This is a genomic window from Xanthomonas vesicatoria ATCC 35937 (assembly GCF_001908725.1).
GTDB lineage: Bacteria > Pseudomonadota > Gammaproteobacteria > Xanthomonadales > Xanthomonadaceae > Xanthomonas > Xanthomonas vesicatoria.
This window is the reverse complement of record NZ_CP018725.1, coordinates 3,596,377-3,711,719: the sequence shown is the minus strand read 5'-3', so window position 1 is coordinate 3,711,719 and position 115,343 is coordinate 3,596,377. Positions and strand designations below refer to the sequence as shown.

The 115,343-nt window shown below is 64.0% G+C and carries 96 protein-coding genes, 2 other RNA genes and 3 pseudogenes (2 of these 101 only partly in view); 38 read left to right on the top strand and 63 right to left on the bottom strand.

The features are described from left to right. From BJD12_RS16115 to ubiE, 11 genes are all read right to left on the bottom strand, one after another. Window positions 1-240, bottom strand: partial view of a TonB-dependent receptor gene (locus tag BJD12_RS16115; protein ID WP_005990294.1) — the beginning only. Its footprint begins 2,067 nt before the window's first position; only the first 240 of its 2,307 coding nucleotides appear in the window; its start codon is at window positions 238-240; its stop codon lies off the left edge, out of view. 136 nt (window positions 241-376) lie between these two features. Next, entirely contained in the window at window positions 377-1,483 is a 1,107-nt protein-coding gene (locus BJD12_RS16110; protein WP_005990292.1) for an S-(hydroxymethyl)glutathione dehydrogenase/class III alcohol dehydrogenase, read from the bottom strand. 35 nt (window positions 1,484-1,518) lie between these two features. Then, window positions 1,519-2,589, bottom strand: a complete 1,071-nt coding sequence (locus tag BJD12_RS16105) for a beta-propeller fold lactonase family protein (RefSeq protein ID WP_005990289.1) — start codon at window positions 2,587-2,589, stop codon at window positions 1,519-1,521. Next, the gene (locus tag BJD12_RS16100; protein WP_039421019.1) at window positions 2,586-3,242 is read right to left on the bottom strand and encodes a c-type cytochrome; all 657 of its coding nucleotides are present in this window, start codon (window positions 3,240-3,242) and stop codon (window positions 2,586-2,588) included. Before BJD12_RS16100 ends, BJD12_RS16105 begins: the two co-directional genes overlap by 4 nt. Before the next feature lie 25 nt (window positions 3,243-3,267). Then, window positions 3,268-5,043 carry a quinoprotein dehydrogenase-associated putative ABC transporter substrate-binding protein gene (locus tag BJD12_RS16095; protein ID WP_039421017.1) on the bottom strand — a complete coding sequence of 592 codons (1,776 nt, stop codon included), beginning with the start codon at window positions 5,041-5,043 and terminating at the stop codon, window positions 3,268-3,270. Then, window positions 5,040-7,058, bottom strand: coding sequence for a methanol/ethanol family PQQ-dependent dehydrogenase (locus tag BJD12_RS16090; RefSeq protein ID WP_005990283.1), 2,019 nt, complete (start codon window positions 7,056-7,058; stop codon window positions 5,040-5,042). Before BJD12_RS16090 ends, BJD12_RS16095 begins: the two co-directional genes overlap by 4 nt. 799 nt (window positions 7,059-7,857) lie before the next feature. Beyond that, window positions 7,858-8,487 carry an HAD family hydrolase gene (locus BJD12_RS16085; protein ID WP_005990282.1) on the bottom strand — a complete coding sequence of 210 codons (630 nt, stop codon included), beginning with the start codon at window positions 8,485-8,487 and terminating at the stop codon, window positions 7,858-7,860. A gap of 3 nt (window positions 8,488-8,490) precedes the next feature. Further along, a complete protein-coding gene (locus BJD12_RS16080) occupies window positions 8,491-9,210 on the bottom strand; it encodes a hypothetical protein (RefSeq protein WP_005990281.1) in 720 nt (239 codons plus the stop codon). A gap of 487 nt (window positions 9,211-9,697) precedes the next feature. After that, the gene (locus BJD12_RS16075) at window positions 9,698-11,674 is read right to left on the bottom strand and encodes a M1 family metallopeptidase (protein ID WP_172797187.1); all 1,977 of its coding nucleotides are present in this window, start codon (window positions 11,672-11,674) and stop codon (window positions 9,698-9,700) included. 119 nt (window positions 11,675-11,793) lie between these two features. Then, window positions 11,794-12,684, bottom strand: a complete 891-nt coding sequence (locus tag BJD12_RS16070; RefSeq protein ID WP_005990278.1) for a GGDEF domain-containing protein — start codon at window positions 12,682-12,684, stop codon at window positions 11,794-11,796. A 193-nt stretch (window positions 12,685-12,877) separates the two neighbouring features. After that, window positions 12,878-13,639, bottom strand: a complete 762-nt coding sequence (ubiE, locus tag BJD12_RS16065) for a bifunctional demethylmenaquinone methyltransferase/2-methoxy-6-polyprenyl-1,4-benzoquinol methylase UbiE (RefSeq protein ID WP_005990276.1) — start codon at window positions 13,637-13,639, stop codon at window positions 12,878-12,880. 87 nt (window positions 13,640-13,726) lie between these two features. Here ubiE and BJD12_RS16060 point away from each other — a divergent pair, with 87 nt between their 5' ends. The 4 genes from BJD12_RS16060 (at window position 13,727) to BJD12_RS16045 (ending at window position 17,722) form a co-directional block, all read left to right on the top strand. Beyond that, complete coding sequence (locus BJD12_RS16060; protein ID WP_058562783.1) at window positions 13,727-15,376, top strand: MFS transporter; 1,650 nt, start codon at window positions 13,727-13,729, stop codon at window positions 15,374-15,376. Then, window positions 15,373-16,461, top strand: coding sequence for an HlyD family secretion protein (locus tag BJD12_RS16055; protein WP_058562784.1), 1,089 nt, complete (start codon window positions 15,373-15,375; stop codon window positions 16,459-16,461). The genes BJD12_RS16060 and BJD12_RS16055 overlap by 4 nt, the downstream gene beginning before the upstream one ends. Before the next feature lie 308 nt (window positions 16,462-16,769). Beyond that, window positions 16,770-17,270 carry a GNAT family N-acetyltransferase gene (locus BJD12_RS16050; protein ID WP_005990258.1) on the top strand — a complete coding sequence of 167 codons (501 nt, stop codon included), beginning with the start codon at window positions 16,770-16,772 and terminating at the stop codon, window positions 17,268-17,270. Continuing rightward, window positions 17,267-17,722, top strand: a complete 456-nt coding sequence (locus BJD12_RS16045; RefSeq protein ID WP_005990260.1) for a nucleoside deaminase — start codon at window positions 17,267-17,269, stop codon at window positions 17,720-17,722. The genes BJD12_RS16050 and BJD12_RS16045 overlap by 4 nt, the downstream gene beginning before the upstream one ends. Before the next feature lie 740 nt (window positions 17,723-18,462). Here the strand turns inward: BJD12_RS16045 and hslU are convergent. The 9 genes from hslU to BJD12_RS15995 form a co-directional block, all read right to left on the bottom strand. After that, window positions 18,463-19,830, bottom strand: a complete 1,368-nt coding sequence (gene hslU, locus BJD12_RS16035) for an ATP-dependent protease ATPase subunit HslU (RefSeq protein ID WP_039421012.1) — start codon at window positions 19,828-19,830, stop codon at window positions 18,463-18,465. A 110-nt stretch (window positions 19,831-19,940) separates the two neighbouring features. Further along, a complete protein-coding gene (hslV, locus tag BJD12_RS16030) occupies window positions 19,941-20,492 on the bottom strand; it encodes an ATP-dependent protease subunit HslV (RefSeq protein ID WP_005997221.1) in 552 nt (183 codons plus the stop codon). Between the two features lie 262 nt (window positions 20,493-20,754). After that, on the bottom strand, window positions 20,755-21,243 hold the full coding sequence (locus BJD12_RS16025) for a DUF1203 domain-containing protein (RefSeq protein WP_042828660.1): 489 nt from the start codon (window positions 21,241-21,243) through the stop codon (window positions 20,755-20,757). Between the two features lie 243 nt (window positions 21,244-21,486). Further along, a complete protein-coding gene (gene xerC, locus BJD12_RS16020) occupies window positions 21,487-22,395 on the bottom strand; it encodes a tyrosine recombinase XerC (protein WP_005997223.1) in 909 nt (302 codons plus the stop codon). Window positions 22,396-22,470: 75 nt separating this feature from the next. Next, window positions 22,471-23,142, bottom strand: a complete 672-nt coding sequence (locus BJD12_RS16015) for a DUF484 family protein (RefSeq protein WP_039421021.1) — start codon at window positions 23,140-23,142, stop codon at window positions 22,471-22,473. Beyond that, window positions 23,142-23,993: a diaminopimelate epimerase gene (dapF, locus tag BJD12_RS16010; RefSeq protein ID WP_005997225.1), complete on the bottom strand. Its 852-nt coding sequence runs from the start codon at window positions 23,991-23,993 to the stop codon at window positions 23,142-23,144. The genes BJD12_RS16015 and dapF overlap by 1 nt, the downstream gene beginning before the upstream one ends. Beyond that, on the bottom strand, window positions 23,983-24,231 hold the full coding sequence (lptM, locus tag BJD12_RS16005) for an LPS translocon maturation chaperone LptM (RefSeq protein WP_005997227.1): 249 nt from the start codon (window positions 24,229-24,231) through the stop codon (window positions 23,983-23,985). The genes dapF and lptM overlap by 11 nt, the downstream gene beginning before the upstream one ends. Window positions 24,232-24,270: 39 nt before the next feature. Further along, on the bottom strand, window positions 24,271-24,669 hold the full coding sequence (locus BJD12_RS16000) for a YbaN family protein (protein WP_005997229.1): 399 nt from the start codon (window positions 24,667-24,669) through the stop codon (window positions 24,271-24,273). 387 nt (window positions 24,670-25,056) lie between these two features. Beyond that, window positions 25,057-27,168: a S9 family peptidase gene (locus BJD12_RS15995; protein ID WP_042828656.1), complete on the bottom strand. Its 2,112-nt coding sequence runs from the start codon at window positions 27,166-27,168 to the stop codon at window positions 25,057-25,059. Between the two features lie 109 nt (window positions 27,169-27,277). Between BJD12_RS15995 and BJD12_RS15985 the strand changes: the two genes are divergently transcribed. Beyond that, entirely contained in the window at window positions 27,278-28,462 is a 1,185-nt protein-coding gene (locus BJD12_RS15985) for a pyridoxal phosphate-dependent aminotransferase (protein ID WP_005997233.1), read from the top strand. A 715-nt stretch (window positions 28,463-29,177) separates the two neighbouring features. Here BJD12_RS15985 and BJD12_RS15975 read toward each other — a convergent pair. The 3 genes from BJD12_RS15975 to BJD12_RS15965 all read right to left on the bottom strand — a co-directional run bounded on the left by BJD12_RS15975 (window position 29,178) and on the right by BJD12_RS15965 (window position 32,249). Next, window positions 29,178-29,645, bottom strand: a complete 468-nt coding sequence (locus BJD12_RS15975) for a hypothetical protein (protein WP_228860921.1) — start codon at window positions 29,643-29,645, stop codon at window positions 29,178-29,180. A 129-nt stretch (window positions 29,646-29,774) separates the two neighbouring features. Beyond that, window positions 29,775-31,868 (bottom strand): prolyl oligopeptidase family serine peptidase, encoded by a 2,094-nt coding sequence (locus BJD12_RS15970; protein WP_005997236.1) that lies wholly within the window; start codon window positions 31,866-31,868, stop codon window positions 29,775-29,777. 69 nt (window positions 31,869-31,937) lie between these two features. Further along, on the bottom strand, window positions 31,938-32,249 hold the full coding sequence (locus BJD12_RS15965) for a hypothetical protein (protein ID WP_039421001.1): 312 nt from the start codon (window positions 32,247-32,249) through the stop codon (window positions 31,938-31,940). A gap of 296 nt (window positions 32,250-32,545) precedes the next feature. On the opposite strand from BJD12_RS15965, the gene BJD12_RS15960 reads away from it, so the two are divergent. Continuing rightward, window positions 32,546-33,115: a lipocalin family protein gene (locus BJD12_RS15960; RefSeq protein WP_005997237.1), complete on the top strand. Its 570-nt coding sequence runs from the start codon at window positions 32,546-32,548 to the stop codon at window positions 33,113-33,115. 31 nt (window positions 33,116-33,146) lie between these two features. Beyond that, complete coding sequence (locus tag BJD12_RS15955) at window positions 33,147-33,674, top strand: hypothetical protein (protein ID WP_005997238.1); 528 nt, start codon at window positions 33,147-33,149, stop codon at window positions 33,672-33,674. A gap of 171 nt (window positions 33,675-33,845) precedes the next feature. Here BJD12_RS15955 and BJD12_RS15950 read toward each other — a convergent pair whose 3' ends face one another. Further along, a complete protein-coding gene (locus tag BJD12_RS15950; RefSeq protein ID WP_005997239.1) occupies window positions 33,846-34,811 on the bottom strand; it encodes a helix-turn-helix transcriptional regulator in 966 nt (321 codons plus the stop codon). Window positions 34,812-35,077: 266 nt separating this feature from the next. Between BJD12_RS15950 and BJD12_RS15945 the strand changes: the two genes are divergently transcribed. Beyond that, window positions 35,078-35,884, top strand: coding sequence for a DUF481 domain-containing protein (locus tag BJD12_RS15945; RefSeq protein ID WP_005997240.1), 807 nt, complete (start codon window positions 35,078-35,080; stop codon window positions 35,882-35,884). Window positions 35,885-36,192: 308 nt separating this feature from the next. Here BJD12_RS15945 and hemC read toward each other — a convergent pair whose 3' ends face one another. The 9 genes from hemC to BJD12_RS15875 form a co-directional block, all read right to left on the bottom strand. Continuing rightward, entirely contained in the window at window positions 36,193-37,107 is a 915-nt protein-coding gene (gene hemC, locus BJD12_RS15940) for a hydroxymethylbilane synthase (protein WP_005997241.1), read from the bottom strand. Between the two features lie 30 nt (window positions 37,108-37,137). Beyond that, window positions 37,138-37,875, bottom strand: coding sequence for a LytR/AlgR family response regulator transcription factor (locus BJD12_RS15935; protein ID WP_039421020.1), 738 nt, complete (start codon window positions 37,873-37,875; stop codon window positions 37,138-37,140). A gap of 31 nt (window positions 37,876-37,906) precedes the next feature. After that, complete coding sequence (locus BJD12_RS15930) at window positions 37,907-38,959, bottom strand: sensor histidine kinase (RefSeq protein WP_005997243.1); 1,053 nt, start codon at window positions 38,957-38,959, stop codon at window positions 37,907-37,909. Window positions 38,960-38,963: 4 nt separating this feature from the next. Further along, entirely contained in the window at window positions 38,964-39,632 is a 669-nt protein-coding gene (locus tag BJD12_RS15925) for an alpha/beta hydrolase (RefSeq protein ID WP_039420997.1), read from the bottom strand. A 238-nt stretch (window positions 39,633-39,870) separates the two neighbouring features. Then, the gene (gene mdoH / locus BJD12_RS15920; RefSeq protein WP_005997246.1) at window positions 39,871-41,808 is read right to left on the bottom strand and encodes a glucans biosynthesis glucosyltransferase MdoH; all 1,938 of its coding nucleotides are present in this window, start codon (window positions 41,806-41,808) and stop codon (window positions 39,871-39,873) included. 1,419 nt (window positions 41,809-43,227) lie between these two features. Then, on the bottom strand, window positions 43,228-44,877 hold the full coding sequence (locus BJD12_RS15890) for a M28 family metallopeptidase (protein ID WP_005989187.1): 1,650 nt from the start codon (window positions 44,875-44,877) through the stop codon (window positions 43,228-43,230). A 156-nt stretch (window positions 44,878-45,033) separates the two neighbouring features. After that, window positions 45,034-45,110: non-coding RNA, sX9 sRNA (locus BJD12_RS15885), on the bottom strand. 61 nt (window positions 45,111-45,171) lie between these two features. After that, the gene (locus BJD12_RS15880) at window positions 45,172-46,152 is read right to left on the bottom strand and encodes a GGDEF domain-containing protein (protein ID WP_005989186.1); all 981 of its coding nucleotides are present in this window, start codon (window positions 46,150-46,152) and stop codon (window positions 45,172-45,174) included. A 240-nt stretch (window positions 46,153-46,392) separates the two neighbouring features. Further along, window positions 46,393-47,880, bottom strand: a complete 1,488-nt coding sequence (locus tag BJD12_RS15875; protein WP_039423202.1) for a SulP family inorganic anion transporter — start codon at window positions 47,878-47,880, stop codon at window positions 46,393-46,395. A 211-nt stretch (window positions 47,881-48,091) separates the two neighbouring features. Here BJD12_RS15875 and BJD12_RS15870 point away from each other — a divergent pair, with 211 nt between their 5' ends. Together BJD12_RS15870 and BJD12_RS15865 are read left to right on the top strand one after the other, a co-directional pair. After that, on the top strand, window positions 48,092-49,531 hold the full coding sequence (locus BJD12_RS15870) for a cellulase family glycosylhydrolase (protein WP_042827681.1): 1,440 nt from the start codon (window positions 48,092-48,094) through the stop codon (window positions 49,529-49,531). A 357-nt stretch (window positions 49,532-49,888) separates the two neighbouring features. Then, window positions 49,889-52,021: a methyl-accepting chemotaxis protein gene (locus tag BJD12_RS15865; protein WP_201765697.1), complete on the top strand. Its 2,133-nt coding sequence runs from the start codon at window positions 49,889-49,891 to the stop codon at window positions 52,019-52,021. Window positions 52,022-52,508: 487 nt separating this feature from the next. On the opposite strand, the gene BJD12_RS15860 is transcribed toward BJD12_RS15865, so the two are convergent. Further along, window positions 52,509-55,181 carry a PAS domain S-box protein gene (locus tag BJD12_RS15860; protein ID WP_005989179.1) on the bottom strand — a complete coding sequence of 891 codons (2,673 nt, stop codon included), beginning with the start codon at window positions 55,179-55,181 and terminating at the stop codon, window positions 52,509-52,511. Window positions 55,182-55,631: 450 nt separating this feature from the next. Between BJD12_RS15860 and BJD12_RS15855 the strand changes: the two genes are divergently transcribed. Both BJD12_RS15855 and BJD12_RS15850 read left to right on the top strand, forming a co-directional pair. Then, entirely contained in the window at window positions 55,632-58,508 is a 2,877-nt protein-coding gene (locus BJD12_RS15855; protein WP_058562561.1) for a M16 family metallopeptidase, read from the top strand. 219 nt (window positions 58,509-58,727) lie between these two features. Then, on the top strand, window positions 58,728-59,660 hold the full coding sequence (locus BJD12_RS15850) for a GAF domain-containing protein (protein WP_005990040.1): 933 nt from the start codon (window positions 58,728-58,730) through the stop codon (window positions 59,658-59,660). 189 nt (window positions 59,661-59,849) lie between these two features. On the opposite strand, the gene BJD12_RS15845 is transcribed toward BJD12_RS15850, so the two are convergent. Together BJD12_RS15845 and BJD12_RS15840 are read right to left on the bottom strand one after the other, a co-directional pair. Continuing rightward, window positions 59,850-59,940: non-coding RNA, sX9 sRNA (locus tag BJD12_RS15845), on the bottom strand. Window positions 59,941-60,060: 120 nt separating this feature from the next. Next, window positions 60,061-61,077: a hypothetical protein gene (locus BJD12_RS15840; RefSeq protein WP_005990039.1), complete on the bottom strand. Its 1,017-nt coding sequence runs from the start codon at window positions 61,075-61,077 to the stop codon at window positions 60,061-60,063. 84 nt (window positions 61,078-61,161) lie between these two features. Here BJD12_RS15840 and BJD12_RS15835 point away from each other — a divergent pair, with 84 nt between their 5' ends. Further along, the gene (locus BJD12_RS15835) at window positions 61,162-61,587 is read left to right on the top strand and encodes a hypothetical protein (RefSeq protein WP_126936622.1); all 426 of its coding nucleotides are present in this window, start codon (window positions 61,162-61,164) and stop codon (window positions 61,585-61,587) included. Between the two features lie 131 nt (window positions 61,588-61,718). Here BJD12_RS15835 and BJD12_RS15830 read toward each other — a convergent pair whose 3' ends face one another. Continuing rightward, window positions 61,719-62,471, bottom strand: coding sequence for a DNA-formamidopyrimidine glycosylase family protein (locus tag BJD12_RS15830; protein WP_042827740.1), 753 nt, complete (start codon window positions 62,469-62,471; stop codon window positions 61,719-61,721). Window positions 62,472-62,576: 105 nt separating this feature from the next. Between BJD12_RS15830 and BJD12_RS15825 the strand changes: the two genes are divergently transcribed. Together BJD12_RS15825 and treA are read left to right on the top strand one after the other, a co-directional pair. Continuing rightward, window positions 62,577-63,353 (top strand): DUF72 domain-containing protein, encoded by a 777-nt coding sequence (locus BJD12_RS15825; RefSeq protein WP_039423223.1) that lies wholly within the window; start codon window positions 62,577-62,579, stop codon window positions 63,351-63,353. Between the two features lie 478 nt (window positions 63,354-63,831). Further along, window positions 63,832-65,505, top strand: a complete 1,674-nt coding sequence (gene treA / locus BJD12_RS15820; protein WP_005993019.1) for an alpha,alpha-trehalase TreA — start codon at window positions 63,832-63,834, stop codon at window positions 65,503-65,505. 446 nt (window positions 65,506-65,951) lie between these two features. Here treA and BJD12_RS15815 read toward each other — a convergent pair whose 3' ends face one another. Continuing rightward, a complete protein-coding gene (locus BJD12_RS15815) occupies window positions 65,952-68,051 on the bottom strand; it encodes an NHL repeat-containing protein (protein WP_005993018.1) in 2,100 nt (699 codons plus the stop codon). 192 nt (window positions 68,052-68,243) lie between these two features. Here BJD12_RS15815 and BJD12_RS15810 point away from each other — a divergent pair, with 192 nt between their 5' ends. Continuing rightward, on the top strand, window positions 68,244-68,939 hold the full coding sequence (locus BJD12_RS15810; protein WP_005993016.1) for an AIM24 family protein: 696 nt from the start codon (window positions 68,244-68,246) through the stop codon (window positions 68,937-68,939). Between the two features lie 56 nt (window positions 68,940-68,995). Then, window positions 68,996-69,268, top strand: a complete 273-nt coding sequence (locus BJD12_RS15805) for a hypothetical protein (protein ID WP_005993014.1) — start codon at window positions 68,996-68,998, stop codon at window positions 69,266-69,268. Between the two features lie 60 nt (window positions 69,269-69,328). Here BJD12_RS15805 and BJD12_RS15800 read toward each other — a convergent pair whose 3' ends face one another. Together BJD12_RS15800 and cycA are read right to left on the bottom strand one after the other, a co-directional pair. After that, on the bottom strand, window positions 69,329-70,246 hold the full coding sequence (locus tag BJD12_RS15800; RefSeq protein ID WP_005993012.1) for a CorA family divalent cation transporter: 918 nt from the start codon (window positions 70,244-70,246) through the stop codon (window positions 69,329-69,331). A gap of 282 nt (window positions 70,247-70,528) precedes the next feature. After that, a complete protein-coding gene (gene cycA, locus BJD12_RS15795) occupies window positions 70,529-71,902 on the bottom strand; it encodes a D-serine/D-alanine/glycine transporter (protein WP_005993010.1) in 1,374 nt (457 codons plus the stop codon). 554 nt (window positions 71,903-72,456) lie between these two features. Here cycA and BJD12_RS15790 point away from each other — a divergent pair. Next, a pseudogene (locus BJD12_RS15790) lies at window positions 72,457-74,225 on the top strand (expansin EXLX1 family cellulose-binding protein). Between the two features lie 456 nt (window positions 74,226-74,681). Here BJD12_RS15790 and BJD12_RS15785 read toward each other — a convergent pair. Together BJD12_RS15785 and BJD12_RS15780 are read right to left on the bottom strand one after the other, a co-directional pair. Further along, a complete protein-coding gene (locus BJD12_RS15785) occupies window positions 74,682-74,897 on the bottom strand; it encodes a hypothetical protein (RefSeq protein WP_005993001.1) in 216 nt (71 codons plus the stop codon). 547 nt (window positions 74,898-75,444) lie between these two features. Next, on the bottom strand, window positions 75,445-76,320 hold the full coding sequence (locus BJD12_RS15780) for a DMT family transporter (protein ID WP_039420950.1): 876 nt from the start codon (window positions 76,318-76,320) through the stop codon (window positions 75,445-75,447). Window positions 76,321-76,796: 476 nt separating this feature from the next. Here BJD12_RS15780 and BJD12_RS15775 point away from each other — a divergent pair, with 476 nt between their 5' ends. After that, the gene (locus BJD12_RS15775) at window positions 76,797-77,648 is read left to right on the top strand and encodes a class I SAM-dependent methyltransferase (protein WP_005992997.1); all 852 of its coding nucleotides are present in this window, start codon (window positions 76,797-76,799) and stop codon (window positions 77,646-77,648) included. A gap of 67 nt (window positions 77,649-77,715) precedes the next feature. Continuing rightward, window positions 77,716-78,249, top strand: a complete 534-nt coding sequence (locus BJD12_RS15770) for a hypothetical protein (protein ID WP_005992995.1) — start codon at window positions 77,716-77,718, stop codon at window positions 78,247-78,249. A 147-nt stretch (window positions 78,250-78,396) separates the two neighbouring features. Here BJD12_RS15770 and BJD12_RS15765 read toward each other — a convergent pair whose 3' ends face one another. Beyond that, a complete protein-coding gene (locus BJD12_RS15765) occupies window positions 78,397-78,711 on the bottom strand; it encodes a hypothetical protein (RefSeq protein ID WP_005992991.1) in 315 nt (104 codons plus the stop codon). 304 nt (window positions 78,712-79,015) lie between these two features. Between BJD12_RS15765 and BJD12_RS15760 the strand changes: the two genes are divergently transcribed. Further along, on the top strand, window positions 79,016-79,561 hold the full coding sequence (locus BJD12_RS15760) for a hypothetical protein (protein ID WP_005992989.1): 546 nt from the start codon (window positions 79,016-79,018) through the stop codon (window positions 79,559-79,561). 70 nt (window positions 79,562-79,631) lie between these two features. Here BJD12_RS15760 and BJD12_RS15755 read toward each other — a convergent pair whose 3' ends face one another. The 3 genes from BJD12_RS15755 to BJD12_RS15745 all read right to left on the bottom strand — a co-directional run bounded on the left by BJD12_RS15755 (window position 79,632) and on the right by BJD12_RS15745 (window position 83,108). Continuing rightward, entirely contained in the window at window positions 79,632-80,531 is a 900-nt protein-coding gene (locus tag BJD12_RS15755) for an NAD(P)/FAD-dependent oxidoreductase (RefSeq protein WP_005992987.1), read from the bottom strand. A 106-nt stretch (window positions 80,532-80,637) separates the two neighbouring features. Further along, window positions 80,638-81,090 carry an Rrf2 family transcriptional regulator gene (locus BJD12_RS15750; protein ID WP_005992985.1) on the bottom strand — a complete coding sequence of 151 codons (453 nt, stop codon included), beginning with the start codon at window positions 81,088-81,090 and terminating at the stop codon, window positions 80,638-80,640. A gap of 143 nt (window positions 81,091-81,233) precedes the next feature. Then, entirely contained in the window at window positions 81,234-83,108 is a 1,875-nt protein-coding gene (locus tag BJD12_RS15745) for a tetratricopeptide repeat-containing diguanylate cyclase (protein ID WP_042828077.1), read from the bottom strand. A gap of 666 nt (window positions 83,109-83,774) precedes the next feature. Here BJD12_RS15745 and BJD12_RS15735 point away from each other — a divergent pair. Both BJD12_RS15735 and BJD12_RS15730 read left to right on the top strand, forming a co-directional pair. Further along, complete coding sequence (locus BJD12_RS15735) at window positions 83,775-84,833, top strand: DUF1615 domain-containing protein (RefSeq protein WP_267473893.1); 1,059 nt, start codon at window positions 83,775-83,777, stop codon at window positions 84,831-84,833. 154 nt (window positions 84,834-84,987) lie between these two features. Continuing rightward, window positions 84,988-87,312: a S9 family peptidase gene (locus tag BJD12_RS15730; RefSeq protein ID WP_042828069.1), complete on the top strand. Its 2,325-nt coding sequence runs from the start codon at window positions 84,988-84,990 to the stop codon at window positions 87,310-87,312. 370 nt (window positions 87,313-87,682) lie between these two features. Here BJD12_RS15730 and BJD12_RS15725 read toward each other — a convergent pair whose 3' ends face one another. Then, the gene (locus BJD12_RS15725) at window positions 87,683-89,638 is read right to left on the bottom strand and encodes an alpha/beta hydrolase family protein (protein ID WP_005992976.1); all 1,956 of its coding nucleotides are present in this window, start codon (window positions 89,636-89,638) and stop codon (window positions 87,683-87,685) included. A 184-nt stretch (window positions 89,639-89,822) separates the two neighbouring features. After that, the gene (locus BJD12_RS15720) at window positions 89,823-90,158 is read right to left on the bottom strand and encodes a DUF3817 domain-containing protein (protein ID WP_162096965.1); all 336 of its coding nucleotides are present in this window, start codon (window positions 90,156-90,158) and stop codon (window positions 89,823-89,825) included. 191 nt (window positions 90,159-90,349) lie between these two features. Here BJD12_RS15720 and BJD12_RS15715 point away from each other — a divergent pair, with 191 nt between their 5' ends. The 6 genes from BJD12_RS15715 to BJD12_RS15690 all read left to right on the top strand — a co-directional run bounded on the left by BJD12_RS15715 (window position 90,350) and on the right by BJD12_RS15690 (window position 95,829). Continuing rightward, on the top strand, window positions 90,350-90,970 hold the full coding sequence (locus BJD12_RS15715; RefSeq protein ID WP_042828075.1) for a YiiX/YebB-like N1pC/P60 family cysteine hydrolase: 621 nt from the start codon (window positions 90,350-90,352) through the stop codon (window positions 90,968-90,970). A gap of 272 nt (window positions 90,971-91,242) precedes the next feature. After that, window positions 91,243-92,181: an alpha/beta hydrolase gene (locus BJD12_RS15710; RefSeq protein WP_042828074.1), complete on the top strand. Its 939-nt coding sequence runs from the start codon at window positions 91,243-91,245 to the stop codon at window positions 92,179-92,181. A 32-nt stretch (window positions 92,182-92,213) separates the two neighbouring features. Then, a complete protein-coding gene (locus BJD12_RS15705) occupies window positions 92,214-93,533 on the top strand; it encodes a M1 family metallopeptidase (protein WP_050812875.1) in 1,320 nt (439 codons plus the stop codon). Between the two features lie 100 nt (window positions 93,534-93,633). After that, window positions 93,634-94,119, top strand: coding sequence for a MarR family winged helix-turn-helix transcriptional regulator (locus BJD12_RS15700; RefSeq protein WP_005992963.1), 486 nt, complete (start codon window positions 93,634-93,636; stop codon window positions 94,117-94,119). 24 nt (window positions 94,120-94,143) lie between these two features. Beyond that, window positions 94,144-95,073 carry a CPBP family intramembrane glutamic endopeptidase gene (locus tag BJD12_RS15695; RefSeq protein ID WP_005992961.1) on the top strand — a complete coding sequence of 310 codons (930 nt, stop codon included), beginning with the start codon at window positions 94,144-94,146 and terminating at the stop codon, window positions 95,071-95,073. Between the two features lie 294 nt (window positions 95,074-95,367). After that, on the top strand, window positions 95,368-95,829 hold the full coding sequence (locus BJD12_RS15690) for a DUF4126 family protein (RefSeq protein WP_005992959.1): 462 nt from the start codon (window positions 95,368-95,370) through the stop codon (window positions 95,827-95,829). A gap of 97 nt (window positions 95,830-95,926) precedes the next feature. Here BJD12_RS15690 and BJD12_RS15685 read toward each other — a convergent pair whose 3' ends face one another. From BJD12_RS15685 to BJD12_RS15675, 3 genes are all read right to left on the bottom strand, one after another. Then, on the bottom strand, window positions 95,927-97,036 hold the full coding sequence (locus BJD12_RS15685) for a hypothetical protein (RefSeq protein WP_005992958.1): 1,110 nt from the start codon (window positions 97,034-97,036) through the stop codon (window positions 95,927-95,929). A 113-nt stretch (window positions 97,037-97,149) separates the two neighbouring features. Further along, a complete protein-coding gene (locus BJD12_RS15680; RefSeq protein ID WP_039420989.1) occupies window positions 97,150-97,545 on the bottom strand; it encodes a VOC family protein in 396 nt (131 codons plus the stop codon). Window positions 97,546-97,621: 76 nt separating this feature from the next. Then, on the bottom strand, window positions 97,622-98,596 hold the full coding sequence (locus BJD12_RS15675) for a glutathione S-transferase family protein (RefSeq protein WP_039420970.1): 975 nt from the start codon (window positions 98,594-98,596) through the stop codon (window positions 97,622-97,624). A gap of 213 nt (window positions 98,597-98,809) precedes the next feature. On the opposite strand from BJD12_RS15675, the gene BJD12_RS15670 reads away from it, so the two are divergent. Both BJD12_RS15670 and BJD12_RS15665 read left to right on the top strand, forming a co-directional pair. Continuing rightward, window positions 98,810-99,703, top strand: coding sequence for a hypothetical protein (locus BJD12_RS15670; protein WP_126936620.1), 894 nt, complete (start codon window positions 98,810-98,812; stop codon window positions 99,701-99,703). A gap of 234 nt (window positions 99,704-99,937) precedes the next feature. Beyond that, window positions 99,938-101,527 carry an SDR family NAD(P)-dependent oxidoreductase gene (locus BJD12_RS15665; RefSeq protein WP_005992952.1) on the top strand — a complete coding sequence of 530 codons (1,590 nt, stop codon included), beginning with the start codon at window positions 99,938-99,940 and terminating at the stop codon, window positions 101,525-101,527. A gap of 405 nt (window positions 101,528-101,932) precedes the next feature. Here the strand turns inward: BJD12_RS15665 and BJD12_RS15660 are convergent, their stop codons facing one another. The 9 genes and pseudogenes from BJD12_RS15660 to BJD12_RS15630 all read right to left on the bottom strand — a co-directional run bounded on the left by BJD12_RS15660 (window position 101,933) and on the right by BJD12_RS15630 (window position 107,531). Further along, entirely contained in the window at window positions 101,933-102,250 is a 318-nt protein-coding gene (locus BJD12_RS15660) for a hypothetical protein (RefSeq protein ID WP_042828070.1), read from the bottom strand. Between the two features lie 193 nt (window positions 102,251-102,443). Then, a complete protein-coding gene (locus BJD12_RS25000; RefSeq protein ID WP_005992949.1) occupies window positions 102,444-102,596 on the bottom strand; it encodes a hypothetical protein in 153 nt (50 codons plus the stop codon). Further along, complete coding sequence (locus tag BJD12_RS24995; protein ID WP_005992947.1) at window positions 102,577-102,849, bottom strand: hypothetical protein; 273 nt, start codon at window positions 102,847-102,849, stop codon at window positions 102,577-102,579. The genes BJD12_RS25000 and BJD12_RS24995 overlap by 20 nt, the downstream gene beginning before the upstream one ends. 131 nt (window positions 102,850-102,980) lie before the next feature. Continuing rightward, window positions 102,981-103,787, bottom strand: coding sequence for a peptidoglycan-binding domain-containing protein (locus tag BJD12_RS25250; RefSeq protein ID WP_005992945.1), 807 nt, complete (start codon window positions 103,785-103,787; stop codon window positions 102,981-102,983). Between the two features lie 42 nt (window positions 103,788-103,829). Next, window positions 103,830-104,051 (bottom strand): annotated as a pseudogene (locus BJD12_RS25390) (XVIPCD domain-containing protein); the annotation flags it as partial. A gap of 868 nt (window positions 104,052-104,919) precedes the next feature. Continuing rightward, window positions 104,920-105,114, bottom strand: a pseudogene (locus tag BJD12_RS24990) (SymE family type I addiction module toxin); the annotation flags it as partial. Window positions 105,115-105,173: 59 nt separating this feature from the next. Then, the gene (locus tag BJD12_RS15640; protein WP_228860957.1) at window positions 105,174-106,334 is read right to left on the bottom strand and encodes an XVIPCD domain-containing protein; all 1,161 of its coding nucleotides are present in this window, start codon (window positions 106,332-106,334) and stop codon (window positions 105,174-105,176) included. A gap of 34 nt (window positions 106,335-106,368) precedes the next feature. Then, the gene (locus tag BJD12_RS15635; protein WP_074059421.1) at window positions 106,369-106,968 is read right to left on the bottom strand and encodes a hypothetical protein; all 600 of its coding nucleotides are present in this window, start codon (window positions 106,966-106,968) and stop codon (window positions 106,369-106,371) included. 146 nt (window positions 106,969-107,114) lie between these two features. Further along, on the bottom strand, window positions 107,115-107,531 hold the full coding sequence (locus BJD12_RS15630) for a SymE family type I addiction module toxin (protein WP_005992935.1): 417 nt from the start codon (window positions 107,529-107,531) through the stop codon (window positions 107,115-107,117). Window positions 107,532-108,256: 725 nt separating this feature from the next. Between BJD12_RS15630 and BJD12_RS15615 the strand changes: the two genes are divergently transcribed. Further along, window positions 108,257-108,916 carry a hypothetical protein gene (locus BJD12_RS15615; RefSeq protein ID WP_228860958.1) on the top strand — a complete coding sequence of 220 codons (660 nt, stop codon included), beginning with the start codon at window positions 108,257-108,259 and terminating at the stop codon, window positions 108,914-108,916. Between the two features lie 625 nt (window positions 108,917-109,541). Then, on the top strand, window positions 109,542-109,928 hold the full coding sequence (locus BJD12_RS15605; protein WP_228860959.1) for a hypothetical protein: 387 nt from the start codon (window positions 109,542-109,544) through the stop codon (window positions 109,926-109,928). Window positions 109,929-110,128: 200 nt separating this feature from the next. On the opposite strand, the gene BJD12_RS15600 is transcribed toward BJD12_RS15605, so the two are convergent. The 3 genes from BJD12_RS15600 to BJD12_RS15590 form a co-directional block, all read right to left on the bottom strand. Continuing rightward, complete coding sequence (locus tag BJD12_RS15600) at window positions 110,129-110,989, bottom strand: IS3 family transposase (RefSeq protein WP_005992929.1); 861 nt, start codon at window positions 110,987-110,989, stop codon at window positions 110,129-110,131. After that, window positions 110,986-111,279, bottom strand: coding sequence for a transposase (locus tag BJD12_RS15595; protein ID WP_005997377.1), 294 nt, complete (start codon window positions 111,277-111,279; stop codon window positions 110,986-110,988). The genes BJD12_RS15600 and BJD12_RS15595 overlap by 4 nt, the downstream gene beginning before the upstream one ends. Before the next feature lie 72 nt (window positions 111,280-111,351). Continuing rightward, window positions 111,352-112,050, bottom strand: coding sequence for a transposase (locus tag BJD12_RS15590; RefSeq protein WP_074059418.1), 699 nt, complete (start codon window positions 112,048-112,050; stop codon window positions 111,352-111,354). 173 nt (window positions 112,051-112,223) lie between these two features. Between BJD12_RS15590 and BJD12_RS15585 the strand changes: the two genes are divergently transcribed. The 5 genes from BJD12_RS15585 to BJD12_RS15565 form a co-directional block, all read left to right on the top strand. Then, a complete protein-coding gene (locus BJD12_RS15585; RefSeq protein ID WP_005989863.1) occupies window positions 112,224-112,862 on the top strand; it encodes a hypothetical protein in 639 nt (212 codons plus the stop codon). Window positions 112,863-112,871: 9 nt separating this feature from the next. Continuing rightward, window positions 112,872-113,810, top strand: coding sequence for an XVIPCD domain-containing protein (locus BJD12_RS15580; RefSeq protein WP_005989865.1), 939 nt, complete (start codon window positions 112,872-112,874; stop codon window positions 113,808-113,810). Window positions 113,811-113,931: 121 nt separating this feature from the next. Further along, window positions 113,932-114,225 (top strand): transposase, encoded by a 294-nt coding sequence (locus tag BJD12_RS15575; protein ID WP_005997377.1) that lies wholly within the window; start codon window positions 113,932-113,934, stop codon window positions 114,223-114,225. After that, the gene (locus BJD12_RS15570) at window positions 114,222-115,082 is read left to right on the top strand and encodes an IS3 family transposase (protein ID WP_005992929.1); all 861 of its coding nucleotides are present in this window, start codon (window positions 114,222-114,224) and stop codon (window positions 115,080-115,082) included. Before BJD12_RS15575 ends, BJD12_RS15570 begins: the two co-directional genes overlap by 4 nt. Window positions 115,083-115,292: 210 nt before the next feature. After that, window positions 115,293-115,343: the 5' end (the start) of a hypothetical protein gene (locus BJD12_RS15565; protein WP_228995474.1), read on the top strand. The gene runs 282 nt beyond the window's last position; only the first 51 of its 333 coding nucleotides appear in the window; the start codon lies at window positions 115,293-115,295; its stop codon lies off the right edge, out of view.

Genomic DNA, 115,343 nt, shown 5'->3' with positions numbered 1-115,343 from the left:
GTCGTTCTGAAATGCGCTGCCCTGTACATCGTTGCCATCCACACCGACAAAGCGCCGTTGCAGCAGATCGCTGATGTTGTTGCTGCGCCCACGCGACAACTCCGCATTGGTCGCCGATTGCACCATGTACGGCAACTGCGCCGCGTCGATCGTGCTGCCCGGGATCGGTGTGGCAGTGACCTCGATGCGATCCAGCCAGGTAACTTGCGGCGTGTCGTCGGCAAGCACCGGACCAATCATGGCAGTACACAGCAACACTGTGCATGCGCCGGTGAGCCGATGTTTTTGCAAGGCGTCGGGCCCCTGACGTGCGGCGCGAAGTGGCGGTGTGCCGCGGCAAGACCGCAGGTAGTGCGTCGACGTCATGTCGTCCCCTTCAATACAGCACGATCGATTTGATACCGCGCGCCGCATGCAGATCCGCCAGCGCCTGATTGATGTCGTCCAATGCCAGGGTGCGGGTGATCAGCGGCGCCAGCTGGATGTCGCCCCGCAGATAGCGCTCTACATAGCCGGGCAACTCGCTGCGCCCTTTTACGCCGCCAAAAGCGCTTCCACGCCACACCCGGCCGGTCACCAGCTGAAACGGCCGCGTGCTGATTTCCTGTGCATCGTCGACCACACCGAGAATGACGCTCTCGCCCCAGCCCTTGTGGCAGCACTCCAGTGCCGCGCGCATCGCCCCGACATCGCCCACACATTCGAAACTGTGGTCCGCGCCACCATCGGTGAGGTCAACGATCACCTGCTGGATCGGTGCGCCGTAGTCGCGCGGGTCCAGGCAGTCGGTGGCACCCAGCGCGCGCGCCAGCGCGAACTTGCCTGGGTCGATGTCCACCGCAATGATGCGCCCGGCCTTGGCCAGCACCGCGCCCTGCACCACCGACAGGCCGATCCCGCCCAGCCCGAATACCGCAACGCAATCGCCAGGCCGCACATGGGTGCTATTGAGCACCGCTCCAACACCGGTCGTGACCGTGCAGCCGAGCAGGCAGACCTGGTCGAGTGCCGCGTCCGGATGGATGCGCGCCACCGCGATCTCCGGCAACACGGTGTATTCGGAAAACGTGCTGGTGCCCATGTGATGCAGGATCGGCCGCCCGTTCAACGAAAACCGGCTGCTGCCGTCGGGCATCAGGCCACGCTCCTGGCTGCTGCGAATCGCCTGGCACAAGTTGGTGCGCCCAGAGCGGCAGAACTTGCACACGCCGCATTCGGGCATGTAGAGCGGGATGACGTGATCGCCAGCGCGAACGCTGGTCACGCCAATGCCCACGTCTTCGACAATCCCTGCGCCCTCCTGCCCCAGGATCGCCGGGAAGCTGCTTGCATGCCCATGCGCCAGCGCGTGCGCATCACCATGACAGATGCCGCTGGCAATCAGCCGCACCAGCACTTCGCCGGGACGCGGCGGCTGCAGGTCCACCTCTTCGATGGTCAGCGGTTGATGCGGGGCCCAGGCGACCGCAGCACGTGTCTTCATTCCGCCTCCCCGGCGCGCATCGGCATGCCCGGCACTCAGCGCGCGATGACCACGCCCCACGGCAGTTCGCCGACGGGGATCTGTTTGAGTTCGCGCAAGCTCACGGTATCGATCACGCTCACCGTATTGGAGCGTCCATTGGCCACATACAGCTTGTCGCCGGCCGGCGTGAGCGCCGGATTCCAGGGCCGTAGTCCCACCGGGATTTCAGCCAGGCTGCGCGCGGTGGCGGTGTCGATCACGCTGACCGTGCCAGCACCTCCGTTGGAGGCGTACAGCCGTGTACCGTCGGCCGATAACGTCACGCCGGCGGTTCGCACACCGGCCGGCAGACTGGCGCGACGCGTGCGGGTCTGCAGGTCGATCACATCCACCACATTGGCGGTTTCCTGCGCGATGTAGACGCTGCGACCATCAGGTGCAAACGCCATGCCGCGCGGATGGCCACTAGTGGCGACCACACCGCGCGACTGCTGCGTGGCCAGCTCGATCATGTCCATGTCGTTGGAGCCTTCGTTGCTGGTCAGCAGCCACCTTCCATCGGGCGTATATGCGCAATGTTCCGGCGCCTGCCCACGCGTGGCGATGACCTGCTGCACGCGGAACTGCGCGGCATCGATCAGCATCACCTGGTTCTGCCCTTCCACGCACACCGCGAACTGCTTGCCATCGGGCGACAACGCGATGCCTTCTGCGTTTTCGCCAATGTCGACCTGGCGCAGCACTGCGTCCTTGGCGGTGTCGAGTTCGATCAGGCGGTGATGCTCGGCGTCGATCAGATACAACTGCCCCTGCGGGCCGGGCAGCACCTGCTGCAGACGCTTGCCAAGCTGGCCTTGTGCAGTGAGCGTGCGCACCACCGTATCGGTGCCGGTGTCGATCACCGACACCGTACCGCTGCGTTGATTGGGGACGTAGGCCAACACCGCTGCGGCTGACGGCGCGGGCGCCGCGCTGCTGGCCGCCGCCGGCGATGCCGACGCTGCGGCCGCCGGTGCAGCAGCATCACGCTGGCAACCGACGATCAGCAGCAACGCGCCCGATGCAATCAGCGCACAGGCACGCTGCCAACTACCGGCTACCGATCGCAGTGCGCCTTGCGTCATTGCGCCTTGCCCGCGGTCTTGTTGATCGAATGGATGAAAGCCAGCAATTTTTCGGTGTCACCCGGCTTGAGCACCGGTGCGAACGGCGGCATCTGCCCCACGACTTTTTCATGCCCGATGCGGGTCTTGCCATGCGTGATCATGGCCGCGGTGCCTTCGCTGATCAGGGTGCGCAAGGTGTCGTCGTCGCTGCCGTACACCCAGATGTCGTTGGTCAGCGGCGGGCACATGCCACCGCCACCGGTGCCACCGTGGCAGGCGTTGCAGCCGGCAGAGAAATAGATTTTCTTGCCCTCGGCGATCAGCTCCGGGGTGACCTTGACCTCCGGCCCCTTCGGAACCGGTGTCACCGTGGCCGGGGGTGCGGCCGGCGTGGCCAGATCGGGCGCGGGCCCTGCGGCCGGATTGGGCATTGCCGCGGGTGCAGCTGCGGGCGGAGGTGGCGCGGCGGCATCGGCAGCCGGTGCGGGCGCGCTGGCGGCTGGTGGTGGCGCCGCATCGGACGCCGGTGCCGGCGGAGCGTCTTTTCCGCACGCAACCAGCAGTGTGCTCAGCAACAACGCGCATAGCGGCGCGTGCATGGAACGATCGATAAAACCCATGGTGAACTTGCGCATGAACGAACCTTTCTGATCGGAGGGAACACCGCGCACCCCGTGCACGCGGTGGATGAAACGGTCAGCGTCTGGCAGGGCGCCTGGCCTCGCTGAGGAGCGCCGCCAATGCGGCATCGCCTCGGTCCTGTGCCAATGTCGCAGCGGTCTTGCCACCGCGGTTGCGCGCCGCCGGGTCGGCACCGGCTGCCAGCAGACGCTTGGCGACGTCGTCGCGCCCGGCCGCGGCGGCCAGCATCAATGCCGTGACACCCGCCTGGTTGGCGTGCCCCACGTCGGCGCCGCGCGCGAGCAGCGCGTCGAGAATGGCCGGGTCGTCGCGCGCCACTGCGAACATCACCGGCGTGAATCCCTTGGCATTGGCGCGCTTCACGTTCGCCCCCGCGGCAAGCAATGCCTGCACCACGCTGGCGTCGGCATAGGAGACCGCCAGATCCAAGGCGCTCCAGCCATCGCCGGACACCGTGTCGACCGGCGCGCGTTTGCCCACGAGCCGGGTCACGCTATCGGCATCGTTGGCCCATGCGGCTTTCATCAGCGCGGTCCAGCCGCTGGCATCGCGCGCCTCCAGCCGAGCACCGGCATCCAGCAGCAATCCGACCAGATCCGGCTCCTGATTGCGGATGGCCTGATGCAATGGCGGCTCGCCGAGCAAGTTGGGCGTATTGGCATCGGCACCGTGCCGCAGCAACCACGCAGCACGCACGGCATCGCCGGCATCCAGCGCATGTGCCAGTTCCTGGTTGGGGTCGGCGCCGTCGGCGATGCGCAATTGCAGTTGCGCCAGCTCCTGCGACGAGGCAGCAGGACTGGGCGCAGTCGGTGCGGCGGCCGGCGTGGTGTAAGGCCCATGCGATGGCAGATCGCCAGCCACGATGCAGTCGCTGCAACGCACCAGCGGCACGTGATAACTGCGCAGAATCTCGGCGATCTTTGCCGCGTTGTCCTGCAGCGCCGTGTTCAACGCATCGCGCAACGCGGCGTTCTTGCGCGATACCGCCCACGCCATCGAATATTCCAGCACCGCATCGTCGATGGTGTTCAACGGCACCACGCCCAGGCTGTTACGCGCGGCGTAGTAACCGGCCACCGGGCCCCAGGATTCGGCCGCATCCAGTTCATTGGCGGCCACCCGCTCGACCAGTTTGCCCGGATGTTCTTCCGGCGCGGTGGCCGAGTCGTAGAACAGGTACTGCACCTCGCCGCTAATGCCGTGCTCGTACAGCGCCTGGCGCGCGGGTGAGCTCTGAAACACGCCCAGTCGCAGCTTTTTCAGCGCCGGGTCGTCCAGCGACGTGGGCACCAGATTCAACCCCTTGCGTGTCACCAGCACGTAGGCCGAGCGATACAGCGGACGCGTGGTCAGTCCCTGCTCGAAGTCGCTGTTGAGATCCATCAGCAGATCGCAGCGCCCGGCATTGATGGTGCTGCGCGCCAGCCCGCGTTGGTAATAGGTGCGCCATTCGTATTCCAGGCGACGGCCCATCGCATCGGCAACCACTTGCGCAATCTTGTTCTGGAAACCTTCGCCGGCCTTGTTGGACAACGGCATGTTGCCCGGGTCGGCGCAGACGCGCAGCACCGTGGGATCGGGCGCAGGCGGCGGCGTGTTGGCAGGCATTTGCACAGAGGCTGCCGCTGCAGTGGATGCAGGCGCCGCTGTGTGCGCCGCATCGGAATCAGAAGCGCGAGCCGTCGGTGAAGACGGCTCGCGTGTGCAACCTGCGGCGACGAGTCCGAGGCTGCAAACCACCAGCACCTTACGCAGGTGCCGGGTGATGCCGCGCACGCCGGCAGACATCTGCCGACGCGCGCGCCCAACGCCTTGCGTGGATCTCATCGTGCCGTCTTCGCTGCTGCATTGGCGGTACCACCACCGGCAGCCGCCGTGGCAGTTGCACTCGCGGTCACGGTCTTGCCAGCGCCGTCGATACGGAAGGTGTGCACCATGCCACCGAGCGGGATCTTGTCGAAGCCGGCACCGAACGCCAACCCGGCGGCGCCTAGCGCGCCGTAGGGATCAGCCGGGTCCAGACCTGCCGCGACCGGCAGACCGATCCAGCCACCGATGCCGGAGAACACCGCTACGTACTGATGGCCGTTGGCCTTGTAGGCGATCGGGTTGCCGATGATGCCGGACGGCAACTTCATCTCCCACAGCTTCTTGCCGGTGTCCTTGTCCACCGCACGGAACCAGCCATCCAGCGTGCCGTAGAACACCAGCCCGCCATCGGTGACCAGGGTGCCGCTCCAGACCGGGAACTTCTCCTTGATCTCCCACTTGGACTTGCCTTCCACCACGTCGAACGCCTTGACGATGCCCAGCGCGCCGGGCTCGTTGGGCTTCATCATCACGTTGGCGAACACATACGGCAGGCCCATCATGGTGTTGCCGCGTTCCTGCGGCTCCAATTCCATGTGCCAGTTGTTGGTGCCGCAGAAGAACACCGCCGAATTGGACGGATCCACCGAGCACGGCTGCTGGTCCTTGCCGCCCATCGCCGACGGAAACGCCTGGACCTTCTTGCCGCGTTCCAGCGGGGAATGCGCCGCCACTTTCACTGGGCGACCGGTCTTCATGTCGATGCGTTCGGCCCAGTTGGCCGGCACGAACTTGTGCGCACGCAGCAGCGTGCCATCGCGGCGATCGAGCACGTAGGCAAAGCCGTTGCGATCGAACTGCACCACCGACGGAACCTGCTTGCCGTCGATGGTCAGGTCCACCAGGATCGGCTCGTTGATGCCGTCGTAATCCCACTGGTCGAACGGGGTCTTTTGATAGCCCCACACCGCCTCGCCGGTGTCGATCTTGCGCGCGAACAGCGTCATCGACCACTTGTTATCGTGCTCGCCGTTGTTGCACTCCTCATGCGAGGTCTTGCCGCAGCGATACGACGGGCTCCACAGGCCGGGATTGCCGGTACCGTAATAGACCAGCTTCAACTTCGGGTCGTAGCTGTACCAACCCCAGGCGGCGCCGCCGCCACGCTTCCATTCGTCGTTGGGGAAGGTCTTGACGCCCAGATCGCCGAGCTGGCCATGCTGCGGATTGGCTTTGTTGAAGTCCGGGCCAAGGCAGATCGCTTTGTCGGTACCGGCCGCATCGCAGGACCACGCCTGCTTGCCGTCAGACAGGTTGTAGGCGGCTACGCGCCCAAGCACGCCGAACTCGTTGCCGCTGATGCCGGCCACCACTTTGCCGTCGGCAATGATCGGCGCCATGGTGATGGTTTCGCCCTTGTCAGGGTGCGCGAGTTTCTGCTTCCACACTTCCTTGCCGCTCTTGGCATCGAGCGCAATCACATCGCCGCTCAGGCTGCCGAACACCAGCTTGCCATCGGCATACGACGCACCGCGGTTGACGGTATCACAGCAGGCCACCGCCACCGAGCGTTCGTCCTGTTGCGGGGTGTATTTCCACAACACCTTGCCGCCGTCTTCCTGCGCTGCCAGATCGATCGCGAACACATTGTTCGGATACGCGCTGACCATGTACATGATGCTGCCGATCACCAGCGGCTGGCCTTCATGTCCGCGCGTGGCGTCGGTTTTCATTTCCCACGACATCTTCAGGTTCTTGACGTTGTCGCGATTGATTTCGGCCAGCGGGCTGTGCCGGGTGAGCCCGAAGTCGCGACCGACGCCACCCCAGTTATCCGCATTGCTGGCGTTGGCGGTGAATTCGGTATCGGTGTCGACCACGGCAGCGGCTGGCGGCGTAGCAGTCGATGCGGCTGCAGGTGCAGGCGCTGCGGTTTCGGCCGGTGTGTCTTTCTTGCAGCCGGCCAACACGGCGCTCAGCGCAAGCATCAGCAGCGCACCGCTGCGGACACTGCGACAGGAAGATTGGTGCATATGCGTCTACCCCTCTCGGTGAACAATCCAATCGAACGAACAGCCACTGGCGTTTGAGGCACGCAACGGCGGCGCAAACGGGTGGGTACCGCAAGAGGACAGAGCACAGTGCGTGCCAGCGCGCTGTTGCGCCGCAGCACCTCGCCGTGTCAGGGCTTTGTGTGGACGCGGCGCGAGCGGTGTATCGGTTTTGGCACACTTTGCGCCGAGCGTGCTGTAACAACGATGGAACAGGTTGGACGGGGCACTTCGGCGGGACGCAGCGGAAGCACTTGGTAACTGGACAACCGATGTGTGTACTGCGCCTGTGATTTCTGGAGCAGCGACAATGGGAGGGCAACGATGCGGCGTTGCTCTGTCACCAGCAACGTCAAGCAGCACAGCCGCCGGCAACTGCAGTTGTCATGTCATTCGAGAATGCAGCCGAGTGTCGGACGAGGGGCCCTGCTGCCGAAGTCGATGCATTTTGCCGCCGTGCTTTTGAAGCGAGGTCCTGGGATCTAAGGGACTGTTGATCCTTACCCTCACCCGCTCCCCGCGGGGGAAAGGGGCTAGAGCGCTGCGCTACGCGGCTGTTCAAGGTGCCCAGAAGGGGCGGATGAGGGGATGTGCGCAGCCCCATGCAGTTGCAGCGGCACCGCGGCTTCGCCCCCGTACCCTCGCCCCCGATCGCCTCCCGCGGGGAAAGAGACACTTGGCATATCGACGCGTGCCGGGCAGCGAGCCTCATTGCTCTCCGTTGCGGAGATGCGGCCGACATGGCAGTGCGCTCGGTCGCACAGAAGCGACTAACGCAAGCTCAGCCGTCTACGCGGGACTGCCATCGCTGCAACAGGTCGCTGCAATCGCGCAGGCGCCAGTCGGCCAGGCCCGGCCAGGGATCGCCGGGGGTATTGACCAGTACGGTGCCTGCGCCGACTGCGCGACCGCAGGCCAGGTCGTTGTGGTGGTCGCCGACCATGACCAAGGCGCTGCCATGCACCGACCAGCGCTGCTGGAAATACCGCAGGCCATCGGGCGCGGGTTTAGGCGCGGCCTCGTCGCGGCCGACGATGTCGTCCCAGGCAAAGGCATCGTGCAGGCCGATCGCCTCCAGCGTCACCTTCGCCAGACTGCGTGCGTTGCGGGTCAGCATGCCGAGGCGGCAGCCGTCGGCGTGCAGCGCGCGTACCAGTTCCTGCGCGCCGGGCGCGGGCTGCGCGGCTTCAGCCAGGCCACGCTCGTGCTCCAGCAACCAGGCGTGCTTGGCCTGCGCCTGATCGGCGGGCAATGCAGCCAGGTGCTGCAGGATGTCGTCTTCGGGCGGGATCTCCAGCGCGCGCCGGATCAACGCGAAATCGTGCACCGGCAGCGTGAGCGTGCCGTCCATGTCGAATACCCAATGCCGGTAGGCAGACAACGGCAACCGGGCAGTGCTTGCGCCATCCATGGATTATTTCCAGCCCGGCATCTGGGTGGTATCCAGCCCGCCGACCTCGAACTCTGCGGTGCGCGTGCCGCCGGCCTTGACCGGAAAGGCGATGCTGATGCGCTTGGCGTTGCGCACCACTTTCCACAGCGCCTTGTCGTCATCGATGAACATGGCGATCGCCTCGTCGGTATCGGGACGATGCGCGGCCATCGCGCGTGATGCGCCGCCATCGGCGACTACCTGCACCTTGCAGCCGCGGTAGCAATCAAAATCGCCGGCCTTGAGCACGAGGTAGCTGTGACGCTTCCACTGCGGGTGATCGCGGAAGACCAGGCTCACCGGCTTGGGGCCGCTGCCATCCACATCCACGCGTTCCTTGGCATCGATCATCGCCGAGCGCTGGGTGCCGCCCTTTGCCGGCACCTGCGAGTACTGCCAGAGCCCCTGCATGCGACGCAGTTCGCGCGCCTGCTCGCCCTTGGCCTTGATGTCGGCATAGCCGGGCTCGATGCGCGTGGCGGCGGCAGTGCCGGCATAGCCTTCGATCAAGGCCGCACCGTGCGCTCGCGCCATGTCCCAGTTCTGCGCCTTGACCGCTTCGTCGTATTGCTTGGCGAGCGCATCGGCCTGGGTTTCTTTCGCCTGTGCCTGCGCGGTTTCCTGCGCCTTGCGTTGCGCCTCGCGGTCGGTGCAGGCACTCAGGGCCGCGACGCACAAGATCGCGCTCAACAGATACTTCATCGTCGACTCCGGAAGACGTGGAAACCGCCCACAACAATAGCAGTCTGCCGTTGCACATCGCATGCATGCCGGCGAGCGTCGCTTGCGCGTCTGCAATGCGAAGGGACCGGCGCAATGCCATGTGGCGACGCGCTACCGGATCATGGGCAGGCGCCAGTGCAGCGCGCCGTCTGGCGTGCAGATCTTCCGCTCGTGCTCGCGAGGATGGCTGGCGCTGCATGGTGCTTGCCCTGTGCCATAACGTCGATCGACGACACGCACGCCTGTGCATTGAGCGATACGCGATGACCGCATGCAGCAACGTCGGTCCGTGGCCTTCGATCCCTTGCCCACCGTGATCTTCCGGGCGCGCCTTCTACACCGGTCACGTACCGCAGCGGCACGCTGCGACCCAGGCGCCGAGCAGCCAACTATCAAGCGACCAATAAAAAGGGAGCACAAAGCTCCCTTTTCATCGCAGGTGCGGGCAGTGACGCCGCCGCCGTGCTTACTGCTGCGTCGGCGTCGGCGCCGATGGCCCAGCAGAAGGTACCGCCGCCTTGGCCTTGGCGATCATCTCGGCCACCGAGGCGGTGGTGATCGGGTGATAGCTGGGTTTGGCTTTTTCGAAGGCCTGTTCGGCGAAGGCGATGCCGTCCGGGGTCTTCAATAGTTCGGCATAGATCGGCAACACCAGCTTGCGACGGCCCACGCGTTCGATGAACTCACCGGCGGCAGGACGTGCATCGGTATAGCCGCTGCGGAGTGCCAGCGGGTACCAGCGCATGGCGATCTCGCCGTTCGGCGTGCCGGTGAAGTGGTAGGCATCGTCCAGCTGCTTGAGCTGCTCGGGCGTCAAGGTGGCGCCCATGCCGCTGAGGAAATGCACCCATTCCTGCGTGCCCCATTCGCCGGTGACCTGCTTGCTCGGCAGCGTGCCGCTACCGCTCCAGGCGATGCGTGCGGTGTCGACGATCGAGAAGCTGCGCGAACGTGCCTTGGCCGCAAAAGCCGGGATGCCCGGCTGCTTCAGCCACGCATCCACTTCGGCCGCGCTCACGGTGTTGGGATGCTTGTCCAGCAGGTTCTTCTTGAGGTAATCGACGAACTGGTCGGTGGTGGCGCTCTGGAAGGCGTGATCGTCGAACCAGCCGCGCAGGAACGGGTCGAACACCTCGCGGCCGAAACGCTGCTCCAGGAACTGCAGGAACCAGGCGCCCTTGACGTAGGCCACCTGGCTCAAGGCGTCGTCGGGGTCGCGCTGCGCCAGCGGCGGCAACTCCAGCACCTGGTCGGCCGACGGCATCTCCTTCACTTCGGCCAGCAGATCGCCCTGGTCGATCTCACGCTCCATCTCGGCCATCTCCGCGCCGTACAGCGCCTCGGTGATGCGGGCCTGCACGTAGGTGGTGAAGCCCTCGTTGAGCCAGATATCCTTCCAGCTGGCGTTGGTCACCAGGTTGCCGGACCAGCTATGCGCCAACTCGTGCGCGACCAACGACACCAGCGATTTGTCGCCGACGATCACCGTCGGCGTGGCGAAAGTCAGGCGCGGGTTCTCCATGCCGCCGAACGGGAACGACGGCGGCAGCACCAGCATGTCGTAACGGCCCCAGCGATACGGGCCATAGAGTTTTTCGGCGGCACCGATCATCTTTTCGGTGTCTTCGAATTCCTTGGCGGCCTTGTCGGCCATGGCCGGCTCGGCCCACACGCCCGAGCGTGCGGAGATCGGCTTGAACACCACGTCGCCGGCGGCGATCGCCAGCAGATACGACGGAATCGGCTCGGGCATCTTGAAGCTGTAATCGCCGTCGCGTGCGGCCTTGGGGTCGTTGTCGGCGCTCATCAGCACCATCACGTCCGGGCGCGAGGTCACATGCGCGCTATAGGTGAAGCGCACGCTCGGGGTGTCCTGCAGCGGCACCCAGCTGCGCGCATGGATCGCCTGCGACTGGCTGAACATGAAAGGCAACTGCTTGCCTTCGGTCATCGACGGCTCAAGCCACTGCAGGCCCGAGGCGGTCGGTGCGGTGTGATAGGTGATCACGACCTTGGCGGGCTGGTTCGGGGCCTCGATGGTGAGCTTGCTGCCGAAGGTCTTGTCGACCGGCGCCAGCGCGAACTGCAGCGGCGTCAGGCCGCCCTTGCCGTCGTCGGCCTGCACCTGCGCAATGCTCAGCTCGCGCGTATCCAGCACCAGCTGTTTGGCGGCCTTGTCCTTCCACTCCAGCGTGTAGGTCGCGGTGCCGCCGATCTGCTTGGCATCGAAATCCAGCTTCAGATCCAGCGCCAGATCCTTGATCACGACCAACTGCGGCTGGGCGTAGGAACTTTCGTCGTGGTTGCGGGCGTCTGCTTTCACGGGAGCCTTGGCGGTGGCGGCCGGCGCAGCGGTGGTGGCAGCCGGCGATGTGGAATCGTTGGAACAGCCGGCCAGCGCAATGGACACGGCCAGGGACAGCGACAGGGACGGGAAGCGCATCGACGGCACCGCAGCAAGGGAATTGGCCATTTTAGCGCCCTGCGCCGATGCCTGCCCGTGCAATCGCGTGGGGGCGCAAGCGATGACCGCAGCTTGCCCGCGTTGCCGCGCTAATGCGGTCAGGTCACCGGGTGACTGCGCGGCGTGTCGTGCCCATCGCGCACCAGGCGCCGCCCGCCTGAAAATTTGGCGCGATACATCGCCGCATCCGCACGCCGATACAGTTCCGTGGCGTCCACGCCTTGCTCGCAGATCGCGCTGCCGGCACTCAGATGCAACGGTGCTTCTTCGCCATCTTCGCGTTCTAGCATCGATAGCCATTGATTGAGCTTGAGCGTGGCCTCGTCTTCGCTGGCGTGCACGCCGATCAGGAATTCGTCGCCACCCCAGCGTCCGATCCAGTCCTGCGCGCCCAGCCAGCCGTAGGCCGACTCCACCAGCCGCACCAACACGCGGTCGCCGGCCAGGTGGCCGAAGCGGTCGTTGATCGGCTTGAGGTTGTCCATGTCCAGCACGAACAACACGAACGGCCAACCTTCACGCTGGGCGGCAGTCACCGAATCGCGCATCGCCTGTTCGCAGCCGCGCCGGTTCAGCGCTTCGGTGAGCGGGTCGAACAGGGCATGCTTCTTGAGATCGCGCATGCCGGCATCGATCCCGCGCAAGCTGCGGTTGATCCCGCGCAGCAAGCGGCCCAGCTCGTCGTCGCCATGCTCGGGCAAGCTGGGCAGGCGTTGATCGGCGTAGTAGGTGTCCAGCGCGTCGGCGGCGATGCGCAACGGCGCCAGCAGGCGATACAGCGCAGACAGCGTCAAGGCAGTGCCCGCCAGCGTGGCAAGCAGGGCGACGATGATCACCGACCACAGCAGACGCCCTTCCAGCTCGCTCTGCGATGCCAGCCACGCGATCAACAACAGCAGCGGCAGGTGGATCCCGACGAAGGTCACCGCCAGCAACTTGGCGCTGAAGGAACGGGGAAACACGCGCGAGAGCCCGGCGTACAAGCGCATCAAACTCTCCGGCAAAAGAGCGCCTAGTGTCGCCGACAGATAGGGGAGCCAATGCGACGAAAGTCTCAGAAATTCGTTGGTGCGCGTACGCGTACGAACGACAAGACCGCATCAAGCGAACACAAGCGACGCCTGTGTGCGAGACGCGCGGCGCGATGCACGCGCCGCGTCGGCCATCAAGCGTGGACCGGGTTCAGATCTTGTAGCCGGAGTGAATCGCCACGATACCGCCAGTGAGATTTTTGTAGTGGCAGCGCGCGAATCCGGCATCGCCCATCATGCCCTTGAGCGAATCCTGCGGCGGATGCTTGCGGATGCTTTCGGCCAGGTACTGATAGCTGTCGGCATCGCGTGCGAACAGCTGTCCCAGCTTGGGCAGGATCTTGAACGAGTGGAAGTCGTAGATCGGCTTGAACCACTCAGCGGTGACTTCGGAGAATTCCAGCACACGTGCCTGGCCGCCCACCTTCAACACGCGATACATCTCGCGCAGTGCGGCATCCTTGTCGGTGACATTGCGCAGGCCAAAGGAGATGGTCACCAGATCGAAGCTCTGATCCGGGAATGGCAGCGCTTCGGCATTGCATTGCACGTAGTCGAAGCCAGCCACCAGGCCGCGGTTGGTCAGGCGGTCACGGCCCACCGACAACATGCCGGCGTTGATGTCGCCAAGCACCACGGCGCCTTCATCGCCCACGCGCTCCTTGAGCAGCACGGCGATGTCGCCGGTGCCGCCAGCCAGATCCAGCACGCGGTCGCCCGGCTTCACCTGCGCGGTCGCCACGAAGTAGCGTTTCCATGCGCGATGGACGCCCAGACTCATCAGGTCGTTCATCAGGTCGTAGTTGCGCGCGACCGAGGTGAACACCTCGCCGACCAGCTTCTGCTTGTCCTTGGCAGCGACATCGCGAAAGCCGAAATGGGTGGTACCGGAGGTATAGGGGGATTCGCTCATTCCTGGATTATCGCACTGCTGACGCCACCATGACCGCAACGGGACCACAATCGCGGACTCTTCCGCAACCGGCCCTGCGAGCATTGCGTGCCCGACAAGTACGCCCCACGCGACTGGCAGCCCCACGAAAAGCCCACCCTGCCGGGGTCGGCCTCCACGCCGCTGCACCCGACCCGACGCCGCATCCAGTACGGCCTGGTCGGCCTGGTGGTGGCACTGACCGGCGGGCTGAGCAATGCGTTGGTCACCGCCAACCTGCCCTACCTGCAAGGCAGCCTCGGCGCCTACGCCACCGAAATGGCCTGGCTGCCGGCGGCCTACGTGATGACCAACATGTCGGCCAACCTGTTGCTGGTGAAGTTTCGCCAGCAGTTCGGGCTGCGCCGCTTCACCGAGATTTTTCTGGCGCTGTATGCAGCCATCGCGCTGGCGCACTTGTTCGTGCACAGCCTGAGTTCGGCAATCACCGTGCGCGCGGCGCATGGCTTGGTCGGCGCGGCGCTCAGCTCGCTGGGCCTGTATTACGTGATCCAGGCCTTTCCCAACAAGTATCGGCTCAAAGCGGTGGTGCTGGGTCTGGGTGTGACCCAGTTGGCGTTGCCGCTGGCGCGGGTGTTCTCTACCGACCTGCTGGAATTCGGGCAGTGGCAGGGCTTGTACCTGTTCGAGTTCGGGCTGGCGATCTTCGCGCTGGCCTGCGTGCTGGCGCTCAAGCTGCCCCCCAGCGACCGCTACCGGGTGTTCGAGCCGCTGGACTTTGTCACCTTCTCCCTGTTTGCGGCCGGCGCGGCCGGGCTGGCGGCGGTGCTGTCGCTGGGACGGCTGCTGTGGTGGAGCAGCACGCCGTGGCTGGGCGTGGTGCTGGCGATATCCATCGTGCTGCTGTGTGCGGCGGCGTGGATCGAACACAACCGCCGCAACCCGATGATCAATACCCGCTGGCTGGCCAGTGCGGACATGCTGCGGCTGGGGTTGGCGATTCTGCTGATCCGGCTGGTGCTCTCGGAACAAAGCACCGGCGCGATCGGCTTCTTCCAGACCCTGGGGCTGGCCAACGATCAGCTGCAGACGTTGTTCGCGCTGATGTTGCTGGGTGCAGTCGCCGGAGTGGCAGCGAGCGCGTGGCTGATCAATCCGGCGCGCATCGCCGAGCACCTGATCATCGCCGTTGCGGCGATCTGTGTCGGGTGCTTCATGGATGCCGATGCCACCAGTCTCACCCGCCCGGAGCAGATGTATGTCAGCCAGTTTCTGCTCGCCTTCGGCAGCACCTTCTTCATTGGGCCGGCGATGGTAGCGGGCCTCGGCCGAGTGATTGCACAGCCGGGCAATCTGATCAGCTTCATCGTGCTGTTTGGCATGGCGCAGAATATGGGCGGGCTGCTCGGCAGCGCCCTGCTCGGCAGTGTGCAGATCCTGCGCGAAAAATACCATTCCAGTCAGTTGGTCGAGCATCTGGTGCTGACCGATCCGCAGGTGGCTGCGCGCGTGCAGGCATATGCAAGCCTGTATGGTCGCAGCATCGGTGACCCGACGCTGCGCCAGGCGCAGGGCGTGCGCACGCTGGGCGGTATTGCCACGCGCGAAGCCAACGTACTGGCTTATAACGACGTGTTTCTGCTGATCGGCTGTATCGCCATCGCCACCGGGCTGTGGATCCTGTCCGTGCTGGTGTGGCGACGCTATCTGCGCCCTCCCGTATCACCCTCCCCTTCTGCTTCCACCGCGCGCCCATGACTACCTCTGCCGACCCCACTGCCGATACCAACCGCGCCCGTCGTCGCCGCCGTCGCATCACCGGCGCGATTGGCTTTGGCGGGCTGGCCCTGGTCGGCGTGGCGCTGGTGCTGTACGCATGGCGGCTGCCGCCGTTCGTCAGCGCCATCGAGCGCACCGAAAACGCCATGGTGCACGGGCAGATCACCGTGATTGCGCCGCAGGTCAGCGGCTATGTCACCGAGGTGCCGGTGCAGGATTTTGCGCATGTCACACGCGGCCAACTGCTGGCCACCATCGACAACCGCATCTACGCCCAGCAGCTCGAACAGGCCAAGGCGCAGGTGCAGACCGCGCAGGCCAACCTCGCCAATTGGGAGCAGCAACGCCATAGCGCAGAGGCGGCCATTACCGAACAACGCGCAGCGCTGAGCAGCAATCAGGCCCTACGCGATCGCACCCGCTCGGCGTATGCGCGTGCGCAACAGCTGGCCAACCAGAAACTGGTATCCGAGCAGGACCGCGACACCGCCTTCGCTGCGCGTGCGCAGGCCGATGCCGGCGTGGCGCAGGCGCGTGCGGCGGTGCAGGCCGCGGAGGAAAACGCAGGCAGCGTCACCGTCAATCGCGCCGCGCTGGAAGCGGCGGTAGCCAATGCGCAGGCGGCGGTGCAACTGGCGCAGATCAACCTGGACAACACGCGCATCCTCGCCCCGCGCGACGGCCAGCTCGGCCAGCTCGGCGTGCGCCAGGGCGCCTATGTCACCAACGGCACGCAGTTGATGGCGCTGGTGCCGGACACGCTGTGGATCGTGGCCAATTTCAAGGAAACCCAGATGGCGAAGATCCGCATCGGCCAACGCGCCAGCTTTACCGTCGATGCGCTGGATAACGCACGCCTGCAAGGCCGCGTGCAGGAAATCTCCCCGGCCGCCGGCTCGGAATTCAGCGTGCTGCCGGCCGACAACGCCACCGGCAACTTCGTCAAGATCGCCCAGCGCATTCCGCTGCGCATCAGCGTCGATCCCGACCAGCCGCTGGCGCCGCGCCTGCGCCCGGGCATGTCGGTCGTGGTGGCGGTCGATACAGACAGCACGACCGATTGAACGCTGACGACGCCACGCGCCAACGGCAGCTAGCAGAGCGACTGCGCTCACCGCCAGACCGGCGCGACCGGTGTTCGGTGCGGCATGGACCATGCATCCACTGCGGCTCTGCGTCCGCAGTCCATACCTAGCGGACGACTGCACGCTACGTTTTTTAGGCGCTCCATGCGATCGGGACGGCAGACGGCGACAGCATCGAGGACATCAATACTTGCTTCAGCGCCCACGCCCCAGTCGCCCGCGATGCGTGTTGTCCGCACAGCGCTCATCTGTCTGCCGCGCGCAGGCGATGCCGTTATCATGCGCCGATGTCCTCCACACCCACGCATCCCTTGCACTGGCAGCAGCTGCGCTTTGCGCAGATGAGCACAACGCAGTTGTACGCGTTGCTGCAGCTGCGCACGGACGTGTTCGTGGTGGAGCAGCAATGCGCCTACCCGGAGCTGGATGGCAAGGACACCGATCCTGGCGTGCTACATGTCCTGGGCACCACCCACGCCACTGCGTTGGCGGCCTACCTGCGCGTGCTGCCGCCGGGCCTGAGTTATGCCGAACCCAGCATCGGCCGCGTGGTGGTCGCCGCTGCGTCTCGCGGCACTGGCGTGGCGCACGCGCTGTTGCGCGAAGGCATCCGGTTGGTGCACATGCACTGGCCGGGCAGCGCGATCCAGCTCGGTGCGCAGGCGCATCTGCAATCGTTCTACGCGGCGCATGGGTTTGCGCCGTCGTCCGCGCCGTATCTGGAAGACGGCATCCCGCATCTCGACATGCTGCGCCCTGCCGGCGCGGCCACGATGGAGTCCACATGATCACCACCCCCGACTACCGCGCATTGCTCGATACCGCCATTGCCGAAGCCCGCCAGGGCCTGGCCGAAGGCGGCATCCCGATTGGTGCGGCGCTGTATCACAACGACGGGCGCCTGCTCGGCTGCGGCCACAACCGCCGCGTGCAGGAAAACGACCCGTCCGTGCACGGCGAAACCGATGCTTTCCGCAAGGCTGGCCGCCAGCGCCGCTACAAGGACACCATCATGGTGACCACGCTGGCGCCGTGCTGGTACTGCAGCGGGCTGGTGCGCCAGTTCAACATCGGCACCGTGGTGGTGGGCGAGTCGGTCACCTTCCAGGGTGGCATCGCCTGGCTACGCGAACATGGCGTCAACGTGATCGACCTGCAAAGCCAGGAATGCATCGACCTGCTGGGCGGCTATATCGCTGCCAATCCGGATGTCTGGAACGAAGACATCGGCGAGGACTGAGCGGTTTGCGAGATGGAACGGGCAAATGTGCGGTGCGGGTGACAGCTGAGGTGCTGCCTGCATCCGTCCTTCGTGCACTTTCCGCTGCACGCGCGGGAACGGAAGACTGCAACGAGAAGGCAGTCGTGTGGCGTAATGCGCTTGGCTTGGGCGGCTGACAGACGACTCCAAGCCGGTCTATTGCAGAGCCGACCAGTTGGGCCTTCGTTTCGGGGGACTGATCTGCAGGCTGGCTGCAGGGCCCTTGCCCGCCCACCATCGCAGGACACGCCGCAGGTACGTCCGTGTAGGCTCTGGCGCGGCATCCATGCCGCTCAAGGTCCGGCAAGGTTCCGCGACGATGGGCGGGCAAGGGCCATCGAAGATGGTCGGTGTGCGTGGCGCAAGCAAGGCATGGCGTCTGCTGGTGACCAACGCGTCCGGTAATCTTCCCGAGGCACACCGAGCAACGAGCCCGCGTTAAGAAAGCAGCGGACCAACGTCCTGGCGCGGTGTCCTCACCGATTGCGGGACCCTGCGGCGGCATCGATGCCGCCGAGGAGCCTCCAGGGAAGGATTTACGGCGTGTCCCGCGAGCGGTGAGGGCGCCGCGCCCTCGACCGACTCAGCGTTGACCGCATCTGGGAGATGCGGCTGACAAAACCACCGCCCCAGCGCCGTCTCGCGATCCGTTACTGGTGCGCAACGCACTCGGCGCGTCTGCGGATTGCACTCGGCATCGGCGCGCAGGTGCGCTGCGATCAGAGGATGTAGCGGCTCAGGTCCGGGTCCTGCACCAGCTCACCCAACTGCGCATCCACATACGCCGCGTCCACGGTGACGCTCTGGCCGTCGCGGTCCGGCGCTTCGTAACTCAGCACGTCGAGCAAACGCTCAAGCACGGTGTGCAAACGGCGCGCACCGATATTCTCCTGCCGCTCGTTGACCTGCGCGGCAATCTCGGCCAGGCGGTCAACAGCATCCGCACCGAACGTCAGCGTCACGCCCTCGGTCTGCAGCAGGGCTTCGTACTGCTTGATCAACGCGGCCTTGGGCTCGGTGAGAATGCGCACGAAATCGGCCTTGGTCAGCGCGGTCAATTCCACCCGGATCGGAAAGCGGCCCTGCAACTCCGGAATCAGGTCGCTGGGCTTTGCCAGATGGAAGGCGCCAGAGGCGATGAACAGGATATGGTCGGTCTTGACCGTGCCGTACTTGGTCGACACGTTGGAGCCTTCCACCAGCGGCAGCAGATCGCGCTGCACGCCTTCGCGACTGACATCGCCGCCATTGGATCCGGCTTCGCCGCGCTTGGCGACCTTGTCGATTTCATCGATGAACACGATGCCGTGCTGCTCGCAAGCCTCGATCGCCGCTGCGCGCACATCGTCTTCGTTGACCAGCTTGCCGGCTTCTTCTTCGATCAAGAGCGGGCGCGCTGCCTTGATGGTGAGCTTGCGTTTCTGCGACTTGCCGCTGCCCAGATTGGAAAACATCTGCCGCAGCTGTTGGCCCATTTCTTCCATGCCCGGCGGGGTCATGATGTCCATGCTGGCATTGACGGCAACTTCCAGTTCGATCTCGCGCTCGTCCAGCTCGCCATTGCGCAGCATGCGGCGGAACTTGATGCGGGTGTCGTTGTCTTGCGACGACGGCTCGTTGCGCGCGGCTTCGGGATCGAAACCAATCCCTGCTGCGCGGCGCGGCAACAGCGCATCAAGAATGCGATCTTCGGCACGCTCTTCGGCCTGGTTGCGCACGCGCACCTTGGCCTGTTCGCGATACAACTTGACCGAGGTGTCGGCCAGATCGCGAATGATCTGCTCCACGTCCTTGCCCACGTAACCGACTTCGGTAAAGCGCGTGGCCTCCACCTTGACGAACGGTGCGTTGGCCAGGGTCGCCAGACGTCGCGCGATCTCGGTCTTGCCGACGCCGGTGGGGCCGATCATCAGGATGTTCTTGGGCATCACTTCGTTACGCAGCTCTTCGGGCAACTGCATGCGGCGCCAACGATTGCGCAGCGCAATGGCCACCGCGCGCTTGGCGTCGTGCTGGCCAACGATATGACGGTCGAGCTCCTGCACGATTTCGCGCGGGGTCATGGTTGAGGTATCAGGATTTGGCATTGGGAGAATCGAAAATAGGGAAGGGGAATCGCAAGAGCGGGATGCAAGAGTCTGGGTCGTTGAAGTGGAGACGAAACCGCTGTTGCGATTCCCGATTCCCCACTACCGAATCACAGCTCTTCGACCACCACGTTGCGATTGGTATAGATGCAGATATCGCCGGCGATGTTGATCGCCTCGGTGGCGATGGTCTTGGCGTCCAGTTCGGTATGCGCCAGCAGCGCGCGTGCGGCCGACAAGGCATAGGAGCCACCGGAACCGATCGCGATGATGCCGTCTTCCGGCTCGATCACATCGCCGGTGCCGCTGATGATCAACGAGGTCTCTTTGTCGGCGACGGCCAGCAATGCTTCCAGCTTGCCCAGGCGGCGCTCGGTGCGCCAATCCTTGGCCAGCTCCACGGCAGCGCGGGTCAACTGCCCATGCTTGTCGAGCTTGGCTTCGAACAGTTCGAACAGCGTAAACGCATCGGCGGCAGCACCGGCAAACCCGGCCAGCACCTGACCCTCGCGACCGAGCCGGCGCACCTTGCGCGCATTGCCCTTCATGACGGTGTGGCCGAGCGTGACCTGGCCATCGCCGGCCACGGCGACGTGCCCACCACGCCGAACCGAAATGATGGTGGTGGCGTGAACGATGTTGGGATTCTGGCTGGGGTCCATGGGTCCTCCGGGGGTTTCCAATGAGGTGGGGACGCCCCTGCCGGGTTCAAGCGCTGCGACCATGCGCCGCATCGGCAGGGAGCGCACGCGCGGGCAGCGCTTACCCGTGACCGCCACCGGCATGTGGGCGGCGGATCAACGCGTGCAGGCCTGCTTCGCGCAGGTCCGCTGCGAGCTGTTGCATCGCGACCGGCTTGCCGTTGGCCGATCCATCACTCGAGCGCACGGTCGCGCCACACGCCCCGGAGCCCGTACGAGGCATTCAGTCAGACGCAGCGCCTGCGGCGCGATCTGCGCGACACGCGTAGCAGCCCTGACGCGCATGATGCAGATGCACGTAGGCGATCTGCGCGTCGTCCAGACATGCGTGCAGCCACGCTGCGACGTGCTCGCCTGCACACACCTCGGCGGTCGCCAGATGATGGCGGTGATCGTAAGCCCGTAGCGAGATCAGCCGCGATCGAATCGCCGCCGGCACTGCATCCGGTTCCAGCTGCGCAAGCGCCGCTACGGCGCGCACAAAGATCGGCCCGCTCGCGCGGTACGGCGAATCGGCCGCCTGATGCAGATACGGCAACAGCAGCAAGTGCTCACCCGCGCGCGCGTCCTGCAGGCTGACACGACACGGAAATCCGTGGTCGGCATCAGCGATCACGCGCACTGCCTGGTGGCTGGTCAACGCAACCTCATCAAGGACGTGCAGATGGGCGAACAGGGCCGGATCGAGTCCGGTCAAACGAAACGAGGCCATGGCGATCTTCCGGAGAGGGAGGCGCAGCGTGACGCGCGCCTGCCGACCCTGCTCGCCGTCTTCGGACATGGCAGCGCGTAAGTTCGCTCAAGCAACTCTTCCACTGCGGGAGAGGCTTGGGTACCGATGCCTGCAACGGTCAGTCAGCCACGCCCGTCAACCGCGCGTGGCTGCACGCACCTCAATCGGCAACCTCCTGCGCGGCACACGCCCCGATCCGCGACGTCAGGCACCGCGCCCAACTCACTCGGCAGCTTTCTTGCGCCTGGCCCGTGGATGCGCGGCGTCGTAGACCTTGGCCAGGTGCTGGAAATCCAGGTGCGTGTAGATCTGCGTGGTGGCGATATCGGAATGACCGAGCAATTCCTGCACGCCGCGCAGGTCACCGGACGATTCGAGGATATGGCTGGCAAAACTGTGCCGCAGCATATGCGGATGCACGTCCTTGAACATGCCTTGGCGCACGGCCAGTTGCTTGATGCGGATCTGCACCGCACGCTGCGAAATCGCACCGCCAGCGCGCCCGGGGAAGACATGCGTTTCGGCACGCCCGCCGCTGTCGCGCTGCCACTCGCGCAAGGCCGCGATCGCATGCGAGCCCACCGGCACCAGGCGCTGTTTGCCGCCCTTGCCCAGCACCATCACCAAGCCGCTGGCCAGATCCAGGTCGCGCCAGCGCAGCGCGCAGAGTTCGCTCAAGCGCAGCCCCGACGAATAGAACAGTTCCAGCAAGGCGCGGTCGCGTAACCCTAGCGGCGCATCGGTGGGCACTTCGACCAGGCGCACGGCCTCATCGGCATCGAGCACCTGCGGCAGCTTGCGCGGCGCCTTGGGCGCACGCAACGCCGCTGCGGGGCTGGCCGTAATACGGCCATGCTTGAGCAACCAGGCGTAATAGCTGCGGCAGGCGGACAGGCGCCGTTGCAGGCTCTTGGCGGACAGGCCGCGCCGGTGTTCTGCCGCAACAAACTGGCGCAGCTGCGCGCTGTCCAGTTGTGCGACATCCAACGCAACCGCAACACCCGCATCATTCTTCTGCTCGGCCGCCCAGCTCAGCAGCGCAGCAAGATCGCGCCGATACGCATCCAGCGTGTGTGCCGACACCTGACGTTCGACCTGCAGGTACGCCAGGAAGGCTTCGACCGACGACATCTCAACGGTTCTGCTGCCGCAGCATCGACGCTGCGGTGTACAGCAGGCCGCACACTGCATGGCCTGCCACCAGGATCACGCCGCGAAACGCTGCAGCGCCACGCCGAGCGACTCGCCCATCATGCGCAGGAACAAGGTGCCCATGCCGGGGTAAAACCGGTTGGCATCGCTGCTGCCGACCGCGATCAAGCCGATTCCCGGCAATGGCAGCAACGCCGTGGATTGCACAACGTCGGCCTGGTCGGCATACAGCAGCGCATGTTTTTCGGCCTGCAGCCGGCCGCAGATCGGTTCGCCATCGCTCAGGCAGTCGCGAAACGGGGCCAGCCGTGCATCGTCGGCGGCGATCACCTGCAGCCAATCGGCTTCAAGCCCTGCGACCGGCGCGAGCACTACCAGCCGCACCAGCTCGCCGTTGAAATCTTCCGCCAGCGACGCAGCCATCGCCTTGAGCGTATCGGCGGCCGTGCTCTGGCGCATCAATGCCAGCGTGAGTTGATGGGTGCGCACCGCCAGCCGCTCATTGACCTGCGCATTGCTGCCCAGCTCGTGCAGACGCCGCGACAGCTCGCGGTTCTTGTCGCGCAACACTTCCAGCTGATAGGTCGCCAGCGACGCGGTAGGGCCGTCGTCGCGCGGCACCAGCAGGCTCACCGCCAGATCAGGGAACTGCTTGAGAAAGGTGGGATGGCGACGCAACCAGGTCGCGACTTCATGCGCACCGAACTTGTCCGTGTTGTCGCTCATCAGTTCCATTCTCCATCGAAGACAAACACCGCCGGGCCGGACATCACCACTTCCTGCGCATCGCCTGGCCAGCGGATGCGCAGCTCGCCGCCGGGCAACGACACGCGCACGTCGCGTTCGACCCGGCCGCGCTGCATCAGTACCGCCGCAGCCGCACACGCTCCGCTGCCGCAGGCCAGCGTTTCGCCGACGCCGCGCTCGAACACGCGCAGACGCACGTGCGTGGAGTCCACGACCTGCGCAAACCCTACGTTGACCGAATTGGGGAATGCAGCGTTTTGCTGCAGCAAGGCGCCCACACGCTCGACCGGGGCGGCGTCGACACGGCCTACCTCCAGCACGGCATGAGGGTTGCCCATCGACACTGCGCCAAAGCGGACCGTCTCGCCGTGCACGGGCAGTGCATATTCGTCGCGCGCATGCGCGAATCCCGCCAGCGGAATCTGCGCAGGCTCGAACTGTGGCACGCCCATGGCGACCGAGTAGGTTTCCGCGTCCACCCGCTCCACCGCATGCGCGGTGACCGGGCTGTCGATGATGAAACGCTCGCCGTGTGCGGTTCCGTCGCGCACCAGCCAGGCCGCGACGCAGCGTGCACCGTTGCCGCATTGACGCGCGGCCGAGCCATCGGAATTCCAGATGCCGTAGGCGGCCACGGCGTCTTCGCTGCGCGGCGCCTCGATGGTCAGGATCTGATCGCAGCCGACCCCGAAATGCCGGTCTGCGAGGCGTGCCGCCAGTACGGCGTCCGGTGGGGGCGTGCCGTCGCGCAGGTCCAGCACCACGAAATCGTTACCGGCGCCATGCATTTTGGTGAAACGCAGACGCTCGCTGCGGCCGTCAGCGCTCATTGCCGCTGCTAGCGGGCTGGTCGGTGGTGGATGCGGGCTTGGTGTCGGTCTCTACCGGCGCAGGCGTGGACTCGTCCAGCGGTTGTGGCGCATCCGGCGGCTGCGGCACGGGCTGGGCTTCCACCGGCACCGGCTTCTGCGGCATCACCAGCGGGCCCTTGTTGCCGCAGGCGGCAAGCAGGACAAAGGTCGCACCAACCAGTGCGAGACGAACGGAAGGTCGGGACATGATGCTCATGGACCGAAGTATAGCCAGAACACCCTGACTGCCGTGCGCTCAGTGCGGGGCTTGCAGCGCGCGCGGCGGCGGCTCCGGGCGCAGCCACAGCCAGATCGCCACCACTGCCATGCTGCCGATCGACAGGCATTTCACCCAGGACACCGGAACGCACCACAGCATGATGCCGGCGCAGACGGTCATCGTCAGTGTCGCCATCCACTTGGCCTTGCGACTGACCGCCCGATAGGTCTGCCACTCCACGATCGCCGGCCCGAAGCGCGGATGCGACAACAGCCATCCATGCAGGCGTTCGGACCCGCGCGACGCCGCCCAGGCCGAGATCAGAATGAACACGGTGGTCGGCAGCCCCGGCACAAAGATCCCGACGATGCCGGTCGCCAGGCTGGCATACGCCAGCAACCACCAGGCCCAGCGAAATCGGTTCGGTCGCGTCATGCGCAAATGATACGGCCAGAGCGGGGTGAGGTGGTCTGGCCTGCGCGCTACCGGTGCAGCACTGCGGGGCCGCTGGAGGCGTTGGCCACACAGCAGCACCGTTCCCCACGCACCTCGCCAGACGGGGCGAGGCGCCAAATCGCGCTACGCCCAGACGAGGGTGCCTTGTCGGCCACGCGTGGCTGCGGTGCTCGGCTCGCTTTCGAGCAACGGGAGGAGCAAGAGGCAAGAGCAACGCACTCAAGCGGAAGCAACGGTAGAAGGCAGCAGCACGGGACGGAGAACGGAAACCAGCCGCCCAGCCCAACGCACTGCACCAACCACCAAAACCTCAGCCCTCCGCTTTGACCAATCCCGACTCCCGACTCCCCACTTCCGGCTCCTCAGCTACTTGACCCCCAACTGGTCCAGCACGAACGCATACGACTCCGCCAATTCGCGGTAACGGCGGAAACGGCCGGACTTGCCGCCATGCCCGGCTTCCATATTGGTGCGGAACACAATCGGATCCTTGCCGGTGTTGTCATCGCGCAGCTTGGCCACCCACTTGGCCGGCTCCCAATACTGCACCTGCGAATCCCACAGACCGGTGCCGACGAACATGGCCGGGTACGCCTGCTTGCGCACGTTGTCGTAGGGCGAATACGACAGCATGTAGTCGTAGTAGTCCTTGGTTTCCGGATTGCCCCACTCGTCGTATTCGTTGGTGGTCAACGGAATGCTGGCGTCCAGCATGGTGGTGACCACATCGACGAATGGCACCTGCGCCACCAGCACGCGGTAATCCTGCGGCGCCATGTTGGCTACCGCGCCCATCAACAGGCCGCCGGCGCTGCCGCCGGACGCCGCCACGCGCTCCTTGGAGGCATAGCCCTGTGCGACCAGCCCGCGGGTGACGTCCACGAAATCGTTGAAGGTGTTCTTCTTGTGCAGCAGCTTGCCGTCGTCGTACCACTTGCGACCCATTTCCTGGCCGCCGCGGATGTGCGCGATGGCGTACACCACACCACGGTCCAGCAGGCTGACCGCCGGCAGATTGAACGACGGGTCCATCGACATGCCGTAGCTGCCGTACGCGTACTGGAACAACGCGGCAGTGCCGTCTTTCTTGAAGCCTTTCTTGTAGACCAGCGATACCGGCACCTTGACGCCGTCGCGGGCCGTGACCCACACGCGTTCGGTCACATACTTGCTTGGGTCGTAGCCGATCACCGGCTGCTGCTTGAGCAACTTGCGCTCGCCGGTGGCGGTGTTGAGTTCGTAGGTGGTGGCCGGCGTAGTCAGCGAGGTGTAGCTGTAACGCAGCCACGCGGTGTCCGGTTCGGGGTTGACCGACAGCCCCATCGAATACGCCGGCTCGTCGGCCTTGACATACTCGTGGCTGCCATCGCGCTTGAGCAGCCGCACGCGCTCCAGGCCGCCGGAACGTTCTTCGATGGCGGTGAACCCATCGAACAGCTCGAAGTTTTCGATGTAGACGTTGTCGTCGTGCGCCACCCAGTCGGTCCACTGCTTGCGCGTGGTGGCATCGGTGGGCGCGGTTACCAGCTTGAAGTTCTCGGCGCCATCGGCATTGGTGCGGATCACCCAACGCCCGTCGAAATGCTCTGCGCTGTACTCCACGTCGCGCTCGCGCTTGGCCAGCACCTTGAAGGTGTCCGGCTTGGCGGCCAGCGCATAACGTGTTTCCGACGACACCGTGCTTTCCACGGCGATGGTGATGTACTTGTCGTCGCGGGTACGCCCCACGCCCATGTAGAAACTGTCGTCCTTCTCTTCATAGACCAGCACGTCGTCCTTGGACGCAGTGCCCAGGACGTGTTTCTTGACGCGCACGGTGAGCAGCGTTTCCGGGTCGTTTTCGACGTAGAAAACGGTCTTGTTGTCGTCGGCCCACACCACGTTCGGGGAGACGCCTTCCACGCTGTCCGGATAGATCTCGCCCGTGTCCAGATTCTTGAAGCGAATGGTGTATTGACGGCGGCCGATGGCATCGTCGGCCCAGGCGAGAATGCGGTTGTCCTGACTGACCGCCGTCTCGCCCACGCTGAAATACCCCTTGCCTTGCGCCAGCTGGTTGACGTCCAGCAGGATTTCTTCCGGCGCCTCCATGCCGCCCTTGCGACGCGCCTGGATCGGGTAGTCCTTACCGGCTTCGAAGCGGGTGTAATACCAATAGCCGCGTTCGCGATACGGCACGCTGGCATCGTCCTGCTTGATGCGCCCGACGATCTCGGTATAGAGCGTGTCTTCCAACGCCTTGAGCGGCGCCATCACCGTGTCGGTGTAGGCATTTTCGGCGTCCAGATAGGCCAGCATCGCCTTGTCTTCGCGCTTGTCGTCGCGCAACCAGTAATAGTCGTCGTTGCGGGTGGCACCAAACGGCGCCTTGACCACGTGCGGATGCTTGGCGACGTCTGGCGGCGACGGAAGAGCAGCAAAAGAGGGAGCGGATGTAGTCATCAGGCTGGCGATCAACAAGGTCAGGACAGGCTTCATCAGATTGGGGTCCGTTGGATGAACGCAATGCCATCCCAGCACCCGAGTGTGGAAGAGCCTGTCGCCGGGCGTCATGTGTCCTAGGTCATGCTGGTCTATCATCTTCGTTATGGACTCCTTGCTTTCGCCCGCGCCGGGCTACAGCCGCCGCAGCCAGGACATCGCGCCGTTCCATGTGATGTCGCTGCTGGCCCGCGCCAATGCGCTCGAACAGGCCGGTCATGATGTGATCCACCTGGAAATCGGCGAGCCCGATTTCACCACTGCCGCGCCGATCGTGGCCGCCGGGCAAGCCGCATTGGCCGCCGGCCATACCCGCTACACCGCCGCACGCGGGCTGCCCGCACTGCGCGAGGCGATTGCCGGGTTTTACGCGCAACGTTATGGCCACAGCGTCGACCCGGAGCGGATCCTGGTTACGCCAGGCGGCTCGGGCGCGCTGCTATTGGCCAGCAGCCTGTTGGTGGACCCGGGCAAACACTGGCTGCTCGCCGACCCGGGGTATCCGTGCAACCGGCACTTCCTGCGCCTGGTCGAAGGTGCTGCGCAGCTGGTGCCGGTCGGGCCGGACACCGACTATCAGCTGACACCAGCACTGGTGGACGCGTGTTGGAACGCCGATAGCGTCGGTGCCCTGGTGGCGTCGCCGGCCAATCCGACCGGCAGTGTGCTATCGCGCACGCAACTGGCCGCGTTGTCGCAGGCGTTGCGTGCACGCCGCGGGCACCTGGTGGTGGACGAGATTTACCATGGCCTGACCTATGGCCTGGACGCGCATAGCGTGCTGGAAGTCGACGACGGTGCATTCGTCTTGAACAGTTTTTCCAAGTACTTCGGCATGACCGGCTGGCGCCTGGGTTGGCTGATCGCCCCGCCCGACGCCGTGCCCGAGCTGGAGAAACTTGCGCAGAATCTCTACATCAGCGCCTCGACCATTGCGCAGCACGCAGCGCTTGCGTGTTTCACACCAGAGAGCATCGCCATCTTCGAAGCGCGCCGCGCGCAGTTCCAGCAACGTCGCGACTTTCTGCTGCCCGCCCTGCGCGGACTAGGCTTCCACATCGCCGTCGAGCCACAAGGCGCGTTCTATCTCTACGCCGATATCAGCGCGTTTTCGGACAACGCGCAGGCGTTCTGCGCGCACTTCCTGGAAACCGAGCACGTCGCCTTCACCCCCGGCGTCGACTTCGGTTTCCATCGCGCCAACCAGCACGTGCGCATTGCCTACACCCAAAGCCTGCCGCGCCTGGAACAGGCAGTGGAGCGCATTGCGCGCGGGTTACGTAGTCTGTAGACGCATCTTGCATGACGCCAAGAGCACTGCAATCCAGAAAGCGTTGTGAGCGTGACCTCGCGGTCAATCGCCTCCTTGCAAGACGCTGCACTGAGAACCGCTATCACTCGCGCAGACCGTGCCTGCTCAAATTTTCAAAGCGATAGAACTGATCGATTGCCGGCATCGTCAGTAACACGATCTTCGGCAAGCTGCTGCGCTCTAACACCCATGCAAGCTCTTTTCGCTTCTGCGTTCAGTGACCGCGATGTGGCGCAGCATCTCCCAACGCAGCTGCTCCCTGGCGCCATCCAGGCCGCCGCAACGGTGCTGCTCAAACCAGGTTCGGCGCAGATAGCGCACCAGGCTGGTCGTCACCGCGACGTCCAATAGAACAAGGCCCGTTGCACGCGCCAGACGCTGGACGGGCACCCCAGGTAATTGCCATCCATCACCCACTGCTCTGCGGCGATGGCTGCATCGTGAAGCGCGAAAAATTCCTGCCTGGGACGAGGTAGCCAGGCAGTGCTTGGGGAATGATGCAGCTGATCCAAATACACGCATGCGCATCCGTGCTTGCGCGCAATCGCTTGCGCCAAGGTCGATTTACCGCTATTGGACGGTCCCAGAATGCAGATTCGCGGACCCAGCTCGTCCCATTTCATTCCGCCCCTTCCTGATATCGCTCGCGGCCAAACGCAGCGACGAAGACTTGGCACCAACGCGCCGCACCGTCTTACTGCGTTGCGCAGCTGTCCAGATTGAAGAACTGCCGTGCCATCGCTTGCCGCTCGCCTGGCGCCGCGCGATACCACAACGTTTCACGCAAGTCGGGCAACAGGAAATGCGCAGGCGCCGGCATGCCGGCACGGGGAACCTCGCTCAGAACACGATAGCTCGCATCGGTGCCGATGTAGCCCACATCGCCCAAAGGGCGCGGCCCACCATCGGGATCCGGAGGCTGCCAACCCGGCGCGGTCACATCGGTGGTGGACGCCAGGTGCTGGCTGTCATCGCTGCCGCCGCTCCACGGCAAAAACCATACATCCGCTCCGGTGCGCGAAGCATGTAGCCGCAAGACCACCTGCGCCGGCCAGTGTGGACCGCTGGCGACCGCCAGAAAGCGGGCTTGCACGTCGGCATCGTCGCGCAGCACATAGCGTGCATTCTCGACCGCGCACGCGCCGACCGCCAAAGTCATCATCACGCCCAACATCGCTCACACTCCGCGTCGTCCACGTTTGCTTTCGTTCGATCGCAAACGTCACGAGGCCGCTGCAGTGTGCCGGCGGCCTCGTGTCGCACTGCGCATCATGCGGCCTGTGCCAACCGCTCAGTCGGCCAAGCGCTCCCACAGAAAGCTATACGCCAGTGCCGACATATGCGCAGCCTGCGCATTGTTGGCTGCGCCGCCGTGGCCGCCTTCGATGTTCTCGTAGTAAGTCACGTCCTTGCCGGCCTCGATCATTTTGGCCGCCATCTTGCGCGCATGGCCCGGGTGTACGCGGTCGTCTCGTGTGGAGGTCAGGAAGATCACCGGCGGGTAGGTCTTCTTCGGGTCGAACAGGTGATACGGCGAGAAGGTCTGGATGAATTTCCAGTCGTCGGTGTCCGGGTTGCCGTATTCGGCCATCCACGAAGCGCCTGCCAACAGATGGCTGTAACGCTTCATGTCCAGCAATGGCACCTGCACCACCACCGCACCGAACAGCTCCGGATATTGGGTCAGCATGTTGCCGGTCATCAGGCCGCCGTTGCTGCCGCCCTGCACGCCCAGATGCTTGGTCGAGGTGATCTTGCGCGCAACCAGATCCTTGGCCACCGCGGCCATGTCTTCGTAGGCCTTGTGGCGGTTTTGCTTGAGCGCAGCCTGGTGCCAGCGCGGGCCGTATTCGCCACCGCCACGGATGTTGGCCACCACGTAGACGCCGCCCTTGTCCAGCCAGGCGCGGCCCAATGCGCCGGAATAGTTCGGCGTCATCGAGATTTCAAAACCGCCGTAGCCATACAGCAGCGTCGGCGCGCTGCCATCGAGCGTGAGGTTCTTGGGGCGCACCAGGAAATACGGCACGCGGGTGCCGTCCTTGCTGGTGGCGAAGTGCTGCTCGATGCTGTCCTTGCCCGCATCGAAAAACGCCGGCATGGCCTTGAGCGGCTGCGGCGCGCTGCCCACCTCGACCCACGCCAGGGTGGTGGGAGTCAGGTAATCGGTGACGGTGAGCCACAGCGCGTCGCTGTCGTCGCTGTCCACGGCGCTGACATCGACCGTGCCGAACGCCGGCGCGCCGACAAACGCACTCTTTTTCCAGCCGTCCTGCGATGGAGTGATGACGCTGAGCCGATTCTTGACGTCTTCGAGCACGTTCAAGACAAGGTGCGACTTGGTCCATGCCACGCCCGCCAGCGAGGTGGTGTCGGTCGGTTCGAACAACACATCGAAGCTGCGCTTGCCGGCCATGAAGTCGTCAAAGCGCGTGGCCAGCAGCGAGCCGGCGGTGTAGGTCTTGCCCCCCACCGTCCACGGCTCGCGCAATTCCAGCGTCAGCCACTGCCGCTTGACCGACTTGCTGGCCGAGTTGGGCACATCCACCTTCACCAGCGTGCCGTCGGCGCCCTTGAGATACAGCTCGTCGTTGTAGAAAGCCAGCGTCCGGCTGACGAAATCGCGTTCGAACCCGGGGGTGTCGTCGTGCATCGCCGCGATATACATATCGGTCGGCTTGCCTTCGTACACCACCGCGGCAGCGCTGAGCGGGGTGCCGCGCTTCCACTGCTTGGCGACGCGCGGGTAGCCGGAGCTGGTCATGCTGCCGGCACCGAAATCGGTGAAGACGTAGACGGTGTCCTTGTCGATCCAGCCCAGCCCGCCCTTGGATTCGGGACGGAAGAAGCCGTCCTTGACCCATTGCTTTCCGGCCAGGTCGAACTCGCGGGTGACATCGGCGTCGGCGCCCCCGCGCGACAGCGCGATCAGGCAGCGCTGGTAATCCGGGCGCAGGCAGTCGGCGCCGTGCCAGACCCAGTTTTCGCCCTCTGCCTTGTTGAGCGCATCCAGGTCCAGCACCGTTTCCCAATTCGGCGAAGCCTTGCGGTATTCGTCCAGCGTGGTGCGCCGCCACAGGCCGCGCTCGTGCTGCTTGTCCTTCCAGAAGTTGTAATAGAACGCGCCGATCTTCTGCACGCCAGGAATCTTGGCGTCCGAATCCAGCACCTCGCGGATGCTGGTTTCCATCTGCTTGAACGCCGGCGTGGTGGCCAGGCGCGCTTCGGTCTTGGCGTTCTGGGCCTTGACCCAGTCCAGCGGCTTGGCGCCGGTGACATCTTCCAGCCAGGCGTAGGGGTCGTTGGACACGGCGGTTTCCTCTGCAGAGACGGCGCCAGCGGTGATCAGGCCGGCGACCAGGCAGATCGAGGCGAACTTGGGCATGTGTTTTTCCGGAAAAACCAATGCCGGAAAACCTAACACAGCCCCTTGCCCGGCCTCCCCTGCCGAAGGTCAGGCCGCCCGCGCCGGTGTCGCTGCCCGCGAAGTGACGCGCCGACGTTGCGCCTGCGGACCACGCCGACGCGGCAAGGCCCGCCGCGCGCCCGGACGCGCCAATGCGGGCAGCGCGAAACGGTGCAGGCTCCACCAGGCCAGCATCGGCATGCCGACCAGCCACAGCGGCAGCCAGCCGATCCACTCGCTGTGCCCGCGTGCCGCTGGCCATACCAGCACCAGCGCCAGGCCGGCCAGGGCGATCTGCCGCACCGGGCGCAGCACCCGCGGGTCGGGTCGTTCGGAACGAGAGGAAGGACGATGCGACATGACGGCACTCCGTGGCAGAAGGGATGAAGACAGGCCGGCAGAATTGCCTGTCCCCATCTCACCGATTGCGACCTGGGAGGCGAAATGTTGCGCCTGTGCGAGGTCAGGCGCCGCGGGACGCGCGTAGGGTAGGGATTGGCAACTCAGGTCCGGCATCCGCTAGCCCGGGGTGAGGATCGCGGGAGTGATGCCAGTGGCCGACGACCCCATTGCCGACGCCAGACCCGACCGTTGACGCGAACTTGCCCCCTGCATGCGGTAGTGTGCTGCACCTATTGCCCCTTTGTGATGTTGCGATGCGCCTGACCGTTACGATCGCCCTCGCTTTCCTGCTCGTCCTCGGCCTGCCCGTGGCGCATGCCAAGGACACATCCACCACCGAGCCGGCGATCGATCTGTCCAAGATCATGGGCACCTGGTACGTGATTGCGCGCATGCCCAATCCGGTAGAGCGCGGTCACGTCACCAGCCGCGACGAATACACCCTGGACGAAGACGGCAAGGTAGCGGTGCGCTATCTGTATCGCGAAGGTTTTGGCGAGCCGGAAAAGGAAGTCAGCGCACGTGCGTCGGTGGATGCGGAAAGCGGCAATCGCGATTGGCGAGTGTGGTTCTACAAGGTGATTCCGGCCAAGCAGCGCATCCTGGAAATCGCACCGGATGGCTCATGGATGCTGATCTCCTACCCGGGCCGCGATCTGGCCTGGATCTTCGCGCGCAAGCCGGACATGAGCCGCGAGCAGTACCGCACGCTGGTCAACAAGATGCGCGACGACTATTCCATCTACACCGACAAACTCAAGCGCGTGCCGCAGCTGCGCGAGCAGGTGGACCGCCTGGGCTTTGAAGTGCCGAACAAGCGTTAGGCGCTAAACTATCTTTCTCGCGGGCCAAGCAATGTCAGAACAAAGTTGGCTTGCTTACACCGGAGCAATTGCGGGCATCATCGGCGCAGTTACTGGCATCGCTGGGGCTGTTCTTGCCTTCATGGCGCTTCGACGCACTGGCCAGCTCAAATCTCTTGATCTTCGGCTAGAGCTCCGTCGCACCGAAAGCACGTTGCAATCGGATATCCACGGTCTGGCTCCCCTGCTGGAGAGCGCAAAGGCCTCACGGACGCGGCTAGCTGCCGCTCAAGGCGCCTATCATTCTGGCGCTACAAAGCATTGGCTCACTCAATGGGATGCAGACTTGGCAGATGCCAACTCGCTCGGCGAGGGCGCGTCCGTCCTGGACATTGACTGTTTGGCATTCTCTCAAGCAGAGCTCGAGGCGCGACTTGTCACGGTTCACAAGCTTCAGCGTCAAGTCGCTCAACTTGCTGGCAAGTACCAAAGTTCACTTGCTGCAGATGATGTTGCCCGGGAGCAGCTTCGAGCAGATCAACGGGTAATCACGCAGGCGCGCCTCGAGGGCAAGATATGAAGCACGCGCCTAACAATTCATTCAAGCCAAACTCGCTTCGCGGGCAGGCTCGATTCAGGGGTTGAGCGTCATTGACTCAATCCCAGCGCATTAGGCTGGGATGCGTCTCGTAGAACTGCACGCCCTTGCCGCGATCGGGCCTCCGCACAACGACCCAAATGCCGGCCAAGCTCAATCGTAATTGCTCAGCGCCAGCGACAGCAGGGCCTTGGCCTGCTCGCGCAGCGAGACGGGCTCAACGATTTCCGCGTCCGAGCCGTAGTGCAGCACGTCCATCAGCAGCTCGCGCGAATTGCTGTATGGCAATTTGAGCTCATAGCGGCCGTCGGGCAAAAACCGGCCCTGCTGCTTGGAATGCCAATGCTCGTCGGCCACCCAGCGTGCGGCCTTGGCGCTGAACACAATGGTCGCCCAGCCTTTGGGTGCGCCGGAAAAGATGCCGTAGCTGGCGGCCAGCTGCTCATCCAGTTCGCTATCGGGCACATCGCGCGGCGCGGCATCAAGCAGGCGCGCATGGTTGATGCGGTCCACCGCGAAGCTGCGCACGCCATCACGGCCGTGGTCCCAGGCATCCAGGTACCAGTTATCGCGGTAGTGGGTGATGCGTTGTGGTGACACGGTGCGCTTGGTCGATTCGTCGGTGGAGCGTGCGCGGTAATCGAAGCTCAGCTGCTTGCGCTCCAGCACCCCGGAGGCCACGGTGCGGAAGCTGGCTTCGTCCAGCTTGCGGCCGCGATGCGGAATCACCCGCACGCGATCTACCGGCCATTGCGAGACACCGGCCTGCGCCGCCAGCAGCCCTTCGATGCGCTGCTGCAGCGGCGCCAGCATCGACGACAGCACCCCGCCGCCGGTGCGCGCAAGCAATTGCTGGGACGCCAGCAGCGCGTGCAGTTCTTCCGAACTCAGCCACAGTCCGGGCAGCTCGAAGCGATCGCTTTCGCCGGACAGATAGCGAAAGCCCGATTCGCCATCGCCTTCCACCGGCGCCATCAGCGCGTCGCGCAGGAACGCCAGGTCGCGATACACGGTGGCGCGGGAGCAGCTCAGCTCATCCTGCAGCCGCGCCACCGTGACCGGGTAGCGCGCCGACTTGAGCAGGCGATGCAGGGAGTTGATACGTTCATAGCGATCCATGCGCCGATTATGTCCGGTTCTTCGCGCCGCGGGGTGAGCGCCGCTATGCACTCTGGTGCAGAGCACCGCCCGTCCCGGCTGGCCGGCTTGCGCCAATCGCGAAGGCGCCGTGCGCAGGGTCCTGGCGTTGCCCGTAACCGAACGCGACAGCTCCCAGCGCCAGAACCGCCAATGAAGCGCGGCGTTCACCGGGTCATGACGTGCCGCACAGTCCGCTATCATGAAATCGCTTCCATCCTCCCGCCCTGCCCTCAAGCGAGCCGCCCATGTCCCGCCGTGCCCCGTTGTCTGTCCTGCTGCCCCTGCTGTTGATCACGCCCACCGTCTGGGCCCAGTCGATCGCGGTCGCGCCGACGCCGGTTGACCCTGCTGCTGCGCTTGTGCCCTCGCCCTGGAGTGGCAGCAGCGGTGAGCTGGGCTATGCCGCTGCCCACGGCAACAGCACCACCGACAGCCTCAACGGCCGCGTGCGCCTGCGCTACACCGACGGCGACTGGATCCACAGCCTGGATGCCACCGCGCTGCGTTCGAGCTCGGAATACACCAACACCAACGACGACGGCAGCACCGAACGCGAGCGCCAGACCACCGCCGAGCGTTACACCGGCAGCGCCGGCAGTGCGTTGCAGCTAGGCGAACACCGCCAGCTCACCGCCACCGGCCGTTACGAACACGACGACTTCGCCACCTATGACCGCCTGGCCACCTTCGGTATCGGTTACGGCACGCGCCTGATCGATGCCGAGCGCTTCTATCTGGACGCGCAGATCGGCCCGGGTATCCGCCGCGCGCACAACAGCGACGAAGACCGCAACGAAACCGGCCTGATCGGACGCGGCCTGTTCGACCTGAAATACACGGTCACCGACAACACCGACCTGATCAACACGCTGCTGGTGGAATCGGGCGAATACAACACCTATGCGCAAAACGATTTTGGCGTGCAGGTCAGCATGAACTCGCACTTCGCGCTCAAGGCCGCCTGGCAGATGCGCCACAACAGCGAGGTCAGCGACGGCGACAAGAAGACCGACACGCTGACCACGGTGAACCTGGTCTACACGTTCAAGTAAGCGCTCGGTCAGGGTCTTGCGGGCTTGGGCGCGGGGGCTAGTTATCGGTCATGCGCTCGCGGCCGGCTGCTCCTTCGATTCGGTGGAGCTGCCGGCAACTACGCAATCGCGCGTCTGTAGGAGCGGCCCTGGCCGCGACAGGGTTTCCCAGCTAATGCCATCGCAGCCAGGTCCACCCCTACGATTCAGTGGCGGCTTCTGGTACCTACGCAACTACGCATCTGTAGGAACGGACCTGGCCGCCCCGGGCTTGGGCGATAACTCCCCACGCGACCTTGGCCGCCCTACGACGCGGCGGCCAATCGGGGTTACAGCTCGGCCAGTAGTTGGGCGGCGCCCTTGTCGAACAGGCCTTGAGCGACGCGGCGGCCCAATTCCTCGGTGTCTCCAGCGCTGCCGTGCGCATCGGCGTGGATCAGGCGGCCATCGCTGGCACTGCCGACCATGCCCTGCAGATACAACCCCTCGCCTTCCCAGGTCGCAAAAGCAGCCACAGGTACATGGCAGCTGCCGTGCAGGGCGCGATTCATCGCCCGCTCGGCTTCCACGCAAACGCGGGTGGTGGGCGCATCCAGCACGGCCAGCAGCGCATGGATACGCGCATCGTCGCCACGGCATTCCACCGCCACCGCGCCCTGTGCCGGTGCCGGCAACCAGTCCGGCGCGTCCAGCCGCGCACTGATGCGCGCGTCCAGGCCCAGCCGCTGCAGGCCGGCGCAGGCCAGCACGATGGCGTCGTAGCCGCCGTTGTCGAGTTTGGCCAGACGCGTGTTGACGTTGCCGCGCAGGTCGATCAGCTCCAGGTCCGGGCGCGCGGCACGCAACTGGGCCTGGCGCCGCAAAGACGAGGTGCCCACCCGCGCGCCCAGCGGCAACGCCTGCAGGCTGGCGTAGAGATTGGACACCAGCGCATCGGCTGCATCGCCGCGGCCAAGGATCGCCGGCAGCACGAATGGGTCGTCCAGCTCCATCGGCACATCCTTGAGCGAATGCACCGCGCAATCGGCCTCGCCGCGCAGCATGGCCAGCTCTAGTTCCTTCAAAAACAGGCCCTTGCCGCCGATTGCCGCCAGCGAGCGGTCCAGCACTTCGTCGCCACGGGTGCTCATCGGCACCAGCACCACCTCCAGGCCGGGATGGTGCTGGCGCAGCGCGGCGGCGACATGTTCACTCTGCCAAAGGGCGAGCGGGCTCTTGCGGGTGGCGATGCGGAGCGTTGTCATCCGGCCATTATCGCGGACCGGACCCGTAACTCATACATGGCGCAGTTGATCGCGCAGGCTGGCGACGCAGCGCCGGCTCACTTCCAGGGTCTGTGGAACATTGCGCAGCACGGCGTGCACCTGTCCATCGCCGCTGCGGCGCAGCTCCACCAGCTCGTCGCGGGCGACCAGGCAATTGCGATGGATGCGCACCAGCCGGTCGGCGAATTCGTCCTCCAGCGACTTGAGCGACTCTTCGATCAGGTCCTCGCCACGGGTGTGGTGGACGATGACGTACTTCTCTTCGGCCTGCAGGTAGCGGATGTCGCCGATGGCGATCAGCCGCAGGCTGCCGCGCAGGCGCGCGCACAGATGGGTGCGCAACGGCCGTGGCGCGACGCCGGGGACGCGCCCGGCCAGGAAGGTGGCCACTTTTTCCAGGGCTGCGGCCAGGCGTTCCGGGCGCACCGGTTTCATCAGGTAATCCAGCGCGGCGGCGTCGAACGCCGACAGCGCATGCTGGTCGTAGGCCGTGCAGAACACTACCGCCGGCGGCGGCTGGCTTTGGCGCAGCAGCCGCGCGGTTTCCAGGCCGTCGACGCCGGGCATGGCGATATCCAGCAGCACCAGGTCCGGGTGCAGCTGTTCGCACTGCTGCAGCACCTGCTGGCCGTTTTCGGCCTCGCCAATCACCTCGACCTGCAGATGCTCGCCCAGCAGCATGCGCAGGCGCTCGCGCGCCAGTGGCTCGTCATCGGCGATCAGCACCCGCACTTGCGTGGCCGTCATGGACATCCCCCTTGCTAACGCGACTCCCCCGTCACGGCAGCGGCAATGTGATCTCGCAGGCATAGTAGCCTTCGTTCCAGCTGGCCGCCATCCGTGCTCCGGCACCGAACTGAAACGCTAGCCGGTGCGAGATGCTGGCCTGCGCATGCCCTGCACCGGCAAGCAGCGGCAACTGGGTTCCCGGTTGCGGGGCCGGGTTGACGATGCGGATCTGCAACTGGCTGCCGCGCTGACGCAGCGACAGGTACAGCGTGCCACCTTCGGGCATGCGCGAGACCCCATGCAGCACCGCGTTTTCGACCAACGGCTGCAGCACCAGGCGCGGCATCGGCAGCTCCCAGGGCAACGGTTCCTGGCGGTGCCAGCGCACCTGCAGGCGTTCGCCAAGGCGCAACGACTCGATGGCCAGATAGCGCTCGGCCAGCTCGCATTCGGCGCGCAGGGTGGACACGCCTTCGCCGGCGCCCAGCGCAGCGCGGAACAGATCCGACAGATCCAGCACTGCCTGCTCGGCGACCACCGGATCGCGCCGCAGCAGGCTGGCAATCAGATTCATGCTGTTGAACAGGAAGTGCGGGCGGATGCGCGCCTGCAGCGCGTCGGCTTCGGCACGCGCGTTGGCCTGCACCTGCGCTTCCCAGCGGTCGCTGACGTAGAAATAGCGCAGCGCCAGCGCGGTGATCAGCACCACCGTGGCCGCACTGCCCAGGGTGAAGCGCCAGAAGCCGACCAGCGATCCAAGCGGGGCCTGTCCCAGTACGGCATACAGCCCATGCACGATGCCTGCGCCCAGCATCGCCACCAGCGCGGCAATCAGCAGCGCCGCCAGCCCACCCAGCTTGGGCGGTAGCCGCGACAACGACGGCCGTAGCACGCACAGCAACACGGTGACCGCCAGCGCCAGCCACAGCGCCAGCCCGCTGGCCGAGACGAAGCGCGACAAGGTGATGCTGCGCGCGGCGCCGGCATCGGGCACCAAGGTCACCACCAGCACCACCAGCTCGGCCAACCCCAGCATGGCACCCAATCGTGGCAGCCGGCACAGGTCCGGCATCCAGGTGATCTGCGGGGCGCCGGTGGCCATGGGCTCAGGCGGAGGTGAAGCGCGCCTGCATCCAGTCGCGCAGGGCTTCGATTTCTTCCAGACAGACTTGATGGCCCATCGGGTAGGTCTGCCATTGCAGGTCGAAGCCAAGCGTGCGCAGGGCCTGCATGCTGGCCTGGCCTGCCGCGAACGGCACTACGGGATCGGCGCTGCCGTGGGCCATGAACACCGGTTGGCCAGTGGCGGCCGGCTGCAGCTGGGTGGCTGCGGCAGCCGGGTCCGGCAAATAGGTCGACAGCGCGATCAGCCCGGCCAGCGGCACGCTGCGCTGCAGCCCCGCGGCCAAGGTCACTGCGCCGCCTTGCGAAAACCCGGCAAGCAGGATGCGCTCGGGCGGCGTGCCGCGGGCCTGCTCATGGGCGATCAAGGCGTCGACCTGGGCGACCGATTCGGCGATGCCCGCCTTGTCGGCACGGCTGGCGAAGTCCATACCGACGATGTCGTACCAGCCGCGCATGCGCACGCCGTTGTTGATGGTGATCGGGCGGATCGGCGCATGCGGGAACACAAAGCGCAGCGCCGGCCAGTGCGGGCGTACCAGTTCCGGCACCATCGGGGCGAAATCGCTGCCATCGGCACCCAAGCCGTGCAGCCACAGCACGGTCCATTGCGGGTTGGGTCCGGTCTCGCGTTCGATCACTTCCAGCATCATCCAGCTCCGCTTGGGGCCGGGCATTATGCCTTGCGCGCCGGTCCTGGCCGATCACGTGGACTCGAACGCGCCGATCACCCGGAGCGCGCCCGCAAACTTGATGAGTGGCATGTACTGCCCGCGGGCCGCGCTCTTCGTCAAGGAGGCTGTGACGCAGCGTCCGGTAATGGCGACACAGCGCGGTTGGCAAGGCTCGGCACAGCACGCTGCATCTAACCGACCCGGCCGGCGCCGCCACTCAGATCAGCGAGGGTTCCAGCGCCGCGGCGCGGCGTAGTTCGGAGGCACGCACCAACACCTTGGGCGGGTCGAGCTCTTCGGGGATGCAGAAGATGCCGGCACGGCGCAGCGCCAGACCGCTGCGACGCAGCGAGGTCAGCGCCACCACCGGGATCGACACTGCCATGCCCACGATCACCGGCGCCATCCAGGCCGCCAGCGAGGGCGAGACGGTGTACGCCACCGCACCCATGAACAAGCCGAACACGGTCAGCCCGCCATAGCTGCGCAACAGCGCCGGCCACGACAGCTTGCCGTCGTCGCGCACCTGCGCATCCCAGCCCGAATCCTTGCCGGCCAGCACTTCGAACACGCCACGCGACTGCAGGTACATCACCACCGGCGCCATCAGCGCGGCCAGCACGGTTTCCAGAAGGATGCTCAGGAGCGCGCGAATGGCGCCGCCGCAGGCCTTCATTTCGCGCGGGTTGAGCAGCAATGCGATGTAGCCCAGCAGCTTGGGCGCCAGCAACACGAACATGGTGCAGACGAAGATCCAGATCGCATTGCCCTGGCTGCTGCCGTGCCAATAGCGCGCAGGCGAGAACGGCAGGTCGCCGGCCAGATCGATGCCGCCGCCGGCCAGCGGAATGCCGATGCCGATCAGCATCAACAGGCCCCACATCGGTGCGGTGAAGTAATGCCCGATGCCGATCAGCATGTGCATGCGGCTGATCCAGTGCAGGCCCTTGGCGCCGACCACCTTGGCGTGCTGCAGGTTGCCCTGGCACCAGCGACGGTCGCGGATCAGCAGGTCGGTGAGCGTGGGCGGGCCTTCTTCGTAGCTGCCCTGCAGGTACGGCACCATGTGCATGGCCCAGCCGCCGCGGCGCATCAGCGCCGCTTCCACAAAGTCGTGGCTGAGCACATGCCCGCCGAACGGCTTGCGCCCGCGCAGCGACGGCAGGCCGGCGTGATCGGCGAAGGCCTGGGTGCGGATGATGGCGTTATGGCCCCAGTAATTGCTCTCGGCGCCATGCCACCAGGCCACGCCAAAGGCGATGATCGGGCCGTACACGCGGCCACCGAACTGCTGCATGCGCGCAAACAGCGTCTGGCCGTTGACCACCGCCGGCAGGGTCTGGATCAGGCCCACGTCCGGGTTGTTTTCCATGCCGGCGACCAGCCGCACGATGGTGTCGCCGGTCATCACGCTGTCGGCGTCCAGGATCAGCATCTGCGGGTAGCTGCCGCCGAAGCGGCGCACCCAGTCGGCCACGTTGCCGGCCTTGCGCGCAGCATTGTCGGCGCGGCGGCGGTAGAAGATGCGGCCATGCCCGCCAACGCGGTCGCACAGCTCGTTGTAGACCAGTTCTTCAGCACGCCCGATGTGATCGCGGGTGGTATCGCTGAGCACGAAGAAATCGAAGTGCTCCAGCTGGCCGGTGTCGGCCACCGATTCGTAGATCGCCTGCAGGCCGGCCAGCAGGCGGCGCGGGTCTTCGTTGTAGGTGGGCATCAACAACGCGGTGCGCGAGCGCAGCACGGGCAGCGGCTGCTCCGGGTCGATGCCGAGCTTGCGCCCGGCGCGCGCCACCACGGTGATGAAACCGGCAACGGCGCTGGCGAACGACATCGCGATCCATGCAAACAGCAGCACGAACAGGCCCAGCAGGCAGCCTTCCAACACGCTGATGCCGTCGGGCCAGAGCACGCTGAGCATCACCCACACCGCGATGGCGGTCGTGGCGAAGGTGCCGCCGATCAGATAGAAACGGCGCACGCCGATGCCGACCGGCGAGGTGCGCTGGTGCGGCACCTTCAACTGGCCCTCGCGCAGCGATTGTTCGGGCATCGCCAACGGCGCTTCCGGCGGCAATGTGGGTTGGCCAGCGTCGAGGGCGGACTTGGGGGGGATTGCGGTTGGTGCGGGGGGAAGGGTCACGGTACCGTCCATCAAGGCTGCCCGTCGCATGAGTGCGACAGTGCGGGCTGCAGCGGGAGGTCCATCCCCGCCACGCGTAGCGATCGTGCAAAGCACATCGCACGGGCAAGGCGCCGGGCGACGTGCGACCAGGTCGCGGTATTGGCAGCTATGAAACCACTCCGATGCACAAACTCTCCTGGCGGCGACGCGACGTCGCGGCTCATCCTAAAGAATCGACCGTTAAAGGAAACGAAGGCCATCGTGCAGTCTTCGCCCCTCCCGACGAGGACCGCGCGGCAGACTACGCGGTAACGACCGAACGCAACCCCAACAGATTGCAGTCTGGCGCGCGCACTGTCACGGGCAGCGCGCCTTGCTTTCCTGTCAGGCAATTGCAAATCATGTGCCAGCAAGTGCAATCGGTTGCATTTCCAATGTGCCGACGCTGCAGATCATGGCAATGACGCTGACTGAAATGCGAAGACACGGGCACCTCATGGTCGATGGGAATAAGCGAGACGGCTCCTGCAGCGACCTCGCGCAGGCTAGGAACGCTGCGTTTCGCGTCCTCCAAACGCTTTGGAAACAGCCGGGTTCTGAGTCGGTGCGAGGTTCAGATGCGATCAAACGCTTGGCGATTCGAGGATGCGGCGCCCTCGCCGCTCGCGGGACACGCCGTAAACCCGTCCATGGGGGCTCGATGGCGGCATCCATGCCGCCAACGGTCCCGCAAGCGGCGAGGACACCGCACCAGACCGTTTGCTGGTGTTTTTACCGAAGAACGAAATCACTGCGTCGCGCGGTTTAGGAGTGGCTGGTTGCTGTGCCGAAACCCTGAGCACCGACCAACGCGACTGGTCCTTGCCCGCCCACCGTCGCGGGACCCTTGGCGGCATGGATGCCGCCACGGAGCTTACAGGGACGTACTTGCAGCGTGTCCCGCGATGGTGGGCGGGCAAGGGCCCTGCAGCAGACGCGAAGACCTCGAGGGCGCGGTGCCCTCACCGCTCGCGGGACACGCCGTGAATCCGTCCATGGAGGCTCGGTGGCGGCATCCATGCCGCCACACGGTCCCGCAAGCGGCGAGAACACCGCACCAGACGGTTGGCTGGTGTTTTACCGAAGAACGAAACCACCGCGTCTTGAGGTTAGGAGTGGCTGGTTGCTGATTGCTGTGCCGAAACCCTGAGCACCGACCAACGCGACTGATCCTTGCCCGCCCACCGTCGCGGGACCCTTGGCGGCATGGATGCCGCCAAGGAGCTTACTAAGGACGTACTTGCAGCGTGTCCTGCGATGGTGGGCGGGCAAGGGCCCTTCAGCAAACGCCAAGACCTCGAGTGCGCGGCGCCCTCACCGCTCGTGGGAGCTAACGCGGCATGCATACGTGGCACATGCCGCACCGGGCAACGCCGCCTGATCGCCACGACGGAGTCTGGCTAGCCGTTGTTACTTGCGCGCCGCTTCGCTGGCATCGCGGGTGGCGCGGAATTCCGAATCGCTGCTCCAGTTCGGCCACTGGCGCGAATCGGCCAACTGCTGGCCCAGCGTGTACAGCACGCCCAGATCGCGCGCGGCACCGGCGAAGGTCCAATCCGGCTTCCACTCATCGCCTTGCTGGTGATAGCGCTTGGCGGTGTAGTCGTCCGATGCCGCCTTGCCTGCGGCAATGCCGCCCACTTCCCAATCCTGCCCGGCCGCATACGACAGTGCCGGCACGCCGCGCTTGGCGAAGGAGAAATGGTCGGAGCGGAAGAAATAGCCGGCCTGCGGCTTGGGGTCGGGCGTGTAGCGCAGCTTGGATTGCGCGGCCACGGTCTTGAGCTGATCGAGCAACTCGAGCTTTGCGGTGCCGTAGATGCCGAAATCGCGGGACGGCACGAAGGGGTTCATGCCGTCCATGTTGATCACCGCCACCGTGGTATCCAACGGGTACAGCGGCTTGGAAGCGTAGAATTCCGAGCCCAGCAAGCCCTTTTCTTCTGCTGTGACGGCCAGGAACACCACCGAGCGCTCCGGCTTGGGCCCGCTGGCAAACCCGCGTGCCAGCTCCAGCAGCGCCGCAGTGCCGCTGGCGTTATCCAGCGCGCCGTTGAAGATGGTGTCTCCCCGTGCGTCCGGCTTGCCCACGCCGATATGGTCCCAATGCGCGCTGTAGATCAGCGTCTCGTCGGGGCGCTTGCTGCCTTCCAGGCGCGCAACCACGTTGTGCGAGGTGATCACGTCGGACTTGACCTGGTAGCTGGCGCTCAGGCTCTGCCCCTTGAGCTCGACCGGCTTGAAGCCGCGGGTCTGCGCCTGCTTCTTCAGGGCGTCGAAATCCAGCCCGGCGCGCTTGAACAGGTCGGTGGCCAGATCGCGCTGGATCCAGCCTTCCACGGTGGGATGGGCGGCGCGCGGGTTGTCGCGCACCACATCGAACATCGTGTTGGTGTTGGAGCTGGCCACGGTGTCCCAGCCGTACGAGGCCGGCGCGGTTTCGTGCACCACCAGCACGCCGAGCGCGCCCTGACGTGCGCCTTCTTCGTACTTGTAGGTCCAGCGGCCGTAGTAGGTCATGCCGGCGCCGTCGAAGGCGCCCTTGCCGGTTTCGAAGTCCGGGTCGTTGATCAGCACCACCGCGATCTTGCCCTTCAGGTCCACGCCCTTGAAGTCGTCCCAATCACGCTCCGGCGCCTTGACGCCGTAGCCGACGAACACCAGCGGCGCGTTGGCGATGTCGACCTTGGACGAGCCATCGAGCGCGGCGCGGATGGCGATCTGCTTGCCCTGCGTTAGCGCTTGCGGCTTGCCGGCACTGGCCAGCGCAAGCGTCGGCGTACCGACGATATCGGCGCGGCGCAATGGCACCGCCTGGGTCCACAGCCGCTTGCCATCCTTGAGATCGCCGCCGGGCTGCAGGCCCGCGTCGGCAAATCGTTTGCTCAGATAGGCGATGGTTTTTTCTTCGCCGGCAGTGGCCGGGCCGCGCCCTTCATAGGCATCGGACGCCAGCTCCTTGACGTCGCGCGAGATGCGCGCGCCATCGAAGCTCGGCGCCTGCGCCATCACTGCGGTCGAGACCGCCATTGCCAAGAGTCCCACGGCAAGTCGCTTCATTGCATACCCCAGATATCAGACAGCCCTGGAGTGTAGCCACCCGCGGGTGCAAGCGGCGGCATGTCGCGGGATTACAGCCTGCGCTGGCTGTGCATTGCCTGGGAGCGGCGGCACATGCGTGCACGATGCGACACCGGCGATGCTCGCGCCCGGAGCGGCTAGCAAACCGTAGCGCGCCGTCGTCAGGTGGGTGCAGACCGCGCACGCAAGACCTCAGTGCACGAGGGGCACATGCCGCACCGAACACCGGCCTCGCCCGCCTGGCGGTGAGCACGGTCGTTTTGTTACCGACGCTTAGAACAGGTCCACGCTGCCGGTTTGTTGCGTGGTCTGCAGCAGTTGCCCGCTGGTGATCAGCTCGGAATACACCACGGCGCGATTGCGGCCGTGCTGCTTGGCCCAGTACAGCGCCTTGTCCGCTTCGTCCAGCAGTTGGCTGATCAGGCGCCCGTGGGTCAGCTCCACGATGCCGGTGCTGAGCGTGACCTGGCCAACCTGCGGGAACACGTGCTCGGCGACGGCCAGGCGGAAGCGCTCGAACAGGCTGACCGCAACATCGCGATCCACCCCACGCAGCACGATCACGAACTCTTCGCCGCCGAAGCGGAACAGCAGATCGTCCTGACGGAACGCGCGCTGCATCAGCTGCGCCACCAGCAGCAGCACCTCGTCGCCGTACAGATGGCCGAAGGTGTCGTTGACACGCTTGAAGTGATCGATATCGACGATGCCCAACCAGACCTGGTCGTTGGCCGGCGCGTCTGCCCCGCCTGCAAACAACCGCAGAATCACATCGTCGAAAGTCTTGCGATTGCGCAGCCCGGTCAACGCGTCGCGCTGCGCATCGTCGAGCAGGCTGCGATAGTTCTGGAAGAAGCGTGCAAAGCCCTGCAGCATCGCCTGTTCGGCAATACCGGGCGGGCGCGCACCGCCCACCCGCAGGCAGGTGCGGATGCCGCGCGCCTCCATCATCGGGTAGAGCAATAACGCGTGGCCATCCTGCTGCAGGCGCACCACATCGCCAGGGCCATGCACGTCGGCCAGCCGCGCACGCATCTGCGCATCCTTGAGTTCGGCCACCGTCAACGACAGGCGGCCATCGTCGTGCAGGCGGGTTTCGGCCATGGTGCGGCCGTCCGGGGCGATGCGCAGCAGCGACAATTCCTCGGCGGCGCAGACCTCGCGCATGGTGCGCAACAGGCTCAGATCAAGCAGATCGGCGTCGCGGATGGCGGTCATGTCCACCATCCGTTCCAGCAATGGCGTGGCGCTCATCGGCGGCGCAGCCGGTACGCAAACGCAGGCGCGTCCTGCGGGACACCGCGGGCTGGCGGACAAGTGATGTGGCAATGCGCAGGCTTCACGACAACGACCGGCAATCGGGATGCCGGTTCATCGGCGTCCCACCAGCAAACTTGAGGTCGCTGCCCGGCCACGCTCAGCGCGCGGCCAGCCGCCGCGGCACCACGGACACAACCGCTCCCGACGCCGGTGGCGGCGGACGTCCTGGAGCACTCAGGGCAGCGCGGATTCCAGTGCGTCCTCGCCCAGGGCATGCCGCTGCATCAGCCGGCGGCTACCGGCATTCAGACCTTTCACCTGCACGTCCAGATCGTGGTGGCGCAGCCGCTGCACAACCTTGTCCAGCGCTGCCACCGCGGTGATGTCCCAGAAATGCGCGCGGCTGACGTCGATCACCACCGCACGGCCGGGTACCTCGCGCGCATCGAAGGCGTCGATGAACACATCGGCCGAGGCGAAGAACACCTGTCCGCGCACGGTGTAGGTGCGCACGCCGTCCGCGCCGTCGCCGTGGGCGATCTGCAGCAGGCCGGCCACCTTGAAGGTGAAGAACACTCCGCTCAGCACCACGCCCACCGCCACCCCGGCGGCCAAGTTGTGGGTGATCAAGGTCACCGCCACCGTGGCGAGCATCACCACGCTGGAGGTCCGCGGGTGGGTCACCACGGTGCGCAGCGAGCGCCAGTCGAAGGTCTCGGCCGACACCATCACCATGATCGCCACCAAGGCCACCACCGGCACCTGCGACACCCACGGTTTGAGCAACACCATCAGGATCAGCAGGAACACGCCGGCGAACAACGTCGATAGCCGGCCGCGGCCGCCGTACTTCACGTTGCCCACGGTCTGGCCGATCATGCCGCAGCCGGCGATGCCGCCGAACAGGCTGGCCGCCGCGTTAGCGATGCCCAGCCCGGTGCACTCACGGTTCTTGTTGCTGGGGGTGTCGGTCAGCTCGTCGACTACCCGCGCGGTCATCAGCGATTCGAGCAGGCCCACCATGGCGATGGCCAAGGCCGGCAAGGCGATGATGCGCAGCGTCTCCAGCGTCATCGGCACCGCCGGCCACTGCAGGAACGGCAGCGCATTGGGCAGCTTGCCCAGATCAGCCACGGTCTTGAGCGGCAGGTGCAGGGCAGTGCCGGCGATGGTCAACAGCAGGATGCACAACAGCGGCGAGGGAATCGCCGACAGCCCGGGCACGCGCAACCGCGGCAGCCCGTAAATGATCGCCAGCCCCACACCGAGCATGGCCCAGGTGGTGAAGTTGGCACCCAGCAGATGCGGCAGCTGCGCAGCGAAGATCAGCACCGCCAGTGCGTTGACGAAACCGGTGCGCACCGAGCTGCTGACAAAGCGCATCAACACGCCCAACCGCAACAGCCCGAACAGGATCTGCACCGCACCGGCCAGCAGCCCGGCGGCCAGCAGATACGGCAGGCCGTGCGCCGCCACCAGCGGTGCGGCCACCAGCGCCACCGAGCCTGCCGCGGCAGAAATCATCGCCGGGCGCCCGCCACAAAACGCGATGACGATGCCGATGACGAACGAGGCGAACAGGCCGACCTGCGGGTCGACGCCAGCCACGAATGCGAACGCAATCACTTCGGGAATCAGGGCAAAGGTTGCGACCGCACCGGCCATCAGTTCGCGCGCAGGTGAAGCGCGCCATTGCGCCAGTTCGGCACGCAGGAAAGACATTGGGGGACACTCCGGGGACAAAAAGGACAACCTGCGGACAGTGCGCAGTGGGGATAGTGTGCGGGAAAGCGACCGTGCCCGCAGCGCGCCTGTGATGCATGCGCCAATGCGCCTTTTTGTGGCTGCGATCACGCCGCGCGACGCGGACGCAGACCAAGATGCCCCCCTCACTGGGCTCGGGTGTCGAGTTCGGTTCTCTAGGGAGACCACCATGTCCATTTTCAGGACTGCAAGTACGCTCGCACTGGCTACTGCGATGGCCCTGGCCGCCACGCCGGCTTTCAGCTATTCCATCAGCAACAACAAGATCGTCGACGACAGTGGCAAGGTGGTGCAGCTCAAGGGCGTCAACGTGTTTGGTTTCGAGACCGGCAACCACGTTATGCATGGCCTGTGGGCGCGCAACTGGAAAGACATGATCATCCAGATGCAGGGCCTGGGCTTCAATGCGGTGCGCCTGCCGTTCTGCCCGGCCACGCTGCGTAGCGACACCATGCCCAGCAGCATCGACTACAGCCGCAACGCCGACCTGCAGGGCCTGACCTCGCTGCAGATCCTCGACAAGGTGATCAACGAATTCAACGCGCGCGGCATGTACGTGCTGCTGGATCACCACACCCCCGATTGCGCCGGCATTTCCGAGCTCTGGTACACCGGCTCCTACACCGAAGCGCAGTGGCTGGCCGATCTGCGCTTTGTAGCCAACCGCTACAAGAACGTGCCGTACGTGCTCGGCCTGGATCTGAAGAACGAACCGCATGGCGCCGCCACCTGGGGCACCGGCAACGCCGCGACCGACTGGAACAAGGCCGCCGAGCGCGGGTCGGCCGCGGTGCTGGCCGTGGCGCCGAAGTGGATCATCGCGGTGGAAGGCATCACCGATAACCCGGTGTGCTCGACCAATGGCGGCATCTACTGGGGCGGCAACCTGCAGCCGCTGGCCTGCACCCCGTTGAACATTCCGGCCAACCGCCTGCTGCTGGCGCCGCACGTGTACGGGCCGGACGTATTCGTGCAGTCGTACTTCAACGACAGCAACTTCCCCAACAACATGCCGGCCATCTGGGACCGCCACTTCGGGCAGTTCGCCGGCAAGTACGCGCTGCTGTTGGGCGAGTTTGGCGGCAAGTACGGCGAAGGCGATGCACGCGACAAGGTCTGGCAGGACGCGCTGGTGAAGTACCTGCGCAGCAAGGGCATCAACGAAGGCTTCTACTGGTCCTGGAACCCCAACAGCGGCGATACCGGCGGCATCCTGCGCGACGACTGGACCACCGTGCGTCAGGACAAGATGACGCTGCTGCGCACCCTGTGGGGCACGGTGAGCGACGCTACTCCGACTCCTACGCCTACTCCGACACCTACCCCAACTCCGACTCCAACCCCGGGCACCGGCACCAGCACCTTCAGCACCAAGGTCATCGTGGACAGCAGTTGGAGCGGTGGCGCGTGCAACCGCGTGCAGGTCACCAACACCGGAACCGGCAGCGGCACCTGGTCGGTGACGGTGCCTGTCACCGGCACGGTCAACAACGCGTGGAATGTGGTGTGGTCGCAGAGCGGCAGCACCCTGCGTGCAAGCGGTGTGGATTTCAACCGCACGCTGGCCGCCGGTGCAACGGCCGAGTTCGGCTTCTGCGCAGCAAGCTGATGTGGAAGGCGGGCATGCAGTGCTTGTCCGCCTTCATATCGCGCGCGATCGCCCGCCTGCATATTTAGAAGGTGCGGCCGCGTCGCGATTGATCGATCCATCTGTCGAGCGATGCGTCGCCTGCGATCTGTCCAACGTCAGCAGACCCTTGTAGGAACGCACCTGGGCCCGACGAGGCTTTACTGGTCATGCCGCATCGCGCCCAGGTGCGCTAGACGTTGCGTTGGCACTGCGTGTTTTTACAAGCAGACGCTTCCGCAATCAGTATTCAACCCGCATGTGAATCAGCCGTTATCCATGACATGGCGCCCTGCGCGGCGCGTTCTGGATACCGTTGCCATGCCCGTTGTCTCCCTGTTGCGTCGCCATGTTGCCAATCTCCCGTTGACCCGCAAATTCGTCCTGTTGTGCACGTTGTTGACGGTGGGCGTGATCCTGCTCGCAGTTGCTGCGGCGCGTCTGCAATATCTGGATCTGATCGAGGCGCGCAAACTCAGCGTCAAGACCGAGGTCGAGATGGGCCTGACCGTGATGCAGCACTACGCCGACAAGGTCAAAAGCGGCGAGCTCACTGCAGATCAGGCAAAAGAAGCGGCACGCACCACGCTTGCGGACATGCGCGCCAACGATGGCGTGGATTACTTTTTCATTGTCGACCCGCAGATGCGCATCCTGATGCATCCCAAGCGCCCGGTCGGTACCGACATGAGCGACTACAAGAGCGATGCCGGGCAGTACGTCTATCGCGACATCAAGACCGCGATCGACAGCGGCGATGGCTTCAGCTACTACGATGCCCCCAAACCCGGCAAGAAGGAACAACTGCCCAAGATCAGCTATGCCAAGACGTTTCCGGCCTGGAACTGGGTGCTGGTGATGGGCGTGTACGCCGAAGACATCCAGGTGCAGGCCTGGGGCTTTACGCGAACGCTGACCTTGATCGGCGCCGCACTGGTCGCCCTGGTGATTGGCCTGTGCTGGTTGATTGCCTCGGCGATGGCCGCACCGTTGCGCGCCGCCTCGCGCACCGCCGAGGCAATTGCCTCGGGGCGTTTCGACAACGATATCCGGGTGGAATCGCGCGACGAAACCGGCCAGTTGATGCACAGCATGCAGCAGATGCAGAACCAGCTGCAGCGCTTCAACGGCGAGATGCAAACCATGATCCGCCTGCAGCAGGGCGAAAATATCGCACACCGCATCCCGGAGGATTTCCCCGGCGATTACGGCAGCCTGGCGCATGGCGTAAACACCGTGGTGTTCGAACACCTGGATGCCATCAACGAGGCGATGGAGGTCATGGGCGAATACGGCCGTGGCGATCTTCGTCGCGACATGCGCCGCCTGCCTGGTCAGCGCGCTGCCTTGCACGAAGCGTTGGATACGGTGAAGAGCAATCTGTCGGCGATCAATAGCGATATCGCGCGCCTGGCCGATGCCGCCGCGCGTGGCGACTTCTCCGCACGCGGCGAGCAGGCGCGTTATCAGTTCGCATTTGCAGAAATGGTGCAGGCCTTGAACCGCTTGATGCAGCAGGCCGATGCCGGTCTGGACGATGTGGGCCGCATCATGGCTGCAATTGCCGATGGTGATCTGTCGCAACGCGTGGAATCGCATTACGAAGGTGCTTTCGGCCGCCTGGCCAATGCCGCCAACCGTACCGCGATCCAGCTCACCAGCATCGTGCAAGGCATCCAGCACTCGGCCGAGATGATCAATACCGCCGCCGGCGAGATCGCCAGCGGCAACGCCGATCTGTCCACGCGCACCGAACATCAGGCCGCAAATCTGGAAGAAACCGCCGCATCGATGGAAGAGCTCACCTCCACCGTGCGCCAGAACGCCGACAACGCACGCCAGGCCAACCAACTGGTCAAGGGCACCGGTGAGGTGGCCGAAAGCGGCGGCCGCGTGGTGCAGGAAGTGGTGAGCACCATGCTGGCGATCACCCAGTCCTCTGCACGCATTTCCGACATCATCGGGGTGATCGACGGCATCGCCTTCCAGACCAACATCCTGGCGTTGAATGCGGCAGTGGAAGCGGCGCGGGCCGGCGAGCAGGGCCGTGGCTTTGCCGTGGTGGCCAGTGAAGTGCGTGCCCTGGCACAGCGCTCGGCGGGCGCTGCCAAGGAGATCAAACAGTTGATTTCCGACTCGGTGGAAAAGGTGGAACAGGGCTCGGGCCTGGTGCAACAGGCCGGCAGCACCATGACCGAGGTGGTCAGCTCGGTGAAGCGTGTCACCGACATCATGGCCGAGATCACCGCTGCGAGCACCGAACAGAGCGCAGGGATCGAACAAGTCAGCACCACAGTGATGCAGCTGGACGAAATGACCCAGCAGAACGCAGCGCTGGTGGAAGAAGCCACCGCGGCCGCGCGCAGCCTGGAAGACCAGGCAGCGGATCTGACGCGTGCGGTGGCCGTCTTCCGGCTGGCACCGGCGCAGCCTGCGTCGATGCAGCGCCATAGCGTCGAGCAAGCTGCGTAGTAGGCGGGGGATGACTTGCGGTTTGCGCTTCGCGCTGACGCACGCTCATCGGTGCTTCGGGCTGTTTCTCCCAAGGGGGAACAGCACCGAGCAACTGGTTATCCAAACCCCTCTCCCACCGGGAGAGGGGCTGGGCTGAGGGTGCCCCGGCGGCCGATATGCGTCGCCACGAAAACTTCCGCATTGCCAATCAGCAGGGCCGCATCCGCAATCGATAGGTCGGTATCCCGCGTTACATCACACGCGCATTGGCACTCAGATGATCAACTCCCGCGCAGCCTGCGTTGGCGCAGCACTACCGCGTCCAACGGACTGCACAATGAGGTGGTGCCAACGCTTGGAGTAGGTGGTCGTGATGCAACAGCACCACCTCGAGCAAGCTGCACCGCCAGCGGATGGCTCGCGAGTGCGCTCTGCGCTGACGTACTCTCATCCGCTTTTGGGGCACCTTCTCCCCAGGGAGAAGAAACGGCTATCGCCGCCGACCTCAGCGGGCAGCGTCGCCGCTGTTCATTGCCGCATCCTTGCTGCAGCGCGCGTTCTTTGCGGCGTACATCGCTTCGTCTGCGGCATGCATCAGGCTTGCCGCCTCGGCCTGTTTACCGTGTTGCCAGGCGACGCCGATGCTGGGTTGGATCGGTAGCCGCTGCTCGCCAAACAGGGCGCCTGCGGACGCCGCGTGGCGAATGCGATCGGCAACCCAGGCGCAATCGACCTCGGGCGTTTGCAGATTGTCCAGCAGCACCACGAATTCGTCGCCGGCCAGGCGCGCCACCAGGTAACGGCCTTCCACCGCGCGTTGCAGACACTGGCCGAACTGTACCAGCACCGCGTCGCCAGCGCGGTGGCCGTAAGTGTCATTGATGCGCTTGAAGCCATCCAGGTCCAGAAACATCACCGCTACCGCGCGTTGTAACTGATGCGCCTGCAGGACGGCGTTTTGCAATGCCTCGGTCCACGCGTGGCGGTTGGGCAGGCCGGTCAGCGCATCGCGGGTGGCGCGCTCGTGCATCAGGCGGTGCAAGGTCTTGTGCGCGGTGACGTCCTGCGCCATCAGAAAAAACCCTTGCGCACCGCCGAGCAGGCGTCGGGCTTCCGGCACCAGGGTGATCTCCATATCGCGTGCACTGCCACCCACGTGCAACACGTGCTCGAAACTGGCGCGCTGCCCTTCGGCTACTTGCGCCAATGCAGTGCGTGCGGTCGCGCTGAGCGGCGCGCCCAGCAGATGCGCGATCGGCAGTCCAACCAGGCTGGCCGGCTCCACCCCCAACCAGTCGCGATGCGCTTCGTTGGCAAACAGGCAGCGTTGGCTGGCATCGAACTGGCTGACCAGCGCCGGAGTGGCGTCGCTGATGGCGCGCAAGCGCGCTTCGCTTTCGGCCAGACGTTCGGCCGCCACATGGCGCTCGGTGACATCCTGGATCTGCGAAACCAAATGCACCGGTGCGCCGCTGCCGTCGCGCACCAGCGACACCGACAACTGGGCCCAGATCACTGCGCCTTGCTGGCTGATGTAACGCTTGGCCAGGCTGTAGCTATCGCGCTTGCCGGCGATCAGTTGCTGCACGAGTTGCAGGTCCATTTCCAGATCGTCCGGGTGGGTGATCTGCTGGAAGGTGGTACGCAGCAATTGCTCGCGCGAGTAGCCGAGAATGCCGCACAGGGACGGATTGACGTCGCGCCAGGCGCCATCCAGCGAGACGATCGCCATGCCCTGCGGCGCAGTTTCGAAGGCCCCGGTGAAGCGTTCGGCGGCCAGCTGGGCGGCGGCCTGCGCCTGCAATTCGGCGGTGACGTCGATGGCCATGGCCAGATAGCCGGCCAGGCCTTTTTGCGCATCGTGGATGACGTTGAAGCACAGCCGCACCCGACGCAGCTCGCCGTCCTTGCGTACCAGCGTCCACAGTTCTTCGGCCAGCACATTGCCGGCAGCGGCCGCCGCGAGCTCCAGGTACGACGCTGGCGACAACGCCAGCGTGGCCATGTGGCGCTCCAGCTCGGCCGGCAGATGGAACCGCGACGGGCAGCTGCCCTGCACTTCATCGGCGGCGTACCCCAGCAGTTGTTCGGCACCGGGATTGAACAGTTCGATGCGGCCCTTCGGGTCGAAGGCGATGATCGCCACGTCTTGCGAGGCATCCACCAGCGCCTGCAGGCGCGCGCGCTCGGCAGACAGAGCCGCCGACGCATCCCGCAGCTGGGTGATGTCGTGCATCACACAGACCGCGCCCAATGCCGTGCCCTTGTCGCCGACGACCGGATCGGCATTGCACAGCACGCTGCGCGGAGGCTGGCCGTTGGCACGGATCACCAATTCGGCATTGCGTACGTGCTCGCCGCGCCATGCGCGCAGCAGCGGGATAGCGTCGGTGGGCAGCAGATGGTTGCCGTCTGGGCTGTACAGATCGAAATGCTGCGCCCATTGTGCCGGCGGCAGCACGCGCGGGTCGGTGCCATGCCATTGCCGCGCGGCATGGTTGAACTCGCGCAGCAGACCGTCGGTGCCACAGGCCACCACGCCGTCGGGCATGGCTTCCAGCAACATGCTCAAGGTCTGCCGCTGCGCCTGCGCCTCGAGCCGATCGCGACGCGCTTCCAGCTGGCCCACCGCCTGCCGCGCCAGACGGATCAGCGCCTGCTTCTGATGGTCGTCGAGCACACGCGATTGGGTGCTGAGCGTGCACAAGGTGCCGTAGGCATAGCCCTCGCGGCCGACCAGCGGCACGCCGACGTAGGAGCGCACACCCGGCGCAGCGGTGACCAGTGGGTTGTTGACGAAGCGCGGGTCGGCCTCGGCATCAGGGACTTCCATCAACTCGGTCCCCATGACCGCGTAGGCGCAGAACGACACGCTACGCGGGGTGCCCTCCAGGTCGGTACCGCAGCGCGCCTTGAACCATTGCCGGTCGGCATCCATCAGCGACACCAACGCCATCGAGGCACCGGTCACATGCGCCGCCAGCCAGGCGATGTCGTCGAACTCCGCCTCGGCCTCGGTGTCCAGCACCCCCAGCCGGCGGACCGCGTCCACGCGCAAGGCGTCGTCGGCGGGAATCGGCACGGGCGGCAGCAGGGCGGTCATGGCGTGATCGGTGGGCAACGTCGGGTCAGGGTAGGTCGCCCCCGGTAACGGCGAGGCGACGAGCAACTTGAGCAATCAGCTGAGTCCGCTCGCCTCCTGCGACGTGGTAGGCGCCGGCGGACCGGCCGTCAGGGCGAAGCGATCAAGGCAGCGTGCCTGGTCGCCACCGGCGTGCCCCCACGTCCAGACGCGCGCATGTGCTGGATGACATCGGCCTGGCTGGTAGCGCCCGCGCCGGCACCACTCGCTCCGGGCACCGGCGGTACTGCATAGGCAGCGCGCTTGGTGCGTGGACGTCCTGCTGGTCAACCAGGCTGGGCTTACGCCAGCTCCTGGCCCAGCGGCTGCCCACAGCGCCCGCGCACGCTTGGGCTCACCGCACGGACAACCGACCACGACGTCCTGTCGCCAATTCCGTTTTCCGGCACCCCGCCAACACGGCCCACCACACCCCTGCCGAAGAGCATTTGCGGCCGTGCCAAGCAGCCACTACCCTCGGCCGATTGTCCTGCTCTGGAGTGTCACATGCTGCGTCCGTTGTCCTTGTTGATCGCCAGCGTGCTCGGCGTCGCTGCCGGTACCGTTCCGCCCGCCGCACAGGCCGCACCGGCCAGCCTGTCCAAGACCGACAGCAGCGCCATTCCCGACATTGCCTACACCCGCTTCACGCTGCCCAACGGCCTGACCGTGGTGGTGCACGAAGACCACAAGGCGCCGGTGGTGGCGGTGAGCATCTGGTACCACATCGGTTCCGGCGACGAGCCGGCCGGCAAGACCGGCTTTGCGCACCTGTTCGAGCATCTGATGTTCTCCGGCTCGGAAAACAACAAGGGCAGCTTCTTCGCACCGCTGGAGCAGGTCGGCACCACCGACATGAACGGCACCACCTGGTTCGATCGCACCAATTATTTCGAAACCGTGCCGACCACCGCGCTGGATACCGCGCTATGGCTGGAATCGGACCGCATGGGCCACCTACTCGGTGCCATCGGCCAGGAAGAGCTCGACACCCAGCGCGGTGTGGTGCAGAACGAAAAGCGGCAAGGCGAAAACCGCCCCTATGGCCGCGTGGACCAGAACATCCTGTCCAACCTGTTCCCGGCCAACCACCCGTACCAGCACGACACCATTGGCTCGATGGAAGATCTGGACGCGGCCTCGCTGGGCGACGTCAAACAGTGGTTCAACGACAACTACGGCGCCGCCAACACCACCCTGGTGCTGGCCGGCGACATCACCGTGGCGCAAGCGCGCGCCAAGGCCGAGCAGTACTTTGGCGATATCCCGTCCGGCAAGCCGGTGGCGCGTCAGCAGCCGTGGGTCACCCCGTTGGCCGCACAAAAGCGCGGTGTGCAACACGACCACGTGTCACAGCCACGGATCTACCGCACCTGGGCCGCGCCGCAGCTGGGCACCGACGACATGATCCAGCTGGATCTGGCCACCACCGTGCTGGGCGGCGGCAAGACCTCGCGGCTGTATCAACGCCTGGTCTACCAGGACAAGCTGGTCGATGACGTCTCCGCATCGGTGCAGCCGTTTGCCCTGTCCAGCCAGATGCAGATCCAGGCCGACGTCAAGGACGGTGTGGACCCGGCCAAGGTGGAAGCGGTCATTAACGAAGAACTCAAGAAATTCATCGCCCAAGGCCCGACTGCCGACGAGTTGCAGCGCGCGCAGGTGGCCTACCGCGCTGGCTTCGTGCGCGGGCTGGAAAAGGTCGGCGGTTTCACCGGCAAGGCGGTGCTGCTGGCGGAAGGTCAGGTTTATCGCGGCGACCCGGCTGCCTACAAGAATGACCTGCAGCGCGCCCTCGGCGCTACCGTGGACAGCGTCAAGCAGGCGTCGGCCACCTGGTTCGGCAAGGGCGATTACCTGCTGACCGTGCTGCCGGCCGGCAAGGACTTCGACCCGGCCGCCGAAGACAAGGCGGTGGTCGCGCGCGCCGCAGAACCGGGCAAGCCGGCGCCCAAGCTGCCCGCCGCCGGCAAATACAAGGTCGTCGCTTCCAAGGTGGACCGCAGCACGGGAGTGCCCAAGACCACCCAGTTCCCTGACCTGAGCTTTCCCAAACTGCAGCGCGGCAAGTTGAAGAACGGCATCGAAGTGGTCCTGGCCGAGCGCCACACCATTCCGGTCACCCAGGTCGAGCTGCTGTTTGACGCCGGCTACGCCGCCGATCAGGGCAAGAAGCTGGGCACCGCCAGCTTCAGCGCCGCACTGATGAACGAGAGCACCGCCTCGCTGGATTCGGTGGAAGTGGCGCAGCGTCGCCAGCGGCTGGGCGCGATCACTGCGGTTGGCTGCGATCTGGACAGCTGCAGCGCCTCGCTGGATGCGCTCAACGACCAGCTGCAGCCGTCGTTGCAGTTATTCTCCGACATCGTACGCAACCCGGCGTTCAAAGCTGCAGACATCGAACGGGTGCGCGGCCAGTGGCTATCCGGCATTGCCCAGGAAAAGACCCAGCCCAACAGCCTGGCGCTGCGGGCGTTGCCGCCGTTGCTGTTCGGCAACCAGCACCCGTATGGCATCCCGCTCACCGGCAGCGGCACCGAGGCGGCGATCAAAAGCCTCAACGCGCAGGATCTGCAAAATTTCCACAGCCAGTGGCTGCGTCCGGACAACCTGCGCATCCTGGTGGCTGGCGACACCACGCTGGCGCAGATCATCCCGCAGCTCGATGCCGCCTTCGGCGACTGGAAGGCCCCGACCACGGGGTTGCCCAAGAAGAACCTGGCCAACGTCGCCGCCCAGCCCAAGCCGCGTGTGTATCTGATCAATCGCCCGGACGCGCCGCAGTCGGTGATCCTGGCCGGCCTGCTGGCCCCGTCCACCAAGGCGCCGGATAACCTGGCCATCGGCGTGGCCAACGGCGCCTTCGGCGGCACCTTCACCTCGCGTCTGAACATGAATCTGCGCGAGAACAAGCGTTGGGCCTATGGCGCCGGTACCCGCATGATGGATGCGCAGGGCCAGCGCCCGTATCTGTTCTCGGCACCGGTACAGACCGACAAGACCGCCGAGTCGGCCAACGAGATCTTCAAGGAAGCCACCGCGATCATCGGCGACAAGCCGCTGACCACCGATGAGATCGAGAAGATCAAGAACCAGCGCATCCGCGCCCTGCCCGGCAGCTTCGAAACCACCGGCGCGGTGCTGGGCGCGATCGAAGGCATCGTGCAGTTCGACCGCCCGGACGATTATGTGCAGACGCTCAAGCCGCGCCTGGAAGCGATCGACCAGCCGGCCGCGCAACAGGCCATCAAGGAGATCGTCAAGCCCGAGGCGATGACCTGGGTGATCGTCGGCGACCTGAAGAAGATCGAAGCCCCGGTGCGTGCGCTCAAGCTGGGCGAAGTGCAGGTGCTGGACGCCGACGGCAAGCCGGCCAAGCGCTGACGTGTTGCCCATGCCCCCGCCCGTTTGCGACATGCAGGCGGGTGGGGGCGGTGTTCTGTGCGGCATCCACGCGCTCATGCACTCCAGTCCTGCGCGCGTGGTCCCCACCCACCTCGACGACCGCTTGCCGCGTCTTGGATGCCCTGGATATCGACGCCATGTTGTCGGCCACTCCGGTAAGGTCGGGGGGCTCTCCTCGACAGGTGTTTGGCTGATCCGATGAAAGAGATCCCGATGGCAGATGAAGCCTCCCGCCAGCAGATCCTCGATGGGTATCGCATCGTCGACAGCCTGCCGGAAGACACGTATCAGGACATCGTGCAAGTGGCTGCATCGCTGTGCGATACGCCCATTGCGCTGATGTCGCTGGTGGACCGCGACCGCCAATGGTTCAAGGCCCAACTTGGCTTGGGGCTGCAACAGACCGATCGCAGCCAGGCAGTGTGCGACCACGCCATTCGCGACCCGAGCCACCTGATGGAAGTGCCGGACCTGACCCAGGACCCGCGGTTCCGCGATATTTCCGTCGTCACCGGCGACACCGGCGCACGTTTCTACGCAGGCATGCCATTGGTGACGACCGACGGCGTGGCGCTGGGCACGGTGTGTGTGCTCGATACCGAACCGCGCACGCTCAACGATCTCCAGCGCACCGGTTTGCAGGCGCTTGCCCGCGTCACCATGAACCTGCTTGACGCACGCCAGGAGGCGCTGCAGCAGGAACGCGCGGCCATCCTGCAGCCTGCCGCTGCCGCCGCGGCAACCGCGCTGGAGGCCGAGACGCCATACCGGCTGGTGATCCTGGAGGTGCAGGAACTGGCCGCGCTGGCCGAACGCCAGAGCGAGCGCTTGCTGGGCCGCAGCCTGCAACAGCTCGACCAGGCGCTTGCCGCACTCGTACAGGGCCCAGGCAACAGCATTGACCGGGTCACTGAAAGCGCGGAATTCATCGCCGTGCTGCGCGGCCCCGATGCCGACCGCACACTGCAACAGCTGCGCGACGTCGCGCAGCTGCAACATGCGCTAGGGCTGACGGTGTTGCTCGGCGAAGCGCAAGCCATACGCGCGGACGAACCGATCGGCCAGGTCTTTTTACGCGCGGAAATTGCGCTGAGCGCAGAAAAGGACCGTTACCGGCAAAGTCTGGCGTAGGCCGCTGCTTCGCTGCCGTACTTTCGCCACAATCCGTTTCCCTCCCGGAAGAGACCCGTCGAGCGCATGACGGTATTGGACGCGGAATGTGGCAACTGGATGCCTTGCCAGTGCCGGTGCCTGGGACACAGCCCTCATCGATGGGAGAAAGGTTGGGGTGGAGGTACGGCACAGACGCATTGCTTAGAGGGCTAACAGAACGTAGCAAGCAGTCGTCAGGTGGGCGTGGACGACGCATTCGGAACCGGAGTGTTCGGAACCGGAGTGACGCGTGGTTCATGCCGTACCGAGCACTGGCCGCGCCCGCCTGCCAACTGGGCAGTCGTTTTGTAGGCCGCTCTTGGCTTCACGATGACGCTGCCGCGTTCCGAGCTGCTGCACAGCATCGCAAACGCCACACCTACCCCACCGCGCACTGCTTCAATTGCCGGTCGGCGTACCACAGCGCGCGGCGTGCCAGATCGTAGGCACTGTCGGCCTGGCGCGGCAACATCTGTGCAGCCATCACCGGGTCCGCGCCGTTGTTGAGCGCGTGTTCGGCCCGCTCCAGGTCGGACAGATGCGTGCGGACCGGCGACAGCAGCGATTTGCGCTTGGACGCGTCGCAGCGTGCACTGCGTTGTTCGAGCGTTGCCAACGCCTCGCGGATGCGGCGGCTGGCTTCGCCCTTGAGGTCGGGCAAGGTTTCGTGCGCGATGGGCGCGGCCTTGTACGCATCGCCGGTGGCCTCGCTGCCCATTTCGGCCTGATTTCCCGCCAGTGCAGGGTTGAAGCGCACGTCCGGTGGCGGCCGTGCCTTGGCCACCTGCGTCTGCGGGCCGTTGAGCATGTCGTTGAACTTCTTCATGCCGCGATTCATTTCCTGCATCGCAACGTCGCCCAGCGTGCCGTCGCTCTTCCAATCCTTGGCGAAGCGCGTGTCCTGGTATTGCACCGGGTTGACCCGTTCCATCACGTTGCGCGCCTTGGCTTGGGCCCGCGTGTCGGTCATCCCCGGTGGCACTGCGTCGCCTTGCGCCATGGGGTCCACTTTGGTGTCGAGTGGCATGCGCAGACGGCCTTCGCGGGTATACAGCTGCGCTGCCATCGATGCATCGGCCGGCGCATTGGCGGCCGCGACCTGGCGTTGGGGCGGTGGAGTGCGCGTGGGCGGTGGCGCACGGCGGGCAGCCGATGCAGAGGCCGCGGTGGCGCGTTGTTGCCGCTCGGGCTGCTCCTGCGGCGGCGGCTCGGCCGGCGCCGGTTGCGTCACCTGTGGACGCGGCAGGAAATACACCTGCAGGCTCTCATCCTGTTGCATCGCCGGGCGCGGAGCCGGCATGTACAGCAACAGGCACGCAAGAAAAAACAGGATGGCGCCCGTGCATGCGGCTGCAGCAACATGCGGGACAAGCGCTTCCTTCCTGCGGGTAGTCACAATGCGGGAGACCGGTAAGGTGAGGGACGAGCGCCGCACCACCAACCCCGGTGCGGAGCGCGCAAATCTAACGGGCGCGGCGTTTTGGCGCGTTTGAAATTCGTTTTCTGGGCAACAATGACCAGCCGCCATTCACATTGGGCGCAAGCCTGGCTTGAACCGATTCCTGGCGCGCCGATGCGCGCTGCTGGGTTCCCGATGATCCGCCAGGCAGTCCAGGCCCTCTTCAATTATCTGAGACAAGCGGACTTCAGCACGTCGACGCGCGCCAGACAGCAGAAAAAAGCGGCTGACAGAACGACTCACCGCCAGGCAACCTGGCCGGTGCGCCGTGCAGTATCCATGCACTTCGGTGCTGAGTTCGCCATCCCCGCCCTTCGACCAGCCCGCGCGGCGCTCTTTCCTGCGCTGCCCATTCGACCCACCTCATGCATGCACTACAGGAGAAACCCATCGCACATCGCCTGCGGTCTGCCGGACGGCTTCAATAACGATGAAGCCCACGCGTAATCAACTGCCGATGTCCGCGGCGGGCTCACTGGAGTGCCCTCCACATGCAGTGCACCCGCTTATTCCAGACCATCTCGCTGCCGTGCACCAGCGATCAATCAGGTCGCAATCGGTAATCGGACCGACTGCGCTTAAGTGTCCTCTGCCCGATACAACCGCTGACACACCTCGCAGAAAAATGCGCGGCGCCCGGCTTTGCCCAGATGTTTTCGGTATTGCAAGGGCGTCCCGTCGCGCGGACAACTGGTCTTGGTGTGCACCTGGTAATGCTTCTTCAGCACAAAGGCTTTTTTCCAGGTGTAAAAATCGAAACTGTACTCACGCGCCTGGGTTACCAGCTCACCCAGCTTGCGTGCCGGCAATGCGCCCACTTCACTTTCCGGATGCACGCGAATGCGGTGCAGCACCTCATTCTTGATGATGTTGCCCACCCCGGCAAAGATCGTCTGATCCAGCAAGGCATCGGCTGCAAGCATGCCGGGAGCCGCACGTAATTTGCGACGCGCCTGCGCCGCATCCCACAGCGGGTTCATCACATCCGCAGTCCAGTCATAGACCTCATCCAGCGGGCGCTCGATGAACTGCACCGAGCATGCATAAAAATTCAGGCGCTCGCCCTTGGAGAATTCCAGACTCAGCCGCGGCACGGCATTGGGCTTGTCTTCATTGATGCGATAACTGCCGAACAACAGAAAGTGGATGCGCACGCTGAACTGCGCACATTCGATCAAGAAATGCTTGCCCCAGCTGCGCAGCGCCAGCACTTTTTGCTGGTGCAGTCGTGCGATGGCCTGTTTGCTGTTTCCGCCAACATGCAGGATCTTGCGGCCGACAAATGCGGCAGTGTCTTCGCGGAGGATGACGAGTGAGGGACCTTCTGGCATGTGCCCAGTATCGAAGCTGATCGTGAGTCGGCCGTGATCGCGATGCACACGCAATGCTGACGGGCGCACCTGCATAGAGTGCTGCCGCACAGCGCATTCCCTGCCATGCCCGCTCGCCTTCCGATCGCCGATGTCCGTGTGCGTTGTGGCTGCGCAGGCTGGTCGATTCCCGCCGCCGACCGCGCGACGTTCGGCACAGGCGCCACGGTGTTGCAGCGCTACGCCACGCGCTTTAACGCGGTGGAGATCAATTCTTCGTTCTATCGGCCGCATCGTGCCAGTACCTATGCGCGGTGGGCCGACAGCGTGCCGGACGATTTCCGGTTTTCGGTCAAGCTGCCGCGCAGCATCAGCCACGATGCGCGGCTGCGCGGGACCGGTCCGTTGCTCGACGCGTTTCTGGCGCAAGCCGGCGCACTGGGCACGCGGCTCGGATGCCTGCTATTACAGCTGCCGCCCAGTGCCGCCTTCGATGCACGGGTGGCGGCCACGTTCTTCGCACTGCTGCGGCGGCGTTGGCAGGGCGCTGTGGTGTGCGAGCCGCGCCACGCCAGCTGGTTCCTGCCACCCGCGCAGGCACTGTTGACGCGACACCGTATCGCGCGCTGTGCCGCCGACCCCGCGCCGGTGCCTCAGGCCGCAACACCGGACATGAGCGTCGGCCCGTACTACTGGCGCTGGCATGGCAGCCCACGCGTCTACTACAGCAGTTACGACGACAGCGCGCTGCAGGCGCTGGCCGATGCGGTGCGCGCCGCACCGCAGGCTGCGCTACAGCCGCCAGCCGAACGCTGGGTGATCTTCGACAACACCGCCGCGGGCCTGGCCATACCCAATGCGCGCAGGTTGCAGGCACTGCTGGGAATGGAGCGCGCGGCGTAAGCCGCGGCAGCGTCCGCTGCAGGCGGCGTCCCCGCTCGATGCCCGGACGTCAAAGCCAACCCACACGCACGTCGACATGCCCGGCCCGTCCGCAAGGACCAGCGCCTCAGGAACACCAGCGCCATTCCTACTCGTGCCACGTCACTTCTGTCCCGCAAGCCACGGGCGCGGCGAATGACCCTCCTGTATTGACGGCGCACCGATGCCGGCACGACCAGCGCTGGTTGCTTGCCAGGCATGCCCTGGCGCACTTCTTGCAGTGATTCGGGGCGATTGAACGCGCCGTCGCAACGCTCAAGCTGCCTGGATTCGCGCCGATAGGCCTGGATTGGCGCACGTTGCAGCGGCGCGCTGGATCACCTTGCTGAATCCTGTTGTCACCGCGCGAAGTCTGTCGGCGTTCCGACACCTGGCGCGGTCCCGCCCGCCACTTCGGTCGTTTACCATGCCCTACGCCACTGCCCGTTCTGGAGATGCCATGAGTTCTGCCGCGCCCCCGTGCTGCACATCGCTGCTTGGCCTGTCGCTGAGCATGTTCGTTGCGCCGTGCACGCTGACCGCCGCGCCGCTGGAGACTCCGGTCGTCAATGCACCGGCGTCCACGCCACCGACGCCCGATGTGGCCTACCCGGAACTGTTCCAGGCGGTGCAGAGCCACGAGCTGTTCGACGACCAGAAACACTTCGTCGACTTCCTGCCGCTCCGCGACCCGGCCCTGATCAACGCCGACTATCTGGCGCAGCACGATCACCCGGGCTTCGATCTGCGCAAGTTCGTGGATGCCAATTTCGAAGAATCGCCGCCGGTGCAGACCGACGCCATCCGCCAGGACACCGCGCTGCGCGAGCACATCGATCTGCTCTGGCCCAAGCTGGTACGCAGCCAGACCCACGTGCCGGCGCACAGCAGCCTGCTGGCGCTGCCGCACCCGTACGTAGTGCCGGGCGGTCGCTTCCGCGAGGTGTACTACTGGGATTCCTACTTCACCATGCTCGGCCTGGTGAAGAGCGGCGAAACCACGCTCAGCCGCCAGATGCTGGACAACTTCGCCTATCTGATCGACACCTACGGGCATATCCCCAACGGTAACCGCACCTACTACCTCAGCCGTTCGCAGCCGCCGTTCTTCTCCTACATGGTGGAACTGCAGGCCGGCGTGGAAGGCGAGGCGGTCTATCAACGCTACCTGCCGCAGCTGCAAAAGGAATACGCCTACTGGATGCAAGGCAGCGACGGGCTCAAGCCCGGCGAGGCCGCGCGCCATGTGGTGCGCCTGGCCGATGGCAGCGTGCTCAACCGCTATTGGGACGAGCGCGATACGCCGCGTCCGGAAGCCTGGCTGCACGACACCCGCACCGCCGCCGAAGTCACCGACCGACCGGCCGCCGAGGTCTACCGCGACCTGCGCGCTGGCGCCGAGAGTGGCTGGGACTACACCAGCCGCTGGCTGGCCGATGGGCAGAACCTGCGCACCATCCGCACCACCGCGATCATCCCGATCGATCTCAACAGCCTGCTGTATCACCTGGAGCGCACCCTGGCCCAAGCCTGCGCGCAGCCGGGCGCCGAGTGCACGCGCGATTACGCCGCACTGGCGCAGCAGCGCAAGCAGGCGATCGAGGCGCATCTGTGGAACGCGGCCGGTTACTACGCCGACTACGACTGGCAGAACCGCAGGTTGAGCAACCAGGTCACCGCCGCCGCGCTGTATCCGCTGTTTGCCGGCCTGGCGTCGGACGCGCATGCCAAGCGCACCGCCACCGTGGTGCGCGCGCGTCTGCTGCGCCCTGGCGGCCTGGCCACCACTGCGGTGAAGACCGGCCAGCAATGGGACGAGCCCAATGGCTGGGCACCGTTGCAGTGGGTGGCGGTGGACGGCTTGCGCCGCTACGGCGAAGATGCGCTGGCGCGCACCATCGGCGAACGTTTCCTCACCCAGGTGCAGGCGCTGTTCGCACGCGAGCACAAGCTGGTCGAAAAATACGGCCTGGATGCCGATGCAGCCGGTGGCGGCGGCGGCGAATACGCATTGCAGGACGGCTTTGGCTGGACCAATGGCGTGACCTTGATGCTGTTGAATCTGTATCCGGACACCGACCGCAAGACCGCGCCTGCAAAGCGCGTGCGCAAGCCCGAAGCGACGACGCGTTGAGTGTCCCCCGTAGTGCCAGGCCACGCTCGGCACCACGGTGATCGCGGTTGTGCATTGCCGGCAGGCCGGCAACTGACTGCTGCAACGATGGCGTTTGCATCTCCACGATGCGGTGATGCGGCAACGTCGTGTTGAAGCGGCGATTGCGCGCGGCATCCGTCAGCATTGACTAGCGATCAGACACGGGCTTGCGGTAGCGCAGACACCTTGCAGTGGCTGTCGGCGGCCTGCATCCGGCGCCGGCCACAGTAGCGACACGTCTCTTTCACGACGCGCTGTTCAACGCCATACCCGAGCGCCGCAGCCAGCTGGGTCACGGGGCACGCGACCGGGTGCACAAGCCGCTGCGTCAACGAGGCGATGTATCAGCGCACTGCACTGCACTGCACTGCAGTGCATTCAAATCGTCCCGCACGGCAGACCATCACCGCCGCCATAGATGCACCTCATTCCACCCGCACGCGCAGATCGCGGTTGGTCGTTGCCGTATTGCCGCTGTAGTCGTGTGCAACGATGCGCAGGACGTAGTCGCCCGACGGTAGCGCACCTGCCTGCCATTGGTTGTTGCCGATACGCCCATCGCGCACGGTATTGCTGACCAGGTAGCGGAAGCGCGTCACCGCGCTGCCGTGCACGGTGATGCCGCTATCGGGCGCATAGGCGGTCAAGACGGCCTCCGGGTCGCTGGGCATGCGGTCGAACACGATCGTCATGCGCGGCGCGGCCTCGCCCGGCAATGCCATGCCCTGCGCATCCAGCACCTGGTAGCCCAGCGCATACAGCCCCAGCCTGCGCCGCGGCAAATTGCGATCCACCTGGTCCCAGGCCTCCACCACGATTTGCACCGCCGCCGCGCGCGGCACCTGCACCACGCCGTCGGTCACCGGCAGGGGCTGACCCGCAGCATCGAGCAGGCTCACCTTGTCGATGCGCGGGGCCACGTGATCTGCGTAGCCGACAAACCCCAGCTGCACCGCATTGCGCTCGAAGCCGTTGGCGCCAACGGTCAGATGCACATGCGCCATGGCATTGAGCGTGCCGAGCGCATCGCCGGCGCGGAATCGCGTGCCGCGCAGCACGCGCATGCGTTCGGGCTTGCCGTCCACGTCCGTCAGCAGATGGAAGCGTTGCGGGTCCAGCGGCTTGCCTTGCGCGGTACGGCCCACGCGCATGTGGATGTAGCCAACCGTGTCCAACGCCATGCCTTCGCTTAGTTGCCCCAGCCCCCAACTAGCATTGGGGCTGGACACCTTGGCATCGGCAATCGCAACGACGGTCTGACCGACATCGCCGCGGATATCCAAGCCGGCGTGCAGATGATCGCGGCTCAGTCCCTGGTAGTTGCCGCGCACCTCGCCGAGCGTGCCGACCACTTCATGCCAGCCGGTCTGCGGCTGCAACGGCCAACGGCCTTGGGTGACGGGCAAGGGCTGCGCATCGGCTGGCCCGATCACCGGCACGTGATCAAAGTTGGCCGCGGTTGCCGGCACCAGCCGATGCACGCGCGCACTGCCCGCATCGCTGACATAGACCGTGCCCTGCGTATCCACCGCAATGCCGGCCGGCCGCGACAGGCGTTGCATCACATCCTCGCCGCTCATGGTCACCACATGCCCGGCGCGCGTTACCTGCAAGACGCGTCCGCTTGCATCGCCCACGTACAGCACGCCGTCGTGAGTGATGGCGAGCGTCATCGGCCGATACAACAGCGGGCTGCGGTCGGCAGGCTCGCCGCCGACCAAGGTAGCGACGCTGCCATCGGGGGTTATACGGCGGATCGCATCGTTGCGCATGTCCGCCACCCACACGACACCGTGTGCATCCACCTTGAGATCGGTGGGTGTGTCCAGGCGCGCCTGCTCGCCGACGCCATCGGCCATGCCCGGCAAGGCGCTGCCGGCCAAGGTGCGTACCTGGCCATCACGCTCGATCACGCGAATGCGATCGTTGTAGGTATCGGCGACGTACACGCGCCCCTGCGCATCCACCGCCACGCCCATCGGCCCATTGAAGCGTGCCTGCGACGCCGCACCATCGCCAAACCCCGCAGTGCCGTCGCCAGCGAGGGTGGTCACCACGCCTTGCGGTGTGCGCTTGCGGATCGCGTGATTGCCGGTGTCGGCGATATACAGATTACCGGCCGTGTCCAAGGCGATCCCCGATGGCGTATTGAACGCCGCGGCCGCGCCGATGCCATCGGCAAACCCTTCGCGGCCCCCAGCGAGCGTCTGCACGCTGCCGTTGGGGAGCATGACGCGGATCCGGTTGTTGTCGCCAGCGTCGGCGATGTACAACGCGCCATGCGTATCGATCGCCAGGCCATAGGGCTCGGCAAATTGCGCGTCGGCCGCGCGAGCATCCTGCGCGCCACGCACGCCGTTGCCCGCCACCCACTGCAGTTGCGCTGCCCATCCCAATGGCGTCGCAACCGGGCCCTGCGCCTGCGGTAGTGCCGTTGGTGCCGGCGCCCACCACCACGTGACCAGCAACGCGGTCGCGGTTGCTAGCAGCACCGCGCAGATCCACAGCTTGCCTCGTGTTGCCATGCCAGTCGCGTGTATGGAAGGAATCGCACTTTAAACCTGTTCGGCAACGCGCTGCGTTGCATGCCGCGCCGCGGCTGCACGCAAGCGCCGTGTTTAAATCTGCCGCAAGGACAGACAGCACGCATGCGCCTGCAGGCGCTGCCGACATCCAGGCCGCGTATCATGCGCACTCTTTCACTTCCAGGACGGACCATGGCCGTACGCTCGCTCAACGAATTTCTCGCCCACTCCAAGGAAAAGGACGTCAGCCCCGATCCGTTCGAACTGGAAAACCCGCATCTGCTGGAAGTACGGCTGGATGGCATGGTGTGGTCCAAGGCAGGCGCCATGGTTGCGCGCACCGGCAACGTCAAGTTCACCCGCGAAGGCTTGCTGGAACAGGGCCTGGGCAACCTGCTGAAAAAGGCCGTCAGCGGCGAAGGCATGCAGCTGATGAAGGCCGAAGGCCAGGGCCGCGTGTATCTGGCCGACCTCGGCAAGCTGGTCACGCTGCTGCGTTTGAATGGCGAAGCGATCTTCGTCAACGGCAACGATGTGCTGGCGTTCGAGCCAGGCGTCGAACACAAGATCACCATGATGCGCAAAGTGGCCGGCATGCTGTCCGGCGGGCTGTTCAACGTGCGCCTGAGCGGCCACGGCATCGTGGCGATCACCTCGCACTACGAACCGCTGACGCTGCCGGTGACTGCCGCCAGCGGCCCGGTGTTTACCGACCCCAATGCCACGGTGGCCTGGTCGGGCACGTTGACGCCGGAGCTGGTGACCGACGTGTCGATCGGCACGCTGTTCGGCCGCGGCTCGGGCGAGAGCCTGCAGATGCGCTTTGCCGGCGAAGGCTGGGTGGTGGTGCAGCCGTACGAAGAAGCCAGCTTCCAGGCCAAGGGCTAATGCGCAATTGCCCAGCTGCGTGATGCGTGGCTGGGCAACCTACTGGCACTGACTGCATGCGCAAAGCTGCGTATATCGCGCTGATCCCGGGACTGCTTTTGGCGTTTGCCGCCATTGCACTGGCCATGCTCGCGGGATCGGGACATCCGCAATGGACGTGCCGCTGCACCGGTGCAGATCGCTGGCATTACCTCGGTTCCGAGGGGGTCGCAGAAAGCAACGCGCATTTCGACACCACCAAACACACCACTTCCTGCAAGCGCACGGATCGCGCCGCGCAGATCAGCGACCGCGTGTACGGCCTTCTCTTCCCGGACCTGAAGTTCTAGCGCGTCGGTCCGGTCGAATCTGTGTCGACCCTCTGCATGATAAAAACGCAACGACCGGTCTCACACCCAACCGCGTTTGCGGAACCATGCCAGCGGAATCACCACGCTCAGTGCGATGACGCCCAGCGCCCAGAAATACGCATCGTGCGCCTTGAGTTCGGGCATGTAGACAAAGTTCATGCCCCAGATGCCCACCAGCACGGTGGGCGGGATGCCGACCACCGACGCCACCGCCATCACCTTCATGACGTTGTTCTGCTCCATGTTGATCATGCCGAGCACGCTGTCGAGCAGGAATTCGATGCGGTCGTCCATGTGCTGCTGGAATTCGCTCAAGGTGGTCAGGTCCTTGTGCAGCAATCCAATGCGCCTGGGAGCGTCGTCGCCAAACCACTCGGGGGCGGCGCCATCCAGATACGTCACCAGCCGCAGCAGTCCCTGGCCTGTATTGTGCAGCCCACCCAGGCGGCGGCCCATGTCGCCCACCTGGTGCAGCATGCGCTCCAGCGCGCCGGTCTTGGTTTTGATGGAGGTGTCGAACACCGCGCGCGTGGTCTCGGTGATCTGCGCTTCCAGCGCTTCCAGACGGTCGGCCAGGTGGCCGACCAATTGATCGAAGATGCGCAGTAGCAGATCGTCGCCGCCTCGGCAGGGCGCATGCGCCAGCCGCGCGGCTACCGCATCCAGCGAACCCATCGGCTGCTCGCGCTGGGTGACCAGCATCTGGGGAGAGACTGCAAAGCCCAGCGGCGCAGTCGGGCCGTCGTCGTCCTGGAAGCGCGGCACGTTGAGGAACAGCACATCGCCTTCGTGCCGTACCCGGCTACTGAATTCGATCTCGCCGATCGCCGCGCGGTCGGGCAGCGCAAAACCCACCCGTGCAGCCGCCTCGGCCAACTCCTGCGGACTCGGCTGGCACAGGTCCACCCACCATCCCTGCATGTGATCGGCGGCGGAAGTGGAGTGGATGGTGATCATGCGGCAGGCCGTAGCAAGGGATGGCCGCGAGCATCCGGCTCCGCCACATCGGCGTCAACGTCGACGCACCAGCACGCTCAGCTGACAGTGGCCTTCATCGCGGCGACGTGCAGCCACTCACGCACTGCAATCGCCTTGCGGAGCCCGCTTGGCGGCACTGTTCGCGCTTGCAACGCATATTGGCGACCCGCAGCGCGGTCTACGGCTGACGGTGCGCCACCGCGCAAATCATGCCGGCCGGCACGTCACGTCACGCCGTGCCGGCCCTGCCACGCTGACCGCTCAGACACGGACCTGCCGCTGCTTCACCGCATAGCCGACCGCCAGGATCAGGAACCATACCGGGCTGGCCAGCAAGGCCTGGCGCGTGTCGGCCTGCAGGGTCAACAGCACCAGCACAAACGCAAAAAATGCCAGGCACACGTAGCACATCATCACACCGCCAGGCATCTTGAATGTCGAGGCGGCATGCTGCTCCGGGCGCTTGCGCCGGTACGCGATGTAGGCGCACAGGATCAGCGACCACACGAACATGAAAAGCACTGCCGACAAGGTGGTGACCAGCGTAAACGCGGTCACCAGGTTGGGGATCAGATACACCAGCATCGCGCCCAGTAACAGGCACACGCAGGAAAACAGGAGCCCACGTGCCGGCACCGCGGCGCGCGAGAGCTTGGCGAAGCCCTCCGGCGCATGTTGCTCTTCGGCCAGACCGTAGAGCATGCGGCTGGTGGAAAAGATGCCGCTATTGGCCGACGAGGTGGCCGAGGTCAACACCACGAAGTTGATCAGGCTCGCTGCCGCCGGCACACCGGCAAGCACGAACAGCTCCACGAACGGGCTCTTGTCGGCCACCACCTGCCGCCACGGCGTGACCGCCATGATCGCGATCAGCGCCAGCACGTAGAAGATCAAAATGCGGACCGGGATCGAATTGATCGCCTTGGGCAGATTGCGCCGTGGGTCGGCGGTTTCTGCAGCGGTGGTGCCGACCAGCTCGATGCCGACGAAGGCGAACACCGCGATCTGGAACCCTGCAAAAAACCCGCCAATGCCCATCGGGAACATGCCACCGTCGTTCCACAGATTCGACAGCGAGGCCACGTTGCCGGACGGCGAACGGAAGCCCCATGCCACCAGCCCGGCACCGGTGATGATCAGCGCCGCGATGGCGACGATCTTGATCAGCGCAAACCAGAATTCCATCTCGCCGAACAGTTTTACCGTGACCAGATTCAATGCCAGCAACAACAGCACGCACAAGATGGCTGGTATCCACGGCGCCAATCCCGGAAACCAGAATTGCGCATATGCGGCAATGGCAATGACGTCGGCGATGGCGGTGATGATCCAGCAGAACCAGTACGTCCATCCGCAAAAGAACCCGGCCCATGGCCCGAGCAGATCGGTTGAGAAATCGATGAACGACTTGTAGTCCAGGTTGGACAACAGCAGCTCGCCCATCGCGCGCATCACGAAGAACAGCATCGCGCCGATGATGAGGTAGACGAACAGGATCGATGGCCCGGCCAGACTGATCGTCTTGCCCGACCCCATGAACAACCCGGTGCCGATCGCCCCGCCGATCGCAATCAATTGAAGGTGGCGATTGGACAGACTGCGTTGCAACTGATCGGGTGCAGACGGATCGGACATGGGCACGGCACCGGCAAGTGAACAAGCCGTCAAAAATACGAGATCGCGTCCGCTGGCACCAGCGTTTGATGCAAACGCCGTTCGCCCGAACGAAGTAGCGATAACGTGGGACTCCCTGCCCTAGCACGGTGCGCTGAGCGTCGCCATCGCGCAGCGCAGCGGCCGATCGCCATCTGTGAGCATATCGGGCGTGGTCAGGTGTGCTCCGTTGCGTCTGCCGGCGACCCGCAGCGATAGGCGCATGTGGCATCTGCGGCATTGTCGTGCGCCGCGACCGCATTGCGCGACAGTCTGTTTGTCCGCTGTCGGTCATCCACGTAGTGCAGTGTTGCCGTCATGCGCTGGCCTCAACCGGCCGCACGCTCGCCACCTGAGACGACTATGCCGAACCAGACGACACGCGTGCGGCATCTCGCACAAACAGCGATCCCCCATTCCAGTGCGGCAGTCTGCTCACGGCATTGCGCACACTCCCGCCCGCTTCCTTGACTGCGCGCACGGACCGCGCGCGGCAATCGCTGGTCTCCTGCGTAGCGGCCACCCAGGAGACGTCCATGCAATCTCGCACCCATCTCTTTCTCATGCTCGCATTGCTCGCCCCCGTGACCGCGCTGGCCGTGCAGGCCGATCCACGGGGCGGCCTTGTCGATGCGCAAGGTCAGGCGCTGCAGATGCGCGGGGTGACCTGGCCCGGCTTCGATCGCACTGCACTGGCGGCTGCCGGTTTGCGCGACAGCACGCTGGCGCAGGTAGTGGATCAGATGCAGGCCGCCGACATCAATGCCGTACGTGTGCCGGTCTGCGCAGCGGCGCTGCAGGCCACGCCAGTAGCGGCGGCAGAAGTTGCCGGCGACCCGGCATTGCGCGGGCTGGATGCATCGCAGCTGCTCGATGCGGTGGTGCGCGCCGTCAGCCGACGCGGCATGCAGGTGATGTTTGCGTTTGCCGATGGCCGCTGCGATGACAGTGCACCGCAACTGGGCACGCAGCCACAGACGTGGATGCGCGGCCTGACCAGCCTGGCACGTCGCTACCGCGACACCACGGGTGTCATTGGCATCGATCTTGGAAGCAGCGGCTATCGCAATGCCAGCTGGTCTGGCACTGCCGCAGAGGCGGACTGGAATCGCGTCGCATCGCGCGCGGCCGCCAGCGTGCTGACCCAGGCGCCACGCTGGCTGGTGGGTGTGGAAGGTGTGGGCAGTAACGCGGTGTGCAGCGACTCCGCACGCAAGGCCGCTGGCAGCAACCTGCAGCCGTTGGCCTGCGCGCCGCTGCGCATCGCATCACGACACCTGGTGTTGATGCCGAAGCTGGCCGGCCCGGATCGCGATGCAGCCGACGCGTTTGCGGCGCCGGACTTTGCGCAAGCACTACCTGCGGCTTGGCAGCGCGACTTTGGGCAGTTCGCACGCAACCACGCGGTGGTTCCGGTCAGTCTTGGTGGTGGTATGGGCGATGGCGATCCGCGCGACCCGGCATGGCAAACTGCGCTAAGCACCTATCTTGCCGGCACCGGATTACGCAGCGCGTTTCTTGGCAGCTGGGAAGCGGGGAATGCCAACAACGGCGGCCTGCTGGCGAAAGATGGCAGCCCACGCGCGGACAAGCTGCAGGTGTTGCACCAAGCGTGGGGTATCACGTCGGCGGCGCCTGTCGCCGCATCGGCGAAACGTGCTGCCGCAAAGAACGTCAGCAAGGCCACGACCTGGAATAGCACCTTCACCGGCACTGCCACCTATACCGGCTCTGGTTATTCCGGCGGCGCGCTGCTGCTGGATCCGATCCCGAGCACCGCGTTACCGCACTCAATCCAACGCAACTCAACTTTGGCGGCATCAAGGCCGCGATGGCTGGCGCTTATCTGGAAGTGACCGGCCCCAAGGGCAAGACCACCGTGTATGTGACCGACCTGTATCCGGAGGGCGCCTCCGGTGGTCTGGACCTGTCGCATAACGCGTTCGCCGCGATCGGCAACATGGCGGACGGGCGCATTCCGATCAGCTGGAAGGTGGTGCGTGCACCGGTCACCGGCAATGTGCAGTACCGCATCAAGGAAGGCAGCTCACGCTGGTGGGCCGCAATCCAGGTCCGTCATCATGCCTACCCGGTGGTCAAGTTCGAGGTGAAACAAGGCGCCACCTGGAAGAGCCTGCAGAAGATGGATTACAACCATTTCCTCGGCGAACAACTGGGCAATCAGCCGCTGTCCATCCGCATTACCGATATCCGCGGCAAGACGATTGTCGACACGATTCCTGCCCTTTACGAGGACGGCAGCCACCCTGCGTACTTCATCCCTGGCAATGTGCAGTTTCCATGATTGGAGAACCGGCATTTGGAATGAGTAGTGACGTCCCGAGGATCTGCGTTGACGTGCGTTTTATTGCGTGTAACTGCAAAACTTGAGTTTGCTCCGCAACCCTACGGCCTGAAAGGATCGACCGTCTCTTAGCCGAGACGAGGGACACAGCCTGGGCCGCTGATTCGTCACGTGGCAGCGCCCGCTTCGTTGGCACAGAGCGGGCACTTTGCAGGCTTGGACGAAACGTAAGCGCAATAGCATCGGCACGATCGTGTTGACCGGGCACGCCTCACCGCGTGGCAATGCGTTTGCGTGCGCATACTCCATCCTGCGCATCGCAGACAGCGAGGCCATCCTAACTACGCCTCTACGCCGTGCGGTCTACGTCGCTACGTCACGCGACAAAACCCGGCAGAAGCACGACCAACTTCTCAACCTACCGTCAGCAACGCTGCGAAGTGTGTCATCGAGTCCTCAACCACCAGCAAGGCCGCCACCCACACGGCCCGGCAGCGCGTTGTCGTCCTCCTCGTCGAGGATACCTACCTCTTCGCGCAGGCCACCTTGTTGCGGCGGCTGCTCTTCAACCGGGATCTCGTCACCGTTGGTATCCGGATCGGGCGTGCCATGGGCCGAGATGCCTGCAGGAAAGGTTGTCATCGGGCGTGCAGTACGTGGATTGAGTTGCATGGTGGCTCCGGGCGTTAGAGTGATGTGCTGACGCTAGGCCGCGTAGCGCTACCGGGCTGTGAGCCGGACGGCGACAGTCGTAACGCCCCGTTGACGTCGCTCGACACCCACGCGCGGTGGCGACGCCCAATGCTGGGAGCCGTGTGGTCGCTATCGTCCACGCAAGTACTTCAGTAACCGTCGCCAGCGGCGTCCTGGCACAGGCGTCATATGGCATCGGCTGCGCCGCACCGGCCCAGCGCTCCTAGGCCTTCGTGTGGCGCGAACTGCCGCGCGCAGCTGCGCCTGTTTGTCGACAACACGACTTTTGCAGGACCTACTGGACCAATGCACCGATGCCTTGATCAACGACGCAGCCGAAGCGCCTGATCAGCAGGCACCGCACCCCACCGATGCGCCATCGCTCCGGAGTACCCGCTGCAATCCGGGATTCGGGAGTCGGGCTCGCAAGAGCAAGAGCTTCAGATCACCGTGACGTGAGCGCAGCAGCGGCGCTATTGCCAATCCTCAATCCCGATTCGCCATTCCCGGGCAACGCAGCCCCGCCTCAAACGATCTTGGTCCGCCGCCACCAGCGCGATACCTGTTCTTCGCGGATCAAGGTAAACAAGCCAGCACCTAGAATCAGCGCGATGCCCACGCCCATCGGCCAGTCCAGATGGTCGTGGAACAGAAAGTAGCCAAATGCGATTGCCCACAACATCTGGCTGTATTGGGTGGGCGCCACCACGCTGACCGGCGCCAGCCGAGTGGCGTACATCATGCAAATGGCCGCCAACCCCGCAAGCAGGCCGTAACCGGCCAGCAACCCCCACTGATACAGCGACGGCCACACGAAACTCGGTAGCATCAGGATGCCGCCCATCACCAGCGGCCCGATCACTCCGGCCCCGTACAGCGTCAAGCGTTTTTCGCTATGCCCGGCCATGCGCAGGGCAATCACCGAGATTGCACCGACCAGGCCGCACACGATCGCCGCCACATGACCGTGGGTGAGATGCCGAAAGCCCGGGCGCAGCACGATCAGCACCCCGATGAAGCCGACGATCACCGCCGTCCAGCGCCGCCAGCGCACTTCTTCCTTGAGAAACACCACCGATAGCACGGTGACGAAAATCGGCATCAAAAAGATCAGCGCAAACGCTTCGGCCATCGGCAAGGTAGTGAAGGCGATCACCGAAGTGAGATTGCCGATGGCGCCGGTGAGCGCGCGCAGCAGCCACAGTGCCGGCTGCTTGGCCATGACCAGTTCGCGCAGCTGGTCGTCGGGCTTCTTAAGGAACGGCACCGCCAACAGCATCAGCAAGGCGCCGAGAAACAGCACCTCGTAGACGGGCAGCGTGCCTTCGAGCAGCTTGACGAAGGCATCGCTGATCGAATAAGCCGCATAACACGCAAAACCGAGCAGCACACCTTTGAGCATCACGCGCCTCGTGCATTCGATGACAGCCCACGCCAATGCAGCGCGGGGGAACGGACGCATTATGCAGCGAGACGGGAGCCTGCTGGCCGGATGATCTCGCTACCGGTCCCAAGGCGTCCACGCCAGATCGTTGGAATAGCGCTGGCATGACCATCGGACCGCGCACCCTGGCAGGGTACAGAGCGCGCTCGTAAGAGCGTGCATTACCCAACGTTAGCGAAGCTCCCTCAACGGCTCGGCAGTCGCGGTTCCTTGCGCGCCTTCGCCGTCATCACAGACCAAATCCGTTACCACTGGGCAGGCACTGCGTTTACGCGGCGCCAACTTCCCCCGGCCAGCGCACGCACACGCAGCGATGCGTCGCGCACGCGTCACCACGTTTTTAACTCGTCGCGCTGTCGGTTACGATGCCTGGAAGCGCTTCCTTCCTTATTCGACACGCTGCCGTTAGCGGCCAGCGACAACAGTGCGACCACGTGACCCACTACTCCGGCCCGTTGCTCACCCTTTCCGATGCCCAGGCGCTGCTGGCCGCACGCAGCGCCGGCCTTGCCACGTGGACCGGGTCGCTGGATCTGGGCATCGGCAACGATACCGTGCAGCTCGACGCACAGACCTGGCAATGGCGCGGCATGGGCTTTCCCTATCCGGGCAAGCTGAAGGACCGCACGGTGTATTTCTGGGGGGGCGACGATTTTGCGCCGATCTCGCGTTTCGGCAGTGGGCTGATCAAGCTGGTGCCCACCGACTGGGGGGCGCCCACCTTCGAGATCGATGGCATCAAGATGTTGCCGTCTGCACAGATATCGCCGTTCGAGGATGCGCGCCGCAAGGTGGCGCTGGTGAACCCGCGTGGCAAGATCGTGCTGGACACCTGCGGCGGCCTTGGGTATTTCGCGGCCTGCGCGCTGGAGGACGGCGTGGCGCAGATACTCTCCTTCGAAAAGAATGCCGACGTGCTGTGGCTGCGCACCCTCAACCCGTGGTCGCCGAATCCGAAAGCGACCGATGCTGGCGGGCGCCTGCACCTCACCCATGCCGACATCTCGCAGCACATCGCCACGCTGGCGGACGATTCGGTCGACGCCATCCTGCATGACCCACCGCGTTTCGGCATTGCCGGCGAGCTGTACTCGCAGGTGTTCTACGACCAACTTGCGCGTGTGCTACGCCGTGGCGGGCGGCTGTTTCATTACACCGGCGCCCCCAACAGACTCACCAGCGGACGCGATGTGCCCAACGAAGTGGCCAAGCGCCTGACCAAGGCCGGCTTTACCGCCCAACTCGCGCTGGATGGCGTGCTCGCCACCTTGCCTGTGCGACGTTAGGTGCCCTCGCCCGGCAATGCCGCCGGACGAATCTGCGATACTGCCCAGCCCTCGACACGGACGTTGCATGCGCACTCATCTCGCCGCCTCGGTCTGTGCCACGCTGTTGATGGTGTTGTGTGCGACGGCCTGCGCGCAAAATGCGCCGGCACACCCCATGTCGGAAGTGAGCACGCGTTATCCGGTGACCACCGCAACGCTGGCCGGGCGCCAGATCCGGCTGGGCGAGCGCGCTGGCAAATGCGCCATCTTGCGCGACGACGAAGTGCTGCCACTGGGCGTGCGTGCCCCGTGCTACTTCAGCATCAACCGGGAGCACGGCGCGCAGGTCCATCACTTCAATGGCAGCGACATCGTGCTGGTGCAGCATGCGCATCCGACCGCCCCCGGGGACTGGGACGTTGCCCGCCATGGGCCCATCTGCGCGTTCGAATCGCAATCGGTGCGCGAGGTCGATGGGGTGCTGGAGCCCGGCATCGTTGCCAACTCCTGGCATTGCGATCCCACCGCAGGCGCCGACCAGAAGCAGTTCGTCTACAGCTACGACATCTGGCCCAAACACGACGCGCAAAAACCTGCGCGCAAGCAACGCACGCCATAGAGCGCTGTCTTGCACGCGGTCAACGCGCCCGCCGCGTTGGTGCATCGCGTTGGTTGCCAGCACCCGTTCAAGCCATGCCTGCCTGCAGCCGATGAGCGAACCCGATGCAGCGCGCGCAGGCAACGATTGCCAAGTTGACCAGCACGTTCACAGGTGCGTTCGGCGATGCGATGCCCACCCCGCGTAAGCGAGCCAGACGATGACTGCCAACAACGTGCAGGTCAGCGCGGCATCCCAGCCGATGGAAATCCAGAACCGCTGCGGGTCGCTGTCGGCATGGAAGATCCTGGTCGGGCGACCGCGGATGACGCTGACATAGCGCCGCTTGGAGATCGCCTCCAGCAGCAGCCATAGCCGTCCGCAACACGCGATCGCCACGACCAGCGCGACCGCGCGCACCAGCCACGTCTGGGTGGTGGACTGCGTCGGCGTCGGCGGAGAGCGGGTGCGACGCTTTTTCACCCTGGTGTCCAGGCAGTGCGGGGCGCGCAGTGTACGTGAGCCATTGCCTGCGACGCTGACGACGTCGCGGATGTGTTGGCGGAAAGACGCATTCCAGCAATGACCTGGCATTGCAACGTGCATGCGCGAGGTGTGCGGCTATACTGCGCGCGCAGCGTACGCAGCCGCGTGCATGGAGCGCTCCACACTGCATTCGTCTCAAGGAAGACGGCTTGAAATAATGCGATGCCGATGTCCGGGCGCGTCCTTGAGTTCCTGCGGATTTGCCACGCGATGGCAGCCGCGTTGTATCAAGGATCCTACTTTGAAGACGTTCACCACCCTGTTGCTGGTCTCCCTCAGCCTGTTGCTCTCGGCGTGCGGAGGCGGTGTCACCTCCGGCGCATCCAAGCTGTCTTCCAGCGATTACCTGCTGCACAACGTGTCGGTCTGGAATGGCGCGGTGACCATCATCGATCCGTGGGTCTCGGGCGAGCGCGGGCAGAGCCTGATCGCCGATGCGGTCGCGCACAAACCGCTGACCAGCTACAAGACCGCGCTGGACGGCCAGCGCAAGGCCTTGGCTGCCAATGCGCAGGCCAATACCGCAATGGCTTCGGGCGTGCCGGATAACGCCAAGGATCTGGACACCAAACTGTCGGCCTACCTCAAGAGCGCCGATGCGATGATGGCGGCGCTGGAACGCGTCGCCGCCCTGCCCGATGGCTACACCAATGCCGAACTGGAGCCGTTGGTCAAGGATCTGGAAGCGGTCTCCAACCAGCTCAACACCGACATGGAAGCCTTGAATACTGCACAGCGCGCGTATTCCACCGAGCACAAGATTCCGCTGCAGGAATCCCGCCACTAACGGCTGCGGCCATCGCTCGTCCGCGCACGCCGACAGGACATGCGCGGGCGGCCGGTGCATGCGTTGGCGATCAGTGGCCCAGACCGAACATCAACGTGCGATGGGTCGCAACGCCGGCCATGGCGCCGCTGGCGACCGCAAACGCCACCGATGCCGCCGGGCTGGCAATGTCGCCGCAGGCAAACACTCCCGGGACGGTTGTAGCCTGCATCGCGTCCACAGCGAGATGGCTGCCCAAGGGCCCGTCGCTGGTACCGCATCCGAACTGTGCCACCAAGGGACTGATCTCGGTCTGCGGGGTGATGAACACCCCATCCAGCGCGAAGGTTCGTCCGTCGCGCAGGAGCACTTGCAGCAGGTCACCCTCGCCTTGCAGCGCTGTCACCGCGCCGGGCACCACCTGCACGCCGCGCGCCTGCAGTTGCGCGTGTTGCGCCCGGTCCAGCACCAACGTGTCGTTCAAGAACAGCTGGGTCGCACCCCAATCCGGCAACATGCTGGCCTGGTGCGCGGCAAGTGCGGTTGTCGCCACGACGCCGATGCGTCCCTGATGCAGCTCGTAACCATGACAGTACGGACACACGAATGCCTGCCGGCCCCAGCGTTCTGCCAGGCCCGCAATCGCAGGCAAACGATCGACCAGACCCATCGCCAGGATGAGCCTGCGGCCGGTGTGGACGCTGCCATCGGCTAACGTGACCTCGAACGCATCCGCCTGGCCGTGGAGCTGGGCTACCGTTCCATCGGCCCATCGCACGCCAGGGTAGGCGAGCACCTGAGCTCGCGCCTCGTCTGCGATCTGCGCAGGCGATGTGCCATCGCGGCCCAGAAAGCCGTGCGAGGTGGCGGCAAACCGGTTGCGTCGCTGGCCGCTGTCCACCAGCAGGACGGTACGCCGCGCGCGTGCCAATTGCAGTGCGGCCGACAGCCCCGCGTAGCTGCCGCCAATGATGATCACCTCGTGCTGCATGTCGTATCCCGCCGCGTCGCATTATGTACTTTTCGATGTTACATGAAACGACGCGCAACTCAACCCCTTACGCGCCGATGCGCAAGGCACTCCTGTTGCCGTGGTTTTAGCGCTGCTGCGGGCGCTTGCGCTTGGTGGCGACCTTGGCGGCAGATGGCACACCGGCGCTGCACAGGCTGTCGAATTCGCTGGCCAGTGCGGCCAAGGTCACCGTGCCCAGGCGCTGCAGCAACAATGCTTCGGCGTCGGCCAGTGCATCGGCGATCGCCGCGTTGACCACCCGCTCCACGCCACACTGCGGGTTGGGATGATCGGCCCCGATCGCAAACAGATGCGGGCCACCAACCGCGCGATGCACATCCAGCAGCGTCACCTGCGCTAGATCGCAGGCGATCTGCCAGCCCCCGTTGTGTCCCTTGCTCGATTGCACGTAGCCGGCACTGCGCAGCCCGGCCATGGTTCGGCGCACCACCACTGCATTGGTCGCCAGCATGCTGGCGATCTGCTCGGAGGTCATCGGTTGCGCGCTTCTGGCCATATGCAACAGCACATGCAACATGCGGGAAAGGCGGCTATCGGTTCGCACGCGGTCTTCGGCTCGGCTCGATCAGTTCAGGGGGACGGCATGCCGTCGACACGCCTGGATTGTGCCGTAGCCTCACGCGGTTGTCGCAGCGCATGTTCAAAACGCGCACCGCAGGCTCAACACACTGCCCATTGATCGCGCCCGGCGGTCTTGGCGGCATAGAGCGCCAGATCGGCCTGGCTCAGCAATACGTCCAGTCCTGTTGCCGGGGCAACGCTTACCGCGCCCATGCAAAAGCGCACCGGTTGCCCTGCGGGCAGGCCGGGAATTTCGGTCGCCGCCACTGCATTGCGCAGCCGCGCGAAAACCCCCGGAATTTCGTCCGCACCGCAGCCAGGCAGCACCAGCAGGAATTCTTCGCCGCCCAGACGGCCCAGGCGATCCTGCGCGCGTAGCGCCAGCAGTGAGGCGCTTGCCAGCGCCTTGAGCACCGCGTCGCCGCTCGCATGGCCGTGCGCATCGTTGATCTGCTTGAAGTGATCCAGGTCGATCAGCGCCAGCATGCAGCGTATGTTGGTGCGCAAGGCATGGTCGATCTGTTGCTGCGCCTCGGCGCGGATGGCGCGCCGGTTCGGCAGGCCGGTCAGTTCATCGCGCATGGCCAGCCGCGAAAGTTGTCGGCGATGGCGCGCGACAAATGCCAGCACGATCAACGCGCCCATCAGCAGCAGGCACGCGGCGCACAGCGCAATCCACAAGGCGCGCTGCCCTGCTTCGCGTGCCTGTAGGGCCAACTGCGCGGTTTCGCTGCGGCGGCGCAACTCGGCATTTTCTGCTTCGCGCCGCGCGTCCTCATAACGCGCCTGCAGCCGCAGCATCACCGTATCGCGCTGACGATCCAGGTTTTGCGCACGTAGCGCGTTGGCGCGCTGCAGTTCCTGGTAAGCCTCGGCATGGCGCCCTTCCAACGCCAGCGCCTGAGCGATGGCATCGACCAGCTGCGCGCGCCGGGTCAAGGTCAGGTTCGGGTCGTCGGCCGCCTGGGCCGCGACGATCGCGCTGCCCAGGCTGGGCGACTTCAGCGCGGTCAAGGCCTGCAACAAGATGGCGTGGCAGGCGGCCACCCGACCGATATTGCCCTGCGCCTGCATCAACGGGAGTGCCTCGCGCGCCATCGTCAGCGCCGCCGCTGCATCGCCGGTCTTGATCAAGGCTTCGCTGGTGCTGGTCAGCGCGGCGGCCACCCCGGCCTGATCACCGATTTCGCGGCTGAGCGCCAGCGCGCGCCGGAAGTGCAGCAGTGCTGCGGACGGTTGCTGCGCGGCTAGCGAGCTGCCGTATTCGTATTCGATCAGGCTGCGCTGGAAACGCGCCGGTTGGTTGTGCAGGCGCGCCAGGGCACGCTGCAGGTAATCCTGCGCATCGTTGTCGTCGGCCACGCGGCCTGCGACGCGGCTGGACAACGATCCCAGCTGGGTCAGGCCATCGACCTCCACGCCCAGCAGGTTTTCGCGCGCGGCGCATTGGTAACTGGTCTGCGCTGCGCTCCAGGCTTCGTCGCTGCTGCCGGAGGCGAGCATGCTCCACATGTCGACCGCTTCGATCTCGCACAGCAGATCGCTGCGCCGCAGCGCGCGCGCCCGCTGTCGCAAGCCATTCAACCGCGCCACCATGCTGCGATTGGGGTTTTCGCGCACGTCGCTGAGCGCCTGCACGATGGCCAGCCACAGCTGCGCCTGCGCCACATTGCCATGCAGTTGGCCCAGCAGGCCGTGGGCCTGGGTGAGCGCGGCCTGGCGCGCATCACTGTCTTCCAGCGAGATCAACACGCGCGCCTGCGCCAGCAGTGCCCAGAACTGCGCATCGCGGTCGCCCGCGGCGCGGGCCTGTTGCAGCGCGCGCTGGGCCAGCTGCAATGCCTGCATGGGGTCGTCGAGCGTGGCCGATTCGATGGTTTTCCAGGGTTGCGGCTGCGCCCAGGCCACAGCGCCGACGGCAAGCAACAGACACGCAACGAGCAGGCGGCGCCAGGCGATCGCAGGCATGCTCAGCGCCCTCTCACTGCGAGGGCGGGCCACACCGCATGCACACGCTGTCCACGGCGCGGCAGCTGACCCGGCTGGCGCTGGCGGCTTGCTGCTGCATTTCAGGCACTCCTGTGGTCGCACAGCGGTGGAATCGCGTGAGCTGCGTGGCAATGCGCGCGCTCGATGGCATACGGCTGCAATGGTGACCTGAGCACACCGCAGATGCCGTGATCGTTTCGGTTGGTCGAGCCCGTTATCGGCCGTGTTGCGCAAGTCTTGAATCGCTCAAATAAGGCGATCGGACATGCCGGGTGATCTGCATGCTGGGGTGACCAAGCGCTCGATGTGGGGGACGCGGCGGCTTCTCGCGGATCGGCCTACGCTGTGTACGACGCTTGCTCTGGGCATGCCGTGCCGCAAAGGCGCTGCGTGGCGTGCGGCGGATGGGGGACGAGCGCTCTTGATCGATGCTCGCCGGCTGCAGCACGACGTCGTGCAGATGCGCTACCGGGCACCCCGGACCAAGCCGCCACTGATTCCCCCACTCGCGATGCCGACGGCGCACACCCTCACTGGCCGGCAGCGCATGACAGATGCCACGACGCAGCCACGTAAACTCCGGCACGGCAGTTGCCGCCCTGATCGTCTGGAGACGCCGTGACCTTCCCCCTGCCCCGCCTGCTCGCCTTGATGGCCATTGCGCTGCTGTCGGCCTGCGCCACCCAGGCACCGCGCGCGCCGCAACGCTCGCCCGAAGCGGTCAAGGCCGACATCGCACGACGCCTGCCGGCCAACCTGCCCGATCGCGCCGGCTGGGCCAATGATGTCTATGTCGCACTGTCGTCGCAGGCATTGGACACCAGCGCCGAGCACATCTGCGCCGTGCTGGCGGTGACCGAGCAGGAATCGACCTACCAGGCCAATCCGGCGGTGCCCAACCTGGGCAAGATCTCGCGCGCGGAAATCGATCGCCGCGCCAGCGCACACCACATCCCGGCGTTCATGGTCGATGCCGCCCTGCGCATCGCCTCGCCGGATGGCCGCAGTTACGCCACCCGTATCGCGACGGCGCGCACCGAGCAGGAGCTGAGCCGCATCTTCGAAGACTTCACCGGCAGCGTGCCGCTGGGCACGCGCCTGTTCGACGGGCTCAACCCGGTGCACACCGCCGGGCCGATGCAGGTGAGCATCGCCTTCGCCGAGCAGCATGCCGCGCGGTACCCATACCCGATCGACGGCTCGATCCGCCACGAGGTGTTCAGCCGCCGCGGCGGGCTGTGGTTCGGCACCACCCATCTGCTGGGCTACCCCGCCAGCTACGACGCGCTGCTGTACCGCTTCGCCGACTTCAACGCCGGTTGGTACGCCAGCCGCAATGCCGCGTTCCAGGCCGCGCTGAGCAAGGCCAGCGGCATCGCGCTCGCCCTGGACGGCGACCTGCTCACGCCGGGCGCCAGCCTGGAAGCGCCTGGCGGCACCGAGCGCGCGGTGCGCGCATTGGGCAGCCAACTGGCCATGAGCGACCGCCAGATCCGCACCGCCCTGGAAGCGGGCAATACGCTCGAATTCGAAGACAGCGCGCTGTATCGCCAGGTCTTTGCGCTGGCCGACCGCAACGCCGGTACGCCATTGCCACGCGCCATGCTGCCGGGCATCACCCTGGACAGCCCCAAGATCACCCGCACGCTGACCACCGCCTGGTTTGCGCAACGGGTGAACGAGCGCTGGAAGCGCTGCATGGGCAAGTAGCCGCACGTGCCGCAGGGTGCGCGACACCCGGACACGGCTGAGACCTTCGTTCCGTGGCAAGGCACGACGTTTGGCAGGGTCACATGCCGTGCCCGCCCACGTAGCATGCGAGGTTGCACCGCCGTTGTCGGCGCGCCCTTTTGATGAGGTCCACATGCCCCCACCGTTGCCGTTGCGCCACCTGCTCACCGTCCTGTCGCTCGCCCTGCTGCCTGTCGCGGCCAACGCGCAGGCGCCCAGCGTGACCGAGGCCGACTACGCGCGTGCCGAGCGCCTGATCTACTACGCCGCGCAGCCGCTGGTCGACCATGCCCCCACGCGTGTCACCTGGCTGGACGCCACGCACGTGGTCTACGTCGACCACGATGCCAAGGGCGACCGGCTGCTGCAGCTGGACACCGCCACCGGCAAGACCGCACCGCTGTTCAAACCGGCCGCGCTGGCCGCCTCGCTCAACACATTGCTCAAGACCGGCGACAAGCCGCTCAAGGCCGCCACCCTGGCGCCCAAGGTCAGCCTCAGCGCCGATGGCCGCTATCGCCTCAGCGTGCGCAACACCGACGTGCTATGCGATGCGCGTGCCAGGTGCAGCAAACTGTTCACCGCCGCCAAGCCCGAACCGGGCGTGCTGTCGCCGGACAAGCGCAGCGAAGCGTTCATTCGCAACTGGAACCTGTGGGTGCGCGAGCTGGCAACCGGCAAGGAGACCCAGCTGACCCGCGACGGCGTGGAAAACTTCGGCTACGCCACCGACAACGCCGGCTGGCAGCACAGCGACAACGCCATCGTTGCGTGGTCCCCGGACTCGCGCAAGATCGCCACCTTCCAACAGGACCAGCGCAAGACCGGCGAGATGTACCTGGTCAGCACCAAGCTCGGGCATCCGGAACTGCAGTCCTGGAAATACCCGATGGCCGGCGACAAGGACGTGACCATGATCGAGCGCGTCGTCATCGACGTGCCCAGCGCCAGCGTGGTGCGGCTGAAGATGCCTGCCGACCAGCACCGCTCCACGCTATGCGACGACGTGAGCTGCTCGCCGGGCCTGTGGGACGACGTGAAGTGGGCGCCGGACAGCAAGACCCTGGCATTCGCATCCACCTCGCGCTTCCACAAGCAGGTCTGGCTGCGCATCGCCGATGCCGACACCGGCGCCGTGCGCACCGCCTTCGACGAAACCGCCAAGACCTACTATGAAAGCGGCCAGGTCGCCGCCAACTGGGCCTACCTGCCCGGCAGCAACGAGGCGGTGTGGTTTTCCGAGCGTAGCGATTGGGGCCAGCTGTATCTCTACGATCTGGCCACCGGCAAACCCAAGCGCGCGATCACCACTGGCGAGGGCAATGTCACCGAACTGCTGCGCGTGGACCCGGTCACCCGCACCGCGTGGTTCGTCGGCGTGGGCAAGGTGGCGGGCGTGGACCCGTACTACCAGCAGCTGTGGAAGGTGAGCCTGGACGGCGGCGAGCCGGTGCTGCTCACACCCGAGGTGGCCGATCACAGCATCGCGCTATCGCCCGATGGCAAACGCTTCGTCGACACCTACTCCACCTCCGTCACCGCGCCGGTAAGCGTGCTGCGCGATGCCGCCGACGGACGCACCGTCAGCACCATTGCCACTGCCGATATCACCCGCCTCAAGGCCGCCGGCTGGGTGCCACCGGAGCCGATCACGGTCAAGGCACGCGATGGCAAGACCACGCTGTACGGGTTGATGTTCAAGCCCAGCAACTTCGACGCCAGCCGCAAGTATCCGGTGATCGACTACGTCTACCCCGGCCCGCAGACCGGCTCGGTGCGTGGCCGCAGCTTCCTGGCCGGCCACGGCGACAACCAGTCGCTGGCCGAATGGGGCTTCATCGTCATCGCCATCGACGGCATGGGCACGCCGTGGCGTTCCAAGACCTTCCACGACACCTGGTACGCCAACATGGGCGACAACACCTTGCCCGACCAGGTCGCGGCGGTGAAGGAGCTCGGCCAGCGCTACCCGTGGTTCGATACCAGCCGCGTCGGCATCTGGGGGCATTCCGGTGGCGGCAATGCCTCCACCGCCGCGATGCTGCGCTACCCGGAGCTGTTCAAGGTCGCATGGTCGGAAAGCGGCAACCACGACAACCGCGGCTACGAAGACGACTGGGCGGAGAAGTATCACGGCGAGCACATCGTCAACAAGGACGGCACCTCCAACTACGACGACCAGGCCAACGCCACCCACGCCAGCAAGCTCAAAGGCAGGCTGATGCTGGTGCACGGCACGCTCGACGACAACGTGTCGCCGCATCTCACCTTGTTGGTGGCCGATGCATTGATCAAAGCCAATAAGGACTTCGACATGCTGATGTTGCCCAACGCCAAGCACGGTTACGGCGATCTCACGCCCTATGTCGCCCGCCGCCGCTGGGATTACTTCGTGCACTACCTGCTCGGCGCCACGCCCCCGGCGCAGTATCAAATGAAGCCGATGCCGGAGAAATAAGCGATGCCGGACGCGGCACCGTCGGCCGTCGACGGTGCCGCGCTCTGTAGCAGGTGTACCGAACGTGCAGAGACCACCGCAAGAGCGCTGATGCCATCTGCCAGGCAGCCTCAGGCGACGCTGCCACACAAAACCTGCAAGGGATCCGAGCATCGCTCGCACATCCCTGCAACGCCCCCAACAACCGGAGCAGCGGCCCCGGCCGCGATGGCTTACCTGTAGGCCGCAAGCCGGGCAACACCCGTCGCGAAGGCATCCGGGCGCCCTGCGCAACGCCGTTGATGCACCGAGCGCACCAAACATCACGCATCACCACGCCAGCTCCCGGTCACGCATTCCATCAGGCAACACCTGATGGAACGCCAACCCGTTACTTCGCGGTCCCACCACCCAACTGCTTGCTCAAGAACGCCAGCAAGCGCGTGTAGTACTCGCGCCGATGCGCTTCGGTATAGAAACCGTGGCCCTCGTTGGGGAAGTACAACGACTCCACCGGCACGCCAGCGCCCTTTAACGCGCGCTCCATGGCCTTGGTATGTTCGATCGGCGCGCGCTCGTCCTTGCCGCCGGCCGCCAGAAACACCGGCACCTTGATCTGCCGTGCCAGGGTCACCGGCGAGCGCGCAGCCAAGGTGTCGCGTGCACCCAGCCAATCGACCGTCCAGTTCTTGGCCCAGCGCGCGGAGCGCCCGGTATCGCGCGCCATCATCTCCAGATCGTAGACACCCACATAGCCAGCCGCGCAGCGGTACAGGCTCGGCTCCTTGGCCGCGCCCATCAGCGCCGCATAGCCGCCGTAGCTGGCGCCATAGATGCAGATGCGCGATGCGTCGGCAATGCCTTCGCCAATGGCCCAGCGGGTGGCATCGGTGACATCGTCCTGCATGCGCCCGCCCCACTCCTTGGCACCGGCCTGGGTAAACGCATAGCCGTAGTTGGCCGATCCGCGGTAGTTGACCCGCAGCACCGCGTAACCGGCTGCCGCCAACAGCTGGGTGTCGTCATCGAACTCCCACTTGTCGAAAATCCCGAACGGTCCGCCATGCGGCATCACGATCAACGGTAACGGCTTGCCGGCTTGCGCTTGCAATGGCTGGGTCAGGTAGCCATGCAACAGCAGGCCATCGCGCGCCTTGAAGCTCACCTGCCTGGTTGCCGGCACTCCATCGGGCGGAAACCATTCGCGGCGACTGAACACGCGGTCGGCCTTCTTGCTGACCGTGTCGAACAAATAATAATCACCGTTGTTGCGATCGCTCCACACATACACAAGCACCAGGCGGCGGTCGCTGGTGGCCGAGGTGATATAGACCGCGTTGCCGTCGAAGGCTTTTTCCAGGCTGCGGTACAACTTGGCGGTGGGCGATGCGTCGTCGAAGAAACGATTGCGCACGCGATCGCTCATGTACGACGCACCGATCGGCGTGGTGCCATCCAGATCGCGCAGGATGTGGTACGGGTCCACGGTCTCGTCGTGCAAAAGTGGTGTTGCCTTGCTGGTTACCGGGTCCCACGCCACCAGCACATCGGTGCCGGCAGCCTGCTCCACTTGCAGATAGGCGCGGCTGCCATCGGCAGAAAAACCCAGCGGAAACTGGCGCTGTTTGCTGCTGGCCGCATCGTTGATCAGCCGCCACGGCGCATTGTCGTTGTCGCGGTAATACAGCTTGCTGACATTGCTGATATCCAGGCCATTGGCAAAGCGGATACGTCCTTGCTGGTCGGTCACAAAGTTCGCCCGGCGTACCGGCGAGGTGGCCACGGTCGTGCGCCGGCCGGTCTGGATGTCGAGCTTGTCGATGCGGACGTTGGGATCGCCCACGAACGGAACCGCCGACACCAGAATGTTGCGCGCATCGCCCGGCAAGGTATCCAGCATGTAGGTGGCCGGATCCAGGTCCATCTTCAGCTGTGCGCCATTGATGTCGGGGTTGGTGCCATACGGGCTGGCCAACAGGCGGCCATTCTTGCCGTCGGCATCGATGGCATGCAGCTGGCCGATTGCCACCGGCTCGTCGCGTGAGCCCAGCCGCTGCGCCATCGACACCACGATGCGCTCATCGCTGGCCCACCAGAAATCGTCCACCACACTGTTGACGCCACCGGTGACCTTGGCCGTGGCCACCTTGTCCTGCCGCCGCACGATGCCCAGCACGGTGCGATCTTCCAGCGGCATGGTCAGTGCGAAATACGCACCGGACGGCGAGATCTTGATCCGCTCGAACTGGTCGCTCTTGAGATACGGCGCCAGATCCACGGCTTCCGGCGCGCTCTGCGCGTACCCCAGGGCCGCCACACTCCACGCCAGCACACTCAGCACGCCCATCGTCCAACCACGCATATCGCCCCCATGACCTGTCCTTGAGTGACGCATGGTGGCAAACGACCGCCGCCGCGTCCATGTCTCCCACCATCGCAATCGGTCATGGGGCCAGCGCGCGATTGGCTGGCGTGATGCGCCCGAACTTACTGCGGTCGATGCCACAAGCGACCGATGCGCAGGCGCCGCATCAACTGGCAGACGGCAACCGCTGGCCAAGCAAGCCGATACACCGGAACCACATCTCCAACGGCACGGTCACCAGCGGCGGCAGCGCGGCCAACAGGCTCAGCGCCCAGGCCCACCACGGCCAGCGCAGCCGCAGTGCGGCGAGCACGCTGACCACCACGTAAAACAAAAAGGCGCCGCCGTGCAGGCGACCGAACAACCACACCACCACCTCGGTGGTCTGTGTGCCGTATTTGAGCACCATGCCGAGCAACAGCCCGGCCCAGGTCACGCCTTCGATCAAGGCGGCAACCGCAAACAGCCGACCCATCGGCGACAACGCAGCAACAGAACGCATGCAACACTCCAGTGGACATCAAGGATTGCCGCGACGCGATGGCGGCGGCGACGCCCGCTGGCAGCAGCAGCCTACAGGCAAGGCAAGCGCACCGACGCGGGCGCTGCCAGCACGCGCGCGACCTGCTGCTCGGCGTATCCGGCCTGCATCTCGGCGATAATGCCGGCACTGTTGTCCAGACGCTCCACACCATGCGCATCGCTCTGCTGCTGTTACTGCTCATCGCCCTGTTGCCCGCCACCGCACTGGCGCTGGATGTGCACGAGGGCGACCTGCTGTTCGTCACCGCGGCGCGCACCGGCCTGAGCGGTGCCATCGACGACGCCACCGCCACACAGGGCGAACCCAGCTTCGACCATGTCGCGCTAGTGGCCCATGCCGGCGACACCGAGGTGGTGCTGCACGCCGACGAACAAGGCTCGCGTGAGCAAGCACTGGCGACATTCATCGCTGAGGCCAGCGCCAAGCAGCGGCAAATCGTCGTATACCGGCTCACTCCCGCGTATCGACCCGCCATTCCCCATGCCATCGCGCAGGCACGGCGCATGCTGGGCAAGCCGTACAACGACACTTACGTGCAGGACGACAACAGCTATTACTGCTCGGATTTCATCGAGCGCGCCTTCCGCGCACATCAGGTATTTGCGCTGCAGCCGATGAACTTCAAGAACCCGCAGACTGGCAACGTGTCGCCGTACTGGACTGAGTTCTATCGCAGCAAGGGCATGGCCGTGCCGCAGGGCCTACCCGGCACCAATCCGAACGATATGGCCAAGGCAGCGGCGTTGCGCATGGTTGGCCGGCTGAATTGAACTCGTGCAGTCCTGCAGGTCTAACTGATTGCCGGCGCTGCGTGTTTCGAGCGTTGAAAGCTTGCGGCAACGGATATCATGCAGCGCCAGGCACCTTTCGCTTGCCCCATGAACCGACATCATCGATAGCAATATCCATCCAACGCGATAGGGCTGGCGAGCGCAGTTCGCCGTGAATCCCGTGCGGGCGATCCAGCCTGCAGCAACAGCATCGCGCTTCACCACCATGCCAGGAGGCTGTCTTGAACAAGCTGTTAGCGGTAGGAATGGGACTGTTGCTTCTAGCAGGCTGCGACAAGGCACCACCACCAGCCCCGACACCATCTGCCATAGCGACACCAGCGCACGCAGCACATACGCCCGCTCACGCGCCTGGTAGCCAGCGTGGCGATGGACAACCCTACGAACTGGCCGATACGCAGGTCTGGGACGTGCCGGATCCGGCGACAGGTCGCACCTACCAAGTCTTCGTCGCGCTGCCGCGTGGTTACGCGGACCATCCGCAGCGTCGCTACCCGGTGCTGTATGCCACCGACGGCGACTACGCGTTTCCGCTGGTCAAACAGATCGCGCGTCGTTTGAATGGCGAAGGCCCGGCCATCGAGGATTTCATTCTGGTTGGGCTGTCCTATGCCGTCGGCGAAGAGCCCATGCCGAGCCGCAGACGCGACTACACGCCCACGCCGGAAGATGGCCCAACCGCAGCGCCCGTTGCGACCCACGGCAAGAGCGCTGCCTACATTCGCTATTTGCGCAATCAGGTCTTGCCGTTTGTTGCTAACCGCTACCGAACCGACGAGCAGCGGCGCCTGTATCTGGGGCATTCGTACGGCGGCCTGCTTGGTACGCAGATCCTGCTCAGCAGCCCAGAGATGTTTTCCGGCTACATCCTGGGTAGCCCGTCGTATTGGTATGGCGAACACGCCATGGTGGAGCAGGAAAAAACGTTTGTCGCTTCGCATACCGATCTTCCGGCGCGGGTGTACATGTACGTCGGCGAGTACGAGCAAGTGCGCTATCACCAGAACCACGACATGGTCATCGACGCACAGAACATGGCGAAAGTCCTGCACGCGCGCGGCTATCCGTCGTTGCATCTCGCGCTGGACGTTCTCAATGACGAAGACCACCTGAGCATCGGGCCACGCGGGACCACCCACGGTTTGAAGGTCTTGCTTGGCACCACAGCTGACGCCCGGAGCGAGCGGTGATGCGTTGGATGCTTGCGGGATACAAGGCTTTGATGACGCTGCTGACACTCGCACCGTTTTCTCTGATGGCCGCAGCGCCAACGCTACCGGGCGCTGGGTTCGAGGTCGAACGCTATCACGTGCAACTGCGCCCGGATCTTGCCACCACGGCGCTCTCCGGCGCGCAGCGCATCACCCTGCGCAGCACCACCGACCATCTTAGCCAACTGACCTTCTCGCCGAACGCATTGCAGGTCACCTCGGCCGAACTGGATGGTCGGACGATCACCGCGACCAACACCACCAAGGGCATCACCTTTACGTTACCAACCGCGCTTGCGAAGGGAGCCCGCGCCTCGCTCACCTTCAAGATTGCCGGCGTGCCGGCCCAGGGTATCGTTCGCGCAGCCGGTGGCTTTTACACCAGCTACTTCGCATGCGACTGGATGGTCTGCCTGCAAGACAGTCCCGGCGACAAAGCGACGTTCTCACTGGATCTATTTCTTCCAGCCGGCATGGATGCGGTGAGCATCGGCAAAGCGTCACCCAGCCAAGTGCTCTCGAACGATCTGGTGCTGCACCGCTGGCGCGCCGACAGGCCGTATTCGCCATATCTGTTCGGATTTGCAGTTGGACATTTCTCGCAGCAAATATCCGATACCACCACCGGCACATTCGTCTATCTCGATGGTACCGGTCAGGGCGCGAACCTGGCTGCAGCATTCCAGCAGACACCGGCCATTGCGGAATTCTTTGCGCACGCGGCCGGCATCTCGCTGCCAGAACGCCGTTACACCCAGCTTCTTGTGCCCGGGCAGGAGGCACAGGAGACCGCCACCTTCTCGCTCATCGGTGCGCAAGCATTGCAAGACGAGCAGGAAGCCCCTGCTTCGCCATGGATCATCGCCCATGAAATGGCGCATCAGTGGTGGGGCAATCTTGTCACTTGCGCTTCGTGGCGGGACTTCTGGTTGAACGAGGGCATCACCACCTTCATGGTCGCCGCCTGGAAGCAACACGCCTTTGGCGATGCGGCATACCAGCAGGAACTGGACGAAGCACGCCGCCGGCTTGCCATCGCCCGCGACGCCGGCTTCGACAAACCGCTTGCCTGGTCAGGCGATTATCCCTCGTTGCGTCTGCGTCGCGCCGTGCAGTACAGCAAGGGTGCGCTCTTCGTTGCCCACTTGCGGGAAACGCTTGGAGAGCAGACGTTCTGGTCCGGCATGCGCCGCTACACCCGCAGTAACGTTGGCAAAACCGTGGTCAGCCGCGATTTTCAGTTGGCAATGGAGCGCGCCAGCGGGCGCGATCTCTCAGCGCTGTTCGCGCAGTGGGTCTATGGCGACGGGACACCCGCTGACGCCGGTTAGCCAACGCACGCAAGCAATGCCGGCCCCTCCTTCAGTGCCAGCCAATGCCCCCTACTTCCGGCACATAGCGTAACTGCAACAGCGCTTATACATTTGCCACATGAACTCGCCTTCTCCCACCCTTGGCACCCTGGTCCGGCATCTGATCGAACTGCTCGATGGCGACTTGGAAGCGGTCTACGCCGCTGCAGGGCTCGACTGGCGGCCGCGCTACACCCCCGTCCTGCGCGCCCTGCTGCGATCGGGGCCGCTGTCCATCAAGGCCCTTGCGCAGGAAATCGGCATTACCCATTCCGCTGCCAGCCAGACCGTGGCGCAGATGACCAGGCAACGGCTCACCGTGTTGAAGCCAGGTGCCGACGCGCGCGAACGGATCGTCACGCTGACCCCAAAAGCAAAGACGATGGTGCCTGCACTGCAACAGCAATGGGCGGCGACAAACGCAGCTGCCGCACAGCTCGACCAGGAACTCTCCGTTGCGCTCTCCACTGTTCTCAGTGAAGCCATCACCGCCTTGCAATATCGCTCATTCGCTACCCGTATCGCAGCTGTCGTCGAAGCCTCCTCCCTTTCAACCACCCGCTAGCAACCACCTCACAGGACGTCACCCATGCACGCACCAACGCCATCGGTTGCCAATAGCGCACTGTCTGCACACAGCCACCCCTCTCACCGGATCGCGCTAGGCGAGCGCAACGTCCTGCAACCCGGCCGCCTACGCTGGCTGCGGGCGATTGGCTGGGCGGTCCTGTTGCTGGTGGTGGTCGCCACGCTGGCGCCCATGGCCGGCAGAGGTGTGGGCAGCCTGCTGCCCAAGGACTCCCGGCCCCTGCAACTGGTCGCCAGCCTGGTCGGCATCGCGGTGGGATTGGCGATCTACGTACTGGCAGTGCGCCTGGCCGAAGGACGACGCGCCAGCGAGCTTGCACTGCGTCCGATGTTGCCGCAGCTGACCATTGGCTTGGTTGTCGGCGCAGCCATGTTCGCCACGGTCATGGGCATCATGGCGCTGTTCGGGCTGTACGACATCCAAGCGCTGGGTCCGGCGCCGGCCTGGACCGCGGTGCGCAAGGCCTTGCAGGCCGGGGTGATCGAAGAGCTGTTGTTCCGCGCCATCTTTCTGCGACTGGTATGGCGTGCATTCGGCCCGTGGGTTGCGTTTGCCGCCTCTGCCGCGCTGTTCGGCTTCGGCCATATCGCCAACCCGCATGCAACCGTGTTTGCGGCACTTTGTATCGCACTGGAAGCCGGCCTCCTGTTGGGCGCGTTCTACGCCTTGACTGGCCGCCTCTGGATGTCGATCGGCGTGCATATCGCCTGGAACTTCACCCAGGGCTATCTGTTCGGTGCGGCGGTCTCCGGAACCGACATGGGTCCCGCCATCGCCCGCAGCACCGCCCGCTCCGGATTTCCCGAGTGGCTCACCGGCGGCGCCTTCGGCCCGGAAGCCTCGCTGCCCGGCGTGCTGATCTGCCTGGCGGTGGGCCTGACGGTGTTGTGGATGGCGTGGCGCGCGGGCAGCTTTGCAAAGCAACCCTGACAGGTCTTGGGGACGGCAACGCGCTGCCGCGCCTGCATGGCCAGGCAGCGCAATGCCAGAAGCATCGTCATGCCGGCTGCTGCCTCAGACCTTGACGCCCCGCGGCATGTATCGGGCGCCATGGGATGCCACGCGTCAGGCAAGTTCGTTACTTCTGCACTGAGCACACATCGCACTGGCGCCACCTTGCCATCGCGCATACATCCGGCCTCCTAGGCTCTGGGCACCAACAACTCGAAGCGTGCCAGCTGGCCTCATTTTCGAGTCCATCCGCACGCCCCCGCAGAGGTGCACATGGCTTTGATCCACTCCATCCTGATGAGCGCCGTCGCCGGCATGCGCTCGATGACCCCACTGGCCGCCGTGGCCAACGCTGCACGCACCGGCAAGCTACCTGCTGACAATGGCGCCCCGGCATTGCTCGCCAATCCTCTCGCCTCGGCCGGCATGTTGGCGCTGGCCGGCGGTGAGCTGGCCGGCGACAAGATGAAAACCGCGCCAGACCGTATCGTGCTGCCGGGCATGATTGCCCGCATCGCCACAGGCGTCATCGTCGGCACTGCACTGGCACCGCGCGAACAACGCGGCATCGCGGCATTGCTCGGCGCCACCACCGCAGTGGCCGCCGCCTACCTCACCTTCAATGCGCGCATGCGTGCAATTGATCGTTATGGCCAGACCAGTACCGGTGTGGTCGAAGACGCCATTTCGGTGGGCGCGGCGACATTGATCATCCGGGATGCGGCCAAGCATTAGGTTGGGGGGGAACTGCATGCGGGCGTGCTCCGATCCCGTTGGCTTCAACAGGCCATGACGGCCGCAACCAAGGCACTGCAGCACTGCGGCACTGCAGCTAACACTGACTGAGCACCTCTGCTCCTGCGCACCAACCTCGCTGCGCGTTCCACATCCACGGGGCAGGCTGTTCAATGCTGCCTTTGCGCTTGGCCACGCAGGTGAGCGACCGACCATCGTCACCCCAGCGAAGCATTGGGTGGCGTCCATCGACCAGCAACCCACTGGGCTGGCCATCGACAATCAGCTCCAAACTGGGCGAAAAGAGCGGTTCCAATGGATCGTCGAGTGTCATCAAGCTACTCGGCAGATACGCCGCTAGCATCAATGCCGGCGCTCCCGCTGGCGCAGGCGGGAGCTCTACCTGCCGTTGCTGCCTGGCGCGGTCCGCGTAGCTCTCCGGAATTTTGAGGTCTTCGATGTCGACCATCGGCTCATTGACCGAATGCGCGATGAGATCCTCAATCGAGGCCGACAGCATGCGGCCGTCTTTTTCGACCCGGCTTCCCCAGCCTTCGACATGCGTTTGCGTCACCTGATGGATAGCGACAAAGGTTTCGACCTTGTTGCAGCGATAGACCCATTGCGTATGCCGGTCGTAAATCAGCAGCCGCCACGTGCCGGTGGTCGGCATCGGCGAGACGAAATAACGGCCATTCGGTGAGTAACCCATCGATGCGCCTGCGCCAAACACCACGCTGCCGTCCGGGAACAGATAGTCGTACTGCAGCGGCGCGCTGTTGCGCGGCTCATGGCAGCCAACGACGCGTAGACGCAGACCTTCCGGCGTCATGAGCGCCGTCTTGGCGTGTGCAGTGCCAAGCGGTCGTTCAACGCCCTGGATGCGCATGATCGTCGGGCCTGGGTCGTGCCGCGGGATGTTCAGACACGCGACCTTTTCCCACACCCGACCTGCAAGGAGCAGCGCGGCAAACGATGCGCCGCCGGCCACAATGCCGGCAAACATCGTCCCTGCCCGCAAACCTAGCGCAACGCTGACGCCGAAACACGCCCCCAGCCACCAGACCCACGTGGCATCCACTGCGCCGCGCAGTTTGTTCTCAGCCCACTGCGCCAGCATCGCCCCGAACAGATACACCCAGACAAGCGGGAATGGCAGACACAGCGGAATGACAAACGGCACGACCAAAGCGGCGAAATCGATCATAAGCCGCACGAGCAGTCGTACGAACGAAGGATCCGTCTCTGGCGTCGGCGGCATCTCGGGAGCCATTCAAGTAAGCAGTGTGCGCCTGCGACAGACAGCGCAAGCGTCAAGGCTCACGCTGGGCGATAGATCGCACACAATTTGTTTCCGTCCGGGTCGCGCACGTAGGCCAACCACGTCTGCCCCATGCTGCTCTCGCGCAAGCCGGGCGGGTTCTCGATAGAGACGCCGCCGGCAGCCACCGCGATGTCATGGAACCGCTGCACCTGCTCTGGCGAGTCGCACTTGACGCCGACCGTGGCGCCGTTGCCTGGGCTTGCGGATTCGTCGTTGATCGGCTCGCTGACCGAAAAAGTACTGCCCGCATGCCGATAGAACAACCGGATATGACCAGTACCCGCCTGGTGGACAACGGGCGCGGGCGCACCGAAGACGTCGCCCAATACTGCATCGTAAAACGCACGCGCACGTGCGATGTCGTTCGATCCCACCATCACATGGTTGAGCATGCCGTCATCCTGTTGGTCGTGCGGGTGCGCAGCATACGCCACCACTGCGGACAACACGCCATGTCGAACAGGCGCATTAACTCCCACGCCCATGTGGCGCGTCCAGATCCAGCAGCGGCCCCATCGGGACGATGCCGGTCGGGTTGATGATGTCGTGACTCTGGTAGTAATGGCCCTTGATGTGCTGGAAATTCACTGTCTCCGCAATACCGGGCATCTGGTAAAGCTCGCGCAGAAATCCGGACAATTGCCGATAGTCGGCAATCCTTCGCAGGTTGCATTTGAAGTGCCCGACATACACCGCATCGAACCGGATCAGCGTCGTAAACAACCGCCAATCTGCCTCGGTGAGCCTTTCACCGCAGAGGTAACGGTGCTCGCCCAGGTGCGCTTCCAGCCAGTCCAGCGTCTCGAAGAGCGGCACCACTGCTTCTTCGTAGGCTGCCTGCGTGGTGGCAAAGCCCGCCTTGTAGACGCCGTTATTGACGGTGTCGTAAATACGTGTATTGACCGCATCGATCTGCTCACGCAGCGGCCCAGGATAATAATCGCCATCTGCAGCGCCTACCTCATCGAAGGCGCTATTGAACATGCGGATGATGTCGGCTGACTCGTTACTCACCACCGTCTTGCGCTCGCGGTCCCACAACACCGGCACCGTCACCCGTCCCGAGTAGTGCGGGTCGGCCTTGAGATACACCTCGTACAGATACTGTGCATCATGCAACGTATCGCTCACCACGCCCGGCCCACCGGCGAAGGTCCAGCCGTTTTGGCCCATCAGCCAGTGCACGACCGACACATCGACCATCAACTCGAGACCTTTCAAGCGACGAAAGATCAGCGTGCGGTGCGCCCACGGGCAGGCAAGCGATACATACAGGTGATAACGCCCTGGAGCGGCCCGAAAACCACCTTCGCCATGCGGCCCCGCACTGCCATCGCGCGTGACCCAATTGCGAAACTGCGATTGCGAGCGCTCGAAGCGCCCATCGCTCTTGCTGGTGTCATACCAACTGTCTTGCCACTTGCCATCGACCAACAGACCCATGCTGCCTTCTCCATGCAAATCACAAGCTTTCACCGTAGCTCACACGATTTGGAGAACGCGTGAGAGGCAGACATCTACTGTTTCTTTAACACTTGTAGTGAAGTACCCCGAAATTTCCAATAAGCTATGCGGGACCGAAGAAAAACCTACTTCATCAAGATCTCGAGGATCGTCATGCACCCCAGGCACCTATTGCGGTACACGACAATTTTCGTGGCATCTATTCTATGCACACCACTTGCGTTGGCAACATCACCAAGACCGATTGATTGCGAAAAGGCACAGTCGATCAAGCTTGGCTGGACAGCCAAACAAGTCACCAGATCGCTTGGAAAGCCTTACATCATTCAATTTTCGCGTGAGACGATGGGATATGGATGGATAAATGACGATGGCACTGACAAGATCGATGTGAAATTTGACCTCGTGAACCGAAAAATTGACTTACGTAGCGTCACCGAAGTCAAAGGGGTCTGTAGTGGCAAGCAGATTGATATCCACCTTTCCCCGGCATCCATTCCTGCCAACATCGAAATACCCGGGGTTCCTAGACGGATCGAATTCGAAGGAACCAGTTTTTACGTGGGCTATGTTGCCGAATCGCGCGGAGACTCGCTTGTTTATGTTGAATATATCCCACAGGGCCAAAGCTTGATCAAGTGGAGCAACATGATTGCCATTTTCCATCACTTCGACGGCAGCACTCCAGAGGCCAAGCTGGAACTACTACGTCAGACCGGAGAGCGCAGCGGAAATCCCCATTTCAAGCAAATTTACGTCTCTCCCGCCAAGAACGAAACGGCAGCTGCTATCCCACAAATGCGCGACGATTCCGTTGAGTACCAAGTTGCATTCTGGAAAACTGCGCCGGGAGGCACACTCGCAAAAGTTTACTTCAGCCGAAGTTACAAGGATGACGCCGGCAAGGTCGACCGAAACGTGTTTATCGCCAAAGAAGAAGCAAGAATTCCTGAGCATTTAGCTGCGCTGCGCGGATTGCCGCCCATCACACCGCCGGAAACTGGACGCTCGGGAACGCTTACCCTAACCGTCGACGGCACCGACAATGGCGAAGTACTTGTACCGACGACATCTGCTGCCAACTAAGCAATCGATCAAGTGAGCAACGGTAGTCCAGATTGCCGACATCTGTTGAGCTTTCCGCAATTCAGGCGCGCCGGCCTGTAAATTCTGGCGCCGACCCACCAAAACGGCGAAAATGGCTATTGTCGATAGCGTCAGTCGAGTCTCCGCACTGCGCGCCACACCGCAACTTCGCGCTGTTTTTATCGCTGCTTGTTGCCTTTAGCTCCGCTTTTATTGCTAATTTCCGGATCTGCCTTGAACACCAACGCCCCGCCCCTGCCCGCCAACGACGACCTGCCGCTCACCGACCGCCTGCGCGCGGCGCTGGACCTGCTGGAGGCCATCGAGGCCGACCGCAGCGTGCTCGACACCCTGCCCGAGGCCGACCGCGTGCGCCTGCACCAGGTGGTGGCCAAGGTCTATCACCCCGAGCCCAAGGCGCGGCGGCAGCTGCTCAAGCAGCGCGAGCGCGAGCGGCATCAGGAAAAGGTGCGCAAGGCCGAGGCGTTGCTCGAACAACGCGGCATCCGTGCGTTGCGACGCAAGCCGGTGTTCAGCACGCCGAACTTCTTCCCGCCGCATGCCGCTGGTCTGCACGACGCCCATAACGGCGAGAACGCATCCGAGCCGCCGGAGCCGATGCATTCGCCCGAGTTGCGGCACTGCTACGTGTGCAAGCAGAAGTTCACCCAGCTGCATCACTTCTACGACCAGATGTGCCCGGCCTGCGCCGAACTGAACTTCTTCAAGCGCACCGAAACCGCCGACCTGCGCGGCCGCGTGGCCTTGCTCACCGGTGGGCGGGTCAAGATCGGCTATCAGGCCGGCTTGAAGTTATTGCGTGCCGGTGCCGAACTGATCGTGACCACGCGCTTCCCGCGCGATTCGGCCGCGCGCTACGCGGAAGAGCCGGACTTTGCGCAGTGGGGTCACCGCCTGCAGGTCTTCGGCCTGGATCTGCGCCACACCCCCAGCGTGGAGGCTTTCTGCAGCCAGTTGCTGGCCACGCGTGAGCGGCTCGATTTCATCATCAACAATGCCTGCCAGACCGTGCGCCGCCCGCCGCAGTTCTACGCGCACATGATGGCCAATGAAACCGCCGCGCTGGATGCGCTACCGGACACCGTGCGGCAGCTGGTGGGCCATTACGAAGGGCTACGCACGCCCGAGCTATTGCGCGAAGCCTCGGCCACCGCGCTGCCGGCCGTGCACGGGCGCGGCCTCGCCGATGCCGATGGCCTCACCCGCGCCGCCGAGCTGTCGCAGGTCGCGCTGCTGGACGACGAGCTGGTGGGCCAGGAACATCTATTCCCGGAAGGCCGTCTCGACCAGGATCTGCAGCAGGTCGACCTGCGCGGCCGCAACTCCTGGCGCCTGCTGATGGCCGAAGTGCCGTCGGTGGAGCTGCTGGAAACGCAACTGGTCAACGCCATCGCGCCCTTCATCATCAACGCGCGACTCAAGCCGCTGATGCTGCGCACACCCGAGCGCGACAAGCACATCGTCAACGTCTCGGCGATGGAAGGCCAGTTCTACCGCAACTTCAAGACCACCCGCCACCCGCATACCAACATGGCCAAGGCCGCGTTGAACATGATGACGCGCACCTCGGCGGCGGATTATCAAAACGACGGCATTCACATGAACAGCGTCGACACCGGTTGGGTCACCGATGAAGATCCCGCCGATATCGCCGCGCTCAAGGTGCAGCAGGAACGCTTCCACCCGCCGCTGGATATCGTCGACGGCGCCGCCCGCATCGTCGACCCGATCATCCACGGCTTCAACACCGGCGAGCACGTGTGGGGGCAGTTCCTGAAGGATTACGCGCCGACGGATTGGTGAGGGGGGCGAATGCCAGTACGCGCCGCGTCGCGTTGACGCGATGCGATGCGCACCGGAAAGCTGGTTCACCGATATGGTTTGAAATACGCAGGCTTGATCGGAGCCTTCCTGAAATCGGGTAACGTCCGGAAGGGAGACGGTCATGACCGTGCTTCCCGTGCTGCCAGCGGATCTGCGTCCACTACTCTGGCTAGCCCAGATCACCGCACCATGCAGCTGATAGGAGTGGCACCGTCGTTGTGCCCGGCCATCTCGCCAACATGGCATCGGCCACGCCTGCGTGGCAAAAGCGCACTAACGATTCAGGCTTCAAGACCGGCATCATCGACCGAACGGCGGGCTTCGAATGTCTGCAGCGCAGCGACTGCACTGCCGAGCATATCGCGCGCCTGGAGCCGGCGCCGCTCAGCGTCGCAGCCGCGACGCGTCTTTGTTCGCTTGCGCGTTCGCAAGCACATTGGCCGCTGCGACGACCTCAGGCAGCTGCAGCCGGAACGCGTCGATCTGCTCGGCAAGTACCTCACCTTCAAAGGTGCCACGGTCGAAGACCGGCCTGTCTTGCATGAAAAACCCGTCGCGTCCTTGCACGACGAAGTTGAAGCACGCCAGCCACCGCGGATCAGGTGCGCCTGACAACTCGACAGTCACCTTGCTGCTGGAACGCCCCGTGCTACCGGGCACGACGGAGGCAATTCGCGCCGTGATCTGGTTTCCACTATTCATGGCCGCGATGATCGGCCCCAGCCTGTAGGCGCACTGTGATCCGTTGAGCGCCAAACCGCTAAGAGCATTCAACTCAAGTTCAATCGAGACCACGTCGTGTGCGGCTCAGCTCATCGCGATGCCAACATAGCCTCTGGGCAACCTCGCAATCTGGCTTCCACAAACTTGCAAAATCAACCACGGCTCAGTCCAGCTACGCGCCCTTCTGAAACGCGATAGGCCCGTGATAGCCCGGATACTTCTTCTTGATCAGGATGTGATCGGCTGGCGTGACGCAGCTACCCTCCAGCGAATTGACCACGTGCGCCTCATCCACGAAGAAGTCTTCATAAGGCAACGGCAGCACGGATGTCTCCTGCGCCACGATCGAACTTCAGCAGCAAGCTGTCATCGCGCTCGAAGCACAGCGTCTTCCAGGAGAAAGCGGTCAGCCTTCCAGCTTCAACCACGGCTGAGTCCTTGCCTGCCAGCAGCGTCGCAACATGTTCGGAAAACTGTTTCCTTGAGATCGGCGGCTCGGTCATGCCGCATCCTGCAAAGGTGGCAACGACCACTGCGACCGCCGCCGAAACGTAAGAGCGGAAGATAGCCAATGACATACAGCGCGACTCCTCCCTGCTTGAAAGCGACGGCCTACCAGAAGCGGCCAGCCGGCACAGCACCTCGCCTACCTGCCTACCGCATGCGGTTGACGGAGCGTTTAACAGGCCCAGACAAATTGTATTAGGCCTCACACCATCCGGTGTTGGGGCGCAATCGACTGCTCTCGCTGTTGGTCCTGCTGCTGGGATAGCTGTTGGCGCTGCGTTTCGCCCAAGGCCTGCAATTGCGCCAAGGATTGCTCTACGGGCTGCGCTATCGCCTCGCTCGTCTTCATATGCGCCATCTTGTGAGCGGGATCGTTCAACGCGCCTTCGACAACAAAGACATTCTCGCCCTGCCGCACCGATTTGGTGTTCTCGCTCAGCACGACATGATCGATCCTCGTCAGTCCGTGCTCTTTGGCCAAATGCGCGCTACTTGCAGCCAGCCGGGCACTGTTGTCGTCGTACTCTCGGCCAAGGCCCTGCTCAAGGCGGCGAACTGCGTCTTCGGCCTGGTGATGGAGTGGATCTTGCGTGGGTGCAGCACCTTGCATATTTCGATAGGTCGGCGCTGCGTTGTGATCGTCTCTATTGAGCTCGGGTGGAAATACACGAGGAGCGATCTGCTGCAATGTCGCAGGATCGATATCTCCCGTCGGAGAGAGGCCACGGGCTTGCTGGTAGTTGATGACAGCCGGCTGCATTGAGAGACGGTACACACCATCCTCCTGAAGCGGCTGGTTATCTGCGCCTCGGAATCCCTCAGCATTCAATGTGCGCTGCACCTGTCGCACGATGTCAGACGATTCGCCTATGCGGATGGTGCCGTCGTCCACAATTGGCCTTGGCTCGATGCCACCAATCCGTGTCTGGGCATCAACCGATAGACGCCCGCTCGCGAGGTCTTCCATGTAGTTTTCGGATTGCTGGTAGTAACGCGTATCCATCTCCATATGGACATGCTTGCCGGCATTAGGCAGCCCCTTGTTGCTCTGCGTACCGAGCGACTGACCGTATTCCACGCTGTCTCCTACCGAAACCCCGACTGGATCCAGATGCAAGATGCGCGCGACCAATTCGCCGCCTTTGCGATCGTAGATATCTACGGCACCAAACCGGTCGGCATCAACACGGGCTATGTAGCCTGCAACAGGCGAAGGCACATCAACGGCGCGAACGTTGGCGCCACCTGGCGGGATACGGCTATCTTCAAGCATGAAATCTTTGGTCAAGAGCACCTGCTCCGCGCCCAGAGCGCTGGAAGGTCCGCCGTCAGTTCTACGCGTCTCCAGCTCCTGAATTTCCCCGCCAATCACACCGTAAGACCGGGTACGCGGGTTTTCGACATTGACAGGAATGCCGTCTACCACTTGAGCACGCGCATTTGCCCCGGGATGATGAGTGACCAAACCCTCGAAATCTTCGACACGCTGATTGCCGAGCCTGGGACTATGAAACTGCTGCAGCCTGTACGGCGCAGGTTGAAGGACATTTCCTTCTTCATCTGCCATGACTTCTCTCCTTGATCATGTAAAACCTTGTTCAATTATTTACACCGACGATACTGCTTGACTGATTCACCGTCGGAAATCACTAGATGCTCGCCCTTCAAAATGTACAAGTCATCAGTTCTTATATCTGGCGCAATGTCCGACTTGGCGGAGACAACCCATGCATGCGGGCTGGTAGAAACAAGCTTGATTGCTACCGGAGTCTCCTCGTGCTCATACCCACGCAGTCGGGTATTCTCGATACGTATGGGCGAATCAGAATCGGGATTCAAGGGTAGCTTGCACGATTGTGGCCCCAGATCCCACATCCCCTGGAGTTCTGTGGGATATGCAATGGAGTGCCGCGCCTTGGTGGCTGACACCGCACTGCAGCTAGGCAATAGAAGGAAAACTGAAAGGAACGCAGTCAACATCCGCATACTTACCTCTACTCGGTGGTCATGGTCGGCGCGCGAGCCTGATAGAGGGCGCATGAGCACTATACCTAAGCCACTAATCGAGCAGACACCTTATTACGCAGCATGCGTCTTATGCCCCGGACGAATTGCCTTGCATGCAGCGCTGGCGACATCTTGCGCCGCACGCTACGCGCTTTGGCAGGCACCTCCAACGGCGCCAACACATCCATCACCAACTGCCCCTCACTCGCAGTAATCCGCAGCTTGCTGCCGATGGACAAGCCCAGTTGCTCCAGCCATAGGCCGCTGAGGCGGACGTGGGGCACGTGCTGGTCGTCGGCGCTGGCGGCAACGGGGTAACTAACGATGGATTGGCGCGCTTAGCGTGTGGGCGTGTCGCCGTGTGGGCTTCACTCTGCTTTGTTGAACCTCAACGCGCCATTGACGGTCCGGCCTGGGTAACGGCTTGCTGCGACTGCTCCAGCGACTGCTGCTGTTCGCGTGCCTGGGCCTGGGCCTGAGTCTGGTTGATTGCCTGCAGGCGATCGAACGACTGGTTCTCTGGTGCCTGCACGGCGTCCACCGTCGGCATGTGTGCACGCTGGTGTGCCGGGTCGTTGAGGGCGCCCTGGACGACAAAAACCTTCTCGCCGCCGGCCAGCTGACCTGTGGGGTTGTCGAGCACGACATGGTCCACCCGCGACAGTCCTTCCTTTTTTGCCAGTGCAAGCAAGCTGGCGGTCATGCGCTGGCTTGCCCCGTCCCAGCTCTTGCCGTGCTGGGCGTCGAGCTGCATCACACCGCCTTTGATCTGTTGGTACAGCGCGTGGTCCGCATGGCCTGGCTGCGAGGGCAACAACGGGGTCTTCGGTGGTGTCGAGGGTGATTCAGGGCCAAGCCCACCCTGTTGCACACCAGAAGAAGTGATATCACTAACGGCTCCGGGCTCCGGCCGCCCTTGTTTAAGCTTCCAGGGGACAATGTGTTTGTCATAGTAATCCCCATAATATTGCTCGTATGTCTTACTTGGCCCAACCGAAGGTTGTTCCGTCTTGAATATCTGGGCGATCTGATTCAACGCCGCATTGCGCGTGATGCGGCCTGCCATTTGCTGATCGGCAATTGCTTCGTACTGCTGCGGCCTATTTCCGCTACCAGCGATACCAATATCCGGCCCTTGATTATTAAAAATCTCACGCCGAACCAGTGCGTTACTGAGCGTTGCTGCAGCTTCGCCGCGGAGCATGTTACTCACATAAGCTTGTTTGGACGAATAATCAGGAGGCTCAGCGAACCGGTGATGACCAATTTCATGCGAGAGCGATGCGGCGAGTCGCCCGCCCTTGCCGATCGCATTCTGGTCAATCACGACCTGCTTGTCAGGCACTATGTAAGTACCCCCGCCTGCATTACCCCACACAACGCCTATGCCATCACGTTTGAGTTGAGATAAGCCTGCTTGTAGCGTAGGTGACTGTCCAAGAAACGGAGCAAGTGCGGGGTCTGTCAGCGGTGAAGTGGGCGGTACGCTGGCAGATGATGCACCCGCTTGCTTAGGGTGCGGAAGTTTTGATTCTTCATTGCTTTCCATCGCATTTCCTTTGCTTGAGCAAGTAAGCCTTTAGTCACATTTTATTGATTGAGATATAACTTAGGTGGGACTGGTCTTCAGTCAAACCAAAAGTGACTTTTTTACCGTCAACCGTCATCACCCAATATGCTCTCGAATCGGGCGCATCCGGACGTGGTGGATAGGGCATAGTATCTGGCCAGGGGGCGTGCCCAAAGGTTGGACCAGGTGGAGAAAAATCGATCAACAACTTTCCACGCGATGGATCATCTGTTGCATTACTTAACTCAACGCGCTGCAATTTCTCACCTGCCAGTACGCCACTCTCGCTGACACGCAACTCTCTTTCCCCGTCTAACTGGAGCGGTCCGAGTTGAGTGTGAAGTTGAGCACTGATTGCAGCGCTATCTTGGAAGTCAGTTGCGATCAAACGATCGACATCTTGCTTGAGGCGTTCCGTCACGTCTTTTCTCCTGGTTTCAACGGAGGGCTTTGCAGCCGCTACGGCTGACTGATCGCGTGGAGTGCTGGAGGCACATCCTGCATGAAAGGTGCATAGTGCCAGCAGCACAATTGGTAACAGCGTTGCCTGAGGGAAGGCATTACGTCCTTGATTAACTTGCCGGCCGTGGGATTTCCCAAGGTGAAGGGCCATCTCTCTAATCCTGCGCTAAGAGTGTCGCTGAAATTTAACACGTCAATGACCTCGGATCAGGCGGCGACAGCAATGACTTCACCTGGTTCTGCGTTCGCAAGATCGGCTAGCGCCGGACGGATTCAGCTGAATGCGGCCGGCGGCGCTCACCGACGCTCCCTACGTTGATTTCCAGGCACCTCCGCCGGCCGCAACACCTCCATCAACAACTGCCCCGCGCTGGCGGTGATGCGCAGCTTGGTGCCGATGGCAAAGCCCAGTTGTTCCAGCCATGGGCCGCTGAGGCGGACGTGGGGCACGTGCTGGTCTCCCGCGTGGTCGTGGGTGCCGGGGTAATGGGCGTAGCTGACGGTGCATTGGCGCGGGCGGCGGGCGCGGCGGGGTGCGCGCAGCGTGCCAGGGCCTTGCGGGGAGGCGTCCGGGTCGGGCGGCAGCATCGGTGGCAGCTTGGTGCGGTCGGGTTCCACAACGACCCACTGCACCCGCTTGGGCGGCGCGGGGCGCGTGCGCGTGCGGGTGGGCCGAGCGCTGGCAGATGCCGTGGGTGGGCGGCGGCGTGTCATGGCACCTCCGGGTGATGGCGGGTGATGGATGCGGCGACGCACTGCTGCAACCCCACTGTCGTGCTTGCCGAACGGCTGCGCGAGGTGAGCGGCAACAAACGGGGCTGGCGACCCAGTAGATGCGCAGAAGAGTCGCTCGCTTGCTCAACAGCTGCGCGTGCGACGAGCCGGCTCAGCACATCGCCCACATCCCAACGCAGGCGGTGAGCGGAAGCTGGCAACAGATCAACCGGCACAGATGCCGGCATGAATGGTGCGGTAGACATGGCAACGCCCTCCTAGAACAACCCAAGAACCGCCGCCAACGGCAACGGGATGTCGGGAGGTTCGAAACCGCACACAGCCGGCGGGCGTATTCCCCTTGCGGGTGTTGTATTAGCCGCCCTCCCGACGCAAGCATTGCGTCGGCTTGTACCTGCAGGATGCAGGCACAAAAAACCCACCGATTTGACGGAGGTGGGTACCGCTGTGTGAGGAGTTTCGACGCTCCTTAAGTTGGAGATTGCAACGCACGGATTGCGATGTCAACCGCGGCCATCTGTTCTTGAAAGGCAGATCCAAAAGGCACGACCACACAGCCTGTCTGCTCAGATATTGGAGATCACAGACCCGCTACGCACCGAGCGCATTAGAAGAAAAATTTCGTACTGTCCCAGCGCTTCCACCTGGCCGTGTAGACCAGACAGATCTAATCTCGCCGTATCACTCAACTGATGGCAGGTTTCATGGAAAGTAGCGACGTAGCACCAATCTTGCCCTTGACCTTTAAGGCTTTAGAAGAACGCCTCAGCGCACTACCGGAGTTTCCAGCAGATACCGCCAGCCCAAGCCGCCTCATGCGCGGCGCCGCCATCGTTATGGTGTTGGCAATCGCTTCGACGCTGATTGCATCATTCCTCAGCTTCACGAGCGTTCCGCCTCAGTTGCTAGTGAAGGTCGCAACCGCCGGCCTCCGGGTCGCATTAGTGGCATTGGGCGTCCTGATGCTGCTTGGCATCTATGGGATTGTGAGCGATCTACGTAGATGGACATTAGATCAAGCAATGCGCACTGATCATCAGCTAGAGCAATTTCTGCAGGAGGTGACTTGGCTGCAAGGGCATCCGGCAGCAACCCTGCAAGTCATGCTAGATCACGCCCGCTACAGTCATATGCGCCGTGCGGGCCGCATTGCTCTATTGGCTGGAAGCATCGACAAGCTAGGACTTCTACCGGTTGCGGTGTCGCTCTTTCTGGTTCTGCGCGCAGGTGGCAATCCTTTAGCAATGTCCCCATTGACAGCAATGGTGGGTATTTTCCTGCTGTTCTTCTGGATGATCTGCTGGGTGGCACATCTGCTAGGGGTAAGCTTCAGACCTATGAATATTTGCTCGAGATGGCATTGAAGAGCAAAGCGAAAGATGTGGCAGCAACCGACGCACAGACTGCGATGAAACGAGATCAAGTTAAACCGGACTCTGTTACGTCATAGCTCCACTACCTTATGGGAGCATACTTGCAACCGACATCCACATGGATGACCATCCGTGTGATTGCGGTGGAGCTGTCAAATCATGCAAAACGATCCTCAAGCCAACCGTAGTCCTCTAGCACCACTGGTAGCTGCTAGCCTCTTTTTCATATCGGGGTGCTCTGCCATGCAGCAAGACTCACGGCTCGTGTTTAATACTCAACAGTCTTCCACTGAAGCAAGGCAGCAGCTTGAAGCGGATAATCCGATCGGCTCGCCTCTCACAGCCGCGCAAAAGAATCTTGAGAACCTCGGCTTCCAATGCAAGGCACTTAGCTCTTCGGGGGCAGGTTACAAGGCGTCAGTTGCTTGCAAGCTTCCCTCCATCATGAAAGAAGCGCAGCCCTCGGTGGCCGCGCCACCTGTACCGGTTACATGGATGGTCGGATTTCATTCTGCAGACGGAATCCACCTAAGCAAGCTTATAGTGCACCGAGCTCCACAGGACATTGGGGAGTAGGCGCCAAGTTATTTTGGCGAATTTACAGATAGGTATTGATGTGAATTTGAAAATCAGGCTTACTCTTGCTGCGGGATTATTTGCGATATCAACTTTGACTGCATGTACAGGAGGAAAGATACGCTCTGATTACAAGAAGAAAGATGTTCAGCCCGTCAAGATCGAAAAAGCAGAGGGCAATGCAATCCGAATTAGCTACCACATGCCTGCAGAAAGCCTCTTTTATTCTCCCGGTGTGGATTTCGCAAACGACCACGGCGTATTGCGCATTGCCATTCGCAGATGCAGCATCAGTGATAAATGTGACACCATGGCGAAAGTTGAATTTTCCAAGACTGAGCCATCGTCACCTGAGGTCGCCTTACCGTATGCAGGCGAAAAGGTCGTGCTGGTCTATGCAGATACCGAAGAAACGTTGACTTTCTAATTCAATCATAAGAACGATAAAACCGTAATCTGCCATTATTCATGGCAGCAGCAGAGGCCCAGCCACGCTGTCTTTCATGAGACGCTCGAAGTAAGGACCTGCTGCTTCGCCGGCGTCAAGCTCACTTATCGGTCACGCAAGCCAAGTGCCGCCAACTGATAAGTAACCCTGAGCCACCCCCGATTTCTCGGACAGGTTAATTAGGGAACAACAGCCATCTTCTCGAACTCGGCCGGCGAGCGATAGCCCAGCGCACTGTGCAACCGCTGCCGGTTGTAGAACACTTCGATGTACTCGAACACTTTCCCGCGCGCTTCGTCGAGACTGGCGAAGCGCTCGTGGTGCGTCAGTTCCTGTTTGAGCGAACTGAAGAAGCTCTCCATCACCGCATTGTCGTAAGGCATGCCCTTGCGGCTCATGCTTGCGACCAGCCCAGCTTCTTGCAACTGCCGCTGATATGCACCGCTGGTGTATTGCGTGCCCTGGTCACTATGGTGGATTGCGCCCTGCGCTGGCCGTCGGCGGTGCAGCGCCATGGCCAGCGCAGCGCTGGCCAACGCCTGATCGGCCCGCTGGCCCATCGCCCAGCCCGCGATCTGCCGGCTGTGCATGTCTAGAACTGCCGCCAGGTACAACCAGCCCATCCGGGTCGGGATGAAGGTGATGTCCGCCACCCACACCCGATCTGGCCCCGGACTGACGAACGGCCATGCCAGCCGGTTAGGCGCTACCGCCGCACGCTGGTATGTGCTGCGCGTGCGCAGATAGCGTTGTCGCCGTTTGGTGCGGATCGCATGTGCCTGCCGCAGGCGCCGCACCCGATGCCGGCCGCATGTCTCACCTTGCTGACGCAACGCGCGCCACAGGCGCTCGCTGCCATACGCCTGGCGGGTTTGTGCGTGCAACTGCTCGATCCGCTGCAATAGCCGGGCATTCTCCTGTGCGCGTGGCCCCGGACGGCGAGCGCACCACGCGTAATAGCCGCTGGGCGACACGCCCAACGCATGGCAGAGCCAACGCACCCGGTAACCCCGCTGATCTCGGATCCAGGCGTACTTCACGGTAGCTCCCGCGCAAAGTACGCCGCCGCTTTTTTTAGGATCTCGTTCTCTTGGCGCAGCCGCTCGTTCTCGCGCTGCAGCTTGGCCAGTTCATCCGGGTTGGCCTTGGGCCGGCCACTGCCGCCAAAGGCGCCAGCGCCCTTCGCATCGAGATCCGTGGCCCACTTGTAGAGCCGGTTGCGCGGGATGGCTAACCCCCGCGCGATCATGGCCGCTGGCCGATCTCCCGCCTTGAGCAACCGCACTGCTTCCCGCTTGAACTCCGCTGTAAACCGCTGCCGCTTCTGCATCGAACACCTCCCTGCGAGGATTGTCCTCGCTTTCAGGTGTCCGAGTTATCAGGGGTGGCTCAGGTTAACTTATCAGTCGGCGGTGTTCGGTTTGCGTGGCCGATGAGCGGGCCTGACGCCTGCAAAGTGGTGGGTCTTGGCTTCGACCATTGCGCGGAAGGCGTCGTGGCCAAGGGCCCGCTGCTGCTGTAGATGAAGACGAATGTTGGCGAGTAGGTCGTCGCAGAGCGCTTCATCGAGCAGAGCACGGTAGGCCTTGGATCGCTCGATCGGGTCACTACCAAGCGCAAGCCAACAGGGATGTGGTGTCAGTGCGGAGTGCTTGCGCTGGCCTAGGTTGGCTGGGCAGCTGGACCAACGATACGCCGCCGGGTTGTCGGTCAGGCGAGCACGCACCGGATTGAGCTCAATGTAGCGATAGCAGCGAAGGACGTAGTTCGCACTGTCCACAAGACACGCTTTGTACCGCCCTTCCCATAGCGTACCAGTGCGTCCGTGGCGGCCATTGAACAATGCGACGTAGTTTCGCCCAAGCCGCTGCATCAGTTGACCGATTCGTCCCGCAGCAGATGGCGTGACTAGCAAGTGCACATGGTTGTCCATCAAGACGTAAGCGTGCAACTGGCAGCTTGTCGCGTGCAGGGACTCATGCATCAGGTGCAGATAGCGCAATCGGCCGCCATCATTCAGAAAGCACGGCAAGCGGTTGTTCCCGCGCTGCACGATGTGCTGTGGGACGCCGGGAAGGTCGATGCGCGGAAGTCTGGCCACCTGGCAAGACTCGCAGCAAGGTATTGGTTCTGACAGCGAGGACACCCTCCCAAAGGGTAAGGCTGCAGCCTGAAACTTGCGTAGGAAGTAACCTGGCCGCTGTCAGCGGTGTATAAATAAGCAGAGCCATAGACGCGCGGCTCGCTAGTCTTGCTTAAAGTGAAGGGATCCACATGCAACGATACGGGCAACTACTGTTATGTGTTCTGGTCTGCTCAGGCATCTCGCTGCTGACAAGTTGCCAGGCACAGACAACCCAGACGCAGGACGTGCCAACGCGCGTTGCGGCTGATGGGCAGCTTCCCATCGTACGGCCGCTGCAGTTGACGGCGATGACCAGTCCGATGGTGGTCGAATTCAACGTGCAGCCTCCTGGCAAGAGCGCGACTGGCACACTGTTCCTGGGTATACGCGTCGGTGACGAGGATGCTCTGAAGTCACTTGAAGCTGCTCAAGCGCTCCGCAGATCCGGCTTGCACGCTGAGCTTGTTCTGAAACGGCTTGGACCAAGCGGTTCAATCAACATGCCCTTGGTGCGTGTTGAATCGCAGGCAGGCGTCCCCGCTCGGACCATCGCTGTGAGTGCAGACGGGCGTGTTCCAGGCGTGTGGATGGACGAGGTGGATGGCGCGTCCCTTCAATCTGCGGGTCTTGAATCTCCAGAGCGTCGCTACACGCAGCTTGCCTTCGCATGGGCGCAAGGAACTCAGCCTGGCAGGTATCAGCTGAGCATCAGGCTGCTTGGCCAGCCGCCGCAGTTGGCATCGATCCAATCCGAGTTGCTGGTCGCTTACCGGCACAAATCAAAGTAGGAACACCTCATGGACGATAAATACGCTGTCACTCTCTACGTTGCCGCGCCAGGGACGCCGCTTCTTGACGGTGGAACATCAGCGGCAGGGCACATGTATTACACAGTCACGCACGGGAAGGAACAAACCAGCTTCGGGTTTGCGCCCATCGAGCACGGAGTGATGTCAGGGCCTGGAAAGGTCTACAACAATGACGCCGATCAATACCAAAAGCCTTTCTACCAACGCACGATGGAGATCAGCAAGGATCAGTACGAAAAATTGATGGAGTTTGGTGCAAAGCCCGGCGAACACGGGTTCAATACGCAGTATCACGGCGCAATGAACAGTTGCATCGATTACACATGGGGCGCTGTCAATTACGCCGGTCTGCATCGTACCGACCTGAAGTTCATACAGGATAAGGACTTCGAGGGTGGCCTGAAACCGCTCAGCAACGTTGAGTACATCCGTAGTATCAAAGCCCCTGTCCCTGACAGCGAATTGAACACTGAGCAATACAACCCGATGCCGGAGCGGACACTCCTGCAGCGCGTGATCAGTGATGCGCAGTTGCCAGACAAGGATCGTGAGATGCTCAACACGATTCGGGAACAGGTTGCAGGCATCGATCAGCAACATGGCAGGGCCTACGATGCCACTAGCGAGAAGATTTCCGTTAGTTTGCTGGCAACCGCGATGGAGGGCGGACTGAGCCGCGTAGACCACGTGGTTCTCGGAAACACTCCCGGTGATGGAGCAGGCCAGCGCCTATTTGTAGTGCAAGGGGAGTCGGATAACCCTGCTCACCTCAGAGCATCGATAAACGCCGAAGAAGCAGCAAAAACACCTGTCGAGCAGTCATTCGCAAAGGTCGAGCAAATCTCCAACACCCAACAAGAACGTGCGTTGGCAGCACAGCAGGAACCTGCACTTGAGCAAAGTCGCGCACCGATGCAGATAGGTTGATCGCCATTGGTTTGGCTGGGAAAGGGAGTCGGTTAGTAAGGGAATAGCTGGGGTCAGGGTGAGCCACCCCTGATAACTCGGACACCTGAAAGCGAGGACAATCCTCGCAGGGAGGTGTTCGATGCAGAAGCGGCAGCGGTTTACAGCGGAGTTCAAGCGGGAAGCAGTGCGGTTGCTCAAGGCGGGAGATCGGCCAGCGGCCATGATCGCGCGGGGGTTAGCCATCCCGCGCAACCGGCTCTACAAGTGGGCCACGGATCTCGATGCGAAGGGCGCTGGCGCCTTTGGCGGCAGTGGCCGGCCCAAGGCCAACCCGGATGAACTGGCCAAGCTGCAGCGCGAGAACGAGCGGCTGCGCCAAGAGAACGAGATCCTAAAAAAAGCGGCGGCGTACTTTGCGCGGGAGCTACCGTGAAGTACGCCTGGATCCGAGATCAGCGGGGTTACCGGGTGCGTTGGCTCTGCCATGCGTTGGGCGTGTCGCCCAGCGGCTATTACGCGTGGTGCGCTCGCCGTCCGGGGCCACGCGCACAGGAGAATGCCCGGCTATTGCAGCGGATCGAGCAGTTGCACGCACAAACCCGCCAGGCGTATGGCAGCGAGCGCCTGTGGCGCGCGTTGCGTCAGCAAGGTGAGACATGCGGCCGGCATCGGGTGCGGCGCCTGCGGCAGGCACATGCGATCCGCACCAAACGGCGACAACGCTATCTGCGCACGCGCAGCACATACCAGCGTGCGGCGGTAGCGCCTAACCGGCTGGCATGGCCGTTCGTCAGTCCGGGGCCAGATCGGGTGTGGGTGGCGGACATCACCTTCATCCCGACCCGGATGGGCTGGTTGTACCTGGCGGCAGTTCTAGACATGCACAGCCGGCAGATCGCGGGCTGGGCGATGGGCCAGCGGGCCGATCAGGCGTTGGCCAGCGCTGCGCTGGCCATGGCGTTGCACCGCCGACGGCCAGCGCAGGGCGCAATCCACCATAGTGACCAGGGCACGCAATACACCAGCGGTGCATATCAGCGGCAGTTGCAAGAAGCTGGGCTGGTCGCAAGCATGAGCCGCAAGGGCATGCCTTACGACAATGCGGTGATGGAGAGCTTCTTCAGTTCGCTCAAACAGGAACTGACGCACCACGAGCGCTTCGCCAGTCTCGACGAAGCGCGCGGGAAAGTGTTCGAGTACATCGAAGTGTTCTACAACCGGCAGCGGTTGCACAGTGCGCTGGGCTATCGCTCGCCGGCCGAGTTCGAGAAGATGGCTGTTGTTCCCTAATTAACCTGTCCGAGAAATCGGGGGTGGCTCAACCTGACCCCGTTACTCCGTCTCTTAGGAGGGCATACTTGCAACCGACCTGCACATGGATGACCATCCGTGTGATTGCGGTGGAGTTGTCAAATCATGCAAACGAATCCTCACGCCAACCTTAGTTCTCTAGCACTGCTAGTAGCTGCTAGTCTCTTCTTCATACCAGGGTGCTCTGCCATGCAGCAAGACTCACGGCCCGGCTTTAATACTCAACAGTCTGCCGCGAAA

Coding starts and splice junctions, on each gene's coding strand:
- BJD12_RS15780 (WP_039420950.1), bottom strand. CDS start 76,320: ATGCTCAAAGGTGTGCTGCTCGGTTTTGCGTGTTATGCGGCTTATTCG.
- BJD12_RS15730 (WP_042828069.1), top strand. CDS start 84,988: ATGCCCCCACCGTTGCCGTTGCGCCACCTGCTCACCGTCCTGTCGCTC.
- dapF (WP_005997225.1), bottom strand. CDS start 23,993: ATGAGCGCTGACGGCCGCAGCGAGCGTCTGCGTTTCACCAAAATGCAT.
- BJD12_RS15995 (WP_042828656.1), bottom strand. CDS start 27,168: ATGAAGCCTGTCCTGACCTTGTTGATCGCCAGCCTGATGACTACATCC.
- ubiE (WP_005990276.1), bottom strand. CDS start 13,639: ATGAGCGAATCCCCCTATACCTCCGGTACCACCCATTTCGGCTTTCGC.
- BJD12_RS15825 (WP_039423223.1), top strand. CDS start 62,577: ATGCCCGCTCGCCTTCCGATCGCCGATGTCCGTGTGCGTTGTGGCTGC.
- BJD12_RS15725 (WP_005992976.1), bottom strand. CDS start 89,638: ATGGGCGTGCTGAGTGTGCTGGCGTGGAGTGTGGCGGCCCTGGGGTAC.
- BJD12_RS15805 (WP_005993014.1), top strand. CDS start 68,996: ATGCGCAAAGCTGCGTATATCGCGCTGATCCCGGGACTGCTTTTGGCG.
- BJD12_RS16025 (WP_042828660.1), bottom strand. CDS start 21,243: ATGGCCTCGTTTCGTTTGACCGGACTCGATCCGGCCCTGTTCGCCCAT.
- BJD12_RS15735 (WP_267473893.1), top strand. CDS start 83,775: ATGGCCATTGCGCTGCTGTCGGCCTGCGCCACCCAGGCACCGCGCGCG.
- BJD12_RS15700 (WP_005992963.1), top strand. CDS start 93,634: ATGAACTCGCCTTCTCCCACCCTTGGCACCCTGGTCCGGCATCTGATC.
- hemC (WP_005997241.1), bottom strand. CDS start 37,107: ATGACAACGCTCCGCATCGCCACCCGCAAGAGCCCGCTCGCCCTTTGG.
- BJD12_RS15800 (WP_005993012.1), bottom strand. CDS start 70,246: ATGATCACCATCCACTCCACTTCCGCCGCCGATCACATGCAGGGATGG.
- BJD12_RS15675 (WP_039420970.1), bottom strand. CDS start 98,596: ATGGGTCTGTTGGTCGATGGCAAGTGGCAAGACAGTTGGTATGACACC.
- BJD12_RS16055 (WP_058562784.1), top strand. CDS start 15,373: ATGACTACCTCTGCCGACCCCACTGCCGATACCAACCGCGCCCGTCGT.
- treA (WP_005993019.1), top strand. CDS start 63,832: ATGAGTTCTGCCGCGCCCCCGTGCTGCACATCGCTGCTTGGCCTGTCG.
- BJD12_RS15810 (WP_005993016.1), top strand. CDS start 68,244: ATGGCCGTACGCTCGCTCAACGAATTTCTCGCCCACTCCAAGGAAAAG.
- hslU (WP_039421012.1), bottom strand. CDS start 19,830: ATGCCAAATCCTGATACCTCAACCATGACCCCGCGCGAAATCGTGCAG.
- BJD12_RS15690 (WP_005992959.1), top strand. CDS start 95,368: ATGGCTTTGATCCACTCCATCCTGATGAGCGCCGTCGCCGGCATGCGC.
- BJD12_RS15770 (WP_005992995.1), top strand. CDS start 77,716: ATGCGCACTCATCTCGCCGCCTCGGTCTGTGCCACGCTGTTGATGGTG.
- BJD12_RS15680 (WP_039420989.1), bottom strand. CDS start 97,545: ATGCTCAACCATGTGATGGTGGGATCGAACGACATCGCACGTGCGCGT.
- BJD12_RS15705 (WP_050812875.1), top strand. CDS start 92,214: ATGACGCTGCTGACACTCGCACCGTTTTCTCTGATGGCCGCAGCGCCA.
- BJD12_RS15975 (WP_228860921.1), bottom strand. CDS start 29,645: ATGATGACTTTGGCGGTCGGCGCGTGCGCGGTCGAGAATGCACGCTAT.
- BJD12_RS15585 (WP_005989863.1), top strand. CDS start 112,224: ATGCAACGATACGGGCAACTACTGTTATGTGTTCTGGTCTGCTCAGGC.
- BJD12_RS16070 (WP_005990278.1), bottom strand. CDS start 12,684: ATGCGCTTGTACGCCGGGCTCTCGCGCGTGTTTCCCCGTTCCTTCAGC.
- BJD12_RS15660 (WP_042828070.1), bottom strand. CDS start 102,250: ATGAATAGTGGAAACCAGATCACGGCGCGAATTGCCTCCGTCGTGCCC.
- lptM (WP_005997227.1), bottom strand. CDS start 24,231: ATGAGCATCATGTCCCGACCTTCCGTTCGTCTCGCACTGGTTGGTGCG.
- BJD12_RS15715 (WP_042828075.1), top strand. CDS start 90,350: ATGCGCATCGCTCTGCTGCTGTTACTGCTCATCGCCCTGTTGCCCGCC.
- BJD12_RS16105 (WP_005990289.1), bottom strand. CDS start 2,589: ATGACGCAAGGCGCACTGCGATCGGTAGCCGGTAGTTGGCAGCGTGCC.
- BJD12_RS16015 (WP_039421021.1), bottom strand. CDS start 23,142: ATGAGCGACAACACGGACAAGTTCGGTGCGCATGAAGTCGCGACCTGG.
- BJD12_RS15615 (WP_228860958.1), top strand. CDS start 108,257: ATGGAAAGTAGCGACGTAGCACCAATCTTGCCCTTGACCTTTAAGGCT.
- BJD12_RS15630 (WP_005992935.1), bottom strand. CDS start 107,531: ATGACACGCCGCCGCCCACCCACGGCATCTGCCAGCGCTCGGCCCACC.
- BJD12_RS25250 (WP_005992945.1), bottom strand. CDS start 103,787: ATGGAGATGGATACGCGTTACTACCAGCAATCCGAAAACTACATGGAA.
- BJD12_RS16080 (WP_005990281.1), bottom strand. CDS start 9,210: ATGAAGTATCTGTTGAGCGCGATCTTGTGCGTCGCGGCCCTGAGTGCC.
- hslV (WP_005997221.1), bottom strand. CDS start 20,492: ATGGACCCCAGCCAGAATCCCAACATCGTTCACGCCACCACCATCATT.
- BJD12_RS15985 (WP_005997233.1), top strand. CDS start 27,278: ATGGACTCCTTGCTTTCGCCCGCGCCGGGCTACAGCCGCCGCAGCCAG.
- BJD12_RS16085 (WP_005990282.1), bottom strand. CDS start 8,487: ATGGATGGCGCAAGCACTGCCCGGTTGCCGTTGTCTGCCTACCGGCAT.
- BJD12_RS24995 (WP_005992947.1), bottom strand. CDS start 102,849: ATGTCATTGGCTATCTTCCGCTCTTACGTTTCGGCGGCGGTCGCAGTG.
- BJD12_RS15785 (WP_005993001.1), bottom strand. CDS start 74,897: ATGCAACTCAATCCACGTACTGCACGCCCGATGACAACCTTTCCTGCA.
- BJD12_RS15635 (WP_074059421.1), bottom strand. CDS start 106,968: ATGGCCCTTCACCTTGGGAAATCCCACGGCCGGCAAGTTAATCAAGGA.
- BJD12_RS16000 (WP_005997229.1), bottom strand. CDS start 24,669: ATGACGCGACCGAACCGATTTCGCTGGGCCTGGTGGTTGCTGGCGTAT.
- BJD12_RS15890 (WP_005989187.1), bottom strand. CDS start 44,877: ATGAAGCGACTTGCCGTGGGACTCTTGGCAATGGCGGTCTCGACCGCA.
- BJD12_RS15875 (WP_039423202.1), bottom strand. CDS start 47,880: ATGTCTTTCCTGCGTGCCGAACTGGCGCAATGGCGCGCTTCACCTGCG.
- BJD12_RS15930 (WP_005997243.1), bottom strand. CDS start 38,959: ATGGCCACCGGCGCCCCGCAGATCACCTGGATGCCGGACCTGTGCCGG.
- BJD12_RS15750 (WP_005992985.1), bottom strand. CDS start 81,090: ATGTTGCATGTGCTGTTGCATATGGCCAGAAGCGCGCAACCGATGACC.
- BJD12_RS15695 (WP_005992961.1), top strand. CDS start 94,144: ATGCACGCACCAACGCCATCGGTTGCCAATAGCGCACTGTCTGCACAC.
- BJD12_RS15955 (WP_005997238.1), top strand. CDS start 33,147: ATGTCAGAACAAAGTTGGCTTGCTTACACCGGAGCAATTGCGGGCATC.
- BJD12_RS15880 (WP_005989186.1), bottom strand. CDS start 46,152: ATGAGCGCCACGCCATTGCTGGAACGGATGGTGGACATGACCGCCATC.
- BJD12_RS15815 (WP_005993018.1), bottom strand. CDS start 68,051: ATGGCAACACGAGGCAAGCTGTGGATCTGCGCGGTGCTGCTAGCAACC.
- BJD12_RS15720 (WP_162096965.1), bottom strand. CDS start 90,158: ATGCGTTCTGTTGCTGCGTTGTCGCCGATGGGTCGGCTGTTTGCGGTT.
- BJD12_RS15595 (WP_005997377.1), bottom strand. CDS start 111,279: ATGCAGAAGCGGCAGCGGTTTACAGCGGAGTTCAAGCGGGAAGCAGTG.
- xerC (WP_005997223.1), bottom strand. CDS start 22,395: ATGTCGTCGGTCGAAGCCTTCCTGGCGTACCTGCAGGTCGAACGTCAG.
- BJD12_RS15575 (WP_005997377.1), top strand. CDS start 113,932: ATGCAGAAGCGGCAGCGGTTTACAGCGGAGTTCAAGCGGGAAGCAGTG.
- BJD12_RS15945 (WP_005997240.1), top strand. CDS start 35,078: ATGTCCCGCCGTGCCCCGTTGTCTGTCCTGCTGCCCCTGCTGTTGATC.
- BJD12_RS15755 (WP_005992987.1), bottom strand. CDS start 80,531: ATGCAGCACGAGGTGATCATCATTGGCGGCAGCTACGCGGGGCTGTCG.
- BJD12_RS15640 (WP_228860957.1), bottom strand. CDS start 106,334: ATGGAAAGCAATGAAGAATCAAAACTTCCGCACCCTAAGCAAGCGGGT.
- BJD12_RS16050 (WP_005990258.1), top strand. CDS start 16,770: ATGTCCTCCACACCCACGCATCCCTTGCACTGGCAGCAGCTGCGCTTT.
- BJD12_RS15830 (WP_042827740.1), bottom strand. CDS start 62,471: ATGCCAGAAGGTCCCTCACTCGTCATCCTCCGCGAAGACACTGCCGCA.
- BJD12_RS16090 (WP_005990283.1), bottom strand. CDS start 7,058: ATGCACCAATCTTCCTGTCGCAGTGTCCGCAGCGGTGCGCTGCTGATG.
- BJD12_RS15870 (WP_042827681.1), top strand. CDS start 48,092: ATGTCCATTTTCAGGACTGCAAGTACGCTCGCACTGGCTACTGCGATG.
- BJD12_RS15965 (WP_039421001.1), bottom strand. CDS start 32,249: ATGTCGCATCGTCCTTCCTCTCGTTCCGAACGACCCGACCCGCGGGTG.
- BJD12_RS15580 (WP_005989865.1), top strand. CDS start 112,872: ATGGACGATAAATACGCTGTCACTCTCTACGTTGCCGCGCCAGGGACG.
- BJD12_RS15935 (WP_039421020.1), bottom strand. CDS start 37,875: ATGACGGCCACGCAAGTGCGGGTGCTGATCGCCGATGACGAGCCACTG.
- BJD12_RS15925 (WP_039420997.1), bottom strand. CDS start 39,632: ATGATGCTGGAAGTGATCGAACGCGAGACCGGACCCAACCCGCAATGG.
- BJD12_RS15855 (WP_058562561.1), top strand. CDS start 55,632: ATGCTGCGTCCGTTGTCCTTGTTGATCGCCAGCGTGCTCGGCGTCGCT.
- BJD12_RS16095 (WP_039421017.1), bottom strand. CDS start 5,043: ATGAGATCCACGCAAGGCGTTGGGCGCGCGCGTCGGCAGATGTCTGCC.
- cycA (WP_005993010.1), bottom strand. CDS start 71,902: ATGTCCGATCCGTCTGCACCCGATCAGTTGCAACGCAGTCTGTCCAAT.
- BJD12_RS16075 (WP_172797187.1), bottom strand. CDS start 11,674: ATGCGCTTCCCGTCCCTGTCGCTGTCCCTGGCCGTGTCCATTGCGCTG.
- BJD12_RS16110 (WP_005990292.1), bottom strand. CDS start 1,483: ATGAAGACACGTGCTGCGGTCGCCTGGGCCCCGCATCAACCGCTGACC.
- BJD12_RS16045 (WP_005990260.1), top strand. CDS start 17,267: ATGATCACCACCCCCGACTACCGCGCATTGCTCGATACCGCCATTGCC.
- BJD12_RS15950 (WP_005997239.1), bottom strand. CDS start 34,811: ATGGATCGCTATGAACGTATCAACTCCCTGCATCGCCTGCTCAAGTCG.
- BJD12_RS15960 (WP_005997237.1), top strand. CDS start 32,546: ATGCGCCTGACCGTTACGATCGCCCTCGCTTTCCTGCTCGTCCTCGGC.
- BJD12_RS15685 (WP_005992958.1), bottom strand. CDS start 97,036: ATGATCGATTTCGCCGCTTTGGTCGTGCCGTTTGTCATTCCGCTGTGT.
- BJD12_RS15970 (WP_005997236.1), bottom strand. CDS start 31,868: ATGCCCAAGTTCGCCTCGATCTGCCTGGTCGCCGGCCTGATCACCGCT.
- BJD12_RS15850 (WP_005990040.1), top strand. CDS start 58,728: ATGAAAGAGATCCCGATGGCAGATGAAGCCTCCCGCCAGCAGATCCTC.
- mdoH (WP_005997246.1), bottom strand. CDS start 41,808: ATGGACGGTACCGTGACCCTTCCCCCCGCACCAACCGCAATCCCCCCC.